At 35.6% G+C, this 115,343-nt stretch carries 120 protein-coding genes, 6 tRNA genes, 1 pseudogene and 2 riboswitches (2 of these 129 cut by a window edge); of the genes and pseudogenes, 27 read left to right on the plus strand and 100 right to left on the minus strand.

All coding sequences use genetic code 11. The features are described 5' to 3' along the window. Positions 1–480, minus strand: the 5' portion of a protein-coding gene (comGA, locus tag ACK4M9_RS10365; RefSeq protein ID WP_409850095.1) for a competence type IV pilus ATPase ComGA. It extends 564 nt beyond the left edge of the window; 480 of the gene's 1,044 nt are visible here — the first part of the coding sequence; it begins with the start codon at positions 478–480; its stop codon lies beyond the left edge, outside the window. A gap of 143 nt (positions 481–623) precedes the next feature. Here comGA and ACK4M9_RS10370 point away from each other — a divergent pair. The 3 genes from ACK4M9_RS10370 to ACK4M9_RS10380 all read left to right on the plus strand — a co-directional run bounded on the left by ACK4M9_RS10370 (position 624) and on the right by ACK4M9_RS10380 (position 2,190). After that, a tRNA-Gln gene (locus ACK4M9_RS10370) sits at positions 624–698 on the plus strand. A gap of 412 nt (positions 699–1,110) precedes the next feature. Next, on the plus strand, positions 1,111–1,818 hold the full coding sequence (locus ACK4M9_RS10375; RefSeq protein ID WP_409850097.1) for a helix-turn-helix transcriptional regulator: 708 nt from the start codon (positions 1,111–1,113) through the stop codon (positions 1,816–1,818). Between the two features lie 126 nt (positions 1,819–1,944). Continuing rightward, positions 1,945–2,190, plus strand: a complete 246-nt coding sequence (locus ACK4M9_RS10380; protein WP_409850099.1) for a DUF2626 domain-containing protein — start codon at positions 1,945–1,947, stop codon at positions 2,188–2,190. Positions 2,191–2,402: 212 nt separating this feature from the next. On the opposite strand, the gene ACK4M9_RS10385 is transcribed toward ACK4M9_RS10380, so the two are convergent. From ACK4M9_RS10385 to ACK4M9_RS10395, 3 genes are all read right to left on the minus strand, one after another. Beyond that, a complete protein-coding gene (locus ACK4M9_RS10385) occupies positions 2,403–3,488 on the minus strand; it encodes an SAM-dependent methyltransferase (RefSeq protein WP_409850101.1) in 1,086 nt (361 codons plus the stop codon). 242 nt (positions 3,489–3,730) lie between these two features. Continuing rightward, positions 3,731–3,952 carry a cbb3-type cytochrome oxidase assembly protein gene (locus tag ACK4M9_RS10390; protein WP_409850103.1) on the minus strand — a complete coding sequence of 74 codons (222 nt, stop codon included), beginning with the start codon at positions 3,950–3,952 and terminating at the stop codon, positions 3,731–3,733. 117 nt (positions 3,953–4,069) lie between these two features. After that, complete coding sequence (locus ACK4M9_RS10395; RefSeq protein ID WP_409850105.1) at positions 4,070–4,708, minus strand: MBL fold metallo-hydrolase; 639 nt, start codon at positions 4,706–4,708, stop codon at positions 4,070–4,072. Between the two features lie 88 nt (positions 4,709–4,796). On the opposite strand from ACK4M9_RS10395, the gene ACK4M9_RS10400 reads away from it, so the two are divergent. Beyond that, positions 4,797–5,273 carry a hypothetical protein gene (locus ACK4M9_RS10400; protein ID WP_409850107.1) on the plus strand — a complete coding sequence of 159 codons (477 nt, stop codon included), beginning with the start codon at positions 4,797–4,799 and terminating at the stop codon, positions 5,271–5,273. A 265-nt stretch (positions 5,274–5,538) separates the two neighbouring features. Beyond that, on the plus strand, positions 5,539–5,712 hold the full coding sequence (locus ACK4M9_RS10405; protein WP_409850109.1) for a DUF2759 domain-containing protein: 174 nt from the start codon (positions 5,539–5,541) through the stop codon (positions 5,710–5,712). 77 nt (positions 5,713–5,789) lie between these two features. On the opposite strand, the gene ACK4M9_RS10410 is transcribed toward ACK4M9_RS10405, so the two are convergent. The 10 genes from ACK4M9_RS10410 to ACK4M9_RS10455 form a co-directional block, all read right to left on the minus strand. Beyond that, complete coding sequence (locus tag ACK4M9_RS10410; protein ID WP_409850111.1) at positions 5,790–6,857, minus strand: MTH1187 family thiamine-binding protein; 1,068 nt, start codon at positions 6,855–6,857, stop codon at positions 5,790–5,792. Positions 6,858–6,874: 17 nt separating this feature from the next. Continuing rightward, positions 6,875–7,459, minus strand: a complete 585-nt coding sequence (locus tag ACK4M9_RS10415) for a hypothetical protein (RefSeq protein ID WP_409850113.1) — start codon at positions 7,457–7,459, stop codon at positions 6,875–6,877. Between the two features lie 164 nt (positions 7,460–7,623). Beyond that, complete coding sequence (gene thiD, locus ACK4M9_RS10420) at positions 7,624–8,427, minus strand: bifunctional hydroxymethylpyrimidine kinase/phosphomethylpyrimidine kinase (RefSeq protein ID WP_409850115.1); 804 nt, start codon at positions 8,425–8,427, stop codon at positions 7,624–7,626. Positions 8,428–8,534: 107 nt separating this feature from the next. Then, on the minus strand, positions 8,535–8,732 hold the full coding sequence (gene thiS / locus ACK4M9_RS10425; protein ID WP_409850117.1) for a sulfur carrier protein ThiS: 198 nt from the start codon (positions 8,730–8,732) through the stop codon (positions 8,535–8,537). Then, on the minus strand, positions 8,729–9,364 hold the full coding sequence (gene thiE / locus ACK4M9_RS10430) for a thiamine phosphate synthase (RefSeq protein ID WP_409850119.1): 636 nt from the start codon (positions 9,362–9,364) through the stop codon (positions 8,729–8,731). Before thiE ends, thiS begins: the two co-directional genes overlap by 4 nt. A gap of 100 nt (positions 9,365–9,464) precedes the next feature. Further along, positions 9,465–9,569: riboswitch (TPP riboswitch) on the minus strand. A gap of 93 nt (positions 9,570–9,662) precedes the next feature. Next, positions 9,663–10,793 (minus strand): YqgU-like beta propeller domain-containing protein, encoded by a 1,131-nt coding sequence (locus tag ACK4M9_RS10435; protein WP_409850121.1) that lies wholly within the window; start codon positions 10,791–10,793, stop codon positions 9,663–9,665. A 106-nt stretch (positions 10,794–10,899) separates the two neighbouring features. Next, positions 10,900–11,868 carry an ROK family glucokinase gene (locus ACK4M9_RS10440; protein WP_409850122.1) on the minus strand — a complete coding sequence of 323 codons (969 nt, stop codon included), beginning with the start codon at positions 11,866–11,868 and terminating at the stop codon, positions 10,900–10,902. A gap of 4 nt (positions 11,869–11,872) precedes the next feature. Continuing rightward, positions 11,873–12,976, minus strand: a complete 1,104-nt coding sequence (locus ACK4M9_RS10445; RefSeq protein WP_409850124.1) for an ATP-binding cassette domain-containing protein — start codon at positions 12,974–12,976, stop codon at positions 11,873–11,875. A 40-nt stretch (positions 12,977–13,016) separates the two neighbouring features. Continuing rightward, on the minus strand, positions 13,017–13,223 hold the full coding sequence (locus tag ACK4M9_RS10450; protein WP_409850126.1) for a YqgQ family protein: 207 nt from the start codon (positions 13,221–13,223) through the stop codon (positions 13,017–13,019). 38 nt (positions 13,224–13,261) lie between these two features. Then, on the minus strand, positions 13,262–13,771 hold the full coding sequence (locus ACK4M9_RS10455; protein ID WP_409850128.1) for a hypothetical protein: 510 nt from the start codon (positions 13,769–13,771) through the stop codon (positions 13,262–13,264). Positions 13,772–13,885: 114 nt separating this feature from the next. Between ACK4M9_RS10455 and ACK4M9_RS10460 the strand changes: the two genes are divergently transcribed. Further along, positions 13,886–14,284 carry a YueI family protein gene (locus tag ACK4M9_RS10460; protein WP_409850130.1) on the plus strand — a complete coding sequence of 133 codons (399 nt, stop codon included), beginning with the start codon at positions 13,886–13,888 and terminating at the stop codon, positions 14,282–14,284. Positions 14,285–14,333: 49 nt separating this feature from the next. On the opposite strand, the gene ACK4M9_RS10465 is transcribed toward ACK4M9_RS10460, so the two are convergent. Further along, positions 14,334–15,797, minus strand: coding sequence for a spore germination protein (locus tag ACK4M9_RS10465; RefSeq protein WP_409850132.1), 1,464 nt, complete (start codon positions 15,795–15,797; stop codon positions 14,334–14,336). Between the two features lie 297 nt (positions 15,798–16,094). Next, complete coding sequence (locus tag ACK4M9_RS10470) at positions 16,095–17,150, minus strand: M42 family metallopeptidase (protein WP_409850134.1); 1,056 nt, start codon at positions 17,148–17,150, stop codon at positions 16,095–16,097. Between the two features lie 79 nt (positions 17,151–17,229). On the opposite strand from ACK4M9_RS10470, the gene ACK4M9_RS10475 reads away from it, so the two are divergent. Next, on the plus strand, positions 17,230–18,111 hold the full coding sequence (locus ACK4M9_RS10475; protein ID WP_409850136.1) for a hypothetical protein: 882 nt from the start codon (positions 17,230–17,232) through the stop codon (positions 18,109–18,111). 33 nt (positions 18,112–18,144) lie between these two features. On the opposite strand, the gene ACK4M9_RS10480 is transcribed toward ACK4M9_RS10475, so the two are convergent. The 11 genes and pseudogenes from ACK4M9_RS10480 to ACK4M9_RS10530 form a co-directional block, all read right to left on the minus strand. After that, positions 18,145–19,701, minus strand: a complete 1,557-nt coding sequence (locus ACK4M9_RS10480) for a rhomboid family intramembrane serine protease (RefSeq protein WP_409850138.1) — start codon at positions 19,699–19,701, stop codon at positions 18,145–18,147. 4 nt (positions 19,702–19,705) lie between these two features. Continuing rightward, a complete protein-coding gene (locus ACK4M9_RS10485) occupies positions 19,706–20,443 on the minus strand; it encodes an HAD family hydrolase (protein WP_409850140.1) in 738 nt (245 codons plus the stop codon). Between the two features lie 92 nt (positions 20,444–20,535). Continuing rightward, a complete protein-coding gene (locus ACK4M9_RS10490; RefSeq protein ID WP_409850142.1) occupies positions 20,536–20,739 on the minus strand; it encodes a sodium:proton antiporter in 204 nt (67 codons plus the stop codon). Between the two features lie 244 nt (positions 20,740–20,983). After that, positions 20,984–21,931 (minus strand): L-lactate dehydrogenase, encoded by a 948-nt coding sequence (locus tag ACK4M9_RS10495; protein WP_409850144.1) that lies wholly within the window; start codon positions 21,929–21,931, stop codon positions 20,984–20,986. Between the two features lie 117 nt (positions 21,932–22,048). After that, positions 22,049–23,065 carry a ThiF family adenylyltransferase gene (locus ACK4M9_RS10500; RefSeq protein ID WP_409850145.1) on the minus strand — a complete coding sequence of 339 codons (1,017 nt, stop codon included), beginning with the start codon at positions 23,063–23,065 and terminating at the stop codon, positions 22,049–22,051. A 25-nt stretch (positions 23,066–23,090) separates the two neighbouring features. Beyond that, entirely contained in the window at positions 23,091–23,636 is a 546-nt protein-coding gene (locus ACK4M9_RS10505) for a 5-formyltetrahydrofolate cyclo-ligase (RefSeq protein ID WP_409850147.1), read from the minus strand. A gap of 119 nt (positions 23,637–23,755) precedes the next feature. Further along, the gene (rpmG, locus tag ACK4M9_RS10510; RefSeq protein ID WP_409850149.1) at positions 23,756–23,905 is read right to left on the minus strand and encodes a 50S ribosomal protein L33; all 150 of its coding nucleotides are present in this window, start codon (positions 23,903–23,905) and stop codon (positions 23,756–23,758) included. 232 nt (positions 23,906–24,137) lie between these two features. Next, positions 24,138–24,782 carry a hypothetical protein gene (locus ACK4M9_RS10515; RefSeq protein WP_409850151.1) on the minus strand — a complete coding sequence of 215 codons (645 nt, stop codon included), beginning with the start codon at positions 24,780–24,782 and terminating at the stop codon, positions 24,138–24,140. A gap of 52 nt (positions 24,783–24,834) precedes the next feature. Then, positions 24,835–25,548 (minus strand): annotated as a pseudogene (locus tag ACK4M9_RS10520) (nucleotidyltransferase family protein); the annotation flags it as partial. A 90-nt stretch (positions 25,549–25,638) separates the two neighbouring features. Next, positions 25,639–28,410, minus strand: coding sequence for a 1,4-alpha-glucan branching protein domain-containing protein (locus tag ACK4M9_RS10525; RefSeq protein WP_409850153.1), 2,772 nt, complete (start codon positions 28,408–28,410; stop codon positions 25,639–25,641). 17 nt (positions 28,411–28,427) lie between these two features. Beyond that, on the minus strand, positions 28,428–29,060 hold the full coding sequence (locus ACK4M9_RS10530; RefSeq protein ID WP_409850155.1) for a DUF4912 domain-containing protein: 633 nt from the start codon (positions 29,058–29,060) through the stop codon (positions 28,428–28,430). A gap of 446 nt (positions 29,061–29,506) precedes the next feature. On the opposite strand from ACK4M9_RS10530, the gene ACK4M9_RS10535 reads away from it, so the two are divergent. The 3 genes from ACK4M9_RS10535 to ACK4M9_RS10545 all read left to right on the plus strand — a co-directional run bounded on the left by ACK4M9_RS10535 (position 29,507) and on the right by ACK4M9_RS10545 (position 30,631). Then, entirely contained in the window at positions 29,507–29,842 is a 336-nt protein-coding gene (locus ACK4M9_RS10535; RefSeq protein ID WP_409850157.1) for a hypothetical protein, read from the plus strand. A gap of 42 nt (positions 29,843–29,884) precedes the next feature. After that, positions 29,885–30,373, plus strand: a complete 489-nt coding sequence (locus tag ACK4M9_RS10540; protein ID WP_409850159.1) for an endolytic transglycosylase MltG — start codon at positions 29,885–29,887, stop codon at positions 30,371–30,373. 75 nt (positions 30,374–30,448) lie between these two features. After that, the gene (locus ACK4M9_RS10545; RefSeq protein ID WP_409850161.1) at positions 30,449–30,631 is read left to right on the plus strand and encodes a hypothetical protein; all 183 of its coding nucleotides are present in this window, start codon (positions 30,449–30,451) and stop codon (positions 30,629–30,631) included. Positions 30,632–30,704: 73 nt separating this feature from the next. Here the strand turns inward: ACK4M9_RS10545 and ACK4M9_RS10550 are convergent, their stop codons facing one another. From ACK4M9_RS10550 to ACK4M9_RS10560, 3 genes are all read right to left on the minus strand, one after another. Continuing rightward, complete coding sequence (locus ACK4M9_RS10550; RefSeq protein ID WP_409850163.1) at positions 30,705–32,771, minus strand: peptidoglycan D,D-transpeptidase FtsI family protein; 2,067 nt, start codon at positions 32,769–32,771, stop codon at positions 30,705–30,707. Between the two features lie 170 nt (positions 32,772–32,941). After that, on the minus strand, positions 32,942–34,237 hold the full coding sequence (locus ACK4M9_RS10555; protein ID WP_409850165.1) for an MFS transporter: 1,296 nt from the start codon (positions 34,235–34,237) through the stop codon (positions 32,942–32,944). Positions 34,238–34,440: 203 nt separating this feature from the next. Next, positions 34,441–35,052 carry a superoxide dismutase gene (locus ACK4M9_RS10560; protein WP_409850167.1) on the minus strand — a complete coding sequence of 204 codons (612 nt, stop codon included), beginning with the start codon at positions 35,050–35,052 and terminating at the stop codon, positions 34,441–34,443. A gap of 281 nt (positions 35,053–35,333) precedes the next feature. Here ACK4M9_RS10560 and ACK4M9_RS10565 point away from each other — a divergent pair, with 281 nt between their 5' ends. Then, the gene (locus ACK4M9_RS10565; protein WP_409850169.1) at positions 35,334–36,161 is read left to right on the plus strand and encodes an undecaprenyl-diphosphate phosphatase; all 828 of its coding nucleotides are present in this window, start codon (positions 35,334–35,336) and stop codon (positions 36,159–36,161) included. Here the strand turns inward: ACK4M9_RS10565 and ACK4M9_RS10570 are convergent. The 7 genes from ACK4M9_RS10570 to ACK4M9_RS10600 all read right to left on the minus strand — a co-directional run bounded on the left by ACK4M9_RS10570 (position 36,139) and on the right by ACK4M9_RS10600 (position 39,011). Beyond that, positions 36,139–36,462, minus strand: coding sequence for an iron-sulfur cluster biosynthesis family protein (locus ACK4M9_RS10570; protein WP_409850171.1), 324 nt, complete (start codon positions 36,460–36,462; stop codon positions 36,139–36,141). The two genes, ACK4M9_RS10565 and ACK4M9_RS10570, sit on opposite strands and share 23 nt — an antisense overlap. A gap of 215 nt (positions 36,463–36,677) precedes the next feature. Then, positions 36,678–36,770: transfer RNA gene (locus ACK4M9_RS10575), tRNA-Ser, on the minus strand. An 8-nt stretch (positions 36,771–36,778) separates the two neighbouring features. Further along, a tRNA-Ile gene (locus ACK4M9_RS10580) sits at positions 36,779–36,855 on the minus strand. A 13-nt stretch (positions 36,856–36,868) separates the two neighbouring features. Continuing rightward, positions 36,869–36,944: transfer RNA gene (locus ACK4M9_RS10585), tRNA-His, on the minus strand. A gap of 24 nt (positions 36,945–36,968) precedes the next feature. Then, positions 36,969–37,045: transfer RNA gene (locus tag ACK4M9_RS10590), tRNA-Met, on the minus strand. A gap of 5 nt (positions 37,046–37,050) precedes the next feature. Next, positions 37,051–37,125: transfer RNA gene (locus ACK4M9_RS10595), tRNA-Asn, on the minus strand. A gap of 257 nt (positions 37,126–37,382) precedes the next feature. Next, positions 37,383–39,011, minus strand: coding sequence for a Na/Pi cotransporter family protein (locus tag ACK4M9_RS10600; RefSeq protein WP_409850173.1), 1,629 nt, complete (start codon positions 39,009–39,011; stop codon positions 37,383–37,385). Positions 39,012–39,283: 272 nt separating this feature from the next. On the opposite strand from ACK4M9_RS10600, the gene ACK4M9_RS10605 reads away from it, so the two are divergent. Next, complete coding sequence (locus ACK4M9_RS10605) at positions 39,284–40,075, plus strand: DUF1189 domain-containing protein (RefSeq protein ID WP_409850175.1); 792 nt, start codon at positions 39,284–39,286, stop codon at positions 40,073–40,075. A 43-nt stretch (positions 40,076–40,118) separates the two neighbouring features. Here the strand turns inward: ACK4M9_RS10605 and ACK4M9_RS10610 are convergent, their stop codons facing one another. From ACK4M9_RS10610 to ACK4M9_RS10620, 3 genes are all read right to left on the minus strand, one after another. Further along, a complete protein-coding gene (locus ACK4M9_RS10610) occupies positions 40,119–40,772 on the minus strand; it encodes an NfeD family protein (RefSeq protein WP_409850177.1) in 654 nt (217 codons plus the stop codon). A gap of 416 nt (positions 40,773–41,188) precedes the next feature. After that, positions 41,189–42,061: a DUF1002 domain-containing protein gene (locus ACK4M9_RS10615; RefSeq protein WP_409850394.1), complete on the minus strand. Its 873-nt coding sequence runs from the start codon at positions 42,059–42,061 to the stop codon at positions 41,189–41,191. A gap of 141 nt (positions 42,062–42,202) precedes the next feature. Next, positions 42,203–43,420: an MFS transporter gene (locus ACK4M9_RS10620; protein ID WP_409850179.1), complete on the minus strand. Its 1,218-nt coding sequence runs from the start codon at positions 43,418–43,420 to the stop codon at positions 42,203–42,205. A gap of 99 nt (positions 43,421–43,519) precedes the next feature. On the opposite strand from ACK4M9_RS10620, the gene ACK4M9_RS10625 reads away from it, so the two are divergent. Both ACK4M9_RS10625 and ispG read left to right on the plus strand, forming a co-directional pair. Beyond that, the gene (locus ACK4M9_RS10625) at positions 43,520–43,846 is read left to right on the plus strand and encodes a hypothetical protein (protein ID WP_409850181.1); all 327 of its coding nucleotides are present in this window, start codon (positions 43,520–43,522) and stop codon (positions 43,844–43,846) included. Between the two features lie 157 nt (positions 43,847–44,003). Beyond that, positions 44,004–45,098 carry a flavodoxin-dependent (E)-4-hydroxy-3-methylbut-2-enyl-diphosphate synthase gene (gene ispG, locus ACK4M9_RS10630; RefSeq protein WP_409850182.1) on the plus strand — a complete coding sequence of 365 codons (1,095 nt, stop codon included), beginning with the start codon at positions 44,004–44,006 and terminating at the stop codon, positions 45,096–45,098. Positions 45,099–45,144: 46 nt separating this feature from the next. Here ispG and ACK4M9_RS10635 read toward each other — a convergent pair whose 3' ends face one another. Beyond that, positions 45,145–45,624 carry a DUF4190 domain-containing protein gene (locus tag ACK4M9_RS10635; RefSeq protein ID WP_409850184.1) on the minus strand — a complete coding sequence of 160 codons (480 nt, stop codon included), beginning with the start codon at positions 45,622–45,624 and terminating at the stop codon, positions 45,145–45,147. 147 nt (positions 45,625–45,771) lie between these two features. Here ACK4M9_RS10635 and ACK4M9_RS10640 point away from each other — a divergent pair, with 147 nt between their 5' ends. Next, positions 45,772–46,338, plus strand: coding sequence for a hypothetical protein (locus ACK4M9_RS10640; RefSeq protein WP_409850185.1), 567 nt, complete (start codon positions 45,772–45,774; stop codon positions 46,336–46,338). Positions 46,339–46,410: 72 nt separating this feature from the next. Here ACK4M9_RS10640 and ACK4M9_RS10645 read toward each other — a convergent pair whose 3' ends face one another. From ACK4M9_RS10645 to ACK4M9_RS10655, 3 genes are read right to left on the minus strand one after another with little or no spacing between them, the layout of a single operon-like run. After that, positions 46,411–46,824, minus strand: a complete 414-nt coding sequence (locus ACK4M9_RS10645; protein WP_409850187.1) for a Fur family transcriptional regulator — start codon at positions 46,822–46,824, stop codon at positions 46,411–46,413. A 30-nt stretch (positions 46,825–46,854) separates the two neighbouring features. After that, positions 46,855–47,688: a metal ABC transporter permease gene (locus ACK4M9_RS10650; RefSeq protein ID WP_409850189.1), complete on the minus strand. Its 834-nt coding sequence runs from the start codon at positions 47,686–47,688 to the stop codon at positions 46,855–46,857. Between the two features lies 1 nt (position 47,689). Further along, positions 47,690–48,469, minus strand: a complete 780-nt coding sequence (locus ACK4M9_RS10655) for a metal ABC transporter ATP-binding protein (protein ID WP_409850191.1) — start codon at positions 48,467–48,469, stop codon at positions 47,690–47,692. 229 nt (positions 48,470–48,698) lie between these two features. Here ACK4M9_RS10655 and ppx point away from each other — a divergent pair, with 229 nt between their 5' ends. Continuing rightward, complete coding sequence (gene ppx, locus ACK4M9_RS10660; RefSeq protein ID WP_409850193.1) at positions 48,699–50,234, plus strand: exopolyphosphatase; 1,536 nt, start codon at positions 48,699–48,701, stop codon at positions 50,232–50,234. A 95-nt stretch (positions 50,235–50,329) separates the two neighbouring features. Then, positions 50,330–52,438 carry an RNA degradosome polyphosphate kinase gene (locus tag ACK4M9_RS10665; protein ID WP_409850195.1) on the plus strand — a complete coding sequence of 703 codons (2,109 nt, stop codon included), beginning with the start codon at positions 50,330–50,332 and terminating at the stop codon, positions 52,436–52,438. A gap of 449 nt (positions 52,439–52,887) precedes the next feature. Here ACK4M9_RS10665 and ACK4M9_RS10670 read toward each other — a convergent pair whose 3' ends face one another. Genes ACK4M9_RS10670 through ACK4M9_RS10680 form a run of 3 tightly spaced genes read right to left on the minus strand, consistent with a single transcriptional unit; the run spans position 52,888 to position 55,445 of the window. Further along, on the minus strand, positions 52,888–53,799 hold the full coding sequence (locus ACK4M9_RS10670) for a metal ABC transporter solute-binding protein, Zn/Mn family (protein ID WP_409850197.1): 912 nt from the start codon (positions 53,797–53,799) through the stop codon (positions 52,888–52,890). A gap of 21 nt (positions 53,800–53,820) precedes the next feature. Continuing rightward, a complete protein-coding gene (locus ACK4M9_RS10675; protein WP_409850199.1) occupies positions 53,821–54,684 on the minus strand; it encodes a metal ABC transporter permease in 864 nt (287 codons plus the stop codon). Continuing rightward, on the minus strand, positions 54,684–55,445 hold the full coding sequence (locus ACK4M9_RS10680) for a metal ABC transporter ATP-binding protein (RefSeq protein ID WP_409850201.1): 762 nt from the start codon (positions 55,443–55,445) through the stop codon (positions 54,684–54,686). Before ACK4M9_RS10680 ends, ACK4M9_RS10675 begins: the two co-directional genes overlap by 1 nt. A gap of 390 nt (positions 55,446–55,835) precedes the next feature. Here ACK4M9_RS10680 and ACK4M9_RS10685 point away from each other — a divergent pair, with 390 nt between their 5' ends. Next, a complete protein-coding gene (locus ACK4M9_RS10685) occupies positions 55,836–56,099 on the plus strand; it encodes a DUF2624 family protein (RefSeq protein WP_409850203.1) in 264 nt (87 codons plus the stop codon). Between the two features lie 281 nt (positions 56,100–56,380). On the opposite strand, the gene ACK4M9_RS10690 is transcribed toward ACK4M9_RS10685, so the two are convergent. Continuing rightward, a complete protein-coding gene (locus ACK4M9_RS10690) occupies positions 56,381–57,268 on the minus strand; it encodes a deoxyribonuclease IV (RefSeq protein WP_409850205.1) in 888 nt (295 codons plus the stop codon). 60 nt (positions 57,269–57,328) lie between these two features. Further along, positions 57,329–58,675, minus strand: a complete 1,347-nt coding sequence (locus tag ACK4M9_RS10695) for a DEAD/DEAH box helicase (RefSeq protein ID WP_409850207.1) — start codon at positions 58,673–58,675, stop codon at positions 57,329–57,331. 218 nt (positions 58,676–58,893) lie between these two features. Here ACK4M9_RS10695 and vrrA point away from each other — a divergent pair, with 218 nt between their 5' ends. The 3 genes from vrrA (at position 58,894) to ACK4M9_RS10710 (ending at position 61,431) form a co-directional block, all read left to right on the plus strand. Further along, positions 58,894–59,442: a VrrA/YqfQ family protein gene (vrrA, locus tag ACK4M9_RS10700; RefSeq protein WP_409850209.1), complete on the plus strand. Its 549-nt coding sequence runs from the start codon at positions 58,894–58,896 to the stop codon at positions 59,440–59,442. 319 nt (positions 59,443–59,761) lie between these two features. After that, positions 59,762–60,259 (plus strand): CarD family transcriptional regulator, encoded by a 498-nt coding sequence (locus ACK4M9_RS10705; RefSeq protein WP_409850211.1) that lies wholly within the window; start codon positions 59,762–59,764, stop codon positions 60,257–60,259. A gap of 233 nt (positions 60,260–60,492) precedes the next feature. After that, positions 60,493–61,431, plus strand: coding sequence for a 4-hydroxy-3-methylbut-2-enyl diphosphate reductase (locus ACK4M9_RS10710; protein WP_409850213.1), 939 nt, complete (start codon positions 60,493–60,495; stop codon positions 61,429–61,431). Positions 61,432–61,507: 76 nt separating this feature from the next. Here ACK4M9_RS10710 and ACK4M9_RS10715 read toward each other — a convergent pair whose 3' ends face one another. From ACK4M9_RS10715 to rpsU, 25 genes are all read right to left on the minus strand, one after another. After that, positions 61,508–62,629, minus strand: coding sequence for a Nif3-like dinuclear metal center hexameric protein (locus ACK4M9_RS10715; protein ID WP_409850215.1), 1,122 nt, complete (start codon positions 62,627–62,629; stop codon positions 61,508–61,510). Then, a complete protein-coding gene (locus tag ACK4M9_RS10720; RefSeq protein WP_409850217.1) occupies positions 62,626–63,333 on the minus strand; it encodes a tRNA (adenine(22)-N(1))-methyltransferase in 708 nt (235 codons plus the stop codon). The genes ACK4M9_RS10715 and ACK4M9_RS10720 overlap by 4 nt, the downstream gene beginning before the upstream one ends. Before the next feature lie 151 nt (positions 63,334–63,484). Next, the gene (locus ACK4M9_RS10725; protein ID WP_409850219.1) at positions 63,485–63,868 is read right to left on the minus strand and encodes a c-type cytochrome; all 384 of its coding nucleotides are present in this window, start codon (positions 63,866–63,868) and stop codon (positions 63,485–63,487) included. Positions 63,869–64,026: 158 nt separating this feature from the next. After that, a complete protein-coding gene (locus ACK4M9_RS10730) occupies positions 64,027–64,563 on the minus strand; it encodes a hypothetical protein (RefSeq protein ID WP_409850221.1) in 537 nt (178 codons plus the stop codon). A gap of 169 nt (positions 64,564–64,732) precedes the next feature. Further along, positions 64,733–65,848: an RNA polymerase sigma factor RpoD gene (rpoD, locus tag ACK4M9_RS10735; RefSeq protein WP_409850223.1), complete on the minus strand. Its 1,116-nt coding sequence runs from the start codon at positions 65,846–65,848 to the stop codon at positions 64,733–64,735. A 101-nt stretch (positions 65,849–65,949) separates the two neighbouring features. Then, positions 65,950–67,758: a DNA primase gene (gene dnaG / locus ACK4M9_RS10740; RefSeq protein ID WP_409850225.1), complete on the minus strand. Its 1,809-nt coding sequence runs from the start codon at positions 67,756–67,758 to the stop codon at positions 65,950–65,952. A gap of 64 nt (positions 67,759–67,822) precedes the next feature. Continuing rightward, positions 67,823–68,284, minus strand: coding sequence for a YaiI/YqxD family protein (locus ACK4M9_RS10745; protein WP_409850227.1), 462 nt, complete (start codon positions 68,282–68,284; stop codon positions 67,823–67,825). 593 nt (positions 68,285–68,877) lie between these two features. Next, positions 68,878–69,690, minus strand: coding sequence for a pyruvate, water dikinase regulatory protein (locus tag ACK4M9_RS10750; protein WP_409850229.1), 813 nt, complete (start codon positions 69,688–69,690; stop codon positions 68,878–68,880). Positions 69,691–69,803: 113 nt separating this feature from the next. Next, positions 69,804–70,454 (minus strand): transcriptional regulator CcpN, encoded by a 651-nt coding sequence (gene ccpN / locus ACK4M9_RS10755; RefSeq protein WP_409850231.1) that lies wholly within the window; start codon positions 70,452–70,454, stop codon positions 69,804–69,806. A 338-nt stretch (positions 70,455–70,792) separates the two neighbouring features. Next, positions 70,793–71,542, minus strand: a complete 750-nt coding sequence (gene recO, locus ACK4M9_RS10760; protein ID WP_409850233.1) for a DNA repair protein RecO — start codon at positions 71,540–71,542, stop codon at positions 70,793–70,795. A gap of 38 nt (positions 71,543–71,580) precedes the next feature. After that, positions 71,581–71,724: a YqzL family protein gene (locus ACK4M9_RS10765; RefSeq protein WP_409850235.1), complete on the minus strand. Its 144-nt coding sequence runs from the start codon at positions 71,722–71,724 to the stop codon at positions 71,581–71,583. Positions 71,725–72,024: 300 nt separating this feature from the next. Then, positions 72,025–72,930: a GTPase Era gene (gene era / locus ACK4M9_RS10770; RefSeq protein WP_409850238.1), complete on the minus strand. Its 906-nt coding sequence runs from the start codon at positions 72,928–72,930 to the stop codon at positions 72,025–72,027. Beyond that, on the minus strand, positions 72,923–73,321 hold the full coding sequence (locus ACK4M9_RS10775) for a cytidine deaminase (RefSeq protein ID WP_409850240.1): 399 nt from the start codon (positions 73,319–73,321) through the stop codon (positions 72,923–72,925). The genes era and ACK4M9_RS10775 overlap by 8 nt, the downstream gene beginning before the upstream one ends. A gap of 2 nt (positions 73,322–73,323) precedes the next feature. Next, a complete protein-coding gene (locus ACK4M9_RS10780) occupies positions 73,324–74,064 on the minus strand; it encodes a DUF502 domain-containing protein (protein ID WP_409850242.1) in 741 nt (246 codons plus the stop codon). Positions 74,065–74,143: 79 nt separating this feature from the next. Then, on the minus strand, positions 74,144–74,542 hold the full coding sequence (locus ACK4M9_RS10785) for a diacylglycerol kinase family protein (RefSeq protein WP_409850244.1): 399 nt from the start codon (positions 74,540–74,542) through the stop codon (positions 74,144–74,146). Then, positions 74,526–74,987 carry an rRNA maturation RNase YbeY gene (ybeY, locus tag ACK4M9_RS10790; RefSeq protein ID WP_409850246.1) on the minus strand — a complete coding sequence of 154 codons (462 nt, stop codon included), beginning with the start codon at positions 74,985–74,987 and terminating at the stop codon, positions 74,526–74,528. The genes ACK4M9_RS10785 and ybeY overlap by 17 nt, the downstream gene beginning before the upstream one ends. Beyond that, a complete protein-coding gene (locus ACK4M9_RS10795; RefSeq protein ID WP_409850248.1) occupies positions 74,977–77,205 on the minus strand; it encodes an HD family phosphohydrolase in 2,229 nt (742 codons plus the stop codon). The genes ybeY and ACK4M9_RS10795 overlap by 11 nt, the downstream gene beginning before the upstream one ends. A gap of 220 nt (positions 77,206–77,425) precedes the next feature. Next, positions 77,426–78,391, minus strand: coding sequence for a PhoH family protein (locus tag ACK4M9_RS10800; RefSeq protein WP_409850250.1), 966 nt, complete (start codon positions 78,389–78,391; stop codon positions 77,426–77,428). Positions 78,392–78,396: 5 nt separating this feature from the next. Beyond that, positions 78,397–79,584, minus strand: coding sequence for a sporulation protein YqfD (gene yqfD, locus ACK4M9_RS10805; protein ID WP_409850251.1), 1,188 nt, complete (start codon positions 79,582–79,584; stop codon positions 78,397–78,399). 17 nt (positions 79,585–79,601) lie between these two features. Next, positions 79,602–79,901 carry a sporulation protein YqfC gene (yqfC, locus tag ACK4M9_RS10810; protein ID WP_409850253.1) on the minus strand — a complete coding sequence of 100 codons (300 nt, stop codon included), beginning with the start codon at positions 79,899–79,901 and terminating at the stop codon, positions 79,602–79,604. 210 nt (positions 79,902–80,111) lie between these two features. Further along, on the minus strand, positions 80,112–80,642 hold the full coding sequence (locus tag ACK4M9_RS10815; RefSeq protein ID WP_409850255.1) for a hypothetical protein: 531 nt from the start codon (positions 80,640–80,642) through the stop codon (positions 80,112–80,114). Positions 80,643–80,853: 211 nt separating this feature from the next. Continuing rightward, on the minus strand, positions 80,854–81,834 hold the full coding sequence (floA, locus tag ACK4M9_RS10820; RefSeq protein WP_409850257.1) for a flotillin-like protein FloA: 981 nt from the start codon (positions 81,832–81,834) through the stop codon (positions 80,854–80,856). 100 nt (positions 81,835–81,934) lie between these two features. Beyond that, positions 81,935–83,278 carry an NfeD family protein gene (locus ACK4M9_RS10825; RefSeq protein ID WP_409850259.1) on the minus strand — a complete coding sequence of 448 codons (1,344 nt, stop codon included), beginning with the start codon at positions 83,276–83,278 and terminating at the stop codon, positions 81,935–81,937. A 234-nt stretch (positions 83,279–83,512) separates the two neighbouring features. Continuing rightward, the gene (locus tag ACK4M9_RS10830) at positions 83,513–83,956 is read right to left on the minus strand and encodes a GatB/YqeY domain-containing protein (protein ID WP_409850261.1); all 444 of its coding nucleotides are present in this window, start codon (positions 83,954–83,956) and stop codon (positions 83,513–83,515) included. An 18-nt stretch (positions 83,957–83,974) separates the two neighbouring features. Next, positions 83,975–84,148: a 30S ribosomal protein S21 gene (rpsU, locus tag ACK4M9_RS10835; protein WP_071317389.1), complete on the minus strand. Its 174-nt coding sequence runs from the start codon at positions 84,146–84,148 to the stop codon at positions 83,975–83,977. A 427-nt stretch (positions 84,149–84,575) separates the two neighbouring features. Between rpsU and ACK4M9_RS10840 the strand changes: the two genes are divergently transcribed. Next, on the plus strand, positions 84,576–85,505 hold the full coding sequence (locus ACK4M9_RS10840; RefSeq protein ID WP_409850263.1) for a Na/Pi symporter: 930 nt from the start codon (positions 84,576–84,578) through the stop codon (positions 85,503–85,505). Between the two features lie 94 nt (positions 85,506–85,599). On the opposite strand, the gene mtaB is transcribed toward ACK4M9_RS10840, so the two are convergent. From mtaB to gpr, 12 genes are all read right to left on the minus strand, one after another. Then, positions 85,600–86,943, minus strand: coding sequence for a tRNA (N(6)-L-threonylcarbamoyladenosine(37)-C(2))-methylthiotransferase MtaB (gene mtaB, locus ACK4M9_RS10845; protein ID WP_409850396.1), 1,344 nt, complete (start codon positions 86,941–86,943; stop codon positions 85,600–85,602). 5 nt (positions 86,944–86,948) lie between these two features. Next, the gene (locus tag ACK4M9_RS10850) at positions 86,949–87,701 is read right to left on the minus strand and encodes a 16S rRNA (uracil(1498)-N(3))-methyltransferase (RefSeq protein WP_409850265.1); all 753 of its coding nucleotides are present in this window, start codon (positions 87,699–87,701) and stop codon (positions 86,949–86,951) included. Positions 87,702–87,841: 140 nt separating this feature from the next. Next, positions 87,842–88,783, minus strand: a complete 942-nt coding sequence (gene prmA / locus ACK4M9_RS10855) for a 50S ribosomal protein L11 methyltransferase (protein ID WP_409850267.1) — start codon at positions 88,781–88,783, stop codon at positions 87,842–87,844. 45 nt (positions 88,784–88,828) lie between these two features. Next, positions 88,829–89,950 carry a molecular chaperone DnaJ gene (dnaJ, locus tag ACK4M9_RS10860; RefSeq protein ID WP_409850269.1) on the minus strand — a complete coding sequence of 374 codons (1,122 nt, stop codon included), beginning with the start codon at positions 89,948–89,950 and terminating at the stop codon, positions 88,829–88,831. A gap of 229 nt (positions 89,951–90,179) precedes the next feature. Beyond that, positions 90,180–92,018 (minus strand): molecular chaperone DnaK, encoded by a 1,839-nt coding sequence (dnaK, locus tag ACK4M9_RS10865; RefSeq protein ID WP_409850271.1) that lies wholly within the window; start codon positions 92,016–92,018, stop codon positions 90,180–90,182. A 36-nt stretch (positions 92,019–92,054) separates the two neighbouring features. After that, positions 92,055–92,624: a nucleotide exchange factor GrpE gene (gene grpE, locus ACK4M9_RS10870; protein WP_409850273.1), complete on the minus strand. Its 570-nt coding sequence runs from the start codon at positions 92,622–92,624 to the stop codon at positions 92,055–92,057. A gap of 134 nt (positions 92,625–92,758) precedes the next feature. Further along, a complete protein-coding gene (gene hrcA, locus ACK4M9_RS10875; protein WP_409850398.1) occupies positions 92,759–93,796 on the minus strand; it encodes a heat-inducible transcriptional repressor HrcA in 1,038 nt (345 codons plus the stop codon). Positions 93,797–93,917: 121 nt separating this feature from the next. Then, entirely contained in the window at positions 93,918–95,048 is a 1,131-nt protein-coding gene (gene hemW / locus ACK4M9_RS10880) for a radical SAM family heme chaperone HemW (protein ID WP_409850275.1), read from the minus strand. 161 nt (positions 95,049–95,209) lie between these two features. Continuing rightward, complete coding sequence (gene lepA / locus ACK4M9_RS10885) at positions 95,210–97,039, minus strand: translation elongation factor 4 (protein WP_409850400.1); 1,830 nt, start codon at positions 97,037–97,039, stop codon at positions 95,210–95,212. 180 nt (positions 97,040–97,219) lie between these two features. Beyond that, the gene (locus ACK4M9_RS10890) at positions 97,220–97,576 is read right to left on the minus strand and encodes a DUF3679 domain-containing protein (RefSeq protein WP_409850277.1); all 357 of its coding nucleotides are present in this window, start codon (positions 97,574–97,576) and stop codon (positions 97,220–97,222) included. Positions 97,577–97,598: 22 nt separating this feature from the next. Further along, positions 97,599–98,774 carry a stage II sporulation protein P gene (gene spoIIP, locus ACK4M9_RS10895; protein WP_409850279.1) on the minus strand — a complete coding sequence of 392 codons (1,176 nt, stop codon included), beginning with the start codon at positions 98,772–98,774 and terminating at the stop codon, positions 97,599–97,601. Between the two features lie 67 nt (positions 98,775–98,841). Then, positions 98,842–99,960, minus strand: a complete 1,119-nt coding sequence (gene gpr / locus ACK4M9_RS10900) for a GPR endopeptidase (RefSeq protein WP_409850281.1) — start codon at positions 99,958–99,960, stop codon at positions 98,842–98,844. A 167-nt stretch (positions 99,961–100,127) separates the two neighbouring features. On the opposite strand from gpr, the gene rpsT reads away from it, so the two are divergent. Next, entirely contained in the window at positions 100,128–100,394 is a 267-nt protein-coding gene (gene rpsT / locus ACK4M9_RS10905) for a 30S ribosomal protein S20 (RefSeq protein WP_409850283.1), read from the plus strand. 193 nt (positions 100,395–100,587) lie between these two features. On the opposite strand, the gene holA is transcribed toward rpsT, so the two are convergent. Beyond that, positions 100,588–101,610 (minus strand): DNA polymerase III subunit delta, encoded by a 1,023-nt coding sequence (gene holA, locus ACK4M9_RS10910; RefSeq protein WP_409850285.1) that lies wholly within the window; start codon positions 101,608–101,610, stop codon positions 100,588–100,590. 435 nt (positions 101,611–102,045) lie between these two features. Here holA and ACK4M9_RS10915 point away from each other — a divergent pair, with 435 nt between their 5' ends. After that, entirely contained in the window at positions 102,046–102,177 is a 132-nt protein-coding gene (locus ACK4M9_RS10915; protein ID WP_409850287.1) for a YqzM family protein, read from the plus strand. Positions 102,178–102,240: 63 nt separating this feature from the next. On the opposite strand, the gene ACK4M9_RS10920 is transcribed toward ACK4M9_RS10915, so the two are convergent. The 4 genes from ACK4M9_RS10920 to ACK4M9_RS10935 all read right to left on the minus strand — a co-directional run bounded on the left by ACK4M9_RS10920 (position 102,241) and on the right by ACK4M9_RS10935 (position 107,463). Beyond that, complete coding sequence (locus ACK4M9_RS10920; protein WP_409850288.1) at positions 102,241–104,553, minus strand: DNA internalization-related competence protein ComEC/Rec2; 2,313 nt, start codon at positions 104,551–104,553, stop codon at positions 102,241–102,243. A gap of 82 nt (positions 104,554–104,635) precedes the next feature. After that, positions 104,636–105,205: a ComE operon protein 2 gene (locus ACK4M9_RS10925; protein WP_409850290.1), complete on the minus strand. Its 570-nt coding sequence runs from the start codon at positions 105,203–105,205 to the stop codon at positions 104,636–104,638. 76 nt (positions 105,206–105,281) lie between these two features. Further along, positions 105,282–106,568, minus strand: a complete 1,287-nt coding sequence (locus ACK4M9_RS10930) for a homocysteine synthase (protein WP_409850292.1) — start codon at positions 106,566–106,568, stop codon at positions 105,282–105,284. A 94-nt stretch (positions 106,569–106,662) separates the two neighbouring features. After that, positions 106,663–106,769: riboswitch (SAM riboswitch) on the minus strand. A gap of 79 nt (positions 106,770–106,848) precedes the next feature. Continuing rightward, entirely contained in the window at positions 106,849–107,463 is a 615-nt protein-coding gene (locus ACK4M9_RS10935) for a helix-hairpin-helix domain-containing protein (protein WP_409850294.1), read from the minus strand. Between the two features lie 41 nt (positions 107,464–107,504). On the opposite strand from ACK4M9_RS10935, the gene ACK4M9_RS10940 reads away from it, so the two are divergent. Next, on the plus strand, positions 107,505–107,759 hold the full coding sequence (locus ACK4M9_RS10940) for a DUF2533 family protein (RefSeq protein WP_409850296.1): 255 nt from the start codon (positions 107,505–107,507) through the stop codon (positions 107,757–107,759). A gap of 329 nt (positions 107,760–108,088) precedes the next feature. Next, the gene (gene comER / locus ACK4M9_RS10945; protein ID WP_409850298.1) at positions 108,089–108,910 is read left to right on the plus strand and encodes a late competence protein ComER; all 822 of its coding nucleotides are present in this window, start codon (positions 108,089–108,091) and stop codon (positions 108,908–108,910) included. Between the two features lie 76 nt (positions 108,911–108,986). Here the strand turns inward: comER and ACK4M9_RS10950 are convergent, their stop codons facing one another. From ACK4M9_RS10950 to yqeH, 8 genes are read right to left on the minus strand one after another with little or no spacing between them, the layout of a single operon-like run. Then, positions 108,987–109,730, minus strand: a complete 744-nt coding sequence (locus tag ACK4M9_RS10950) for a class I SAM-dependent DNA methyltransferase (protein WP_409850300.1) — start codon at positions 109,728–109,730, stop codon at positions 108,987–108,989. Positions 109,731–109,736: 6 nt separating this feature from the next. Beyond that, a complete protein-coding gene (locus tag ACK4M9_RS10955; protein WP_409850302.1) occupies positions 109,737–110,600 on the minus strand; it encodes a CvfB family protein in 864 nt (287 codons plus the stop codon). Next, positions 110,600–110,953 carry a ribosome silencing factor gene (gene rsfS / locus ACK4M9_RS10960; RefSeq protein ID WP_409850304.1) on the minus strand — a complete coding sequence of 118 codons (354 nt, stop codon included), beginning with the start codon at positions 110,951–110,953 and terminating at the stop codon, positions 110,600–110,602. The genes ACK4M9_RS10955 and rsfS overlap by 1 nt, the downstream gene beginning before the upstream one ends. A gap of 3 nt (positions 110,954–110,956) precedes the next feature. Beyond that, positions 110,957–111,523 (minus strand): bis(5'-nucleosyl)-tetraphosphatase (symmetrical) YqeK, encoded by a 567-nt coding sequence (yqeK, locus tag ACK4M9_RS10965; RefSeq protein WP_409850306.1) that lies wholly within the window; start codon positions 111,521–111,523, stop codon positions 110,957–110,959. Then, complete coding sequence (locus ACK4M9_RS10970; protein ID WP_409850308.1) at positions 111,510–112,088, minus strand: nicotinate-nucleotide adenylyltransferase; 579 nt, start codon at positions 112,086–112,088, stop codon at positions 111,510–111,512. The genes yqeK and ACK4M9_RS10970 overlap by 14 nt, the downstream gene beginning before the upstream one ends. A gap of 31 nt (positions 112,089–112,119) precedes the next feature. After that, positions 112,120–112,410, minus strand: a complete 291-nt coding sequence (gene yhbY, locus ACK4M9_RS10975) for a ribosome assembly RNA-binding protein YhbY (RefSeq protein ID WP_409850310.1) — start codon at positions 112,408–112,410, stop codon at positions 112,120–112,122. Then, the gene (aroE, locus tag ACK4M9_RS10980; protein ID WP_409850312.1) at positions 112,404–113,252 is read right to left on the minus strand and encodes a shikimate dehydrogenase; all 849 of its coding nucleotides are present in this window, start codon (positions 113,250–113,252) and stop codon (positions 112,404–112,406) included. Before aroE ends, yhbY begins: the two co-directional genes overlap by 7 nt. 37 nt (positions 113,253–113,289) lie before the next feature. Then, positions 113,290–114,396, minus strand: coding sequence for a ribosome biogenesis GTPase YqeH (yqeH, locus tag ACK4M9_RS10985; RefSeq protein ID WP_409850314.1), 1,107 nt, complete (start codon positions 114,394–114,396; stop codon positions 113,290–113,292). Positions 114,397–114,971: 575 nt separating this feature from the next. Here yqeH and ACK4M9_RS10990 point away from each other — a divergent pair. Then, a complete protein-coding gene (locus ACK4M9_RS10990) occupies positions 114,972–115,112 on the plus strand; it encodes a sporulation histidine kinase inhibitor Sda (protein WP_409850316.1) in 141 nt (46 codons plus the stop codon). A 62-nt stretch (positions 115,113–115,174) separates the two neighbouring features. Here the strand turns inward: ACK4M9_RS10990 and ACK4M9_RS10995 are convergent, their stop codons facing one another. Beyond that, on the minus strand, positions 115,175–115,343 hold the 3' portion of the coding sequence (locus ACK4M9_RS10995) for a hypothetical protein (protein ID WP_409850318.1). The gene runs 32 nt beyond the window's last position; only the last 169 of its 201 coding nucleotides appear in the window; the start codon falls outside the window, past its right edge; it ends in the stop codon at positions 115,175–115,177.

The raw sequence follows: 115,343 nt of genomic DNA on the forward strand, positions 1-115,343 counted from the left end.
ATCATATAATAATGAATAAATTGTTGTCGTTTTTCCTGACCCAGTCGGACCAGAAATGAGTAATAAACCGTGAGCTTTTTTCATTAAGGTACGTAATTGAGCCGTTTGACTTTTGTAAAGGGAGAGTTCGTCTAAAGTGGCAACTTCATTTTGGGGTAAAACTCGAATAGCTAAACTTTCATGGGGAAATGTTGGTAATGTAGAAATCCGTAGATTAATTTGCTTGTCTCTAACTATCAAGGTAAGGGAACCATTCTGCGGTCTTCTTCGTTCACCAATATCCATTTTCGAACGAAATTTGAAGTGCGAAATAAGTTTTTCTGCATCAGAATTTCGTATTTTTTCTAATGGAAGTAAATGCGTCCCAATTCTGAGCTGCACTAGCGATGCTTCATGTGAAGGGACAATGTGGACATCTGAAGCTTTTTCTTGAACAGCACGTGAAATAATCGCATCACTCTTTTGTTCAATTATTGACAATAAAACCACCTTCTTTTTTTATAATTCAGAAACAGAAGCATTGAAACATAGAAGTCAAAAATCATATTCTACACTCTTTTTTATTTTCCTCTTTTTTTACGAATATTTTTTTGGGTTTCTTCCATACTAAGATATGTACTCGTTGGGATGTGGCCAAGCGGTAAGGCAACGGACTTTGACTCCGTCATGCGTAGGTTCGAATCCTGCCATCCCAGCCATAATAATAATCATACAATCGAGTGAATTTCATAATTATCATAATCGAGCTATTTCAAACTAAATGTAGTTGCGAATGTTTTAACGCAACTACATTTAGAACTTACTAGCGAAAATAATGAATTATGAACTTCATGAATCCTATAAAAAGATGACTTGTGAGAATAGTCATCTTTTTTATATGTGAATTTATGACAGGTCCCCTATATTATTGAAACTTAAAACAACTAACTAGTACATCCAAACAATGATTGTTGGCGCTACTTTGTGATGAAAACTGCCTCTAAATAGAAAAAATTCAAAAAAGTTTCATATAATTTCTACCTTTAGTCACATAATAAGCTTGAAAACGCATTTATTTATATTTGATACTGTATTATAATTAAGTCAGAATTTCATAGGGAGTGAAAATAGATGGAGCATCATACTCTAAAAATAACTGGCGTACTATCCGATCCAACACGTTTTTCAATATATCAATATGTAACAAAGCAACATCGAGATGTTACTGTACAAGAAATTGCTGATGCATTTGAAATCCATGCAAATGTGGCAAGGCTTCATTTAACTAAATTAGAAGATGTCAACATGTTAATTTCAGAAACGAAAAAAACTGGAAAAGGCGGACGTCCAAGTAGGTTTTATCGTTTGTCCGATGAAGTAGTTAGCCTCCAGTTCCCATATCGTGATTATCAGAAATTATCCGAAATTGCCATTGATACACTTCTAAGCTTAGGCGAAGTTGGTGAAAAAGCCTTAATGAAAACAGGACGTAAATTCGGCTATGAAACTTCACGAATGTACTTACAAGCGCTTGACTTAAACCTTAACGAGCTTTCTAATGAAGAAAAGTTAACTCACATTAAAACAGTAGCTCTTCAACAAGGCTTAAATCCAGAAATGCATTACGACAAAGAAACGCACGAAGTTAACTTTAGAATTTATAATTGTACATTTAAGGAACTAGTTCCTGATCGTGCTCCAATTTGTAAAATGCATCAAGCGTTAATTAATGGGTTTTTCGATTTCTTCTTCGGTGAAATTAACTTAAATAAAAACAGCTATATGTCCGACAGTATTGAATATAGTTTCTGTTCATACAAAACGTTAGTACTACCTTAACGTTGTTTACAAGTAGTTTTCAAATGGTATATAATAGACCTATTGTAATCTACTCATACACATTTAAATTTATTTTTTAATAAATTTAAATGTGTATATCCTATACATAAAAAAGGGGGGTTAAACGTGGAGCGTATGTATCGTGTTTTAAGCTTCTGGACAGGTATTTTCGCAATTTTATTTATGGTTGGTGACATGCATGCAACAGCAATTCTTTTCTTCGGTATTACTGGCGCATTTTTAGCATTAAGTTACTTAAATCTTTCAGAACGTATGTACTTATACATTTTTGGTGCTTTTCTTACATTATTCTTTGTTGGATTTACGTATTACACAACGTTTATAATGGTACCTGGTATTGGTGGCCATTAAGAAATATAAGAAAAGCGCAGAGCGCCTGCTGTGCTTCGACAAGCAACTTCTTGAGTACACATCTAGAAAGCTTTGCGACTAGTATCCGCAGGAGCAGCTGGCGCTCTGCGCTAGACAACTTTTAAAGTTCAAAAATTAACTTTCTTATCTTTTAAAAAAGGTGACTCATTGAGTCGCCTTTTTTATTGCTTTTGTATTATGCATGGTTGTTCTTAAAGTTGATAAGGATCATCCGTAAATAGCCGATAAGATTTGGAATTGGTCATACCTTTTCCGTGTAGAAAAACATGGAATGCAGCACTGATCCCAGTATCATTAATCAAAGTTTTTATGGCTCGGTTCAGTTTGCTTTTTTCTGAGAAAGGATTTGGATCGTAATTCTCTTGTAAAAATTTTAGCATCCCGATCTGTAATAGAAACCGACTTTGTTTTAACCCGACAATTTTTTCAAGACCAAGTTCATTGGCGATTGTTTCGTAGGCATCTAAGTGGATATGTGTAGTTAAATCCATTTCTGTTGGATGTTGTAGCGGATTATTAATCATTTGATGCTTGAAGTAACCACGTAGACTACCATCTTTCCTTTCTGGCAATGTCCAGTCTTCTTTCGTGTATCCATAATCAATCGTTACAACAAATCCTCTATTAAGAAAGTCGTTTATACTAGACAGCCAGGAATTCATATAAATCGGAACTTCTATTCTCTGACCTTCTTTTAAATCAGGTCCGTAAGTTTTTAGCCAATCTACAAGTTGCTTTTTTGAGCATAGCTGTTTCAATTCAATTAAATTGTCTTCTTCATCTAAAGATACAAAAATTTCTACTAGCTCAGAATGATGTTTTTCAACTACATGAACTGGAAAGGCATCAAGTAATTCATTTGAAAAAATAATCCCTTCAAATCTAGTTGAGTCCTTATCTCTTAAATCTTCTAAGCTAGCAAATTGCCTAAACCCACTTTTTTCACCTAAAAGCTTTTTTTGTTCGCTACGATGATAGGGACTCGTTTCTATGATTGTGTAGAGTAATGACTTATTACTGGTAATAAGCTCCCATTCATCAATAACAGCTTTTGCAAAGCGGCCATCGCCACCACCAAACTCACAAATACTAGCTGGCAGATGCTCTTTTTCAACAAGATCTAAAAAGAAGTGAGCAAATGCGCGGCCAAAAACAGCATGGACGCCACTACTAGTATAAAAATCACCATCTCTTCCTAACTTTTTTTTATCTTTCATATAATACCCAATATCAGGATCATAAAGGACAAAATTCATATACTCAGCATAAGTAATCATACGATTATCTGTTTTTTTTATTTTTGAAACGATCGTATTTTTCAGAAAAATTCCCCCTATTAAACTTTACTTCAAAAAAAATAATTAACACTATTGACACGTTGTTTATATCATTATATAATAAATTTGTAAGTTAGCAATGATCTTCGGGAGTTCCCCCTCCCCTCAAAAGTTCATTTATGATAACTAAGATTAACTCCCCATTTGAGGCTGGCTCCCGTAGAGTCAGCCTCCTTTTTTATTTAATCGTGATACTCCCATTCCTCTTCTTCCTCAAACAGCATTCTATATTTAATTCCTTCAACATCATCGAATTGGCCATTTCTTTTGGCACCATAATAAATAAAGAAAGCAGCTCCTGATAAACTTACCATAATGATTACTAAAATCCAGCCATTCATTGAAAGCCCCAAAAATCCCTGAAAAATGTGAAAACTGTTAAAAAAAATAGAAACACTACTCAAACTAAAACCCTCCTTGTTTTTCATAGTGTTCCACTATTTTCCTTTTTTATGTTTACCATTATTCAAAATTCAAACAAAGGGTTTTATGCAGAGCATTTAACAGCGTTTCTAAATAATTTATGCAAACCCCGAAAGAAAAGGGTTAGAATCCATTTCAATACCAATTCTCGTTAGCGGGCCGTGTCCGCTAGCAACAATTGTGTTCTCAGGTAACTCCATTAATTTTTTATTTATACTTTCCATTAATACATCATGGTTTCCACCTGGAAGGTCAGTTCTTCCGATCCCCCCAGCAAATAAAGCATCACCAGAAAAAACAATCCCTAGCTTCTTAAAATAGTAAGAAACGCTACCAGGCGAATGACCAGGCGTCTCTAATACTTCAAAAGTAAAAGGGCCAATTTCAAGTGTACCTTCTTCTTTAATTAAAAAATCTGCATTTTTCGCTTTGACAGCCTTTGATCCCATAAACAATGATGAGCCATTTTTTTGGGGATCTGCTAGCCAATCTTTCTCTTTCTTATGTATATATGCCGGGATTTCCCATTGATCGCGGACATCATCAACCGCACCAATATGATCAAAATGACCATGCGTTAGCAAAATAGCCTTTGGTATAAGACCTTCTGATTTAAGCCAATTGTTTAATTTTTCGCCTTCCCCGCCTGGATCAAAAATGACCGCTTCTTTATTCTCATCATATAAAACGTAGGCATTCGTTTGTAAAGGGCCTAAAGGTATTTGTTTCCATTCCACATAAATCGTCTCCTTTGCATATTAGCTGTCTTTTATTTTACACTTAAATAGCAAAGCTTTCAAAATTTCATTTAAAATTGGAGGATCTATGAAAAAAATTACAGGTCTAGAACTCGTTACTGATACTGCAGATATTCTTACTGAAAACGACCGAGTCCAACAGTATGTTAGTAAACATCGGTTAGATTATTATCAATTTGGCATCATAGTCCAAGACGAAAACGATAGACTGCAGTTAGAAAGCTTATTAAGTGAGTATAACGTTTTTGAAAGTGAATTTACTCTTTATAAACTAGAAAAACCAGAGACAAAAAGAACCTTTATTGATTTTGGATTTCTCTCCAACGAAAAAAACTATTACTTATATGCTGAATTAGTAATTCCTTTTACGATTTCCGGACATAATGAAAAAAACGTCCATACCGCTTTAGAGCAAATGGATGAACATTTAATTGCAATTGATGAAACTTTAGAGCGAACACAGTTTTACGTAGAGCGTTATCATCAACAATTAATCGAAGGTATTGCAGATGCCTATAGGGTAATTGTAACATTTTATCCATAAATACTATTTACACTTTAGCTCTATTGTAAAGTAGCCCCTCGACAAACGTTTTGAAAACAATTAAAATAATAGTAGTAATCGAGTGAATTTCATAATTACCTTAATCGAGCTACATCAATCTAAATGTAGTTGCGAATGCTTTCTACGCAACTACATTTAAAACATAGTAGCGAAAATAATGAATTATGAAATTCAATAAAATCATAGTAGGTAATCGTATTTTTACAAAAATATGCTACATAGTTAATGAAGGAGGTTGTACAAGATGGTTTTAGGTATTATTACATTATTAGTTGCAATTCTAAGTGGTTTTGGTATGTACCGTGAATTTCGCCGTAAAAACCTTTTTGGAGCAGCATTTGCATTTTTATCTTTAGCTGTATTCGGATGGTTTTCTGTTATGACAATTTTATCTCCTTTTATAGGAAGTGGATCGTAAGAACTGGAAAGAGGGCTGACTCGTACTTGAGTCAGCCCTCTTTGCTACTTTTTAGACAGATCAAATTAAGAAAAGTATTATTCTTCTCTTTTTAACTTTTCTTCTACACTGCTTAGCTTACTAGACATCGTCTGCTCTTTGTCACGACGGTCATCAATACGGATATTAGTAGCAACTCTCTGAACACCTTTGGCAAAAGGAACTTCATGAAGTGCTTGTATTACTTCAAACAACACGGGTAGTTCCCCTTCAATGATTGTACTCATCGGTGTAAGTTTATAGCTTACTTTTTCCTGATAAGTTTCTAATACTCGGTGGATGTCAGCCACATAATCACTTACGCTAGGCTCATTCGTTCCAATAGGAATAATGGTAATATCAACGATCGCCAACTTTTTCTCCTCCTTTTTTGGTTTTAATTGTTCCCTAATTTCACTTGGAAACTCTTTTAAGGCCAATCTTCGATAAGACCTTATCGCTGTTCTAAGATGAACATCGTCAGGTTCAGTAGTAGTCACTCGTACTTGGAGAAAATAAGAAATTCTCAACACATAATCTCGGACTAAACTCATAAACGGGTGGTTCAACTGTGAGTTAACTAGTGGCGCTAACAACAAAGAGCCATAACTAGCCCATGCAATTGCTACTGCAAAGGAATAAAAGAATAATGTACAAACGGTTAAAACAATAACACTACTAAAATAAACAACAACAAGATTAGTAGAACAATATCGGTTTGTTATGGCTGCTTGCTTAATTTTATCAGCATTGTACATTGCCTTTACACCACGATAACTAAACACTTTATGTTCTGCTCCATGATATTTACGTAAATTAGTTGGAAAAACAAAATGAGTTCCAAACATATGGTAAAGCGCAAAATAATAAGGAAGTCCTTCCCACCCTAATTCTCCCCCATATAAAACTAAAAGTTTTGGCAAGAATATTAATAAAAAGTAGAAAATAGTGATTAACTTAAACCATAGTGGCATTGCAAAAATAACTTGCTTACCTGCTAGCAACAGCGACTTACTATTTAACGGCTTAACCCACTCACCAATTTTGCCTTTGTCATTGTAAGCACAAGATATATGACGTTTGCCAATAAAGAAAATCCCATTTTCATATGACATACCTTTAATCAATGAAGCTCCACACTCCTTTAAAACTGTTTTGACCTAATCACTGACCAATACTTATTTGTTAATATATCTGAAAGGCCAGCTTCTAAAGAGTGAAGCCTATTAAAGCCCACTAATTGATGATCTATCCATGTATGAACATATGTAAATGTTGCATTGTATGAATGATCGTCATCCAACTGAAGGACAACCTCCACTTCACCGCGATTACCATAGCTTTCATGCTCAATAATTTGATTAGGAAATGTAAAAATAACCACATTATCAACTAATTCACCAGAAATAGACTGCAATTGTTCATTTCCTTTTAGTAGAGACAACTCCGCAGAAAGATAATTTTCGGTAGTGATCACCTTTCCATCTTCACGTACTAGAGATATCATTATATAATCATCCCCAATTAAACCATCAACAGGCATCTGCGTCCAATCCCATGCTCCTGTTAGCCTTACTTCTTTCCCATTCCTATTTACATCTAAAGAGATGGTAATATCGTTTTGTAACGATTCATTCGTAGCTGTCTCACTATTATTAATATAATGAAAACCAAAATAAAATAATAAAAACATCACACTTACAGGTAGTAAAAAAACAAACTTATTCACATTTCCCCTCCGAATCTACATATTTCATTATATAAGTAACGATATAACGTTACTGTGACTAGCATAGCACTTATTGATACGCATGTAAAAATACTTAAAAGATGTATAAAAAAGACTGTTCAGAAGTATCCTATACTTTTTAAACAGTCTCTGGTTTATTCTAACTATCTATTCAGCCGATATGCACTATGCTTAGTCGGTCCAATTCCCTTACCAATACATAAAGAATGTTCAATTGCTGCTTGAATAAAGTTCTTTGCAGTTGTAACAGCTGTTTTAATATCTTCACCTTTAGCTAATTCAGCTGTAATAGCGGCTGCAAACGTACACCCCGTTCCATGTGTATGAATCGTTTTTATTCGTTTTGCTTCAAAATAGTGAAAGTTTTCACCATCAAAAAGAACATCAATCGCTTCATTTTCACCTTCTAAATGGCCGCCTTTTAATACAATAAACTTCGGTCCAAGTTTATGTAAAGCTTCAGCCGCTAGCCTCATTTCACTGATTGTATCAATAGCACTTAAGCCAAGTATTTCACATGCTTCTGGAATATTAGGCGTAATAACTGTTGCTAATGGAAGCAACTTTGTTACTAATGCATCCATTGCTTGTTTTTGTAAAAGAGGTGCTCCACCTTTGGCAATCATTACTGGATCAACGACAATATTTTTCACATTATAGTATTGCAACTTAGCAGCGACTAAATTAATAATTTCCTCTGAAAAGAGCATTCCGGTCTTAACAGCATCAGTTCCCATATCTTGAAAAATCGCGTCAATTTGACCTTCAATGGCATCAAGCGTTTGTGGAAATACTCCGTGTACCCCTAACGTATTTTGCGCTGTTAACACCGTAATAACGCTCATACCAAAAACATCACGTTCTTGAAATGTTTTTAAATCTGCTTGTATGCCTGCGCCACCACCACAATCAGAACCAGCTATCGTTAATGCTTTTCCTATCATCATTCTATACCCTCTTTTCTTTTTTAAAGGTACCCTATAGAGCCTTCCCCGTAAGAGTCAGTCACATTGCGTGAGTAGCTATAGACTGAGTTGCTGTCTCACCCATATGATCAACCACCGCCAACAAATTGGACAATTTCAATTTTCATTCCTTCAGATAGCTTTGTTTGGGTTCGTTGTTCAATCTCTATAATTGAACCATCTACTTCTGTAACAACAAGGTTTTCATCTAATTTAAAATGGTTTACGACATCTGCTAAAGTTTCAAGTTCTAGTTCAGTCTCTTCACCGTTAATCACTATAATCACTTAACACTCATCCTTTCTTCTATTTTTTTTATGAATAATTGACAAGCTTTTGTTACATTCTCATTACCAACAATTTCACTGATCGCACAAATTCTAGTTGCCCCCGCATTTAGTACTTGATCAACATTGTGAAGTTTAATTCCCCCAATTGCTACGAATGGTATTTTAATTTCTTTTACTACTTCCTCGATATATTTAGTTGTTACAGGATCAACAACATCGACTTTACTTTTAGTTGGAAAAATTGGCCCGACTCCAATATAGTCAGCACCGTTCACCTCTGCCTCACGTGCTTCTTCAATTTTGTGAGTTGAAATACCGATAATTTTATTTCCCCCTAGAATTTTACGTGCCTCAAGCAGTGGCAAATCATCTTGTCCGATATGAATTCCATCTGCATCTACTGCAAGTGCCACATCAATATGGTCATTTATGATTAAAGGAATATTGTATTTTTCAGTTAAACCTTTTAGTAGCTTTGCCTTTTCAAGAACTTCTTTTTTACTACTATTTTTATCTCGAAGTTGAATAATATCAACACCACCGATGATGGCTTCTTCCATGACTTGAACTAACTCTCTACCTTTGTGAAATTCTTCTCCTGTAATTGCATATAACTTAAAATCTCGCATTTGGTTACCTCCATAAAATGTTATTGAACCAGGTGAAACAAATTCTAACCGAAAAAAAACCGTACCCGCTGTTAGAAAGACGGATTACGGCTAGTAAGTAGCATAAGATCGGCGACTTTCCTACGCTGGTGTAACCCAGATCAGGTTCAAGGGTAAAAGGATAACCTTTTTCTCAGCCAAGAAGTTGGCACCCCTAGTCTTTACTAAAGTTTAAAGATGTCGAGTGGAAAAATTAAGAGCTAGACCTAACTCGATAATTTAATTATGACAGAAAATAAGTTAATTTCAATCCTTTTGCTTACCAATATAGTAGTGAATGAATTTCTCTGTTATTTATATCAATAATATTTTCTAGTTGATAACCAAACAAAAGCCAACGGCCGTCAGGAGAAAGTTTGATTGGATAATTAGTATCTATAGAGATAATCTCCTTCGTTATACCAGTCTCAATTTGAAAAGAAACTATTTTGTAGCCATCTGGGTAATCAAAAACATCACCACTTGTATTTGGCTTAATTAGATAAAATGTTCTGCTAGGTGTATGAAAATCGTGATTCGGTATCCACCATTGCCCAGAGTATGTATTTAAAATCGGAACTTGAAGATTTTCAAGCTCCTTTTTTGACTCTGAGTGATAAAAAAGATAGTTCGACTTTTGAAGTGTAGAATCAGCAGTTGAAATCGTTAAGAAAAAATCACGATAGCCAAAAAAGGCAATGACATCATCTGCTATTTTCATTTCACGATCTGTCCTTTTATTATACGAAAACAAAGGGGCATAGTAGCTAAGTGAAAACGAGTCCCATTTCAAATATGCCATTTCTTCCTCTGCAATCCATTGTAAATAATAGTAATCAAAATCAAAATTTGTTAAGCTTTTTGAACGAAGATTAAAGTTTAACATCTTCATTGAATAATCTTCCTGTAAAACAGCAATGACCAATTCATTTTCCTTATAAGGATTCCAATATAGGTGAAATTCATCGCCAATCCCCTCTAGTTTATGAAGGACCTCACCAGTTTTGTTAATAAAATATAGCTCTTTTTGACCGTTAATAGTGGCTACTTCAATAGTAAAGATTGAGTTATCAGGATTAGCCTCCAAATGTAAGATTGGTTCATTTATTTGAAAAAATACTTCTTCCTCGCCTGTCAAAATATCAAACTTATAAATATAAGAAATTCCACTTTCATCACTCAAATATAAAATCGTATCTTGATCAAACCATTCATTTACCGTTACAAAACTATACATATTGACTCCGATCGTTTGTAACTGTTCTGGTTTTGTTAATAGTAGTGGGACACCCGATTTATAAGTTAGATTTGAGGAGTGCATGCTTACATCGTTAACATGTAAAATCTCATCAAACTTGTTGCAACTAGTAAGTAAAATAAGTCCTATGATGATAAAAATAGTTTTCAACATTTCGCACCCTCCTCGTTTCCCTTTTATCATTATCGCATTAATCGACAACTGTAACAAATTAAAAAAGCCAAGCTCTATTAATTACGAGCCTGACCGCAAACTAGTTTCATTTATTTATCTTTTGTTTAATTAACCAAACTGCACCAATAACTCCAGCATCATTACCTAGGGTAGCAATGGTAATCTCTGCTCCCTCGGCTACTCTTGGTAAGGCGTACAGATTGAAATGTTTATTAAGATGTCTTAGTAATATGTCTCCAGCCTTTGAAACTCCACCACCAATGACAATTTTTTCTGGATTAATCGCATTAGCCAGATTGGCGATTGCTAATCCTAAATGAAAACATACCTCGTCTATAACTTGCAACGCTATATTGTCCTCATTATTAGCACAATCAAACACATCTTTTGCTGTAAGTTTCCCTTTACGAATTAGGATTGCTGAAAGCTCACTATCAGTATTTTCATTTACCATTTCTGTTGCAATACGGGCAATACCTGTTGCTGATGCAATCGTTTCTAAACAACCTGTTTTCCCGCAATTACATGGTGCCCCCCCAGTTGCAAGGGATGTAATATGTCCAATTTCACCAGCCATTCCATTAACCCCATGAAGAATGTTTCCATTGGCAATTAGACCGCCTCCAACACCAGTGCCTAAAGTAACAGCAAGTAAATTTTTCGCACCATCGCCTGCTCCACGCCACATTTCTCCAAGAGCAGCTAAATTAGCATCATTATCTACGACTACAGGAAGGCCTGTTTCAACTTCAAGACGATCCTTTAAAGGGAAATCAGTCCAACCAATATTTACGGCTTTATAAATAAAGCCTGTTTCCATATTAATAAATCCTGGTGCCCCAACGCCAATTCCTGCTAACTTACTTTTAGGTTCATTTAATTCATCCATTTTCATAAAAATAGCTTTACAAATATCAGTAGTTATATGTTTTCCCTTATCCTCAACATTTGTAGGAATTTCCCATTTTGTGATCATTTCACCATATGTATTGATTATTGCCATTTTAATAGTTGTTCCACCAATATCAACACCAACGTACCAATGATTATCCATTTTATCAACCTCTTTGCATTAATCTTTTTTCTGTGTTCCCATCAAAAAACAGTAAATCTTTATAATGAAAAAACAGTCGAACTCGCTCCCCTTTTTCAATTTTACCACTTTTTTTAATTTGGGCAACTAAAGGTTGAGAGCCTAAATTTGAATAGATCTTATAGTACTCTTCTTCCTCCTGCAAAATGTGAATTGGAGCTTCAAATGACACACCATCACTACTACAAACGGGCTTGTCTACTACATGAAAGCTTGTTGATTTTACGCCAAGCAAAAGTTTTTGTCCTTCATAGAGCTCCTTTTTTCGAGTAAGTTCTTCAGGAAGATAAAAGGAAATTCCACTTGTCATAAACAAATGATCTTTTAAATAACCACTTAAAAAGGTTATGCCATCCCCCCTTAAGTATTTAGCAACAAAAACATGTTCTTGTTCTTCTAAAAGAACACTTGGAACGCCGATTTGAAGAAGCTTCTTTTGATGAATAACCGCTATACGATCACAAAAATGAAGCCACTCCAATACATAACTACTAAAAATAATAACGGGACAATCTTTCCAAAAACGGAGTTTTTCCTGCATCGTTGCTATAATCACTTTCCTTTTACTATTCGGTAATTGATAAAACGGTTCATCAATAACAATAAGACTCGGTTTCAATAAAGTTGCTCTGACAAAAGCAATAATTACCTTTTCTTGCAGCGATAAAGTATTCATCTCTCTTTCAATTTCCAATAAGAAGGAAAATTTTCGTAATGCGGAGTTAATCTCCTGACTAATTTCTTTTTCAGATACGCCTCTAAGCTTTAGTGGAAAGGCTAAATAGTCATAAATTGAATCTCTCCCATTTTCTAATTGTAAATGATTATGGATAAAGGCAATTTTTTCGTTATAATTAACAATATCTTTAATGGATTCATTATTTAATAAAATGGAACCTTTCCAATTTAGCTCAAATCCTAAGATTATCTTTTGTAATGTCTCTTTCCCTTGAGCGAATGGCCCAGAAATTAGGAGCCATTCATCTTTATTAATAGTGAAGGAAACATTCTTGAGTTCAAAATTTGTTTCTGTCTGTTTCCATACATGTTCGAACGATAACTTATTCATTTCACTCACCCACTGTTATTGTGTCTAACAACGGTCAGTATCAATCGTTTTTTATTTTTTGGAGCTCATTTAATTCTTTCCTTAGGATTAATAAACCTTGTTGCAACGTTTTTATGTCAATCATATCCCAATCGTATAGTTGTCTTAACTCCATTTCAAATAGTTCGAGGTCACCTGCACGGTCACCTGTATAAATAAAAGCACCATGCTTTTGTAAAAATTGTCTTAATTCATACATTGTCGTCATTTACTATCCACCCTATCTTATTCCATTTATACCTTATATTATATCAGTTTAAAAAGGCCAATGAATAGAAGGGGAATCAGTGGAATTAATGCCATGATTTGTGGAGTGCGATAGCGATGGACGATTTGGTAGATAAACATAAACCCAAGATATAAACCACCACTAAAAATAACGGTACCAAAAAGTGTAAACCACAACGACATTTCTGCTATTGCTAATTCCATGCCTAATAGTAAGAAAAATGCGATAAATACAGTAAGAGAAACTGGTTCTTGCTTTACATAGCCGAAAGCAGGATCATACTTCCAAACTAAAAAACCGATTAGACCTAAACAAAATATTCCTAAGACAATACTTATTACTCCATGACTAACAAATCCTAAGAATCTACTGCCAATAAACATGCCAATATAGAAAAATAGGAAAAATGCCAGCCCTACCACAACAAATATTGTTTGATGAGGTCCTATACGTCTTGAAACAAGTAATCCTCCTGTTGACAAACCTACTAGTAAAATAGTTAAAATAGAAGATATAATGATTGCCACGAGTAACTCACCCCAATTTAAGTACTTGTATCAGTTTATGTTGAAATGCTTATATTAAGGACAAGAATTTAAAAAATGTTTTATTAGAGGCTATATAGAAAAGAGGGATTAATTTTGCAGCAGAATAAATTACATGAATTGTTGCTTCAAGGAATACGAGGTGTCGCAGAAACACTTCCAGAAGAAAGAGCATTGTTCCTAACAACAATTAGTGAACGAATATATTTAGCGTTAACAAACAAACAAGTAATTCATAAAGGAATGTATCCTGAAGCTCTAGACATCATCCGCTCCAAAAAAGATTTACATTTATACATAAACGGTGAATTATCTTATAGTTTATTTTCAAACTACCTTAAAGAAGCTAGCAAATACAAGGTTCCTTTTACAGTTGTCAATGATGGTCACGAAACTCCGATTGGCCTTGTACTTGCGAGTAGCACCGCAATAAACGACGGAACTGAATATGATTTTTTTATTGAGGATGATATTTTCAAACGCGACATGGAATAAAAAAGGGTGGCCAAATGCCACCCTTTTTACTATATATAAGCGTTAACTGTTAACGATCCTCATCCAATGGGTGGATTGCCTTCGGTCTTTGTCTCTTTAAGGGGATTGGTGATCTAAAGATCACATCACGAAAACTTGTTGCCGAAAAAGGCATAAATGGCCACAAATATGGTGTATCAAACACTCTCATTGTTGTAAGTAATATTAATAGTAATGTTATTGAAATAACATAGCCAAAAACATGAAAGAAGCCTGTTGCTATTAAGAGTACAACTCGAATTAAACGATTCGCTAAACTCATTTCATAGCTTGGGGTAGCAAAGGAACCTACAGCAGCCACAGCTAAATACAAAACAACTTCCGGTGAGAATAAACCAACATCTATTGCCACTTGGCCAATTAAAATGGCTGCCACAAGACCTAAGGCAGTTGCCAATGCCGATGGAGTATGGATTGCAGCCATCCTTAACATCTCAATTCCAACTTCTGCAATAAGAAACTGTCCTAATAAAGGGACACTCCCAGTTTCATTTGGCCCTATGTATTTTAAACCTTCAGGAAGTAGTGCTTGATTAGTAGCTAATAAAAGCCAAAATGGCAGTAAAAAAATGGACGCCCAAACCGCTGTAAATCTCACTAGCCTTAGAGCAATACCAATAATCGGCTTTTGCCGGTATTCCTCAGCATGTTGCAAATGGTGCCAAAACGTTGTTGGTGTAATAATTACACTTGGTGAACCATCAACCATTATCAGAACATGTCCTTCAAAGAGATGAGCTGCCGCCACATCAGGACGCTCGGTATAACGGACAAGTGGGTATGGATTATAATGCTGTCCAAATAAATACTCCTCGATTGTTTTATCACCCATAGGTAAGCCATCAGTATCTATTTTTTTTAGAGCTGCTTTAACTTCTTTAACAACTAAAGGATCGGCTATATCTTCAATATAAGAAACACATATATCTGTTTTAGAGCGCCTTCCTACCATCATATACTCATTACGAAGTGTCCTATCCCTTACTCTCCTTCTAGCTAAAGCAACATTCATTACTAGTGTTTCGACAAATCCATCCTTTGCTCCTCGAATTACTTGTTCAGTATCAGGTTCTTCAGGGCCTCGAACTGGATATGTTCTCGTATCAATCAAAATTACTTCATCTATTCCTTCGACTACAAGGGCCGCCGGTCCAGCCAGGACTTGGTCAACAACTTTATCTAAATCCTTTTCGGTATCAATTTCAACATAAGGAATTTTGGATTTAATAAGCGTTTGTAAGGCATCTATTGATAATTCTTCTTCCTTCATTGCCATAAACTCTCTTTGAATTTGTGTCAAGGATTCATCTTTGGCAAAACCATCAACGAGAAAAAACGCCATATTCTTACCGCCATATTTAAGGTCAATCCTAATTAAGTCAAAACTCTTGTCAACGCCTAGTTCTTTGCTTAAATATGCGATATTCTCATCATAATTAATAGACGCCCGCTGCTTCATTTGTTCGTTTGACATTTTTTACGCCTCCACTTCAATTACATTTTTCTCTAAAGTAGATAATTCCATGCAAAAAAGGGTAATGAAATCAATGATAAAAATAAGAACGGCGCAAGCAAATGCTTCGACAAACAACATCTTAGCGTAACCTTCTTGGAAGCTCTAGCGACGAGTAAGGGCAGGAGTAGGACTTCTAGCTAAACATTTTTTAACGCTTGTATTTTCTTAAATTATAAAAAAAATCAGACTAGCAAAGAAAACATCCAACTTTGCTAATCTGATATTTAAATTTTTTAAAAGAAGGATAGCTTCTCTTTAAACCATTTCTGATAGTAGATAGTGATAAATCAATTTACTTGTATTTTCTAATGATGATTTATGTGTTCGTTCGTGAGAATGAGATTCGGCAATTCCTGGTCCTATTAACCCATGAACGATGTCGTGCCCCGAACGAATTGCAGCAGAAGCGTCGGAACCGTAATAAGGATATATATCAATTTCATAATTAAGGTTGTGGGCTTGCGATAATTGAACAAGTTTATTTTTTAAGCGTAAATTATATGGACCACTAGAATCTTTTGCACAAATAGAAACGCAATATTCAGTCGTTGTTTGCCCAAGACCGATAGCTCCCATATCTACAGCCAGATACTCGACAGTTTCCGGGGTGATATTCGAGTTACCTCCGTAACCAATTTCCTCATTATTTGAAATAAGAAAGTGAGTGGTATATGGTAAGTTAAGTTCACTTTCTTTTATAACCTTTATTAAGTTTAATAAGATTGCTACACTAGCTTTGTCATCAAGGTGACGGGATTTTATGAAGCCACTTGCTGTTTTTTCGAACCTTGGTGCGAATGAAACAAAATCACCTATTGAAATACCAAGGGCTTTTACATCCTCATCACTATTAACATTCTCGTCAATTCTAACCTCTATGTTTTTCTCATCGCGATCAGCAGTGCCGGCATCTTTATAAACGTGAACAGAAGCTTGTTGCATTAAAATTGTTCCAGTGTATATACGATTGTCATTTGTACTTGTTTCGATCTGACAATATTCTCCTTCCACTGCATTCCACCGAAAGCCACCAATCATCGTTAATTTAAGACGACCATTTTTCTTTATCTCTTTAACCATCGCTCCTAATGTGTCGACATGAGCTGTTAACATCCGATGTTTCGAAGTATCTTCCCCATCAATCGTAATAACTAAGCCACCTTTGCGATTACGGGTCGACTGAATTTGAATCTCATCACAATATCTTTCAATGAATTTAATTACCTTTTCTGTATTCCCTGAAGGGCTTGGAATGTTTACTAATTGCTCTATTAAACTAACAATCTCGTTTGTATTCACGTTAAATGACATTTCATTCACTCCTTAAGTTTGTAATATTTCACTCGTTCCTAACATAAAGTTAGATAGGCTGTCCGAGGAGGGATTATCTTTGAAGAAGGTACTAATTGCAATTATTGTAATTGTAGCATTAATGACTGGTAGTCTTCTATACTATTTGCCATCTTTGAATGAAACGTTTTTGGAGACGATTACCCATTTACCTATTGATGAGAAGAATAAATTTCTTAACGCTAATACATCAATTAATCTTATCAATCAAAATGATGAAGATGAATATACGCTAGAATGGAAAACAAACTCAGAAATAGACGAAAAATTGTCCATAAGTCATGATATATCTTTACTTTTTGAGGATGGACGTCTAAAGGAAACACTGGCCAAAACTAAACAGAATAGTAACGAACTAGACCAAACCGCAAAAATTGCTGGTGAAGATAGTGGTCACTATGAGGCAATAACGTTTCACTATGGGCAACTTGATTATCCGAATGATATAAAAAAAAGCGTGCAAACAATGAGCTATGACCAAATTTACATTTTAGATTCGCCATTAAGCACTATAGAATTTTTTAAAAGTCCAAAATCGCCTTCAGAAGAAGAGGGAAAAAGAGTGTTAGATACGATTATTAAACAAAATTTAGAATATACGTGGGAGGAACTTATTGATTTTTTTGAAATTAACATTAAAAATTATCATTCAGTTCCATTAACAAGTTTATATGAATATAATTATTTGAGCCTACCAAATATAACAATGGAAGAGACGCAAGAAATGGTCGCCTACACATGGACATCACTTTATCAACATTACTTTTTAGGAATTCAAAAATACGATGGAAAGACCGTAAGCCCAATTGGTAGTAGTGTTCCATTAATTTTATACCATAATACTTATTCTCACATTATTATCGTCTTTACTAGTAAAGACGGAGAAAAATATCATTTGATTAGAAATACAGAAAGATTCTGAACTGAATATGAATTAAGAACTGCTTCACAAAATCTAATCAGTCATTTCTAAAATCTGTTCAATTGTATTTTTTAACTCTAGATAATCATTATTTTGATTTAACTCTAACGCTTTCTCAACAGATCGATAGGCATCAAGATACTGTCTTAATTCAAAATAAACAAGCGATAAATTAAAATGAGCTTCATGCATATCAGGACGCTGTTCAATTGTAAGTAATAAATTTCTTTCAGCGTCCTCTAGTAATCCCATCCTCGCTTCACTATATGCTAACAAAAAATAAGCTTCAGTAATTGCTAGATCTTGTTCAACCGCATTTAGAAGTAACGGATATGCTTTTTCGACTTCTCCTCTTTGCAATAGCTCCTGTGCTATTTGTATATTAATCAAATGGATTTTTTCAGAATTTTCTTGATCGGTATATCCGTAAAGCAATAATCCTGATAAAGCTGCGGCAGTTATAAGAAACGTAATAAATTGGTGTTTTTTCTGCTTATGATTTGGTAAGTGTAAAATTGAGGATGCTAAAAAGCCTCCAATTAAGCCTCCAATATGTGCACTATTATCAATCACTGGGATTAGAAAACCAAGTACGAGATTTATGAGAAGTATAACAATAACATTACTACCTATTGTTCTAAAAAATAATTTACGGTGGATTACACCAAAATAAAGTAATGCGCCAAAGCAGCCGAATATCGCTCCTGAAGCACCAGCTGATACTTGACTATTAAAAGCAAAGCTACTAATAGAACCAAACAAGCCTGCGATTAGGAAAATAAGGACGAACCTCGCTGTGCCATATATTCTTTCGACAGCCCCACCCAGATAAAAGAGGGCAAGTGAATTCATAAAGAGATGTAAAACTCCAATATGTAAAAAAATTGCCGTAAAAAAACGCCACCACTCACCAGCTAGAATAAGAGGATCATATTTAGCTCCAAATTCGACTAATGTCAATAAACTTGTGCTACTACCAAAGTACTCTATAAAACCAAAAATGACGAGAATATTTATCAGGATTAAAGTAGTAAAAACAGGCTTTCCATATGAGAACAAAGCCTTTTCATTTTTTAGTTTCTTATCTGAAATAGCTACAACTTCATGGCGATAACGGTCAATGGCTTCTGAAGTAGCAAGATCCACGTTCGTTTGATCAGGGATTTGGCACCCTAATAGTTCTGATAACTTAGCATTTCTCAAAGGATTGTCTATTTCACTATCGATGATATACGTTTGGATGCTTACCCGGTTATTTGTTGTTACATACTTCTTTTCAACGAATCTCTCGTACGAGTCAACCGGTAAAAAGGTTGAAATATATAGATTAATAACTTGTAATCTTTTACTTCTTAACTCTTTTCGGACCTTCTCAGCATCTATAGCTAAGTTATCTAAGTCTCTAGCAATATAGCTACTCCAGTCCATATCACTTCGAAAAACCCGTACGATCGTAGCTTCATCTGCGTCCTCTTTTTCCAGCCAAATTTCTTTTTCGGCCGATTTTACTAAAAACGCACTCATTCCAACGTTTGCAACGAGATGATGAATAAAACGCCAATAGTAAAAGTCTTGGCTATATCCGCTCATAATTTCATCCTTTCAAATTGTTTTGATTGTAAATGAATATCGCTACCTCATGCAGACTACTGCAAATTTTAACTGGTTTATGATCAGTTTTAGGAACTTCGTTTCTCGTATTCAAAAAAATAGATTCCCAACCCGCTTCAATAGCACCTACAACGTCGTGTTCCCAAGAATCACCTACAAAAAGACAGCTCCCCTCTGCATTTAACCTTTTCTTAGCAAGTTCAAAAATCTCTTTATCAGGTTTGGATAATTTCAACTCTTCAGAAACAAATAGACAGTCAGTTGTCAGCCACTCATTAAGCTTTAACTTCTTAATCTTACTGTATTGAGTATCGGCAGTTCCATTTGTAATAATACCTATTTTAACATTTGCCGCTATCAAATTTCTAATTAAAGAATGTAAATGAGGATAAGGCTCACTAAAATCATCAACGATACTGTAATAATGATCATGAAACTCATCCGCAGCTTCGACTGTAAATCGTAACTTAAAAAAATCTGCTGTAGCTAGAAAACGCCTTCTTCTGTAATCCCTAGCTGACAAAATGCCTGCTTCATAATCTGTCCAAAAAAGATCACAATTTTTTTTGAACACCGCAAATAAATCATCAATATTAACTTTATTTAGGATGTTCTTCTTTCTTAAAATATCTTTAAAACAATAACGAATGGCCTTTTCAAATGCCTTTTCATGACTAAAAAGTGTATTATCTAAATCAAAACAAATTGTTTTCCATCTCATGAAGATCGCTCCCTCATCCTGTTAAAACCAAGTAATTGAAAAAGAAGCAGACAAAATTTGTCTACTTCAATTTTCTCTGTTACCATTTAAATTTAAAAAGGCATAAAACGAGCATAAAATCGATTACGAATAAATGGAATTTGTAGGGCACCGGTTACAGCCAAACGACGAATCCATCTTGTCCCTAACACAAGATTAAGAATTCGATAACGATATTGAAAAACAAAGTATAGCGATATCATTGAAATTAACATTGTCATTACCGCGTTGCTATTTTCATTCCTATTATTAAACACTTTCACTTCACCTCATTAATAAGTTTGCATTAACGAGACTAATTTATGCTAATTTCATAAAAAAAATCTTTGGTTTTTATTACAAATTGCAAACATCTAAGGCTATCAAAAAAAGGTTGTCCTAAAAAGTAACAGCAAACCTCATTAGGGCACGATATGCATTGTTTTAGTGCAAATAAAACAATGCATATCGTGCCCTGAGGTGGCTGTTACTTAGCTTTTTGGACAACCCCATTTTTCTGTATTACTTTATTGGTCCCATCGCTTTGCGTAACACTTCTGCTGAATGATGTAGTTTTTGACTTTCCTCATCGCTCAAGCTCAACTCTAAGACTTCTCTAATGCCATTACTATTAACAATAGCAGGAACACCGATATAGATATCGTTCAGTCCATACTCACCCTTAAGTAGCGTTGAAACCGTTAAAACTGAATTTTCATTTCTTAAGATAGCTCTTGTTAAACGTAGTAATCCCATAGCGATAGCATAGTGCGTAGCGCCTTTTCGTTCAATAATATCATAAGCAGCATCACGAACATTAATAAAGATTTTATCAAGATCCTCTAAAGAACGACCTTCTTTATGATCTTCAAAATAACTTGAAATTGGTTTTCCACCAACATTAGCATGACTCCATACTGGAAGTTCTGTATCCCCATGTTCTCCCATAATATAAGCATGAATATTTCTTGAATCGACGTTGAAATATTGACCTAATAAAAAGCGGAATCTTGCAGTATCTAAGATCGTTCCTGAGCCAATTACTCGCTCCATTGGTAGTCCAGAGTATTTCCAAGTTGCATATGACAAGATATCTACTGGATTTGTCGCAATTATGAAAATTCCGTCAAAGCCACTCTTCATTACCTCACCAACAATTGATTTAAAAATTTTAGCGTTTTTTTCGATTAAATCTAAACGCGTTTCTCCAGGTCCTTGGTTAGCCCCAGCAGTAATAACAACAATATCTGCCTCTTTACAATCTTCATACTCTCCTGCCCAAATTTTCATTGGCGAACCAAATGGCATCCCATGATTTAAGTCCATGGCGTCACCTTCAGCTTTGCGCTTATTTACATCTAATAGGACTAGTTCATCTGTAATTCCTTGATTAAGAAGAGCAAATGAATAACTAGATCCTACAAAGCCAGTACCAATTACGACTACCCTTGTTGTTTTATTATGTTCCATTAAAATTCCACCTTCTTAGTAACAAATATATTTGTGATATCTAATTTTACATGAAAAAGAAAATTTTAGAAATTTTCGTGCTCAATATCAAGTTATATCTAAGATTATGGCTTTATTTTACAAGCCAATATAGCGAGCATATAAGCTTTTAGCTCTCGATATATCTTCCGTTCCTTGTATAAGTGTTCTGCCATCAGGGAATAAAACTAACCTTTCACCTTCAGATAATTGAACTCGAATTAAGAATGGAGTTTTTGTTACCTCTCCAATTTTTGATAATCTATCAGCCCAATCATCTAAATTTAACTTTTGTCCCATATTAATTTGAACAGTTTCTCTCCCACAAAGGGACGTCACCGATTGCTCTACGTCTCCTTGGAGTGCCGGATATTCATGTAAGCTACAAGTTGGACAATTCTCTTTGCTTTTGGTGAATTTCATTTCATATATATGATGCTTCCACAAATCAAAAGTTATTAAACTTTTTCTTTGAACATCATGATTATTTGTTAAATACTTTAACGCTTCAATCGTTTGAAATGATGCAACAATATCGATTACCGGGGAAATAACGCCAATCGTATCGCATGTTTGCCCTGTCGTATTGCCACCGCCTATAAAGCAACGTAAACAAGGCGTTACTCCAGGAATAAATATCGCGGACATTCCCCTTGAACTAACAGCTCCACCATATACAAAAGGAATACCATTTTTATAACAAGCATCATTAATTAAAAAACGAGTTTGAAAATTATCTGTACCATCTAATACGAGGTCTACACCCTCCATTAACTCGGCGATGTTTTGCAATGTTACGTCAGTAACAATTCCCTCAACTGTTACATCAGAGTTTATCTTCTGTAAACGCTTTTGAGCAGCAATCGCCTTCGGTAAAGCTTCACTAACATCATCCTCATCAAAAAGCATTTGTCTTTGAAGATTACTTTTTTCCACATAATCGCGATCAGCGAAGCGAACATGGCCAACACCAGCTCGAACAAGATGATTAGCTAAAACAGTTCCCAAAGCTCCCATCCCAACAATTAATACTCTCTTTGATGCTAATAATTGTTGTCCTTCTTCCCCTATCGGTTGAAATAGAATTTGCCTTGAATAACGATCTATTTTACCCATTTTTATTAAACATCCCCCATACCTGTTATGTATTACTAATTAATTTCTGCACAGCAATATCGTGTTCTTCTTTTGGAACATCATCTACAATTTGAAAGTCAAACGCAAGCGACACTGTATTATTTTTATAATCAACTAAATAGCGATCATAGTAGCCGCCACCATAACCAATCCGAAATCCTCTTTTGTCAAAGACAATTCCAGGAACAACGAGCAAATGTATATCCTCGTGTGAAACGAATGGTGTTTTGGAAATGATCGGTTCTTTTAAAGAATAAAAGCTGTCCTCTACATCTTTAAAAGAAGAAATTTGATAAAAATTCAGTTCTCTTTTTTCCCGATTACATTTCGGTACAACAATACGTTTGTTTTGTCGCCACCCCTCTTCAATAATCGCTATCGTATCGACTTCACGGCCAGTTGAAATAGTTATACCGATTGTTAATGCTTGTGCCCATTCTTCACTGCGTGTGAGTTGTTCCTTAATGTTGCTAGAATATTGCCAGTATTCTCCTTCACTCATCACTTGAAGATGCTGTTTCATCTCATTTCGAAAATAGCTCTTATTCACTTTTATCACCACAACTATATAATTTCATCTATAAATGTCTTAATTTCTATTATACTTTATACATTTAACAAAGTTAAACTTTGTGAAGGGTAAAAAAAAAGTAAGCAGAAAAAGTCTGCTTACTTTGTTTCGCGATGCACAGTATATTTCTTTAATCTTGGGCTATATTTCTTGAACTCAAGACGGTCTGGGTTATTACGTTTATTTTTAGTAGTGATATAGTTACGATCACCAGTTTCTGTACAAGCCAATGTAATATTTACACGCATTCGTTATCCCTCCAAACATGCTTTACTTCAATCATACTTTTAAATAATAGCAAAATACCTCAGAACAATCAAGTATTTCTTTTGGACATATTATCAAAAAGCTCTACACGACCTGGTATGCTAAGTTTCTTCTTGGAAATACATTTCGATTTGCAAAAGTACGACTAGAAAGCCACGTTCTGTAAGATCTTAGTCACCTAAAACTAGAGGGCTTAGCATATAGGCTTAACGATCACTTCCCTAAGCGAGAGAGACATTCAGTTTCATTATTAACTAAGCAAGAGAGATTCAATTGGGTAACAGCATTATTTCTTAGTACATCCTCTTCATCATTTCCTATACATAACCAAAAATAAGCATTTACTTTTTCATTGGCTTTTATTTCGCCTTCAATACTAAATATGCTTACTTGGCTGCTTATTGAAAAGGGCTGCAACATAACATAACCTTCTCTTAATGAGCATTGATCTTCAAAATCTGTAGAATATTGAACAATCCCACGGTTTTTCAGCTTACCATTCAATAAGAGTAATTTTTTCTGATATGAGCGAACAATTGCCTGAGCGGAGGGAGCATAGAACGAAATACTCTCCTCTTTAGTTTCCATGAGTTCCTGACAAAAAAATAACTTAATATCTCGCTCTTTATGAAGACCATTTTGAATTGTCATGACTTGTAGCAGTGTTTCTTCATAGAAATTGGACTTTATTGTTACCGAAAGGTTTAAAGCAACATTAGTAAAGACTTTTATCTGTTCATTGACTTTAGTCTTATCATACACCCAGCCATCTTCATCTAACCACGTGAATAAGCCATCTATCCATACACCTAATTTTAAATCACTAAGTTCAGTACTACTAACCTGCACTTTCTTCACCTACCATCCCTAAGATTATAATTTCGAATTTTTAGATATTTAAAGACGGAGAAACATTTACTTTCTTTTTTAACATATCAAATTGTGTTTCCTGGTAAGAACGATAGCTGCCAACGTCAGACCAATAGCCTTCTGCTCTATATCCAAAAAATGGTCTTTTCTCCTTAATTAACAAAGGGAATACATCTTTGCTAAAATCCATTAGAACTCCCTTTTCTATATGTTGCAAGATGTCGCGCTCTAACACATAAATGCCTGTATTAACTGTATTACCAAAAACCTCATTTACCTTTGGTTTTTCTAAAAAACGAACTATCTCATCTTGTTCATTCGTCATAATTAAACCATACTCAAGAGGAGATTCAACTTCTTTCATAAAAACTGTTGCTAATGCTCCTTTTTTGAGATGGAAGTCTAATCCCATAGAGAGATCGAAATCAGTTAATACATCACCACTAATGACAATAAAGCGCTCATCTAAAAATTGTTCTGCATTTTTTATACTTCCCGCGGTTCCCAAAGGTAACTTTTCCTCAAAGTAACGCAAGTTAACCCCATATTTACTGCCATTACCAAAGTAATTCTTAATACAATCAGGTAAGTATTGGAGCGTCACAGCTATATCTGTAATTCCATGTTTTTTTAATAATTCAATAGAATACTCCATTACCGGTTTCTGAATGAGTGGTACCATCGGCTTTGGAATGTGACAAGTTAAAGGACGAAGGCGTGTTCCTTTACCACCGGCCATAATAACAGCTTTCATCTATAACTCCCTCCCAATACTCTAATCACTCTTCTTGTACCTTTTTTCTGTCCAATAAATCGATTTATAATCATAGAAAAACGATCGTTATCATCCACTGGCATAAACTTCTCGGTAAATTGCATTTGTTTCCTTGGCTATGTAGTCCCAATTATATTTCGTTTTAGCAAGTTCCTGTCCATTTTGAGCAATTTCGTTAGCAACGTTTTTATTCTCAATACAATAAATCACCTGATCTACTAAGCTTTGCACATCGTTAGGATAAATTGTTAACCCCGTTTTATTATGGGTAACAATTTCTGTTAATCCTCCTGTGTCAGAGACAATCGTTGGCTTTCTAGCAATCATTGCTTCTAAAGCGACAATCCCAAAAGGCTCATAATAACTAGGAAACAAACAAATATCACATCCGTTTAAAATTTCGTTTCTTAATTGATCATCGACAAAGCCGATAAAATACACGTATTCTTGCAGTCCCTTCTCAATAACTTGGGACCGGTATTGATCTAAAAGTGGACCTTTTCCAGCGATTATAAATTTCACAGGATGTTTTGCAATTATTGCCGGAGCGGCGTCAATAATCGTTTGAAAGCCTTTTTCTTTAACCATTCTCCCTACTGAAAAAATAAAAAGATCAGTTTCAGCACCGTAAGCTCGTTTCCAATCCGTTTTCTCCCCTACAACCATCTCAAAGTCGACACCATTTGGAATAACTGCAATTTTCTCTGGCGGTAACTGGAATACTTTCCTAATTTCAGCTTTCATAAATTCACTACAGACAATAACTTTAGTAGCTTCATAGGTTAGCTGCCATTCTTTATGAGAGATTTTTTGCTGCAATTCTGTATAAATCCCATTATTCCTTCCATGCTCTGTTGCATGAATTGTGGCAACAATCGGAAGTTCTAAATGTTCTTTTATAGATATTGCTGCTGCACAAACTAGCCAATCATGAGCATGAATAAGATCAAAAGCAATTTTCGTAGCTAGTTCAACAACATAGTCAGAGAAGGCAATATTTAAGCTCCCAACCCAAAGATAAAAATCGTTTGCCAGTGGCTGTAAGCTAGTTACACGGTGAACGTGGACGCCATTCATTATTTCATACATCCTTGAACCGGTGACTGCGGTAGTAATTACATGAACTTCACAATCCTCTTTCACTAGTGCTTTTGTTAAATCATAGACATGTCTTGCTAATCCTCCTACGACTCTAGGTGGATATTCCCAAGCCAACACCAAAATTGATTTTTTTTGTTTTTTTATCTTATCTTCCTTAATGACACTTATAATAGGACCATCTTCTCTTGAAGTTAAAACATCTAAAATAATTTCAGCCATAAACGGATATTCAACTTCAAATTCTGTCAAGATGTCATCTTTTAATTGGTCATTTACAAGTAGATCCCTTAATTGCCCGAAACGTTTCATATGTTCATTAAGTCGATTATTTGCATACTCTGTAACGGTTTCATCATCAAGAATAAATGGCCAATCACTACTTGTAGCTAACAGCCATTCTCGAACCATTTGCTTCAAACAACGATCAATTACAAGGCTTTTCCCTTTATAAAGCGTCACCAGCTCGATTAAATCCTGTTCAATATGATGCAACTTAGCGTATATCCAACTATTTTTTTCATTTAACCAAACTTCACCATAGCCATGTCTTCCCCAGGTGTTAAAAGACACATGAACCGTTTCAAATTCATGGTAGTGACGTTCTATATATTGTTCTGGTGTAATAAAAAACAATTCATCACTACTATCCGTAATGACATGATTGAGCCAATCAGGTCCCTCAAACCACCAATGCCCGAAAAGCTCTGCATCAAAAGGGGTGGTGATTAGATGTGGTGGTGACAATTGCGTTTCATTTACTTGTAGTTCAGCTTTAATCGTCTTAATAAAATGAGTGCTATGCTCTTTGGCCATCTTTAAAGCTGTTTTTCTGCAATATAATTGCTTTTCTTCAGTGCTTCCAGTTATGCGATGATATTTTAGTCCAGTATCGTAACGAATCCCCTCTGAATGCATATAAGGCTTTATATACTCCCAGTCACGATCATAGGCAATGTCACGATAAAACTCACGATAATTAAAGTCGCCTGGATACCCGTCGATAGAACTCCAAACTTGGTTCGACAATTTAGAATTACGCGGAAATAAGATGACACCATATGGTGAATAAATTGGTGCTCCTATTCCTTGAGACGGCTTTGGATCAGCAAATTTTAATGCATGTTCATCAACAAACGAATAACGAATCCCTTCTTCGAACAAAATACGATCTATGCCAGGTGTATACGCACATTCAGGTAGCCAAAAACCCTTAGGTTTCAGACCGAAATGTTTTGTAAATGTATTGATCCCATAGCTAATTTGAGCTCTTACTCCTTCTTTTGTTTTCAGATATGGAAGAAATGCATGGGTAGCAGAACTACAAATGCAAACTAGCTTTCCTTCCTCCATAAATTTTCGAAAGCCCTTTAGGGGATTTTGTTCACACTTTAGAAATGTATCCTTTATACGGTTAATCCGTTTTTTATAAAAAGCTACTAATTTCATCTCTTCGACACTTTGGGCTCGAGTTGCTTCTTGACTTAATAAAGACTGTGTCTTTTCAAGATTATGTAAAAATCTTCTTTGCAAAAGAGAGTCAGCTAACATTTCCATTAGCGGTGGTGAAAAGGAAATAGTCATAACTTTTTCAGTTTTTTGTTCTTCTAAATTCCACAATAGAGGTATATAAGTTTCTGAGATCGCTTCAAATAACCAACGTTCTTCAAGCCTCTCGTTTTCTCGATGTCTGACAAAAGGTATATGCGCATGGAGGACGATTGAAAAATATCCTTTTTGCATAATTCAACCTCCCATTTTTATTTTTCATAATAAGAATAACAACTAAACCCATTTAACCAATGAGGTTCAATTTCGCTCTCTGCTTCCCAGTTCGACCGATGATTAGTAAATACTTCATCTCGTAATCTAGGAGTATTGTTAGCATTCGATCGAATTAAAGAAAAAAAACTTCCTTCACTTGTAACGATGCCAATATCGACGCAATAGGTTCGATTAGAAGCAAGGTGATTAAAGAACCACTGCTTACAGTTTTCAGGGAGTGAATACTCTAAGAGCCGATGGGCATTGTGGCCATTAAAAATGATTGATGTTATGTCATATAATCTTATTCTTTTATCCATAGAGCCCCAATCTTTATTCAAATAATTCTGAGCAATCTTTTTTTTTCTACTTGAGAACGCCCAATAGCAAAAAAGACTCGTTGGAGATTGAACCATTAATTCACATTGGTCTGTTTCATCTCTACCAACAATAGAAAGGGATTTTTCAGTAGTAGTTTTTTTATAACCCTCTTTACCCAAATTAGAACATGCATCGTTAGGTCCTATTTCATCTTTTTCAGATTGATTTTGAACATTATTTAGCAAACTCAATTGAGATGAACTTTGTTTAATTGAAACGCCATCGTTTTTTACTATTTCATGATTCAAACTATTACACCCCAATTTTTAAATCAAACGTTTACTTAGGAAGATAAGCCAAACAGCAATTCGTATGAGAATACCCCTAAAAAAAACGTCTAACTATATCTTACATTTAATAGAAACTTGCAACAAGAAGTCTATTTTGTAGAAAAATGTCTGTCCTATATAGTTTACTATATTAAACATCTAATAATTTTTTTATAAATCTTAATTTGTCTCTGTTTATCTGAATCCAATCCGAATTTTGGAGGTTTTTCGACAAAAGGCGCGTGTCCCTAACAATACTTTTATGTTTGAACTAACACTTTTATATTTTTTATTATCGGATATTCGTAAAGAAGCTCTTTTAAAAGAGTCACTGTTTCTGTAAAATAAAACCATTCTTTTTAGAAGTCTTGTTATTTTTATCAATTATGTTATAACTGAATAGTATCGGACAAGGAGGTAGACAGATGGAATTAACGTTAATAGCTTTATTTTCTTTATCAATCATTTTGTTTCTTATTTCTTTTGTAAAAAAAGACCGTAATAAGGAAGTGGAAGCACAAATTGAAAATTTTTCAATTTCATTAATGCAAGAAATTTATCAATTAAAAAAGAAAATAAAAGTACTAGAAGAGGAAATATTAATTGGCCAGGATAATCATTATTTTACTAACACTCAAACGAACTCGATCATCTACGATCGAGATAAAATATTAGCTTTATATGAGGATGGCCACTCTTCTGAGGAAATAGAAACGATTACTGGTTTAAGTAGCGATCAAATCAATGACCTACTAAGTTAATTTCTAGTTGTTTCTAATTAGATAGGGTGAAAGGAGAACAAGATGACAAAAAAGATGCTACAAGGAATTGCCGCTGGACTTCTTCTTGCAACGTCACTACTTGCCTATAACTATTATTTTACAGACAATTTGCTTGTCATTAAAGAGGTACAGAGTGAGGATAAGATGAATTTTACTGAAGAAGATTTACAAGCTTATCTAAAAAATGAAAATTTAGTTATTGTTGAAAAATCCGAATACGACCAACTACTTGAAAATAGTATTACTTTAGAGATCGTCCAGAAAGAAGCTTCTTCAAAACCTGAGAAAACAACAGAGCAAGTAATTATTAAGGAAATTACCTTTCAAATTGAGCCAGGGATGAGCTCTGGAAGTATCGCATTATTACTTGAAGAAAAAGGACTAATTAGCGATAAAAAGCTCTTTGAGGAAACTTTAATCAAAAAAGGTGTAGAAACAAAAATGAAGGCTGGAGAATATTCACTGACTTCTGAAATGTCTATAGAAGAAATTATCGAAAAACTAACTTAAATTATCCTTTTGTTTTAAAACTACAAAAGACGTAAACACTAACAACAATCCAAAACCGCTTAAAAGGAGTTTACGATGAAAGTAGTTGCAATTGTTATTGTTGCGATCGTTGCGTTTCTAATCATCCCTCTACATTATGTAGTTATTATGAAGTTTACTCATGCTGTAGATTATCCAAAAACCCCATTAATTTTATTGGTTGTCGTAGCTTTTTTAGCTGCTATTTTTACTGCGGGATATAATGAAAAAAGGCAATAACGAAAAACATTGCCTTTCGTACAAAAAACATTTACACGGTCGAAAAGAAGGAGTGACATTGTCACTCCTTCTTTTACTCTTCATCTTCTTGATCTTCTTGATCTTCTTGATCTTCTTGATTTAGTTCAATAGGCTGAACATTTGTACTTCTACTTGTTTTTAAATCAAAATACGCATCAAGAACTTTTTCAGAAATTGCGTTTGCTGGTCGACCAATACTATCTCGAATATAAAGCCCAGGAACGATGACAGCAAAGGCCACCTCTGGATTATCATATGGTGCATAACCAACAAAAGTATGATTATTGCCCTTTATACCGTTTACACTCACTTGGGCAGTTCCTGTTTTTCCAGCTAAGCGGTATGGCTTATTGGCCAAAGCTCTAGCCGTTCCTTGCCTTCCGTGAACAACGAGGCGAAAACCTTCCTGCACTCGTTTTATTTGCTCATCAGTCATATCAACACGGTTTAAAACTGTAGGAGAAAATTGTTTAATAACATTTCCATACTCTCCATTTGTAGCTTGTTCACGAATTTCTCTGACAAGCCTTGGCTGGATCCGATAACCTCCATTAGCAATTGTCGATACATATTGAGCCATTTGCAAGGGCGTGTACGTAGAGAACTGCCCAATAGTAAAGTCAAGAAGATGTCCAAGCTCCCCGACGCCTCCATTATAGCCCGTTCCCTCTTCAGGTAAATCAATCCCAGTCTTTACGCCAAGACCGAACTGATTAAAGTAATAACGGATTTGATTAAACCCTTTTGTTCGGTCATTTATGCCACCACCACGCTTTGATGGATAGTGATAATTACCAAAGGCCATTCCTATTTCAAACATATAGACGTTTGAAGACCTTTCAAGCGCAGTTAAATCATTTAATCGTCCAAGTGCTTTCCCACCAAACGAGCTTTTTTTGAGTCCACCAATTGTGATAGGTCTATCATGGAAATATGTGTTTGGTTTTGCGTATCCTGCTTCAAATCCAGCTAAAACAGTAGCTCCTTTAACAGCAGAGCCCATCTCAAAGCCATTCAAAATGACGCCTAAATCATTTTTATTACCCGTTGCATGGGTATCATAGCCTGACAGTGCTAATATCTCTCCAGTATGTGGGTCCATTAGCACAACATATGCTGAACCTCGATCTATAAAACCACGAATACCTTTAACCCGTTCAACCTCTTGGGCGATAATTTGATCGACTGCTTGTTGCAAATCCATATCAACTGTTAAAACTAAGTCTTTTCCACGCTGCCCCTGCTCTTTCCGTTCACTAATAATATTTCTTGAACCATCAAAGGTGCGCTCTGACACTGGCTTTTTCCCTCTTAAAACATCCTCATATTGTTGCTCTAAGAAGCTAGTTCCAACTTCATCGCTACGATCATACCCCATTGCTAAGAAATGATCAATTTCCTCCTTTGGGATTGCCCCTGTCCTCCCTACTAGAGCAGAGAACGTATTCCCATAAGGATATTTCCTTTTTGATTCTACTTCAACGTCTACACCTGGAAGTTCATTTAAGTGTTCTAAAACACGGGCGGCTTCAACAGACGTAACACCGACTTTCACTCGCTGTGGAGAATAGGCATACCCATCAAATTCTCGCTTAATCGCCAAGATTTCAAGTTCTTCATCAATAATTTCAGCTAATTTCTCATCAGTAATTCGATCTAGTTGAAGCTGATAAATCGCCCTGTTATCGTTATTAAGTTTAGTCATTTCTTCTCTTGTTACAAGGGCTCGTGCTTCATCAGGTCTTGTAAGCAGCCAATAATCTTTTTTATCTCTTGCCGTAATTCGCGAAGGATCTACATCAATAAAATCGTTGAGCCGTTTTGCAACGCGTATTTTTTCGGCATTCGTTGTAATGGCACTGCTCGTATAAGTTACAGTAAACACTGGCTCATTAGCAACAACAACATTTCCAAAGCGATCATACATTAGACCGCGTGGCGCATCAAGCTGTTTAGAAGTCATATTGACGGTACGATCAAGCTTCTTTTGATATTCTTCACCTTGGACTATTTGAACGACACCTAGACGTAAAATAAGTGCAGAAAACAATAAAAACACAACAAAGAATAAGATATTCAACCGAACCGGCATATGTGCTTTTTTCTTTTTATTACTCATTAACCAGTTCACCTCTCTACATATAATTGAAGTTTTTAAGATCAGTTAATTATACTAAAAAAGCACCAGAAAAACTAGGGATATGTAGAGCGAGAATACCTTCCTCATATCCATCTTTAATAAGAAAAACACCTCCTAAAAGGTGTTTTCAGATTTTCTTTCGTTTTAAATTAAATTGGCGAACCATCATTTTGACCGTCACCTTGTTTTTTATTTCTAACTAAAGTATACTCCTCGCCACCCTTGTTTGATTTATCAATCTTAATTTTTCTGACGAAGAAGTAAATGATTAGATGTCCCGCACCAAGTACTAACAATAATATCGGGATTCCTTTTGCTTCGTCGAACAAGGTTACCGTTAAGATGAACATTAGTATCGAGGTTATTCGTCCTCCATTTAAGAAAATTTCCCTAACGACAATATATTCGACACGCATTTCAGCAGCCTTCCAACCTCTACCAATAATATCATACGTAAGTGAAACATAAGGAACGAGCAAGATCGGGTAAGCCATTGAAATGACGATCCCGTACATGATTAATCTTGCGAAAGTTAGTTCAAAGACAATTAAGAAAATAGCTAAGTATAAGCCAATCCCACCAATTAGAATCGCCTTTTTGCGAAAGGTTGGTTTAATAAAGCGACCAACTAAGTAATAAGTAACAAATGAAACTGCAGAAGCAACTAATCCATAAGTACCGATGGCTAATTCACTATTTGTCGCAATGTAAACCCAAACAACAATTACGAAAACGAACGTCCCTTCTCTTAAACCTTGGAAAAAATGTGCATACAATATATTTTTCCAATTTGAACTATGTTTTCTTTCCTGAAGGATTCGTTTAAAGTCAAATGTCCCTGTAGCTGGTCGCCGCTTTAAAAAGAAACTGAGGATGACTGCGGCTACAAAGAGCGATAACGAAATAGCGAAGATCACTTTATATCCAGTGAACTTTTCCATACTGGTAATCAAAAAACCTGCTACTATTGGGCCAATCATCCCTGCAAAGGATGTAAGTAGTCCTAGAAATCCATTAAAAAAATCACGCGTTTCAGGTTCTGTAATCTCAAATGTTAAGACATTAAATGCAAGCCAATAAAAACCAAAGCCAATTCCTATAAGAGCCCCTAAAAGCAACAAATAACTGTTAGCTTTTTCACCTAAAAACAAGACAGTGAAAAAGAAAACGGATAGGAAGGAAACCCCTAGCCGTAAAACGATAACTCTGTCAATTTTTTTTGCCCACCTACCAGCTAGAATAAATGTGAGTGGCTGCATCACTACTGATGCCAAATTGTATAGAGCAATATGTGTAAATTCTCCTGACTGCTTCCATAAATAAACATTTACAAACGTGTTAGACAAAGCGATACTCAGTGCATATAACCCACCAATAATTAAAAGGAGGACTAAATCACGATTAACATCTACTTCGCCTAGAAACTTCTTAAAAAACGTTTTCATTTCCGACTCCCCTTTAACATCTCATAGCTAGTTTGTCTAAAATGAAATTCGTTATACCAATTAATTGGTTAAGAGCTTATTTATCGCAATAGTAAGTATAGGAAAAGCCCAGATCGCCTCCTTAAATATATTTTAAATGCTTTACGTTATTGAACCTATAAAAAAGACTACTCAAATTGAGTAGCCTTGTCGAAAAATCGAAATTATTTTGCTGCGTTAAAACGTTTTGATACTTCATCCCAATTGACAACATTCCAAAATGCTGCAACATAATCAGGACGCTTGTTTTGATAATTTAAGTAGTAGGCATGCTCCCAGACATCAAGACCTAAAATAGGTGTTTTACCTTCCATTACAGGCGTATCTTGGTTTGGTGTACTTGTAACGACTAATTGACCGTTATCAACGATTAACCAAGCCCAACCAGAGCCAAAGCGAGTCATTGCTGCTTTTGCAAACTCTTCTTTAAAAGCGTCTAAACTACCAAATGCAGAATTAATCGCATCAGCTAATTCACCAGTTGGCGAGCCGCCTCCATTTGGTGATAGTAACTCCCAAAAAAGTGAATGATTTGCGTGTCCACCACCATTATTTCGAACAGCAGTACGAATGCTTTCAGGCAATGCATCTAAGTTCGTTAAAAGATCTTCTAAACTTTTTTCTGCTAAATCTGCATGACCTTCTAGGGCATTATTTAAATTTGTTACGTAAGTATTATGATGTCTTCCATGATGAATTTTCATTGTTTCTTCATCGATATGTGGTACTAGTGCATCAAATGCGTAAGGTAACTCTGGTAACGTGAAGTTTGCCATTAAAATATCCTCCTTAAAAATACATGAAATTCGTAATAGTTTTATTTTTCCAACAGTACTAACTGTCATTTCCTACATTAGCAGATTTACCCTCCCCTTTCAAATATTTAGGCTTAGGATCAAGAATTAAAAATAAAAATAAAGAATAATTTTATTGCTCTCTATACAATACCCATAAATATACAATTTGATGAAGATGTTTTTAGCATTTTTTTTCTTTTTCCCTTTATACATGTATAGACAGGCTTTTCAACAATTGTTCATAAAGGAGGAGAATTATTATGAATTGGTTTGAGGCACTAATATTAGGAATTGTCCAGGGACTCTCTGAATTTTTACCAATTTCAAGTTCGGCACACCTTGTTATTATTCAGAAATTGCTAGGAATTAAAGTGGAGGGTAATCAACTAGAATTTGAGGTTTTATTACATTTTGCTTCGTTATTGGCAGTATCCATTTATTTTCGCAAGGAGATTTTTGAGATCATTAACGGATTTTGTTTATATGCTTTTTATAAAAGAGAAGAAAAAAAAGTCCAATACCGCTTTTGCTTATTATTGTTATTTTCAACAGGGATAACAGCAATATTAGGAAAACTATTCGAAGGATTTCTTGGAGCAAACATGACGAATACTGTAACAATTGGTGCTTCCTTAATAGTGACCGGGCTTTTTCTCATTTTAATAGAGCATGGTGTAAAGCCCGGAACCCGTACAGCTAGTCATATGACATGGAAAGATGGTCTTATTATAGGTATTGGTCAAGCGTTAGCTGTTTTACCAGGAATTTCAAGAGCGGGAAGTACGTTGGTAACAGCTCTTTGGTGCGGATTAGACAAACACACCGCAGTCCGATATTCTTTTTTACTTTCAATTCCATTGATTTTAGGAATTTCAATTGTTGAAGTTCCAGAAATGTCGCCACAATTTTTTACCCTTTACTTAGTAGAAACTACCATTGCCTTCATTGCAAGTTTTCTATTTGCTATCGTCGGTATTAAGTGGCTCATAGCTATGGTAAATCGAACAAAGCTTTCTTACTTTGCAATTTACTGTATCGTCTTAGGGACGGTCGTTTGGGTTTTTATTAAAGATGTTCCATTGGTTTAATTACTAATTTAGCGGTGAAGATTTGATTGTTACTTGATAGTCGTAAGCTATTATTATCTAAATGTAACTTCATATCATCATCAAAGAAAATGAGATGCTTTTCGTACATATAAACGGAAAAGTCATTCGTATTAATTCTTATGAGGTTTACTTTCACTTCTTCCGTTTCAACTTTGAGTATCGGAACACCATTTACAGCACACCCACAACCGTCCGTATCATAAAATAATACTAAAATTTGATCAGCCCGGACTAGAGTTTCTATATAGTTTTTTGCTTCGATTGAAAATGTAATTCTCATTTTGCACCTCAATTCTATGGAATAAAGAGGCCGTACTATATGTGTCAGAGTACCTCGTGTAATTAACCTAGAGATAGAAGTCTATCCTTGTACTAAATCTATTTACAGTAAGCGAGGTGATTGATACTTTGCTTTTGGACGGCCCCTTTTTTGATAAATAAAAAACGATCTATATGCTCATTTAGGATGAACATACAAATCGTTGGTTATGTAGATGGAGGAGGAAGAGGGATTCGAACCCCCGCGCGGTTTAACCCGCCTGTCGGTTTTCAAGACCGATCCCTTCAGCCAGACTTGGGTATTCCTCCGTACTATTTGGTGGACCCTGTAGGACTCGAACCTACGACCAACCGGTTATGAGCCGGTAGCTCTAACCAACTGAGCTAAGGGTCCAAGCTATTGAAGATGGGGCGATTGATGGGAATTGAACCCACGAGTGCCGGAGCCACAATCCGGTGCGTTAACCACTTCGCCACAACCGCCAAATGTGAAAGTGTAATAATAATTGGTAGCGGCGGAGGGAGTCGAACCCCCGACCTCACGGGTATGAACCGTACGCTCTAGCCAGCTGAGCCACGCCGCCATATATGGCTCCACAGGTAGGACTCGAACCTACGACCGATCGGTTAACAGCCGATAGCTCTACCACTGAGCTACTGTGGAATAAAATTAAGGACAAGATTTATATTACCATGAATTTTAATTTATTGTCAACAATCTAAAAAAATTTTTGAATTAAAATTTAAACTGGAACAACAAGAAAAAATATATCACAATACTTTTTTTAAAGCAACAATTTTTTGTGATTATTATTTGGCGTAAAAATCCGTTAACATTCACATTCTGAAATCGTGATAAAGAAAGTAAGAGCAAAGTGCCTAGTAACCATGTTTTGGTGAAGACACTTCGCTCTTATTTATTTATAGATTTTCTTCTCCAATAACAGCTTCGGCAATGTTAACGGCATGGTCGCCAATACGCTCCAAATTGCTCACGATGTCAACGAAAACGATCCCTGCCGCTCCTGTACAATTCCCTTCGTTAATACGAAGGATATGATTTTTACGAAGCTTTCTTTCCATTTTATCAATTTTTTCTTCTTTTAACATAACAGATCGAGCTTCAATTACGTCATTATCTTCTAAAGCTTTAATTGCTTGTCTTAAAGTAGAAATAGTTAAGTCAAACATTTCATCAAGATCTTGCATTGCTAGCTCTGAAACACTAACTTTATTTGTAATTTTATAGTCAATTAATTCAACGATGTTTTCCATATGATCACCGACACGTTCAATATCACGAACTGTGTCCATAAGAACTGAGTGAAGTTCTGAATCTTTAGCAGAAAGCGATTTAGCTGAAATTAAAATTAAATAATCCGTAATTTTACGGTCTAAATTATTAATCGCATCTTCGAATTGCACCGTTAATTCAGAGTGCTTTTTCTGGTGTGTTTTTGCATAATTGCTTGCTTCAATTAAACCTTGTTCCGCAAATTCTGCCATTCTTAATACTTCTAGCTTTGCTTGACCAAGCGCAATAACAGGTGACTGTTGAATAAACAGCGGATCTAAATGCTGTGCTTTATACTCAATAGCTGAATCTTTACCTGGAATAATCTTTGTAACAATTAGTGCCAACAACGCAACAAATGGTAATTGAATTAATACATTGGCAAAGTTAAAAATTCCATGTGCAAAGGCAATTTGCATCGCCGGATTTAGTTCAAGGACTTGGGCGATATACGCAATAAAATTTGTATACGGCTTTAATATTAATAAAATGATAAATGTTCCTACTAAGTTAAAGATAACATGGGTTAAAGCAGCTCTTCTCGCAGCTATTGACGCTCCGATTGAAGCTAGAACGGCCGTAATTGTAGTACCGATGTTATCCCCAAAAAGAACAGGTAGGGCGGCCCCTAAAGTCATTGTCCCTTGCTCATACAATGTTTGTAATAAGCCAATTGATGCTGAAGAACTTTGAACGATAACTGTAAATACTGTACCAATTACGACACCCAATATTGGATTTTCACTCATGCTAATAGTTAAGTCCGTAAAGGCTTGCAGTGTGCGAAGTGGTTTCATCGCATCGCCCATCAAACTTAAACCGTAGAATAGCGCACCAAATCCAAAAATAACTTGCCCATAATTTTGGGCTTTCTTATGTTTAATAAAGAAAATAAAGAAAGTACCAATTGCAATGATCGGGAGGGCATACGCCTGGATTTTAAATCCGATAATAAAAGCTGTTACGGTTGTACCGATATTGGCACCCATGATTACACCAATTGCTTGTTTTAGTGTCATAAATCCGGCATTAACTAGCCCAATCGTTAGCACGGTAGTACCGGTACTTGTTTGCAAGGCTATTGTTACAACTAAACCCGCAATTACTCCCATCACAGGGTTTGAAGTAAACTTGTCTAATATATCTCTTAGTCTGTTTCCAGCTACTTTTTGCAGACCGTCTCCCATAAACTTAATTCCAAAAAGGAAAATTCCGAGACCACCAAAAAATAAAAATAGTATCTGTTGAATATCCAAAAAACTCGCTCCTTCAAATGTGTTATCTTTCTTTCGACAATTCTCTACAATCATACTTTTTTTTTATTGATTATTTATTAACGTTTTGTAAAGATTTTGTAAAGATTTTTACTTTCTCTTTATTTTTACTTCTATTTAGTTAACGTAGTGTAAATATACTTGAACACCATAAGTAAATCTCTACTTGTTAGGCTTAGAAAGTTTCTGTAAAATATACGATAGTTATCCATATTATTTAAAAATAAAAATTCATACATTGAAGGAGTAAAAGAATGAATATTTTTCAGCAATTTATAAAAAGCTTGTACAGTCCTCAAACAATCGCTAAATTTCGCTTTCAAGGGATCGGTAAAACAATACTGTATGTATTTGTATTAATGCTTATTACATTATCTATATCCGCCTATCAATTAGGTTCAATGATTTCTACCGTTGTTCAACAATTTCAATACGAGCTAAAAAATGAACTCCCAGACTTCGAGCTTAAGAATAGTATTTTGACTTCTGATCTTGAAGAACCACTTATTCTTAATGGAGATGGCGATGTGATCATTTTTGACACAACAGGGACATTCTCAGTTGCTGATATTGAAGAGCAGTACAGTAATGCGATTGCTCTATTAGAAAAAGAAGCTGTGTTCGTTTCTGATGGTGTAACAGAATCATTTCGCTACGGCGAATTAGGAAATTTAAATATGACAAAGCGAAGTGTTGAAGAGTTTACAGATACTATTGTCGACTTGTTACCGCTAATTATCTCTATTGCCGTAATGATATTATACCTTTTCTTTACAAGTTTAAAGTATCTAGGTATTTTTGTTTTAACAATCTTTGGTTTAATCATTCGAAAAAATACTGGCACTGTTCTTTCTTACAAGCAAGTATGGATTTTAAGTGCTTATGCCGTTACTTTACCAACTGTATTTTTTGCTATTATTGACGCTTTGTCAATCTATATTCCATTTGCATTTACTCTTTACTGGATCGTCGCAGTAATTATGTTATATCTAATCTTTAAAGAAATTCCAACACCTAAACAAGAAGAAGAAACCGTGGAACTTTAGTCTTTAGCGTAATAAATAAAATGAGTAGTGGCCTTTTATGGCTCTACTCATTTTTGTTTTGATCTATTTTCTTCTTTACTACTATTCTTGTTCCATCTACAGCAATTACCTCAACTGTTGTACCTGCATTTAACCAATGACTATCACACGTTGCACTATAGTATTTCCCATCGAGTTCTATTGTTCCAGTTGGACGAAATGGTGTTGCAGTTACGGCTTCCATACCAACGAACTCTTTATAGGATGCATTTAAAGAATTGTATCCTAAATCGCTAGTTAAACGATCTTTCAGGGTCATTTTTGACCATAAGTTTCTTGATGGGAACACCTTCATAAACAGTGTTGATGCAGCAGCTCCTAGTAATAATGCCATTGCCACTAAAAAACCGTAAACAATTGAAGGACTAGGAATAGCAATACCCACGATCATTAATATAACTCCAAATAAAGCAATCGTTCCATCTGTAATAAATTTACCATCAATCACAATCAGCGACACACCAACTATATAGAGTAACGCAACCCATAATCCCATTCCAGAACCAACACTTATATGAAAGGAAAAGTATGTGGCCATAATTCCAATTCCAATGATAGCAAACAATCCCTTTACTTTGACTAGGAGTTCCCCAAACAAAAATAATGTACCTAAAAAAACAACGAAAAAACCAACGCTAGCTATGTTTAAAATCTCCATACTTTTCACTCCTTATAAAATAATCATTATTTCTTATTTACGTAAGAAAACAAATAACGTTTCAAAAAAATGTAATTGTTCATTAGAAAAGCTGACATACTAAGAAAAGAGGTGGTATTCATGAAAAAAAATGATATTAAAAAGTCAGGAAACCATAGTAAACAGAAGAAAACAACCTTTGCTTTTAAACAGTTACAAACGAAAAAATTTTCAGTTTAGATTTACGCTTACATATTCTACCCGTTGAATACGCAAACGCACTGATAAGCAAATAACTGGAGAAAAAAATGGAGGGTGTCCCAAATGCAAGTAATAGTCACTTCGGGTACGATTTATGTTTTGCAAAAAACAAAACTAGATACCGCACCAAGACGAAGTGAGCTGTCACTTATCGGACACCCTCCATTCATTATTAACTACCCCTTAGTAAACCAACCTTTAATCACATTTATTAGTTCATTTATGACATCAAGGAATTTGCCAATAAATGTCTGAGTATCCTCTCTTGCTAAAAAGTCACCTAAATTATCACGAATTTTACCGATTTGATTCTGAACTTGGTTCCAGTCGATATTTAGATCCTTCATTCGTTTAAATAACGAAACTAAACCATTTAGTTCCTCGTCAGTAAGATTAATTCCAAGTTCCTTTGCGACTCGTGTTATTAATTCTCTTAACTCCGTATCAGTTGTAACAGGATTTTTGGCAATTTCTTCTTTAATACGAGTCATTAACTCTGTCGCTTGGTCAAGTCCAAAACGATCGCCTAGTTCGGCAGTTTTAACCATTTCTTCATTTGCCACTTGCTTTTGTTCTTCTGGTATTTCAATTTCTGTTGTAATTTCATACGCTTTAATAATTCCAGTCAACGCCCCAGTTCCTGAAACTTTAAAAGGGGCAGTTACATAAATATCAGCATCAGTGATTCCTGCTGTTACTAACGCATTAGCGTACATCCCTTCAGAAACCCAATCAATATTATTGGTCTTAACTGTAATTCCAGCACCACTTTCTAGAAGTGTTATTCTACTTGAGGAGATAGCGCGAGTACCAATTTTTGCGCTGCTAATATAATTTCCTAAGTATTGGTGTTCTTCTTGATTTGAAACTGTGATAATTTGAACATCTTCAGAAACATTCATTTCTCCTAGAAGTTGTGTTTTCTGTTCTTCTGTTAAATTCTCTCCTAGCGTAACAATAACCTCACCTACAACCGCATCTCCTAAAGCAGAATTGGGTGCAAAAAAGCAAAAAAGACCTATTAAAAAAAACATTATTAATTTTTTCATCATATGTTTACTCCTTCCATCTAGCTAATATTTTTATGTACGACCTTAAAGTAATAGAACACTTTTTCACCCTAAATAAAAAGGGACTGTAGACCTATTTTATTATCTTATAATATATTTTCTCCAATAACCACAATTTTCTTATTTGGTACCTAAATACTTCTTAGTAAATAGCTTTAAATCTATTTTTAATACTATCATTACCCATAAGCTAACAATTAGCATTAAAAGAGAGGCTTTTATATACATATCTAAAACATCAACCATCCACAATGTAAAAAAGATTGGACCAAAGGCAACCCCTAAAAAGCGAACCATCCCATATAAAGAGACGATGATCCCTCTTTCATTTCCCCCGACAGACGATGTTATTAACGTATTGATACAAGGCAGAATAAATCCGACACCTGCAGCGATTAATGTTAAGCCAAAAATCAAACCTGAAAAATAAGAGAAAAACATTAAAAAGAACAAAGCACAAAAAATAACCACGGCTCCTAAAAATATTATCTTTTTCATATAGACATGATTTTCTCCAATCTGTTTACCTGTCCAATAAGAGACAACTGTTAGAACACCTAATGGGATTATAAAAACGATCCCTTTAAAAATACCATTAATTGCAAAAATCCTCTCAATTTCAAATGATAAAAATACAAGCAGACCAAATAAAATAAACAAGCAGACTGCCCCTAAAAAAGATAAAGGAAATAACCAACTTCCTTCTTTCTTTAAAATTCCTACTAACCTTTTTCCATAAACTAAGACAGAGTCGTTATATTTCTCTTGAGTAACAGGTTTTACGAAAAAATACATACCCATAAAAGCTACAAACGAAACGAAAAAGTAGACATAAAAGGCGCTATACCAAAAGAGCAACGCTGCTAATGCACCAATAAAGGGACTAAGAACCTTACCAAATCCATTAAAAACCTCTAATAAACCTAAATTCTTACTTCTCTCGTTTCCCGTGAAAAGATCGCCAACTAAAGCCATTGCTAATGGAGCTGTTCCACCAGCACCTATTCCTTGAATAACCCTTCCGATTACTATCCATTGAAACGGTTGTGAAAGTCCTCGACCAGCTAAAATGGTAATGACGCTACCAAGCATGACAAAACCTAATGAAATTAGAACAATCTTTTTTCTCCCATGTCGATCAGATAAAAAACCAACAACTGGGATAACAACTGCAGCAACAATTGAAAAAACTGATAGTAAAAATCCAACTTCTATAGATGTTATATGTAATTCCTCCTCTATTGCTGGCAATAGAGGAATTAACATAGAATTGCCTAGTACCATTACAAACGGTAAAAACCCAATACTTATTAATAAAAAGGGTGAATGGTTTTTCATAATAGCTCCAAATTATCTGTCATATAAAGAGTTGGACAAGCATAATTTAAATTAACAGCTTGTCCAATCCTAAAAAATCACACTAGTAGGAGGATTTCCATGAAAAAGCTAATCATACCAATTTTATTATTAATTTCAGTATACAGTGTTTATTATGACCTAAGTATGGGGACTTTACCGACAAAGACAATAGCAGCAGCCCAAATCAACGACAGTAATCCTGAACCTACTGTTACGATCTCCTATGAATTAATTACAGTTGAAGCTGGTTATACTGTACTTTCCATTGTAGAAGAACTTCATAATGAGCCCGTGAATGCTTCAATTCAACAAATTATTGTTGATTTTGAAACATTAAACCCTGGAACGAAAGCAAATAACATCCAAATCGGAAAGGCCTATTTAATTCCAACTTACTACAAGTAAATAACAATTGCTTCCTTCTTGCCAAACAATCACCTTCATTGATAAAATGAAACTGATTTTGAATTGGATTTTTGAGTAACATACTAATAAAGGCTTCTCATTCATAATTCTTAATTTTTATGTAATATTTAATATTAGAAGGGGCGAATTTTAACCAATGACCCAAATCATCCATAGAACAAAAACAAGACCTGTTAAGGTAGGTCCAATTACGATTGGCGGTAATAATGAAGTAATTATTCAAAGTATGACGACAACAAAAACTCACGACATTGAGGCCACTGTTGCCGAAATATTAAGATTGGAAGAGGCTGGCTGTCAAATTGTTCGAGTTGCTTGCCCTGACATGCGCGCTGCCGAAGCTATTAGTGAAATTAAGAAAAGAATAAACATTCCGCTTGTCGTTGATATTCATTTTGATTATCGCCTCGCCCTAGTTGCCATTGAAGGTGGTGCCGACAAAATCAGGATAAACCCAGGGAATATTGGCAAACGAGAAAAGGTAGAGCAAGTTGTAAAATTAGCAAAAGAAAAGGGAATTCCAATTCGTATTGGGGTTAATGCTGGCTCTTTAGAAAAACGTATTATTGAAAAATACGGTTACCCTACGGCCGATGGAATGGTGGAAAGTGCCCTTCATCATATTAAAATACTTGAAGATTTAGATTTTTACGACATCATTGTTTCAATGAAAGCTTCTGATGTCGATTTAGCGATCGAAGCTTATGAAAAAGCCGCACAAGCTTTTGACTATCCACTGCACTTAGGAATTACAGAGTCGGGCACTTTATTCGCAGGAACAATTAAGAGTGCTGCCGGGTTAGGCGTTCTCCTTCACAAAGGGATTGGTAACACGGTTCGAATTTCTTTAAGTGCTGATCCTGTTGAAGAAGTGAAAGTAGCTCGTGAATTATTGAAATCTTTTGGTTTGGCTGCAAATGCTGCTACCTTAATTTCTTGCCCTACATGTGGAAGGATCGAAATTGATTTAATTAGTATTGCAAATGAAATCGAGGACTATATTTCTAAAATCAAAGCTAATATAAAAGTGGCTGTATTAGGATGTGCTGTGAATGGTCCTGGTGAAGCAAAGGAAGCTGATATCGGTATTGCCGGTGCACGAGGAGAAGGTTTATTATTTAGGCATGGTGAGATCGTACGAAAAGTTCCTGAGGCAATCATGGTAGAAGAATTAAAAAAAGAAATTGATTTAATCGCCGCTGAAAAAATAAAAATGCAAAAAAATAGTTAAAAAGGAGCCCAGTGGGGCTCCTTTTTTATTTCCTGTTAAAATTGTTTTAGAAAAATGGTGAGAAAAACAACGTTAGAATAATTGAAAGCGCACCGATCCCGATAGCAGAGTTTCCAAGTCCAGTAGCTCCATTTCGACGAGCGATAAAGCCAACAATTATACCTGCCGCTCCTAAAATAACAGGTAAGAAGAACAATGAAATTATCGAAAGTACGATGGCAAATGCTCCTACGCCTCTGCCTTCAGTAACTTCACCGTCCATGTCGGTATCTCTGTCAACATCGTCAGCAAAAGGACGTTCACCAACGAATCCACGTTGGGGAGCAAACTCAGCTGCTGTTTCTTCTCGATGATCACCAATAGGATAATCGGCGGATGTTACACCATTTGGATTTTCGTCTCGTTCTTTATCCTCTAAAACAAGAGAACGGGAATCCGTGTTAGTGTTTTTAACATAATTATTATTATTGTTATTAACACCGTTAAACCTATTGTTGTTCATATTGTTGTTATTTATATCTGTCATTGTCATCCCTCACTTTCTTTTTCAGGAGCATTTTTAGTATTACACTAGTTGTGTCAGATATAGATGTTAATGATTTCAAATTAAGGAATGTTCATTTTGTGGTATGATATTAGAAGAAAAAATTTACTATTGAATTGGTGGGGGCTTATGAAAAAACAAATACGCTTTGGCTTAGATATTGATGGAACTGTTACTTCTCCAGAAACATTTATTCCTTATCTAAACCAACATTTCAAAAAAAATATTACACTGGCAGACATCACTCAATATGAATTAACGCCGTTGTTAGATATTACAAAAGAAGAATTTGGGGAGTGGATGAATGAATATGAACCAATTATATATGCTAACGCAATGCTTGCCACTTCTTTTACTGATGTTTTAAAAAACTGGCAAGATCAACATCATTTCACTTACATTAGTGCACGTGGGAAACACCTCCTCGAGATTACACAACAATGGTTTCAAAAACATAACATTCCATACCACCATATTGAACTACTCGGCCAGCATGATAAATTAAATGCAGTTAAAAAGCATAACATTGATATATTTTTTGAAGATAAACATGATAATGCCGTTGATATTGCAGAACAGTGTAACATTCCTGTGATTTTAATTGATACACCATACAACCAAGACCCTATTCCTAAACAAGTTGTAAGAGTGAAAAATTGGAAAGAAGCTGCTAACTGGGTAGAGAATTGGTTATAAGAAAAGCGCAGAGCGCCTGCCTGGCGGCGCCAAAAAAGTTCCTCCCTAGCAAGGCTTAGGAGGAACTTTTTATTAATCATTACTACACTCTCTGCAGTACCCATAAACTTCAAATTTGTGACCGATAATTTTAAAATCCTTAGTATCATTAAATTGATCCATTGGACATAAATGAACATGTTTCGTTTTTCCACATGTTAAACAAATAATGTGGTGATGGTGTTGATCAATGGAACAACTGAAACGAAACTTTTTTTCACCATCAAGTTCCGTCATCTCCAAAATTCCAAGATCAACAAACGTAGATAAGTTTCGGTAAATTGTATCAAAGCTTAACCCTGGATAATCAGGTTGCATAGCTTCCAATACATCTTTTGCTGCAATATACCTACCTTGATCTGAAAATAATTGGAGCATCTGTTCCCTTTTCCCTGTATGCTTGTACCCTTTTTCTTTTAAAAGGAGTAATGCTTGTGTAACATCCATCTAAAATGCCCCCCTTTACAAAAACTACTTTTAATTTTTCTTTTTCAATAAAATTGTTATAACTAAGATCAAAACAGCTGTCACAACAATTGTACCACCTGGTGCTAAATCCAAATGATAAGCACTTATTAGACCTACTATAACTGATAATTCACCAAATAGTATAGAAAAAATAAACATTTGCTTAAACCCTTTAGCAATTCGCATACTAGCAGCAACTGGTAATGTCATTAGCGAAGATACTAAAAGTATGCCAACAATACGCATCGAAGAAGCAATGACTAGAGCTACCATAATAATGAATATTAAATGGACTAGCTTTTTATTAATTCCAGAAACAATCGCTTGTTCTTCATCGAAGGATAAAAAGAATAATTCTTTGTAAAAGAAAAGTAATAGCACCGTCACAATAAGAGTTATTGCAGAAATTGTCCATAAATCAGATCTAGTAACAGCAATTACACTACCAAATAAATAATTAAAAAGATCAGTATTAAATCCATCAGCTAAGGAAATAAAGACTACCCCTAATCCAATTCCTCCCGAAAGGATAATTGGAATTGATAGCTCTTGGTATGTCTTGTATACGGTTCTTAATTTTTCAATTAAAAGCGCTCCCCCTACGGAAAATATGATCCCTAAATAGAGTGGGTTAAGACCAGCAAAAAATAAAACATGCTTTCCTAATAAGAGACTTCCAGCAATCCCAGCTAAAGTGATGTGGGACAATGCGTCTGCGATTAGCGATAACCGCCTTACAACGAGAAAAACACCTAGAATAGGCGCTAAAAAGCCAACCATAATCCCTGTAAGAAAAGCATTTCTTAAAAATTCATACTGGAGAAAAACAGATATCAACTCCATACTACTGCCCTCCATGGCCGTGATTGTGAGTAAGTAAATGCACTTCTTGACCGTGAAACGCTGAAAGGCCATGGTTTTCTTGAAAATCATTAGTATTTCCGTGGAAATGTAACTGTTTATTTAAACAAGCTACAGCGCTAACCTTTTCTGTCATAGCGGCAACGTCGTGGGTAACTAGAAGTAGGGTTATCCCTTTTTGATTTAATTCACTGAGCATTTCATAAAAATTATTTGCAGATTGGATGTCGACACCAACCGTTGGCTCATCTAGTATCAATAATTCGGGATCGCTCACTAATGCTCTTGCAATAAATACACGTTGTTGCTGTCCCCCTGAAAGCTCACCGATATTTTGCTTAAGGTAATCGGTCATCCCTACTAATGCGATTGCTTCTCTAACCTTTTCCTTATGCTGTTTAGTAAGAAAGCGAAATAAACCAACTTTCCTAAATAACCCCATTGAAACAACTTCAAATACTGATGCTGGAAAACCTGTATTAAAACTATTTGCTTTTTGAGAAACAAAGCCAATCTTTTCCCAATGATTAAATTTGTTTATTGGCTGCCCAAATAGTTTTATATCACCTTTATTTGGCTGTAATAAGCCTAAAATACACTTGATTAAGGTTGATTTCCCTGAACCATTCGGTCCAACTAACCCTAAAAAGCTTCCTTTTTGAACTTGTAAATTGATATTTTCCAAAACGGTTTTTGTACCATATTGAAAAGATAAAGAACGAATGTCGATGACATACTCACTTTTTTCAACTTCATGATCCATAATAAATTATCCCCCACTGAAAGATGCTAATAGCACTAATGCCCAATTCTTACACACCCTCGTCAAGAAGCATCTGTTTCCATATATAAATTTAAGAACGATTACGTTTTATCCATTGGTAGTATACATGACTGTTAATGTTTTGTAAACGAAACTCCCTTTCAAGTATAGTGTTGTATAATGAAATAAATACCCTTTTTCTCCCCAATATTCTAGGAGGTTTTGTCCGATGCAAAAACAAAATATTGCTCTTATTGATATAGGCTCTAACTCAATTCGCCTAGTTATTTTCCAATTGGATACTAGCGGTTACTATAAAGAGATTTTAAATCAAAAAGTGGTGGCTAGACTCAGTAGCCATATTAACGAGTCTGGAAATTTAACGGATAAAGGAATATCAGTGTTGCTAAATTCTTTACAAAAATTTCAGGAAATTACACGTACATATGAACTCAAAAAAGTTAAGTGTTTAGCAACAGCGGCGATCCGCCAAGCAAAAAATCAATGTGAAATTTTAGCAACAGTAACTGAAGCAACAAATTTTGAAATTCAGGTCTTGTCAGGATACGAAGAAGCCTTTTTTGGTTATTTAGCTGTAACAAATTCAACGAGCATTGAAGACGGAGTGACTATTGATATAGGTGGTGGCAGTACAGAAATAACTTTGTTTAAAGACAGAGTGTTACTTAATTATCACAGCTTTCCTTTTGGTGCTATCTCGTTAAAGCAAAGGTTCATTAAAAATGAAACGCCTACGATTGATGAGTTAACGAAATTAAGAATATTTTTGCAAAATCAATTTCAATCATTACCATGGCTAAATGAGGTTGGTATGCCTATTGTTGGAATTGGTGGCAGCTCTAGAAACCTCTCTCTTATTCATCAAAGAAAAACAGCATATCCCCTCTCAGGCTTACATCAATATGAGATGAGCTACGAAGCTATAAAAGAGATTACGAACAACCTAAGTACATTATCTGTTAAAGAGAGACAGTTTATCGATGGCCTATCGAAAGACCGCACAGATATAATTATTCCAGCTGCTGAAGCAATTACAAAATTAATGGAAGTAGCTAGTGGGAAAACATTTATTATGAGTAATAAAGGGCTTCGAGATGGTCTATTTTACGAGGAGTTATTTAAAGAGCTTAATATCGACTTTTTTCCTAATGTAGTAGAGGAAAGCTTTTATCAACTAACTCGTGACTATGAGATAAACATTGATAATGTAAAGTATTTATCTAAACTTGCAACAGAGCTTTTTTATGAGCTTAAACTCTTCACTCAACTCACGTTAACACAAGAAGACTTACGCCTCTTGCATTTAGGTAGCCGCGTCCTTTATTTGGGTGAGTTTATTAGTCACGAAGCGAGTAGCCAGCATACTTATTACTTGTTAACGAATTTGTCCATTGATGGTCTCTCACATATGGAACGATTAAAACTAGCGCTAATCGCTTCTTTTAAATCTAAAAATGCACTGCAAACGTATATCGCTCCGTTTAAAGGGTGGTTTACCAAAAATGAGGTAGAAAAAATAGAACTATTAGGAGCTATCCTTAAATTTTCTTATGGTTTAAACCGTACAAAACGCGAAGTCTTTTCTACAATACAAACATTAGAAAATAATGAAGAGACAATTAGACTAAAACTTAGTTATATAAAAGAACCATACTTTGAAGAAAATCAGGCGCAAAAATATAAGAAACACCTTGAAAAGGCATTAAAAAAACGGATTGAATTGCTCTTTTGTAGCAAAAATTAACATATAATTTACAAAACAACTATGAAAATACTGGTAAAATTAAATGGTGACGTTTTAAAATCAGAATTAATTACTGTTAGGAAGGGTGGATCTTCATGATTGAAAATTCAAATCTCATTAGTGATAATATCGATTTGAATAACCCAAACTTTTACAATAATCGAGAGTTAAGTTGGCTCTCTTTTAATGAGAGAGTGTTAGAAGAGGCCATTGATGAACGAAATCCACTATTAGAGCGACTGAAGTTTCTCGCTATTTTCAGCTCAAATTCGGATGAATTTTTTATGGTAAGAGTGGCAGGCTTAAAAGATCAAGTAAAAGCAGGGTTTAATAGACCTGAAAATAAAGCTGGATTAACTCCGCGTGAACAACTTGAAAAAATCTCAAACTTAAATCATCGGATTGTTACACTACAAGACCGGGTCTTTACAGAAACCCTTTTACCGATGTTATATCATGAAGGTTTTCAATTTTTAGCGATCGAACAATTATCTAGTGAGCAAATGGAATTTCTTAAGGAAAGATTTGAAACATATATTTTACCAGTACTTACGCCAATGGCCATCGATGCATATCGCCCCTTTCCAATGCTCTTAAATAAGAGTTTAAACTTAGCGGTTCTGTTAAAGAAACCTAATAGCAAAAAAGAAATGTTAGCAATTGTTCAAGTTCCCGGCGTATTGACTCGTTTTATTGCGGTTCCATCGCAGAATGAGAAAAGTCAATTTATCCTTCTAGAAGATGTGATTAGCCATTTCCTTTATAAGCTCTTTAAAGGGTATTCTGTTTTATCCGTTTCCCCATTTCGGATAACGAGAAATGCCGATCTAACCATACATGAAGAAGGATCTAGTGATTTACTTCGGGAAATTGAGAAGGAATTAAAAAAGCGGAAATCCGGATCTGCGGTTCGACTAGAAATGCAAAAGGGTAAAATGTCTGAGAAAGTACTTGCTTTTTTATTAGATGTTTTAGAATTAAAACAAAGGGATGTTTATGCTTTTAATGGCCCCCTCGATCTCACTTTTTTATTTAAATTTTATTCAGTAATTGGTGCAGAACATGACTATTTAATTAATGAAACGTTAGTTCCTCAACCACCAGAAGATTTAGTTAATGATGAAGATATTTTTGAAGCTATTTTAAAAAAGGATATCTTTTTGCACCATCCATACGAGTCGTTTCAACCAATCATTGATTTTATATCGGCTGCGGCTGACGATCCTCATGTTCTAGCTATAAAACAAACGTTATATCGTGTAAGTGGAGACTCACCAATCATACATGCATTAGCAAGGGCTGCAGAGAATGGCAAGCAAGTGACTGTTCTTGTTGAACTAAAAGCCAGATTCGATGAAGAAAATAATATTCAATGGGCAAAGAAGTTAGAAAAGGCGGGAGTTCACGTTATCTATGGAATTACTGCACTTAAAACTCACAGTAAAATTACTTTAGTCGTACGCCATGACGAAAATAATATCCAACGTTTTGTTCACCTAGGAACTGGAAATTATAACGACACCACCGCTAAACTTTATACAGATATGGGCTTACTCACTTGCGATGAGAATTTCGGGATTGATGCGACCAACTTTTTTAATTATTTAAGTGGCTATAGTGAAAAACCAAAATGGAATTACTTATCAACAGCTCCTTTTGAAATTAGAGAAACTTTTTTACAATTAATTGATGAAGAAATATCTTATCATAGAGAAACTGGGAACGGAAAAATCATTGCAAAGATGAACTCGTTAACTGATAAACCGATCATTATGAAACTATATGAAGCAAGCCAAGCAGGTGTTAGCATAGAATTAATTATTAGAGGTATTTGTTGTTTAAGGCCTGGTATCGAGGGGGTTAGCGACAACATTATTGTTCGTAGTATCGTCGATCGCTTTTTAGAACATAGTCGATTATTTTACTTTCGTCATGGCGGCAAAGACTCAATCTATCTATCTTCTGCTGACTGGATGACACGTAACATGGAAAAACGAATTGAGATCCTTTTCCCCATCATAGATGAAAGAATTAAAACCAGAATTAAAAATATTTTAGAGATAACATTAAGGGATAACGTAAAAGCGAGACAGCAAGATAAAGATGGAAATTACTCATATGTAAAAAAGCGCGATCATGAAATTGATGTCCAAAGCCAGTTAATCTTTTATCACATGGCCGCCAAGTATTTCGAAGATAACTAGAAAAGCAAGCCGCCCCTTTAAGCCACGACTAGCAAATAACATGGCAGAAAAAAAGTGTGCCTTTTCACTTTTTTATCTGACAGGTTATTTGACCTCGAGGGGCTGGGCGGCGTTGCTAGACAATAGAAAAGCAAGTCGCCCTGCTTAGCCCCGACTAGCAAATGTTCTTTCAGAAAAAAAGTGTGCCTTTTCCACTTTTTTATCTGACAGGTTATTTGACCTCGAGGGCTGGGCGACGTTGCTAGACAAGAGAAAAGCAAGTCGCCCTGCTTAGCCCCGACTAGCAAATGTTCTTTCAGAAAAAAAGTGCGCCTTTTCACTTTTTATCTGAAAGGTTATTTGACCTCGAGGGGCTGGGCGACGTTGCTAGACAAGAGAAAAGCAAGCCGCCCCGTTAAGCCCCGACAGGCAAAAAAGCGAAAGGTATCCTCCTTTCGCTTTTTTTATAGCTATTTTAAACCATTAACAAATGTTTCAACGTTTGTCCTCATCATTTTTATATATGAGTTAGTATCTTCAGTTTTCCCAATTGCATCTGTAAAAACAGTACCTGCAACTTCCACACCTGTTTCAGAAGCAATTTGATTAATATACCTTGGATCTACGGTCGTCTCTACAAATAATGCAGGTACATTATTATCTCTAACAATATCAATAATTCGCGAAATTTGCCCTGTTGTTCCTTCTTCATGAGAATTAATATCCCAAATTCCCTCAGTTACAAAACCGTATTGTGCACCAAAATATTTAAAGGCATTTTCACTAACAACGATAACACGGTTTTCTTCTTGTATTTGCGCTACCTCGTTTGCAATCCATTCATGTAATTGTTGAAGTTCTTCTAGGTAACGTTCTCCATTCGACTCATAAATGGGAGCACCTTCTGGATCTAACTCTGAGAGTTTCGCAACGATATTTTCAACGTATTGGATAACATTTGGTACACTAAGCCAAGCATGGGGATCATACTCATCAGTTGAGCCTACTAAAGTGATTGGTTCTACACCTGTGGATGCCTCAAAAACAGGTGTATCCGTAACCTGGCCAACTATTTTCGTTAACCATTCTTCTAAATCTAGTCCATTGACAATAAATAGATCTGCGTCACTAACTTTTTGAAAATCACTATTTAAAGGTTCATATTCATGAGGCTCTTCACCAATCGGAACGATATAACTTGTCGTTCCACGCTCACCAACAATTTCGCCAATGATGTCATCTAAAATTGAAAAGCTAGAAACAATTGATAAGCCTTCTGTTGGTTCGCCACCGTTGCTATTTTCCTTAGTTCCACAGCCAAATGCTAATAGCATAACCGCTACCATTACTAGAAATAAACGAATCATTTTCCCTGTAATCATCTTTCCAACTATCCCCTTTCGTTACCCTTGTTGTAATTTGGAGCGTAAAGCTCGCCAAATAATCCCTTGTTTCGGTGAAAAGAAAAAAGCAAGACCAAATAATAATGAAGCAATTAAAACAATTGTTGAGCCAGAACTGACATCAAAAATGACCGAGAAGTATATGCCTAAAACACCTGAAATGACACCGAAAACTGCCGATAAAACAAGCATGATTGACAAACGGTCAGTTAATAAGTACGCAGTTGCTCCTGGTGTAATTAACATTGCAACTACGAGGATAATTCCTACTGCCTGCAAGGAAGCTACTGTAACAAGCGATAAGAGTAACATTAGCATGTAGTGAATAAATTTCACGGGTAATCCAGTCGCTTTCGCCATTGTTGGATCAAAAGTACTTAGTAAAAGGGGACGATAAAACAAAATGATCATCCCGATTACAAATATACTCATCGCAAAAGTAACCCAAAGGTCAGTTGTTGAAACGGCTAATACATTTCCAAAAAGAATGTGCCATAGATCAACACTTGTTCCCTTTAGGCTAGAATTAAGGACAACCCCAAAAGCAAACATCGCAGTAAACATAATCCCGATTGCTGAATCATCTTTAATTCTACTATTCTGCGATATATAACCGATTCCTAACGCGGTTAATACCCCGGTAATTACGGCACCAACAAAAAAGCTAGCTCCAAGCATATAGGCAATGACGACTCCCGGCAAAACGGCGTGTGAAATTGCATCTCCCATAAGGGCCATCCCTCTTAAAATAATAAAACAACCGATCACACCACAAATAATCCCAACTAAAATGGCTGCAATTAAAGCATTTTGTAAATATTGATATCTAGATACTTGATCAATAAAGTTCATTACTTGTTGCATTAACTGTTCACCACCATCATGTTGTCATTATTACCAAATAAAGTGATACTACCTTTATATGCTTTTGTAAGTAGTTCAGGTTTGTAAACATCAGCTACTTTTCCGGCTCCAACTAACTCTTGGTTCAACAATAATAATTGATCAAAATATTTTTCTACCTTACTTAAATCATGGTGGACTACAAAAATTGTTTTTCCCTCAGCTTGGAGTTGACGCAGTAACGCTACAATGATCTCCTCTGACGTAGCATCAATTCCGACAAAAGGTTCATCTAAGAAAAATATATCCGCTTGTTGAGCTAAAGCTCTCGCGATAAACACCCTTTGCTGCTGTCCACCAGATAGTTGGCCAATTTGTCGTTTAGCGAAGGCTGTCATGCCAACTTTCTCCAGTGCTGCACTAGCTATCTCTTTATCTTTTATTCCAGCTTTTTTATACCAAGGAATAAAAGCATATCTCCCCATCAAAACGACATCCTCTACTAAAACAGGAAAATCAAAATCGATTGAACTTCTTTGAGGAACATAGGAGATTTTTTTTCGCATCTCTTTTATTGACTTTCCGCAAATTTCAATCTTCCCAATAAAATTTTCCAAGCCTAAAATCGCTTTTATCAATGTGGATTTTCCAGCACCATTTGGTCCGATAATTCCAACAAGCTGACCACGCTCAAAACTAAAGTTGATATTTTTTAATGCGTGATGACCATCATAATTAACAGAAAGACTCTCAACTTTCAATTCAGGTTGATTAGCCGTCATAATAGTTCCTCCTTTAGTATTTGAAAGGTTCGTTTCTAGTACATTATTTTGCTCTAAGGCAACTTTTACTCTAAAAATAAAAATCTTACTAAGTTACTGAACGTAAGACTTAACCAATCATTAGCTGTACTTCTTTAAACTAATCAATTTCAATATATGTTTTTCACCTGTATATGTGCATTGTATAATTGCCTATACATTAAATTGTTTCCTGAGGGAAACTTTTTTTAGCTTAACTAAATTATAAGAGTTACTTATAAATTTTGCAATACTTTTACTTTTAAGCTTAGCTCTTTTTTAGAAAATTTAAAATCTGGTAAATAACTGTTCACGAACTAAGCATGAAATCATAAACTAAACAGACTGATATATACAATAGGAGGTCTGTAAATGAATCCATTTATACTTCAAATGGTAAACCATAAGTTAAATACAATAAAAAAAGATGAATTGATCCAATTAGCAAAACAGTATCAATTTAAGATTACTGAAAACCAGGCTCAGAAAATTATTGCGATCCTACGTTCGGAAACAATTGATGTTACAAATCTAGCTCAAAGAGAACGAATTTTAACTAAAATTAAGCAACAAGTTGATGCTAATACGGAAAAAAAGATGAATGAAATGTTAAAGCAGTATGATCAATACTTATAAGGAAAAACTAAGGTATGAGACATTGCTTAAATCAAAAAAACTCCCTTTGCTAGTTTAACTAGCAAAGGGAGTTTTTTTGTATGAAAACTTTTTTGAGTATTAACTATATGTCGGTGGATTTTCTTGAACGAGCCTCTAAAATTCGTTAGAATCCAGCGGTTTTAATTGGAGATGGTACCGCGTATTTTTGTCCGACATATGGATTTACCAGAAGAAATTTTCGGTCAAGGTAAGAAGTCGGCCGACATTTTCATTCAGTGTTGAGCGCGGAAGTCAGTTGATTATGCCATAATCTTTTGTAAAAGTTCTGGGTCAAACGTTTTAGTTCTTAACATATTAATTTCATGTTTATATGGTGGCTTCGTATCTTTTTTATCTACGCCTACAAATGGTGTTTCAAGAATTTTAGGAATATCGATCAGCTGTGGATGATGGACGATGTAGCAAAGAGCCTCAAAACCAATATGACCAAAACCGATATTTTCATGGCGATCTTTTTTAGCACCACGAATATTTTTACTGTCATTTATATGAAGTACCTTTAAGCGATCCAATCCTACTAGTTTATCAAATTCATTTAGGACACCGTCAAAATCCTCGACGATATTATAGCCTGCATCATGAACATGGCAAGTATCTAAGCAAACTGATAGCTTCTCGTTATGCTGAACTCCATTAATAATTTCAGCTAATTCTTCGAAATTCCTTCCACATTCTGAACCTTTCCCTGCCATGGTTTCAAGTGCAATCTGAACTTCCTGATCTTTTTGTAATACTTCATTTAACCCTTCAATAATCTTTTTAATGCCTATGTCTGCCCCTGCATTAACATGGGCACCAGGATGTAAGACTATTTGTTTTGCACCAAGTTCGTGAGTACGAGCGATTTCAGAACGTAAGAAATTTACACCCAACTCAAACGTTTCCGGCTTCTGTGAATTCCCAATATTTATAATATAAGGGGCGTGAACGATGATTTCATCGATTCCATGTTCACGCATATGAGCAATACCAGCAGCAATATTTAATTCTTCTACTGGCTTTCTGCGAGTATTTTGCGGTGCCCCAGTATAAATCATAAAAGTGTTTGCCCCATATGAAATAGCTTCCTCACTTGACGCTAAGAGCATTTTTTTTCCGCTCATTGATACGTGCGATCCAAGTTTCATCCTCTCATCTCCTTTAAAACGTTTCCTAGAAGTCGAAGCAACATTAATTAGGAAACAACTTTATTTCTTTTTCTTTTTTCTATTTTGCTGATCTATCTTCTCTTGTGCCCATCTTGCTCTTTTCTTATATGAAGGCTTTACTTTTTTCGGCTTTGCCTTTGCTTTACCACCAGTGTTAGCAACCACCGTACCTTTTTTTGTTCCCGTTGGTGTTACCAATGTTGTTTTTCTTACATGGCGTCTTACCTTATTTTCCAACTCTACAAATTCACCGTTTTTTAAATCAACATAGGTAAAACGAATTTTACGTTCCGTTAATTTCTGAATTGCAGCTTCGTCCTTTTCTTCATAAATAGATAAGGCAATTCCAGATTCTCCAGCGCGTGCCGAACGACCTACACGGTGAATATACCAATCTAAATCATTTTTTGGTAATTCATAATTAATGATATGTGTTACACCTTTTATATCGATCCCTCGAGCCGCTAGGTCTGAAGCAACTAAGTATTGCACTTTAGCTGAATTTACCTCTTTCATCACTTGCTTACGCTGTCTTGGCTGCAAACCACCGTGGATTCTCTCAACATTCATTCCAGCCTGAAGCATTGCATCAGCCACTTCATCAACTTGCTCTTTGGTATTCGCAAAAATGATTGCAAAGTAAGGATTATACTTTTTAGCTATTTCAACAACAAGTTTTAGTTTGTCTCTATGTCTGGCTGGGAGTAAATAATGGTCAATTTTTTCAGCTGTTGTTTGTTGTGGATCAACTTGAACATGACGTGGATTATTCATGTATTTCTTTAAAAATGGTTGAAGTTTTTCCGGAATGGTTGCAGAAAAAACTAACATTTGAAGTTCTTCTCCCATACGAGAAGCAATTTTATCAACTTCTTCAATGAAACCCATATCAAGCATTTGATCTGCTTCATCAACAACAAATATTTGAGAAGTATAAACTTTTAAGGCTTGCTCTTCTACCATATCAAAAATGCGTCCTGGTGTCCCAACAACGATTTGTGGTTGTGTTTTTAATTTTCCAATCGTCTTTAAGCGGTCAGTACCACCAACAATTAGCTTAGCAGAAATTTCATCTTCTTCATTTTTTGAGAACTGGAGAATTTTTTCTAGTTCACTAAAGATCTGTGTAGCTAACTCTCTAGTTGGTGCCGTTATAACTGCTTGTACTTCCTCTTTTGTAACATCTATCCGCTCAATAATTGGAATTAAAAACGCTAATGTTTTACCAGAACCTGTCTGTGATTGTCCAATTACATCTTTTCCTGAAATGATCGCTGGGATTAACCGTTCTTGAATTTCAGTTGGTAAAGCAAAGCGTTGGTCAGTTAAAGCCTTAATAATAAATGGTTTTAATTGGAAACGCTCAAAATTTGATTTCGTACTCATAAACATTCTCCTACCTTTTGTATCTTTAATTTAGTCGAGCTTTTTCGATGTGGTCTGACATTATTATCCTAGACATTATACTATACCATTCTTTTCATAAAATCAAAATGGTGGGGAAATTATTCGTCACTGATTATTGTACCCATTTACAGCACACCCATTTATATAAGTGCATATACCTAATTGTAGAGAATGATGTTTTAGAAAGGATGGAGCTTATGTATCCAATGCCAACACCGCAAATGCCACCTATCGCTCCTGGGACCTCAATGTTAACTCGTGGTATGTTCCAAGGAGGTGCAGCCAACCAGCTAAGTAGTCTACCACTTCAACAAGGTGTAATGGGACAGTCCGGTGGAATATTATCGAAACTCTTAGGAGGTGCGCAAGCTGGGGGCGGAGGCTTCACTAACATTTTAGGTATGCTACAAAACGCCCAAAAAGCAATTGGCGTTTTCCAACAAGTTAGTCCTATGGTGCAACAATATGCACCATTCGTAAAATCATTACCAGCCCTCATTAGTATGATGAGAAATAGTGGCAGTTCAGAAAGTGGTGACGATGAAACAGCCTCTGTTGAAGAAACTAGTGTTAAACAGCAAGTGAAAAAATCAAAATCAAAGAAAAAATCTCAAAAAAATCCCACTACGAAAACGAAAGACAAAAAAAGTCCTTCTACAAGAAAAAAAATAACTACGTTGCCTTCAAAAAAGAGCTCTTCTATGGAAATTGCTCGAGGTCTCCCAGCCCCAAAACTATATATTTAACTTAACTATACCTAAAATTAGAGGTGGTCTCGAAAATTTTTTTTGAGCTTCCTCTTCTTTTCATACATATTATCAGCTTGTTAGGACATACTATAATAGTAAACAAAAAGACAGGTAATTGTTGTAAAATTTTTCTTTTTCAAACAAATGTGTTATACTTGTAATTATCCTCATTAATCTTCACAAATAATTACCACTGTTTTTTACATATTATGCTCCGCTTAATTTGTACTGTTCTCCCAAAAATTGTTACTAATTGGTTTAAATGTATAGGAGAATAGATGTTTATTTGTTATAGAAAACGTTTGGAGGTATGCTTATGTTCAATGTAGGTGATCACGTTGTATATCCATATCACGGTGCTGGAACAATTCGCGATATAGAGGTAAAGGAAGTCTTAGGGGAAAAATTATCATACTTTGTTTTGTATTTTCCTTTAAATGATGTAACATTAATGCTTCCTGAAGATCGTATTAACAGTTCCGGATTAAGAAAGGTAATTGAAGAAAATCAACTAGATGAACTTATCTATGCACTTCAAAACGGTATTCAAACTAAAAACGAAAATCCTAAGCAATATTCAAGAGAAAATGAAAATTTATTAAAAAGTGGTAATATTATTGATGCTGCTCATGTCATTGCAAATTTGAGCCTAAAGGATTATGAACGTACAAATGGACTACACATTCAAGATCGTAAAAATCTAGATAAAGCTAAACAATTTATTGTAAGTGAACTAATGCTTGCTAACGATATGTCTGAAGAAGAAGCTTACGCTTTTATAGATAAATATGTACAAATCTCACAAGGTGCTTAAAAATAGTTGCGGTACCTATTAGCATAAAATGTAAAACTAAGGCTAACGTCCATAATGGCGAAGGTCTTAGTTTTTTTAAATGTTCTCATTAACCGTACACTCTTAATGACCTGACAACCGCTAATTCATTGCATAACTTACAACACTTCACTTATAATGAATGAAGGAAAGTTAGGTCATTAGCACTTTTAGCGCTTACTTTCTTCCATAAAGAATAGAGGAGGCTCCCAATAGTGGAAGTAATAAAAATTTCGCCACGTGGCTATTGCTATGGTGTTGTTGATGCAATGGTATTAGCGAGACAAACGGCTAAAAATTTAGATTTACCACGGCCTATTTATATATTAGGAATGATCGTTCATAATAAACATGTTACTGATGCTTTTTCAGAAGATGGTATCATTACACTTGATGGACCTAATCGACTTGATATCCTTAGTAAGATCGAAAAAGGAACAGTAATCTTTACAGCACACGGCATTTCCCCAGAAGTAAGAAGAATTGCTAGAGAAAAAGGACTTACAACAGTTGATGCAACTTGTCCTGATGTGACCAAAACCCATGACTTAATTTCAGAAAAAACGAAAAAGGGCTATGAAATCATCTATATAGGCAAAAAACATCATCCTGAACCAGAAGGAGCTATTGGTGTTGCACCAGATCATGTTCACCTTGTCGAGAATGTCTCAGATGTAGCACAACTTCAAATCGTTAGCGATAACATTATCATTACAAATCAAACGACAATGAGCCAATGGGATGTCTCTCACATTATGAAAGCAGCTTTAGACAAATTTCCTAAAGCAGAAATCCATAATGAAATTTGCCTTGCGACACAAGTTCGCCAAGAAGCTGTTGCCGAGCAAGCAAAGGAAGCTGATCTTCTGATCGTCGTTGGTGATCCGAAAAGCAATAACTCAAATCGTCTAGCTCAGGTATCTGAAGAGATCGCTGGCACGACTTCGTACCGAATTGCTGATATATCCGAGTTGAATTTAGAATGGCTAAAGGGCATTAATAAAGTGGCTGTTACAAGTGGTGCTTCCACACCTACTCCGATAACAAAAGAAGTGATAAATTTCTTAGAGCAGTACAATCAAGAAGACCCATCAACGTGGACGATTGAGAAGAAAGTCCCACTAAATAAGATATTACCAAAAGTAAAAGATTAAACGGGCCAAATTTGGCCCGTTTTTTACATTAGTATTCTCCCAAAAGCAATCATCAGCAAAAGGGAACCCTCGCTCCTTACAGGAAAGTAAAAGGGTCAGTATTTAAATTCGAGGAGATAACTTTCGTATCGTACTTATTTTCAATAAGGAACTTTTCTAAAAAGTTTTTCACTGCTTCTTTCATTATTTTTTCGACATTATGCCCTGGGTCAATCAAATTAAGTCCTTCCATCATCGCGTCATGGGCAACGTGGTAATATACGTCCCCAGTAACAAAGACATCAGCACCTTTAAAAAGGGCACTAGAAACGTATTTGTTGCCATCACCGCCTAAGACAGCCACTTTACTTACCTTATCTTCTAATTTACCCACTACTCGTAACCCTTCTACTTCAAAAGCTTCTTTTACGAAAAGCGCAAATTCTTTTAGTGTTAATTCTTCTTTAAGTACTCCTACTCTCCCTAACCCTAACTGCTCACCTTTATTGTCTAACGAATAAATATCATAAGCGACTTCTTCGTATGGGTGAGCCTTTAATAATCTGGAAATCACCTTATTTTGAAGGTGGGCGGGAAAAATTGTTTCTATTTTAGTTTCTTGAATGAATTCGAGCTTACCTGTCTTCCCAATAAACGGGTCTGCTCCTAATTCAGGTTTAAACGTTCCTGTCCCCTCTGAATTGAACGTGCAATGACTATAGTTACCAATATGTCCAGCCCCTACACTTGCCAATGCCTCGCGGACAGTATCCGAATGCTCAACTGGAACAAATACTACTAGCTTCTTTAACTTAATTTCAGTTGTAGCTGACAATACCTCAACGTTTTCTAACCCTAGCTTTTGTGCCATTAGGTCATTTACCCCACCTTTTGCCACGTCTAAATTGGTGTGGGCAGCATAAACAGCGATATCATGCTTTATCAATTTTTCAACAATTTTTCCGTAAGGACGATCTGTTTGAATAGCCTTTAATGGACGAAAAATAATTGGATGATGGGCAATAATTAAATCAACTGCTTCCTCGATTGCTTCATCTACAACCGTATCGAGCAAATCGAGAACTACCATGATCTTTTTTATTGGTTTATTTAATGTTCCAATTTGTAGACCAATCTTATCGCCTTCAACTGCTAGTGATTTTGGTGACCAACTTTCGAAGGCTTGAATAATCGCCTGGCCATTTGCCAATTTTTTCATTGCAAGACCTCCTCAACACGCTTTATTTTCATTAATAATTCCTGCTTTTTCATTAGAACTTCCTCGGTCTGCTTTGCTTTATCAAATTGACTAACAATTTTTCTCCATTCATTAAGTTCAGTCGTCCACTTTTTGACGAAAATATCACTTCGTTGTTCCATTAAAAGAGGACCTAATAATAGCTCTAGTTGATAATTATCTTCACTGTAAGGACTTTCTCCGCATTTCTCGGCTGTTAGGATTTCGTAGATAATGCCATCTTCTTCAAGAATTACTTCGTTAATTAGATACCAGCTATTTGTTTCTAGCCAAACTCTAATTTGGTTCGCAGCTACATTCGGCTGTAATATTAACCGTTTTATATCGCCTAATTTCTCTTTCCCAGCTTCTAAAATTGAGGCAATTAACGGGCCACCCATTCCAGCAATTGTAATTACATCAACCTCACCCTTATTAACTACTTCCAAACCGTTACCTTTTCGAACTGTTATTTGCTCTTGATAATTTAATTTCTTTACCTGTTCAATTGCTGATTGAAATGGACCATGATTTACTTCTCCAGCAATTGCTGACGTAATCATTCCATTTTTAAGAGCGTAACATGGCAAATAAGCATGATCTGAACCAATATCAGCCAATCTACTTCCCATAGGGATTTGCTCTGCTACTTGTAATAATCGTTTTGACAAGTTACTTTCATTCATCGGCTTCACCTAAACTTTTATGTATTCTTCTTTTATCTTAAACTTTTAGTGAAAGGGATGCAAATACACCCTTTTTCACTTTAGTTCTCTAACAATTAATGGCTCTTGGAAAATAAAAAAAAGGACTGTATATAACAATCCTTCTTTCACTTTACTTTGCTGTTTCTAGTAAATATTCAGCGATTGCACTTAATTCAGCCTCATCATAATTAGGAAAGGCTGGCATCCCTGTTCCTTGGCCCTCTTTAATAATTGACATGACCTCTTCTTTTGAGAGTTTGTCAGCCAATCCTTGTAAGCTGTACACTGGCCCATCAAAGTTACCGCCATGACAGCCAATACATGTAGATTTATAAGCTTGTTCTCCTAAAGCCATAGGATCTGACGTATCAACCGTTTCTTGTGGTTGCTCACCGTCCCCTTCTAAAGCTAACCTAGCATCCTTTTGGTTTACACCAATAAAGGATAAAACAATCATAAGGCTTAAACCTACTACTGCGATTGCAGCATAGCCGTATAAAGGTTTTCCTCTCATACTGCCACTCCTTCACATAATTATCTTTAATAAGAACATTTACAGACTACTGCTATTTTACTTGAAAAATGTGTACTAGAAAAGGGAAAAGCATAATTTTTGCGAAATTCATCTAAATTGTTCACATTTACAACATAGAAATAGGAGTATTGCTATCGTTATTTAAATAAAAAGTATACGACAATCGCAATACCAATTGCACCAGATATCATAAAATAGATCAATTTATATTTTTTCCCAATAACTAGCCACATAACACACGTAAAAAATACAGCACCTAATAATATTTGAGGTTGATTAGGAAAAATGAAGTTAACTGTCTCTATAGTGGCTAAAAAAAACATTAACGCTCCTAACAAAATATAAAAATGAACAAACCTGTGATCAACCCTTTTTACTTGAGTTGCAACGAGAAACATTAAGCCGCTAAAAATAATTACAAGACCGATTTGCAAAACCGGAGAAAAGTCAGTAAAATAAATTACAAGAAATGTTAATCCGAATATCGCTAAACCGAAAGTAGTGATTAAAAGCGGTAAAAAACTTACAGCAGAGTTTCCTTTTTCTTCTTTTTGGGTGCCTGTTTCTTCACCTTCTGTATACAGACTCAATAAAAAATTACAATATTGTTCAGGTAAGAGTCGATTCTCTTTCCAATATTTGATTTCATCTATGATTATTTTTTTTCGTTCCATGCCTTTACTCCTTTTGACGATGTCACCTTATTCTAGCATGTTTTATCTTTGTTGGAAGGTTTTATCTAATATTGTAAACAAAACAGGATGAAAGTCATAAACGATTACTTGTCAAAATGTATTAAAAAATGGTTTACCTCATCTCTGAAGTAAACCATTATCGAAAATTTTATTCAAGAAAGTCTTTAAGTCGTTTGCTTCTGCTTGGGTGGCGAAGTTTCCTTAGTGCTTTCGCTTCAATTTGACGAATTCGCTCACGAGTCACTCCGAAGACTTTACCCACCTCTTCAAGTGTACGTGTACGACCATCATCAAGCCCAAAACGAAGTCGTAGAACGTTTTCTTCCCTATCAGTTAACGTATCGAGAACGTCTTCTAATTGCTCTTTTAAAAGCTCGTACGCTGCTGCATCTGAAGGTGCTAATGCCTCTTGGTCCTCAATAAAGTCACCAAGGTGCGAATCATCTTCTTCACCAATTGGCGTTTCCAAGGAAACTGGCTCTTGAGCAATTTTTAAAATCTCACGAACCTTTTCAGGAGTGAGATCCATTTCTTCAGAAACCTCTTCTGGAGTTGGTTCACGACCCAAGTCTTGAAGTAGCTGACGTTGAACACGGATTAGTTTATTAATTGTTTCAACCATGTGAACCGGTATCCTAATTGTTCTAGCTTGGTCAGCAATAGCTCTGGTAATTGCTTGACGTATCCACCATGTTGCATAAGTACTGAACTTATAACCTTTTTCATAGTCAAACTTTTCTACAGCCTTAATTAAACCCATGTTACCCTCTTGAATTAGATCAAGAAATAACATTCCTCTACCAACATAACGCTTTGCGATACTAACAACTAGCCGCAAGTTGGCTTCTGCCAATCTACGCTTTGCTTCTTCGTCGCCAGTTTCAATCTTCTTAGCTAGTTCAATTTCATTTTCTGCAGAGAGAAGTGGTACGCGACCAATTTCTTTTAAGTACATTCGAACAGGATCATTGATTTTTATTCCTGGTGGAACACTTAAATCATTTAAGTCAAATTCTTCTTCTTTTGCAACCTCTTGAATGTTTGGAATGTCGTCAGACTCGTTTAATACCTCGATACCTTGGTCTCCTAAGTATTCAAAGAACTCGTCCATTTGGTCTGAATCTTGCTCAAAACCAGATAGTTTTTCTGTAATTTCGGCATATGATAGCACACCCCGTTTTTTTCCGAGCTCTACTAATTGTTCCTTAACTTGATCGATTGACAATTCTCCTTCTGCCACTGGGCGAACAGGTTTTTCTGCCATACGACCCCCTCCTTCCGATAGTTCAACTACAAGCTTATACATATCTAAACAACGATTGTTGCAAGTGTTAGAACGGTATTTTTTATTTATCTTAAAAGCAATTAGTGCTTTAATTCCTTTTTCATTCGAATAATCTCCATAGCGATTCGAGCAGCTAGAGCGTAATCCTCCCTGCTCTCAGCATCTTTGCGTTCCTGTTCCTTCTCTTCAATCTTTACGACCTTTGGATAGTTTGTGATTTGTTTAAAATAATCATGCAGCTCCTGCTCCGACAATTCTTCACTAACTGTCATCATCGCAATTTCAGTTGCAATTCTTGCTAATTTTTGATCGTGTAATCTTTGAATAAATTGACTAGAGTTAGGTTCATTCCCTTCCGCATAATAAGCATATAGATAGGCTACTATTGACTGATATTCATCAATATTAAAATTACCTCCTATTTTTTCCTGAACTGTACTTGCAATGTTAATATCTTTCATCATATGAGCCAAAAGAATTCTTTCAGCATTGTGAAATGCAGGCAAGAGACGTTTTTGTGCTGCAAATCTATTTTTAATGATTGGTTTATCTTGCTTTGTTTCACTAATGTTTTTACCTTTCTTTAAGTTATAAAGCCGATGAAGCTCTTGCTTTACTACATCTAAAGAAAGGGAAAACTCCTCAGCAAGTTGCCTTACGTAATGATCTCGTTCAATCGACTTTGAAAGGGATGTGATTTCTGATAAAACATCCTCTATGTATTGCATTCTTTCGCCTTCATTTTGGAGATTTCTTCCTTTGCGAAGGTAATTCATCTTGAACGCCATCTGTGTTTGATTAGCATTAATAACTTCCGTTCGAAATTTCTCTGCACCGAATTTCTGAATAAAGTCGTCAGGATCGAACCCTTCTGGGAGTCTCGCCACCTTCACGAAACAATTATTTGCCTCTAAAATTTGTATTGCTCGATAAGTTGCTTTTAATCCGGCATTATCCCGGTCATAACAGACAATAACGGTTTCAGCATTTCTTCTAATAAGCTTTGCCTGCTCATCTGTAATTGCTGTTCCCAACGTTGCAACACCATTTTTCACTCCTGCTTTCCAGGCAGCAATGACATCTACATATCCTTCAAATAAAACGACTTCGTTTTTCTTTCTCATCTCTGGTCTTGCCATGTGTAATCCATAAAGAATATTACTTTTGTTAAATAATTTTGAGTCTGAGCTATTTAGGTATTTAGGTTGTTCATTCCCTAAAACTCTTCCCCCAAAACCAATGACCTTACCATCCTTGTTCCAAATTGGAAACATGACCCTGTTTCGATAACGATCAAATAATTTCCCGTCAAAATCTCGTTTAGATAGCAGTCCAATTTCTTCCATATAATGAAGTGGGACATTTCTCTTCTGAAGAAATTGAGTTAGTGTTTCCCAGGAATCAGGAGCGAACCCAAGAGAAAAGTGATTAATCATTTCCTCTGTAAAGCCTCTTTTTAATAGATAGTTCAAGGCTTCTTTTCCCTGCTCAGTATTAATTAGTAAATGGTGATAAAACTTAGATGCCAACTCATTTCCTGCAATCATTGCTGTTAATTCGCTATTGGCATTTGTAGTTTCTGATTTTTCTAATTCAGGCAAGTCAATATTCGTACGGGTTGCTAAATGTTTTACCGAGTCTAAAAACTCATACCCCTCAATTGCCATTATGAATGAAAAAGCATTACCACCTGCACCACAACCAAAACAGTGGTATAACTGTTTTTCAGGTGATACAGAAAAACTAGGTGTGTTTTCGCCATGAAACGGACATAAACCGATTAAGTTTCGTCCCTGTTTCTTTAATTGAACATATTCACCAATGACATCAACAATGTCTACAGAATTTCTTATCTTTTCGATTTTTTCTTCAGAAATTCTACTACCCATGATATTCACACCATTCTCACTCCCTCATTTTAGAGGTCGGAGTATATTAATTCGAGTTATTTTGCTAAAATCCTTCTTTGTTAGACAAAATATTTTCAAATTGCTTAATAAATTTTATAATATCTTCATTTGTAAACTTATTAGGCCCTTTTGTTTTCAATCCAGCTTTTCTTTGCATCTTTCCTAAATATCTTGCGAGTAATAGCTCTTCGATCGTCTCATTTAAAAATTGCTTTCCTCTTGGTGAGATAACTATTATTCCCTTTGGTAATAACAAAGAGGCCAAACCATGGTCCTGAGTTACAACTATATCACCACGCTTACAATGATTAACGATATAAAGATCTACTTCTTCCATACGAGAATCGACCATCACTATGATCGAATCTTCCTGCCGTTGCAGTGAGTGTGCATAAGATGCAACAAAGACTACTTTTTTCTTATATTTTCGACAAAGCTCTTCGATCTCGTCTTTTACTGGACATGCGTCAGCATCAACATAAACTGTTTGTTCATAATTACTCATAATTGACTATTCTACATCTCCTAAAGAAATCCTTCTTTTTTGTAATTTAAGAAAGTTGCGGATTTGTTGAAGCGTTAAAGTATCAGAAAGACTAAGACTTTCCTCCCGCAAAATATCATTACGTCGATGCACTCTTTTAATAAGATTAATGATTGTAGTTAGAACCAAGTAAAGAGGTCCTTCTTTAACTTCCTTACTATCATTACCAAAAAAATTAAATTATATCTTGACTTTTTTAATTTATTTGTTCCAATACAAAATTATGCATAAATTTTGATCACAATATTTCATTATAAGCCAAATTTACCATTCTAGCCATATTTTTAAAAAAAAATTATTTTTATTCAAAAATAACAACCGACTTCTCCCCGTATGGTGGCAAACCCTGCCTTTAAAAATTCCCCACATTCCCTTTCTCTTTGCTGTAAAACTCTAACGAATTTTAGAGCAAAGAGAAAGGGAATCTATCGAACTTTAATAAAAAATTTTAACTCTCATTTTAAAGGTAATAGTTAATGATCTAATACTTTTTTCATACAAAAAAAAAAAAAAAAAAAGCACAAAGCTTTGTCCACTTTATGCTGTAACTCATTTTATTTTCCGTTAAACATATTCCATATTAAATTAGCTGTTTCTTCTACAGCTTTATTCGACACATTAATGACTGGGCAGCCAATTCTATTCATAATCTTCTCTGCGTATTCAAGTTCTAGCTTTATTCTCTCCATATTGGCATAGTTAGCTTCCGCTTTTAAACCAAGTGCTATTAATCGTTCAGCACGAATATCATTCAATTTTTCCGGACTAATTGTTAGACCTACGCATTTTTTTGGTGAGATCGAAAAAAGTTCTGGCGGTGGTCCTACCTCAGGAACGAGTGGAACATTTGCTACTTTTAACCGCTTATGTGCCAGATATTGAGATAGTGGAGTTTTTGAAGTTCTAGAAACACCCACTAGCACAACATCAGCCCTCATAATCCCTCGTGGATCACGACCATCATCGTACTTAACCGCAAATTCAATCGCTTCAACTTTTCTAAAATAATCTTCATCTAATTTATGCACTAACCCTGGTTCATACCTTGGTTCTTTATTTGTTAAAACTTGCAGTGTATTCATCATCGGACCGATAATATCAACTGTTGTAACTCCAGCCTTCTCAGCTTGATCAAGCAAATATTGTTTTGTATCCGGCACTACTAGCGTAAATGCAATAATTGCATTTACTTCTTGGGCTAATATCACTACTTCCTCAATTGTTTCCTTATCTTCCACATAAGGAATTCTTCTGATATCTATATTTGAATGATTAAACTGACTAGCTGCTGCTTTAACGACTAATTCTGCTGTTTCACCAACGGAATCAGAAACTACATAGACAATTGGATGATTGATAATTTGCATTCTTACCTCCATCTTCAAATTTTAATTTACTCTTCCATGAAAAAATAAATTAAAACCTGACATAATATCTCCTCTTAAAAACTAGACCCATTTTAAATAAAAAACTTATTTTTCTAAACAAGCTCATCATTTGCTAGATCTACAATCGCTTTCGTAATATTTGTTTTCGTAATTCTCCCAACAACCTCATATCTCCCACTATTATCACTTTTCACTACTGGCAGGGCATCAATTTGCTTTTCGATGAGCTTTTTCGCGACATCAATGATTAAGTCATCTTTAAAACAAATCGTTATATTTGGCATTCTCGTCATAATAATACTTACAGGTATTGTTTCAAGCATTTGTTTACCAATACTCGCTCTTAATAGATCCTTCCTTGATAATACTCCAACCAAAGAAGAATTCTGATCAACTACAAATAAAGTCCCGATATCTTCCAAAAACATTGTACAAATGGCATCATAAACAGATGAAGAATCAGTGACTACAACAGGAATAGATTGGTATTGCTGCACTGTTATTTTCGTTAATCTTTCCGTTAACTGCCTACTACCACTCTTCCCAGTATAAAAATATCCTACTCTTGGACGAGCATCCAAAAAACCCGACATCGTTAAGATCGCTAAATCAGGGCGTAATGTTGCCCTAGTTAGTGATAACCGTTCTGCAATTTGTTCTCCCGTTATTGGCCCATTATCTTTTACGATTTGTAAAATAAGCTCTTGCCTTGTATTTAGTTCGATTTTTCTCACCGCCTCCATAACACAATTAAACGTAAAGCTTTTAAAATATACTTACTTATTTCTTAGTAACCGATAGGTTTATGTAATGGTGTTTACTCTAATCAAATGTGTTATGCTTTTTGGATAATTATATACTATAATAAATGAATTTCAAAGATTACTTCTTGTAATTAACTGACGAATTTTAAAAAACATACCTTTTAAATGAGTGAATTTCATAATTACCTTAATCGAGCTATATCATACTAAATTTAGTAGCGAAATTAATGAATTATGATATTCATTGAAATTGGAAAAATATTCTTTTTAGATAATTTAAAAAAGATACCTTCTAAATTGAAGTATCTTGATTAAGGTTATTCAAAGCCCATTTTATCTAATTGACTCAGAAATCGTTTACTTTTCAGGTATAATCCCGAATGTTCATTGTAATAAGCTTCTACAACTTGTTTCAACTGTTCTTTTGTTTCTTGTTTAACTGAAATTGATCCTAATCGATTTAAATCAAAATAATAAAATAAACGAATTAGCTTTGCTGTACCGGAATTTATTTTTATTGTTCTTTCATCGACATGTAAACAACGGTGACAAAGAAATCCGCCTTCCTTAACTGAAAAAGAAAATTCTCCCTCAGTGGTGCCACAATGACAACAGCCATCAACTTGTAAACCAATACCTGCAATCTTTAACATCTTAATTTCGAATATTCTTGTTAATATTTCATAATCATAACCTTCATCCATATAGTTTAATGTTTGAAAAAGAAGTTCATATAGATATGGATTTATGTCATTTTGATCAGTTAATTTATCCAAAAGTTCAACAATGTAAGCCCCATAAGCTGTTAAAAAAATATCACTTCGCAGGTCACGAAACGATTTTATCATCTCTCCCTGATTTAAAACACCCAATCCCGAAGTCTTTTGAAAAACAAATTGCCCATGGGTAAAAAGCTGGGAAATTGAAGATAGACGGCTCTTTGGTCGCTTTGCACCACGAGCCATCATTCCAATTTTCCCTAATTCTCTAGTATACAATGTTAATATTTTATTCGCCTCACCATAATCAGTTGTGCGAATAACAATTCCCTCTACTCTTTGTAACATTTGTTGATCACCGCGCTATATAAGGATAGCAAACAAGATCAATTTGTAGGAGTGTCTATTTCATCTAGCTTCTCTGTAAACTCCTCTATCGGTTGCGTAGTGTCTCTTTCAATTTCCTTTAAAATTAAGTAAGTGTCGACGTTACCTGTCATCGAAAATACCTTCCAGGAAAAATCTAACATAAGACAATCCACCCTTTCTTTTTTTCGAGAAACTGAATTCCATTACTGTCTGTTAACTTTTCTATCAACATTTTAGTTTTTATAAAAGCTATCCTAGACCTCGCTATAACAATTAGAGTGACCTTATTTGCGAAAAACATGTTAAGGAAAAATTACTAATTTTATTTGTGTATATTATAAATGGAGGGTACTGCTATATTTATTAATTATTTATCAAAACTAACTAATTACATTTTATCTTATTTTTAAAACAAAAGACAATGGCCGAAAAAAGCCATTGTCTTTTATTTTTTCGCTTTTTTAATACTCATCTTCTCTAAAGCCAAAATCCCTTAGAAATCCAGGTTTATTTCGCCAATCTTTTTGGACTTTCACCCAAAGTTCGAGGAATATTTTCGATCCAAGCAATACTTCAATATCTCCTCTAGCTCGTTTGCCAATTTCTCTAAGCATTGCCCCTTGTTTACCTATAATAATCCCTTTTTGCGAACTCCTTTCAACAATGATCGTAGCACCTACATAAACCGTTCCACCTTCACGTTGTTTCATTTGCTCAATCCCTACGGCAATTGAATGTGGAATTTCTTCTCTTGTTAAATGAAGAACCTTCTCACGAATGAGTTCTGATACAATAAAACGTTCAGGATGGTCTGTCACCTGGTCTGCTGGATAGTACTGAGGTCCTTCATTTAAGTTCTGAATAATTTGTTCTTTTAACGTATTTACGTTATTACCTTGTAATGCTGAAACAGGAATAATTTCTGCAAAATTATATTTCACTCGATATTCATCAATAAATTTAAAAAGTTGATCTGGGTGAATTAAATCAATTTTATTAATGACTAAAAACACTGGTGTTTTTACTGTTTGTAGCTGCTCAATAATCATTTGGTCACCAGCGCCAAAACCTTCTTTAGCATCGACAACAAATAAAATGAGATCAACTTCTCTTAATGTTTGGTAGGCAACCTTCATCATAAAGTCACCTAACTTATGCTTTGGTTTATGTATTCCCGGGGTGTCAATAAAAATGATTTGGGCATCATTTTCAGTATAAACACCTTGTACTTTGTTTCTAGTCGTTTGTGGCTTATCGCTCATAATTGCAATTTTTTGGCCAATAACATTATTCAATAATGTTGATTTCCCAACATTTGGTCTTCCTATAATAGAAACGAAACCTGACTTAAATTTTGATTTATTCATGTAGATCCTCCGGTGAAAAAGCTCCTGGTAATAATCTTTCAACTGTTGTTTCTTCAACATCACCTTGTAGGTTCGTTAAGATCACTTTCATATCAGCAGGGCAAAGTTCTGCAATTACTTGTCTACACGCTCCACAAGGAGGCACAGGACGTTTTGTGTCTGCAACAACACATAATGTATCAAACTGTTTATCTCCCTCAGAATAAGCCTTAAAAAGCGCTGTTCGTTCAGCACAGTTACACATACTGTACGCAGCATTTTCAATATTGCAGCCATGATATATTTTCCCGCTCGTCGTAAGCAATGCTGCCCCGACACTAAATTTAGAATACGGAACATAAGCTTTTTCTCTTGCAATTTTTGCTTCTTCTATTAGATGTGTCCTATCCATTGTTACTCTTCCTTTCTGCTGTTAACCTTCACTACCAGTTCGTTCCCAAAAAGTTGTTCTTCAAGCTGCTTGTCATCAAGTAACAGCGAAGCACGATCTGGTGGCACAACAACACCACCGGATATAATAAATTTCAGTCCCTGTTCAACTGACATATCTAATATAGTTACGTCTTCCTCTGGAACTAAAGCCAACCAACCTGAGGTAGGATTAGGAGTTGTTGGTAGAAATATATTAATACACTTTTTATTCGTTCGCCTATGAACCTCCCCTTTTGATTCTCCAGTTAAAAACCCAAGTGTATAAACACCTTTACGCGGATATTCAATCATTACTACTTTCTTAAATGATGAACGTTCTTGTGTAAAAGCATTGATCATTTGTTCTACCGAAGAATAAATATAGTTGGCCAACGGTATTTTACGAAAGAAGTGATCAACACGGTCAAACATATACTGCTTTTTCTCTTTTCTTCGCAGCGAACCAATGACGGCGATAATCAAGATTGTTAGAACAAAACCAATCCCAACAATACGTTCGGAAAACGGGGTGTATACTCCTAAAAAATAAATTGTATCTTTATCAATGGTTATGATCCTAACTGCTTTTAAGATGTCTGATAAAAATTGCCCTAAAAAGCGATCAATAATAGAAAATAGTAATTGAATGACATAGATAGTTACTATAGCCGGTAATAGTGTAATAAAACCAACGATAATATTTTTTTGAAACGTTCTCCACATGAGAAGTCACCCCTCTCATTCGTTAGTATAACGAATTCCTATTAGAAAAGCCAAAATAGATATAGTTTTTACCTAAAAATTACAGTATTGTTTTCACAATCTCTAAGATTGGTTGATAAAAGATTAAAATCCCAATTAAAACTGCAAAAATACTAAATATGAAAACTGCACCAGCAGAGACGTCTTTAGCTACTTTAGCCATTGGGTGATATTCTTTGGTGACAAGGTCTACTACCCGCTCAATTGCAGTATTTAACACCTCTAAGGAAATGACAATTCCAATTACTAATAATAAAATTATTTTTTCTACTCGATGTATTTCAAGTACATAAGCTAAACTAATCATCATTATAGCAATAAAGAGATGTATTTTCATATTTTGTTCGTTACGTATCGCATGTTTTAGTCCAGACCACGCATAAATAAAACTACAAGTAAATCTCTTCCAATAGCGATCATAACTATTTTTGAAGTCCATAAGCCTCAAATAATTCCTCTTGACGTTTAAACATCACTTTTTCTTCTTGATCATTCATATGATCATAACCCAATAGGTGTAAAAAGCCATGGACTACTAAAAAGCCAAGTTCGCGATTTATTGTGTGCCCATACTCTTTTGCTTGGAAAACGGCTCGTGGGTAAGATACGATGATGTCCCCTAGCAGATTAGGAATGTTTTTGTCAAACAAATCACTTTCATCGTCATTTAAAGCAAATGAGATAACATCTGTTACAGAATCTTTATTACGGTACTCCTTATTAATCTGTCGAATTGCCTCATCGTCTACAAAGGTAATTGAAACCTCTGTACCTTTTGGAACATTTTCCTCGGCTGCAGCAAAGGTAATAATCGTTTCTACTAGCTTTACTTGCTCCTCTGAAAGTTCATTTGTCTCATCATGAAGCTCAATATTAATGCTCACTAGCTTTTTCTCCCTTCTCTTTCACATCTTCTGGGTACTCAATCCTTGAATGAAACGTACCTTTTAATGTTTCACAAATAGACGTAGCAACCGTATTTAATTGCTTTAATGTTAAATCACACTCATCAAACTGACCATCTTCAAGACGATCTGTAATTATTTTTTTCACTAACATTTCAATTTTTTCCGGAGTAGGCTTAGCCATTGATCGGACTGCAGCCTCAACACAATCAGAAATCCCAACAACTGCAGACTCTATTGATTGTGCTTTAGGACCTGGATAACGGAATTCTTTTTCAGAGATTTGTTTTTCAGCATCTTGATTTGCTTTATGATAAAAATACTTTAAAAGACTTGTCCCATGATGCTGCTCGGCAATATCAATAATTTCCTTTGGCATTTTATAATTCCTAAGCATTTCAGCACCGTCATATGGATGTGAGATTATAATTGTTTTGCTAAGTTGTGGTGATAGCTTATCATGCGGATTTTCCATCCTCATTTGGTTTTCTATAAAAAAGTGCGGGCGCTTTGTTTTCCCTAAATCATGATAATAAGATCCCACTCTAGCTAGTAACCCATTTGCACCTATTGCTTCACATGCCGATTCTGCTAAATTTGCTACAACGACACTATGATGATATGTCCCGGGTGTTTCAACTAATATTTTACGTAATAACGGGTGATTCGGATTAGATAATTCGATTAGCTTCATTGATGATAAAATACCAAATCCAGCTTCAAAAAACGGCAATAAACCTATTGTTAATACTGCTGCCAAGAAGCCCGAAAGAAGTGCAAAGCCAATATTAGTTCCGATCTCGATCCAACCAAATTGGGCATTCTTTAACATTAGTAATGCCACAATTGTACTAATATTAATTGCGGATACGAAAATACCAGCTTGTAATATCCTTGAGACACGATTTGATTTACTTAAGAAGAAAACTCCCGAAACTGAACTGAAAAACACATAAATTCCTAAAGTGAAATTTAAAACACCAGCCGATTCTGCGTTAAAGATAATACTAGCAATAATCGAAAAAATCATACTTGTAAATAGTGCTACCCGTTGGTGGATAAGCATTGTCATTAACATTGATCCAACTGCTACAGGAGCAATAAGCGTTATACCTTGTAAGTTCAAATTGTGAGTATAACTCGTAATCTTCATAATAAGTACTGTTACAAGGAAAATAAGCACATACATTAACAGATGACTATTATTGTTTTGAAGCGATGTTTTAGCATCACTGAAATAATATGCTAGCATCGAAACTAGTATAATTACTAGAATAGCTAAGCCAATAAAAGGTAAAATGTTCACATGGTCTTCATGAAGCCCCAAAAGATAAATTTGACCGTAAACTGCTGAGGTAATTAGTTCTCCTTCCTCAACGATCAGCTGCCCTTCACGTATCATTATCGGTTCGACCGCGTCTCTAGCCGCTTGTTTTGCGAGTTCAGTCGCCTCATTATCATTAATATAATTCGCTGTAATAGCAAAACGAGCAATTTCAATCATTGCTTGATATAATCTGTGATCACTAACCGAAGATTTTGAAATACTTTTCTCAACGAGATCTTTTGCCTCACCTACATCATTAAGGCGTATTTCGCCTCTCATGACTGTTCGAATTGCATCCAACGTTATTTCTTTGGCAATTTTTAATTCAGACTTATCAACTTCTAAAAATGTATTTAAAGTCTCATCTGACAAGTCATCACTCGTTTGATTTGAGATAATTGATCGTAATTGCTCTAGCTTATCTTGGAGTGGGACAGCTTGTACCTCACTTAATTTCAGCTGGAGTTCTTCCTCTGTCTCAAAAGACTGTTCTTTAATTTCGTTGATAGCTGCATTATATTTTTGGTCTGCTTCATCATTGATCATATTAATTAAATTAAAAATATCGTCTATCTTTTTAGCTTGTTTTTCCTCGAAATCCTTTTTATTCGTATACTGTGGACCGACAGCTTCTGCCGCCTGTCTTTTCTTTTCCTCAGTAGCAGGTTTATTTTCGATTGTAATCGGCGCACGAATATCTTGTTCAGCAACAGATCCTAATGAAACGTTAAGTGTGTTAGGAATAACGTTACTTAACATCGATAAGTACATCATGATACCTAAAATAACATATAATATTATTCTTATGTAACGATGGTCTTTTAAGCTTTTCCACCATTTTTGTTGATCAATTGGTGCCCTTTTCCCCATATCCTCACCTCTTCTAAAGTATCGTCGGCGCCCTATTTAAATGCTAACATAATAAACCAGAACTAGATAATGTTTTAATTAGGTCCATAATTACAAAATCGAGAATTAACAACAATATGTTAATTCTCAATTTTATTATACAATATTAAATTTGTGAGAAGGTTACAAGATCATTACTGTTTTTTGTAACATTTTGTAAGGAAAACAATTAATTTGAATTTTATGAGCCTTCATGTTCTGTCTTTTCATAAGCATTAATGACCTTTTGTACTAACGTATGACGAACGACATCTGCAGCCTGAAGGTGGATAAAATCGATTCCATGAACGCTTTCTAACACTTCAAGTGCTGTTCTTAGTCCGGATTTTTTTCCTTTTGGCAAGTCGATTTGGGTAAGATCCCCAGTTATTACCATTTTGGAACCGAACCCTAGTCGAGTCAAGAACATTTTAATTTGTTCTGATGTCGTATTTTGTGCTTCATCTAAGATAACGAATGAGTCATCTAACGTTCTTCCCCTCATGTACGCTAAAGGTGCGACCTCAATTGTTCCACGCTCCATCAGCCTAAGCGTTTGTTCAACACCTAGTACATCGTGCATTGCATCATATAACGGTCTTAAGTACGGGTCTACCTTTTCTTTTAAGTCTCCTGGTAAAAAACCTAAGCTTTCACCTGCCTCAACTGCAGGTCTCGTTAGGACGATCCGTTTTACATGACCATCTTTTAAAGCTGTTACAGCCATGACGACTGCTAAATATGTTTTACCAGTACCGGCGGGACCAATCCCAAAAACAATATCTCGTTTTCTAATCGAGGAAACATAATGACGCTGCCCCAACGTTTTTACTAAAATCGGTTTCCCTTTTACATTCATGGCGATTTTCTCTTGATAAAGCTCAAGCAGTTCTTCAAGCATCCCTCGCTCGGCTAACTGAACAGCATAAATTATGTCTCGTTCAGATATCTGAGTTCCTTTGCGTATTAAGACAAGCAAAGCGTCAATTACATCAACAACGATTAATATTTGCGGTTCTTCACCAGTAACTAAGATTTTTTCACCTCTAGTTACAATTGAGACATTAAGCTTTTCTTCCATTCTTTTTAAATGGACATCATTTGGTCCAAACAAATTTTGAGCTTCATTTGCATTCTCTAGTTTTAGATCAATAAGCTTTTCTGACAATATTCTCAATCCCCTTGAATGATTGGTTGTGATATCGCTATATCTTCTATTACTTGGTAGTGTATCATTAGTTTAACTTTATCATTCTCAATTGCTTCATGCAAAACTTTTTCCCCTTTTATCACTGAACCCTCATCTAATTTCTTCAATAATTCTTCTCTGGCCATTAGCGTTGCTACAGCAATAGCCTCTTCTTTAGTATATTCTTGTATTAGTGTTTCCTTTTCGAAGAAAAATTTGCGGTTATATTTAATTGGGATTTCCCATTTTAAAAATTTCAAGCTACTACTGTATTCATTTACTTCATATTCTGTAAAGTCAGGTTTTCCAAAACCCCAAATTGGGATCGCTACATTAATGACAGATATTGAATAATTTGCTTTTTTCTCACCTGTCAGTGTCGCTAATTCACTGACTAACGGAACTGATACGTTAGACTTGTACCAAACTTCGCCAAATATTTTCCCTTTTGCGGGTGATATCTCCATCCTGCCTTCCTTCCCAATGAAACCACTAATTAACATTGCACCTTTCTCAACAAAATCGTTTGGTGCAACTTTCCCTTGCCCCTGTTCCACGAATATATCATAGATAATTGCTTTTTTCTTAGCAACTAAATGCCTCGGTGGAACCGGCTCTTGCTTTTTTGGAAATGTTTGTTCAACGACATTAAAATGGTAGGTCGTCCCATTTAGAGTTACACCAATCCATGTCGCTTCTTCAATTTCAGATGTTACTTTCATTTGAATCTCTTCAACACTAGGCAGCAAAAAATGAAACTTCCCTTTCTTAATTCCTAATTCCTTAACTGCTTGAGATAATTGATGCTCTACTTTTGGTGATGCTCCTTCTATAGAAATGTTCCAAACCATGTTTGATAAAATAAATAAAATAAAAATAAAGCTTACTAATCCACCAACAAAACCAACTCGGGAAATCATCTTCTGAATAAAAAAAGGTAGTCCTTTTCTTTCAATAAAATAAATTTTAACCTTCGTCTCTCTTACAACCGGACGTATTCGCTTTACATCTGTTAAGGAAATATAACAAATAATCGTCTCCTCTCCAACTCTGCGGATATGCCAAATCGAGATATTTTCGCGTATGCACCTGTTTAAAAATAATTCTGTATATTTTCCAACAATTTTTATTCTGGTAAAGCCTGAAAATCTGTTTGTCCATGTATTCTTCATTCGCTCTCCACTCCTAATTACCTTTTTTTCTGCGGACTTTCATTTATGTAAACGACTTGATCAATAACACCTTCTAAGAGAAGTTCTTCTGGTAGTATCGTTTTAATAATAAAGTGATTACCCCTAATCAATAGCTGCCCTTGTTCCAAAAGCAAACGCAATTCTTGATTAGAAAACTTTAGGACACCACGATGATTTTCTATGTAAATGTGAAGTTGACCGATCATTGTAATTCTTGGAAGATCCATCAAAACATCTGCAGGAAGTTCCATTTTATCTGTCATCCATTTTCTGACCATCTTGTTTATCTTCCTCATAATGAAACGAACCCCCTTTCATATCATTTTTATGTTTCAAAGTGTATCGGTATCACTCTTTTTTCAATTCTCAAACTAATACTTTCCTCCACAAGTTTCCAACATTCTTTTTGCAGCATGAGAAATTATGAACAAATATTTCCAGAAAATAAATTAGCCAACGTAGTTTTTATGATCCACAAATGCAAAAAAACAAGGTTAAGCATCAGCTTAACCTTGTTTTCTTCTTGTATTTAATGATGGGCGATAAGATCCTTTTGATCTTGGCTTCCCTAATACCTCTGACCAGATGACCCCTTTTACAGCCTCTTCGCTTGTAACATTGGCGAAGTTTAAGTTGATTTTATTAGTTACTGTTAGATCATCTTTATAAATAGGAGAGTTTTTTGTAACAAGCTCATTTCTTTTCTTAACTTCTTTCTTACGTTTCGCTTTTTCATAATGCTCTAATAGCTCGTTACTTCGATTAGCTTCTATCGAGATTGTTTGCTGCTTCGTAGCTGTAGTACTATACCGCTCCCTATCCCTTACTGGCGTGGGGGTAGTTTCGTCTTCTTGGCGAAAGATTTCTCGCCAATCTACTTCATTGCGTTGCTGCTCTTCTTTAAGCGGAGGTCGAGATGTCTTTCGCGTTTCCTGTGTTTCCTGCTCTTTTCCTCTCTTTAAGTAGCTCGCAATAGCCCCAATGATTATTATAAGAAAAAAAGGATTGCTAAATAAAAATTCAAGGAGTTGTTCCATTTTCCTCCTCCTTTCTAATGTTGATAAGCATGAGCGCCCTGCTTAAACGAACTAATAAATGTTTGACAAATAACTTTGGTTCGAAGGACTGGGCGCGATGCTAGCCAACTTTAAAAGTCAAAAAGTATATACTTTCTTCCTTTATTTGAAAAACTTGCAAGGTCCTAATAATTGACGGTCGCTAAGAATTTTCAAGGCTTACTGTTACACATTATTTCTTCTTATCATCATCAGTAGCTTTACTAATAGAATCTCTCATATCAGTATCAGCCATAATATTTTGGATGTTCATGTAATCCATTACACCAAGTTTCCCTGAACGTAGAGCTTCAGCCATCGCAAGTGGTACTTCCGCTTCACTTTCAACAACCTTCGCTCTCATTTCTTCTACTCTTGCCTTCATCTCTTGTTCTGTTGCTACAGCCATCGCACGGCGCTCTTCCGCTTTCGCTTGAGCAATCTTCTTATCAGCTTCTGCTTGGTCAGTTTGAAGCTCGGCACCAATATTTTTACCGATATCAATATCGGCAATATCAATCGATAGGATTTCAAATGCAGTACCAGCATCTAAGCCTTTCGCTAGAACTGTTTGCGAAATTAAATCTGGATTTTCTAATACTTTTTTATGGCTATTCGCTGAACCGATTGTCGAAACAATCCCCTCACCTACACGGGCAATTACTGTATCTTCACCAGCACCCCCAACTAAGCGGTCAATGTTAGCACGGACAGTAATACGAGCCTTTGCTTTTACTTCAATACCATCCATCGCTACACCAGCAATAAACGGTGTTTCGATGACTTTTGGGTTAACACTCATCTGCACAGCTTCTAATACGTCACGACCAGCAAGGTCAATCGCAGCCGCACGCTCAAAGCTTAAATCAATGTTTGCGCGTTGCGCTGCAATTAATGCATTAACGACACGGTCAACATTACCCCCAGCTAAGTAATGGCCTTCAAGCTGGTTAATGTTAAGTTCTAGACCTGCCTTAACAGCTTTAATTAATGGATTTACAACACGAGCAGGAATTACACGACGAAGTCTCATCCCTACTAATGTGAAAATTCCAACACGAACTCCTGCAGCTAATGCAGAAATCCAAAGCATCACTGGTACAAACGTAAATAGCACCGCAAAACCAATAATAAATAAACCTACAATAATGAGTAAAAAGATTTCTTGTGGCATTTTTTATTTCCTCCTTAATATATTAAAAATTTATCTACACTACTAAAGATACCCATAAACATTGGAACATTGCAAATGTTATCCATAAGTTAAATAAAAACTATGACTGATCTTCAACTTCACGAACTACAATTCTAGACCCTTGAGTTGCAACAATTTTAACTTTTTTCCCTTGTGAGATAAATCCACCTTCTGAGATAACTTCTAGTCGTTCATCATCAAAGATGACTGTCCCTGAAGGTCTTAACACTGTTGAAGCGTAGCCTACCTTACCTACAAGTTCTTGCCTTGTCGGATTAGATACATATCCTTGCTCTGACGTTGTTGCATACGTAAGTATCATTTTCTTTAATGGGCCTCTATAGCCAAAATACTTAAAGAAGAATACAGAAACGACAACTGTAACGACAACAGCTATTAAAATCGACAGCAAAATATTGACAGTTGAATACGAAGCTAGAACCATGCTACCAATAATTGCGACAATTCCTAGGATACCAAATATACCAAAGCCCGGGAAAAAGATTTCGACAATGATCAAAACAATACCCGCAACAAATAAAATCAACACTTCGAATCCTGCAAATCCGGCCACTAAATGACCGAAAAAGAATAAAAACAATGCTGAAAGCCCCATAATTCCTGGTATACCAAACCCCGGCGAATACAATTCTAAAACTAAACCTAAGCTCCCGATCGAAAGTAAGATCGGAATGATTACAGGATGTGTTACAAACCGAGCAATTTTTTCAGCAAAGCTCACTTCTAAATCTTTTATTACGGCATTTTCAGCTCCCAAAAATGTTAACAATTGATCACGGTCCGCTGCAATAGCTTCAGCATACCCTACTTTAATCGCATCACTTGAAGTTAAAGTTAATAGTTTGCCCTCTCCAGCTCCTAATCCTGGGAGATTAACACTAGTATCTGCCATTGCTCTCGCATAAATTGGATCTCGATCATTAAGCTTTGCAGCCTCTTCGAGTGTCGCAAGCCATGCTGACTGCATCTTGTCCTCGGCAGCATTGCCAGCACCATCAATAACTGCAGCGGAACCCATAGTCGTTCCAGGCGCCATGACAATTTGATCAGCATTTAGAGCTATGTAAGCTCCAGCTGACCAAGCTTTACCAGTGACAAATGCGGTAATCGGAACTTCGGTGTTTCGAATTAAGTAGGCAATTTCTGTAGCTGCGTCTACTAATCCCCCAGGTGTATCTATTTCAAGGACAATATGAGTTGCCCCTTCTTCTACTGCAGTATTAAGCGCACGCCTTAAAAAGGCTTCTAGGCCACGCTCGACCGCTTGTTCAACTGGAATAAAGTAAACGACTTCATTGGTCGATTGGCTGTGCACTGGTGGTTGTGACATCCAAACTACGACCCCACAAAAAATAAGTGAAAGAAAAATAAATTTTCTTATAATTGATTTAGACACTTCCATCCTCCTTTCTAAGGAAACTTTTAAATGAAAATACACTACAGTTCATATACGTTAATAGTATAGGAAAGTTCCCACATTTTTAAAAATAAATAAAAAAATTTAAAAGTTGCTTACTTTATATGAAAAGTAAAGTCAATCAAAGTAAAGATATCCAAAGCGATACTCAAGATTATCTTTTTAGCATTCGCAAAAAAACATAAAAAACGCCTTGCATAAGACAAGACGTTGTTTTATTTATGTTAAAAATTGTTGTACTAGTCGATTAACAATTGAACCATCAGCTTTACCTTTAACTTTTGGTTGAATTGCGCCCATTACCTTACCCAAATCAGCCTTAGAGGAAGCTCCAACTTCTTGAATTGTCTGTTTCACAATTTCTGCAAGCTCTTCTTCAGTTAATTGTTCTGGCATGTAAGCTTTTAAAATAACGACTTCATCTCGTACTTTTTCAGCTAAATCTTCACGATCAGCCTTTTCAAACTCATGGAGGGAATCTTTGCGTTGTTTAAGCTCGCGATTAAGAACAGTGAGTGCTTCGTCTTCTGTAAGTTCTTTCTTAAGTTTAATCGCTTCGTTTTGTAAAGCTGATTTAACCATACGAATAACAGAGAGCCTTTGCTTTTCCTTATTCTTCATCGCTTCCTTCATATCAACAGTTAAACGATCAAGAAGATTCAAATCCAACACCCTCTCTTATTAGAACTTACGCTTCCTTGCTGCCTCTGACTTTTTCTTGCGTTTTACACTAGGCTTTTCATAGTGCTTACGCTTTTTCACTTCAGCCAAAGTACCTTCTCTAGATATTGACTTTTTGAAGCGACGAAGAGCAGCGTCAATCGATTCATTTTTGCGAACACGAGTCTCTGCCATCTTTAATTTCCCTCCCTCCGAAACAACCAATGAAAACATGTTTTGCTTAGCAACTCTGTATTTAGAGCTATATACTAGTAAAAATAATCGCTATTTAACGATAGTAAAAAAACATGTCTTTAAAGATTATAATATAACGACTTTTTAAGGTCAACTTTTTTTATTGTATTTCCATAATTCGTGAAAAAACGAGTGATTATTCCCTAAATTAAAATGGTTTTACTTGAGTGAATTTCATAATCACCTTAAGTAGCTATATCAATCTAAATACGAATGGTTTCTACGCAATTACATTTAGAACTTAATAGCGAAAATAATGAATTTTGAAATTCATTTACTTTCAGAAAAAAATATTTAAGAATGTTTGTTAATTTAGTCATGCTTGTACTCTCTCGTCCATACAAATGATAGTGAGGTGAATTTCAACATGGGAGAGTTATTTTCGTTATTTGCTGTTTATATTACAATTTTTCTCTTTGGTATGACTGTAATGAGAACCGGTTTAGTAAATTTATCGGAAGATCGTTTAAAAATGACTCTTATGAAGATGACCAGTTCCCCTTTTAAGGGGATGTTAGTCGGAACACTAGTAACAGCCATATTACAAAGTAGTTCTGCCGTCATGGTTATGACAGTAGGTTTAGTTGCTGCTGGTTATTTAACCTTTAAACAATCGATTGGTGTTATTCTCGGAACAAATATTGGTACTTGTTTCACAACTGAGATTATCGCCTTTAATATTACTTCTGCCGTGTTTCCGTTATTAATACTCGGCGTCATATTATTAAACTCTAGAAAACATATTGCCTATTGTCTAGGGTGCGCTTCCTTTGGTCTTGGTTGTATTTTTGTTGCTATGCAAGGTTTAGAAAAGCTAGCTTATCCAATTGCTTCAATACCAAGTGCATATAACTTTTTACAGCTAACAAATGAACATAATTTAATTGCCATAGGAGTAGGTGCTGCACTCTCTGCTCTAATCCAATCTAGTACTGCGACAACAGCAATTGCAATGGGGTTTATGAATGATCAAGTTTTAGCTTTACCAGCTGGAATTGGGATTATCTTAGGTGCAAACATTGGAACTTGTTTAACTGCATTCTTAGCAAGTGTTGGCGCTAGTAGACCAGCTAAACTTGTTGCTTTTGCTCACATTTGGCTTAACATAATTGGAGTATTAGTATTTTTCCCATTTATCGGTTGGTTAGGATCCGTTTCCGCTAGCCTAACAACCCTTCCAAATTTACAATTAGCGCATGCTGGGACCATATTTAACATAATCTCTTCACTTGCAGTCCTACCATTTGTAGCAATATTTTCAAAGTTTATAACTAGTTTACATGGAAGACCGGCTTAATTTATGACGAGTTATCCAAGGATCACCAAACACCATAGCGATAAGATGATTATCAAAAAAAACTCCTAGCAAGAATTCCTGCTAGGAGTTAGAATTAATTATTTACTACTTTTTCATGTATTTCATCTTCAATAACACGAACGAATTCGCCTACATTGACAGGATAGCCAGCTTGAGCAATTTTCACTTTTACTAACTTACCAATCATATCCTCAGTAGCGAAAAATTTAACCTTTAGATAGTTATCTGTGTAACCAATAAAAAAGCCATTTCCCTGGTCATCACGATCCTCAGGAATTACATCTAGAACTTCTCCTTCAAATTGCGAGGCATATTCTTTTGCAAGTTGATTTGAAAGTTCAATCAGCTTATGAACTCTTAACGTTTTTACCTCTTCATCGACTTGATCTTCCATTCTAGCAGCAGGTGTACCAGTACGCTTCGAATATGGGAACACATGTAATTCTGAAAATTTATGTTTAGCAATGAAGTCGAACGTTTCTTGGTATTCTTCGTCTGTCTCCCCTGGGAAGCCAACAATAACATCACTTGTTACAGCTAGTCCTGGTAATGCTTCTTTTAAGCGTTCTAGTCGCTCAGCAAAGTAGACCATCGTATATTTACGACGCATTCTCTTTAAAACCGTATCAGACCCTGATTGCAGCGGAATATGCAAGTGACGAACAATTTTTTCGGAGTCGTTTATTACTTCAATAACTTCATCTGATATTTGACTAGCTTCAATCGAGGAAATCCGAATTCGTTTCAGCCCTGGTACGTTTTCTAATTCTCTTAACAGACTTGCAAAGCTATAATTTTTCATGTCCTCACCATACCCACCAGTATGAATTCCTGTAAGGACGATTTCTTTATAGCCAGCTGCTACAAGTTGATTTGCTTGTTTAATAACTTCTACAGGGTCGCGAGAGCGCATGAGGCCCCTTGCCCAAGGAATAATACAGAAAGTACAGAAGTTGTTGCAGCCTTCTTGAATTTTTAGCGAAGCACGAGTCCGATCTGTAAAAGTGGGTACATCTAGTTCTTCATAAATTCGAGTCTTCATGATATTTCCGACAGCATTAATAGGTTTTCGCTCAACATTATATTGTTCGATGTATTCAAGCATTTTGGTACGATCTTGAGTACCTACAACGATATCAACACCTGGAATATCCAATATTTCAGCAGGAGACGTTTGTGCATAACAGCCCGTAACACAAATTACTGCATCAGGGTTACGTCTAATCGCCCTGCGGATTATTTGTCTACTTTTCTTGTCACCTGTATTTGTTACAGTACATGTATTAATTACATAAACATCGGCTATCGTTTCAAATTCTTTCTTTTCATAGCCGTTTTGTTGGAATAATTGCCAAATTGCTTCTGTTTCATAGTGGTTAACTTTACATCCTAATGTATGAAATGCAACCGACGGCATACTCATCACCTCAACATCTCAAAATGATATGATACTGCCCCTAAAAAATATAAAGGCGCAGTCTCAGTTCGTAAAATTCTTGGTCCAAAGGCACAGGAAATAAAGCCTTCCTGCTCTAAGGCGAATACTTCTTCTTGCGTTAAGCCACCTTCAGGGCCAACTACTACTAAGATAGACTCCCCAATCTTCGCCTCTCCCAGAGTCTTAGCTAGCAGTTTCATCTCACCAAGCTTTGCTTGTTCTTCAAAGGCAACAATTTTAATATCATAGTTCTCACTTTCTTTCACTAAATGCTTGAAAGATAAGCTATTTGATACTTTAGGGATCATATTGCGGTACGATTGTTCCGCAGCCTCTTTCGCAATTTTAGCGAGGCGCTCAATTTTCTTTTCCGCTTTTTTATCGTCCCATTTTACGATCGAACGAGTTGCCTGAAAAGGAATAAATGCATATGCTCCAAGCTCTGTTCCTTTTTGGACAATTAACTCTAGTTTATCACCTTTTGGAAGGCCTTGCGCAACTGTAACTTTTACCGGTAGTTCCGTATACTCTGACAATAATGTAATAACCTTCCCGCTAACTTCATCATTTGCTATATGAACAATTTCGCATTTGGCAATCATTCCGTCCTCATTGATACAAATAAGTTGGTCGCCTTGCGACATTCTCATTACTTTACTAATATGTTTTACGTCTTCGCCAGTAATCGAAAAATTGAGTTCAGTTAGCTGATTGTTAGCTACGAAGTACCTTTGCACAAATGCCACCACCAAAAGTAAAATTTTTTATTATATCAATAATTTTTGCCGTCATGAGCTAGTTTGAGCATTCACACATTGGGTTAGACAAATGCTACGTTGCCGCAGATGCTCTTTATACCTCTAGCATTCTATAATAGCTATTTATTATTACGGGCAATAAAGGCTACCCAATCTTCCATTTCAAGTGTTTCTTCAATGATAAATCCATGATCCAGTAAAGAGCTCCGAACTTCTTCCTTCTTAGCTCTAATAATTCCAGAAGTTATAAATGTCCCACCATTTTTTAATGCGTTTCTTGCCTGATCAACAAACCTTACAATTACTTCTGCTAGTATATTAGCAACAACAAGATCTACTTCTCCAGTAATTTGCTCTAACAAATTATTTTGCTTTACTGTAACAACTTCCTGAACTTTATTCAGCTTCACATTTATAGTCGCACTTTGAACTGCGACCGCATCTAAATCAAGTGCTAATACTTTCTCTGCACCTAGCTTTGCTGCTGCAATACTTAATACACCAGTTCCAGTGCCTACATCAATTACGTGATCTTTGGCTTTTATCCTCTTTTCGATCGCTTGAATACAGAGTACTGTTGTTGGATGGGTCCCCGTCCCAAATGCCATCCCAGGATCAAGTTCAATAATACATTCATCATCACTCTTAGGAAGATATTCTTCCCAAGTTGGGGTAATTGTAATATATTGAGATACTTTAACTGGCTTATAGTACTTTTTCCAAGCCGTTGCCCATTCTTCTTCATTAACTTCACTAATTTTAACGGTGTTATGACCAATATCAATTCCATAAATGAGCAAACCGTTGATGGCATCTTTGATGCCTTCAACAGTTTCCCCTAAAAAGCTATTCACTTGAAGGTATGCTTTAATAATTACACCTTCTTCGGGATAATCATTAGGAGAGAGGTGGTAAATTTCTCCGAAATGATCTTCCCGATCCTTCACAAGGTCTTGGGGATCTTCAATAACTACCCCACTTGCCCCTGCTTCATGCAAGATGTTACAAACAGGTTCAACCGCCTCTTGCGTTGTATGAATACTAAATTCTGACCATTTCATCGATTACCACTCCACCTTTTAAAATATCCATTACAAAAAAATTATTTAGTCATTAAAGCTCTTAAATGCTCGCTTCACCTTCGAGAAGAAGTTTTCACTTTGTTCATCTTGCGCTTGATTTCCTGCTAAATCTCCGAATTCCTTTAATAATTCTTTTTGTCTGTCAGTAAGGTTTTTAGGCGTAATCACACGAACCTTTATATGTTGATCCCCTTGACCATACCCTCTTACATTTGGAGCACCTTTACCTCTTAGTCTAAAATTTGTTCCAGTTTGTGTTCCAGCAGGTACCTTTAATTTAATTTTCCCTTGAAGGGTTGGAACTTCTATTTCATCACCTAACGTTGCCTGAACAAAGGTAATCGGCATTTCGCAATAGATATCATCACCATCACGTTCAAAAAATTCATGTGGTTTCACATTAAAGACAACATACAGATCGCCTGGTGGTCCACCATTTACGCCTGCTTCACCTTGTCCAGATAAGCGAATTTGCTGTCCACTATCAATTCCAGCTGGGATTTTAACGTGAATTTTTTTACGTTTACGGACTTTCCCTTTGCCACCACACGTTTTACATTTGTCTTTAATAAATTTCCCTGTGCCATCACAATGATTACAAACTCGTCTATTTACTACACGACCAAAAGGTGTGTTTTGCTCAACATTTAATTGCCCTGAGCCGTTACAGTGCGAACAAGTTTCTGGCTTCGTTCCAGGTTTTGCACCACTACCATAACACGTTTCACACGTTTCTTCCCGAGGGATTTCGATGTCTGTTTCTTTTCCAAAGACAGCTTCTTTAAACTCTAGTGTCATCGTATACTGTAAGTCTGCCCCTTGTCTTGGTGCATTAGGATTTCTCCTTGAACCACCACCGCCACCAAAGAACATATCGAAAATATCACCAAATCCACCAAAGTCACCACCGCCACCGAAACCTTGATTAGGATCGGTATGACCAAACTGATCGTAATGAGCTTTCTTTTGCGGATCACCTAACGTGTCATAGGCTTCTTTTACTTCTTTAAATTTTGTTTCAGCATCCGCTTCTTTATTTACATCTGGATGGTATTTGCGAGCTAATTTTCGATAGGCTTTTTTTACTTCATCTACAGATGCGTTTTTGTCTACACCTAACACATCATAAAAATCTCGTTTACTCATTGAACCCACTCCCGAATTTATTACATAACGAATATCTTAACACTATCCCTAAAAAATGTGAAGTGAATTGGGATTGGTGTCCTTATTTTTTAGTAAAAAAACAGTTACATCGTATTCTAACGATACCAAGGTAATGATTGTCAAATCATTTAACATGTTATTCTCTTAATGTGGAAAAAAGTCAAAGCCTATATAGCGTGACTTTGACTTTTCCTAATAGGCAATTGCCTTATTTCTTTTCTTCTTTCACTTCTTCATATTCAGCATCAACTACATTGTCGTCACCGTTAGCTTGCTCGCCTTGGGTACCTTCTGCACCTTGAGCTGCCTGTGCTGCTTGAGCTGCTTGTTCATAAAGCTTTACAGATAACGCTTGAACTAATTCTTGTAGCTCATCTTTTGCTGTTTTAATTGCTTCAATATCTGTACCCGTTAAAGCAGTTTTCACCTTTTCTTTTGCCTCATTAGCCTTGGCTACTTCAGCTTCGTCAACTTTTCCTTCAAGATCTTTTAACGTTTTTTCAGTTGTAAATACTAAATGATCAGCTTCGTTACGAAGATCTACCTCTTCACGACGCGCCTTATCTGCTTCAGCGTTTGCTTCAGCATCTTTTACCATTTTTTCAATTTCATCGTCAGTTAAACCTGAAGAAGACGTAATTGTAATTGATTGTTCTTTATTTGTACCAAGATCTTTTGCTTTTACATTTACAATTCCGTTTGCATCAATGTCAAATGTAACTTCAATTTGTGGAATTCCACGCGGTGCCGGTGGAATATCTGATAATTGGAATCTTCCTAACGTTTTGTTATCAGCTGCCATTTGGCGCTCACCTTGAAGTACATGAATATCTACAGACGGTTGGTTGTCACTAGCTGTTGAGAATACTTGTGACTTACTTGTTGGTATTGTAGTATTACGGTCGATTAACTTCGTAAACACGCCACCCATTGTTTCAATTCCAAGTGATAGTGGAGTAACATCTAGTAGTACAACGTCCTTAACTTCACCAGTTAATACTCCAGCTTGAACTGCTGCACCTAGGGCAACTACCTCATCCGGGTTAACTCCTTTATGAGGATCTTTTCCAGTTAACTTCTTAATCGCTTCTTGAACAGCTGGAATACGAGTTGATCCACCTACAAGGACTACTTTATCAATGTCACTTGGTGTCATGCCGGCATCTTGTAGCGCTTGGCGAGTAGGTCCCATTGTACGCTCCACAAGAGGGCTAGAAATCTCTTCAAATTTCGCACGCGACATAGTTACTTCTAAATGTTTTGGACCGCTAGCATCAGCAGTAATAAACGGTAAAGAAATCTGTGTAGAAGTTACTCCAGATAAATCTTTCTTCGCTTTTTCTGCAGCATCTTTTAAACGCTGTAGTGCCATTTTATCTTTTGAAAGGTCAATTGAATTTTCCTTTTTAAATTCTGCTACTAAATAATCAATAATGACTTGGTCAAAATCATCTCCACCAAGTTTATTGTCACCAGATGTTGCCTTTACTTCGAAGAACCCTTCTCCTAATTCAAGGATTGATACGTCAAATGTACCACCACCTAAATCATAAACAAGGATCGTTTGATCTTCTTGCTTTTCAAGACCATATGCTAAGGCTGCAGCAGTTGGCTCGTTAACGATACGCTCAACTTCTAATCCAGCAATCTTACCAGCATCTTTCGTAGCTTGACGTTGTGAATCGTTAAAGTAAGCTGGCACTGTAATTACTGCCTTTGTTACTTTCTCTCCTAAATAAGCTTCTGCATCTTCTTTTAACTTTTGTAGGATAATTGCTGAAATTTCTTGTGGTGTATATTGCTTACCTTCTACTTCCACTTTATAATCAGTTCCAATATGTCGTTTAATAGATTGAATAGTATTTGGGTTTGTGATTGCTTGACGCTTGGCAACCTCACCAACTAGACGCTCACCATTTTTAAAAGCAACAACAGATGGAGTTGTTCTATTTCCTTCTGGATTAGGAATTACTGTTGCTTCTCCACCTTCCATAACAGCAACACAAGAGTTTGTTGTACCTAAATCTATACCAATAACTTTACTCATTTTCTATTCCTCCTAAAAAATATGTAATTACAATAATTATTGACTAACTTTAACCATTGAAGGTCGAATGACACGGTCCTTCAGCTGGTATCCTTTTTGAAGTTCTTCTACAACTTGGTTTGCTTCATATTCATCACTTTCGACTTGCATTACTGCTTGATGATAGTGAGGGTCAAAGCTTTGACCTACTGCATTGATAACTTCTAAACCTTCGTTTTTTAATGCCTCAGTTAATTGGCGATATACCATTTCCATTCCTTGTAATAAACTGCGTGCATCATCATTCTCAACCTTAATTCCTAAAGCACGATCAAAGTTATCAATTGCAGGTATTAAACCCTCAATAAGACTTTGCGCTCTATATTTAGCTGCCGCTTCCATTTCTTGCCTAGTTCTGCGACGAAAATTATCATAATCAGCCTGTGTACGAAGTAACCTGCTATTTAACTCGGCAACTTCATTCTGAAGAGCTTGAATTTGTTTTTCTTCTTCTGTTAAGAGTACCTCTACTTCTTCCTCATCTAGTTGCTCTTTGCTTTCAACATGTTCTACTTCTTCTTGAACTACTGTTTCTTCTTCTTTTGTTTGTTGTTTTGCATGATCCAACTAATTCACCTCCCTAACAAATTAACTACTATATGAAAATCTTCCTCGATCATCAAAAGTCCATTGATAATCGAGGGGAAATTAGCAAACAATTGTTTGTTGTTAAAAAATTTCACTCTTTGTCAATATTGCCATTACTTATTTCTTTGATACAAATTCGTTAATGTATGTGTCATCCCTTTAGAAAGATAATCTAACACACTAATGACACGGCGATATTCCATACGAGTTGGTCCAAGAATTCCAATCGTACCTAAATGCTTCCCATCTACCGTGTACGTAGCAGTAATGACACTACAATGATCAATAGCCTCAAGATTATTTTCTTGACCAATTTTCACAGTAATCCCAGTATTTTCGGAGCGGAAAATTTGATGAATTAATTTTTTCTCCTCGAACATCTCTAACAGTTGTCTAACTTTTTCTACATCACGAAACTCTGGTTGAGAAAAAATATTTGTTTTTCCGCCGAAAAAAACTTTATCATTTTTTTCTTGCTTAAATGATTGATCGAACATTTTCATCATATCTTTATAGTTAGCAATATGCATTTTCAGCACATCTCCAACTTCAGAGAAAATCTTACTCCTTAGTTCAAGCATTGAAACACCTCTAAGGCGATCATTTAAAATATTGACCATCATTTCAATATCAGCTAACTTCATTCCTTCTGGAATTGTTATTGCTTGTTTTTCGACATGACCAGTATCTGTGACGATAATGGCAACTGCTGAATCTTGAGTAAGTGGAATAATCTGCAAATGTTGTAAAGCTGTTTCAAATACTTCTGGTCCTAAAACAATCGATGTATAGCTCGTTAAATTTGATAAAATTTGAGCCGATTGTTCAATTACTTGCTCTACTTGATGAATTTTTTGAACAAATAATGATTTAATATCGATGATGTCGGACTTTTCTTCAATTTCTTCTGGTGATAACAAATTATCTACATAATAACGGTACCCTTTTTGTGAAGGAATCCTCCCTGCAGAGCTATGTGGCTTCTCAAGGTATCCAAGTTCCTCTAAGTCTGCCATTTCATTTCGAATCGTAGCAGGACTATACGAAATATCTTCTCTCTTAGACACACTTCTAGAACCAACTGGTTCTGCAGAACGAATGTAATCATCAACAATGGCTTTTAATATTAGTAATTGTCGTTCTGTTAACATCATTTATCACCTCTGTTAGCACTCTTGAGTGTCGAGTGCTAATTGCTCAATAATAAATTACCAAAAATCTATATTCGTTGTCAACGGTAATGAAAAGAAGTTTATAAAAAGCTTCGTTAATTTAACTAAATAGAAATTTTTCAAACACTTCGTTTGCCACAAATAAACCCTTTCTTGTTAACGAAATGTGACCAGCTACCTCTTGTAATAAACCTTGTTCTTTAAGGAGTTGAATTTCTTCACCGAAAATATCGTTAGGCGTTTTCTTGAAGCGTTCCTTAAATTTGGTAATAGAAACACCGTCAATTTTCCGCAACCCTAAAAACATTTCCTCCTCTATCTTTTCATTATTAGTTACCACATGGCGTTCAATAATCGAACTCCCATTCGAATTTACTAGAGAGATATATTTTTTTATCGGTCCAGCATTTGCGTGACGTATTCCGTTAACATAGCCGTGAGCACCTGCGCCGATGCCATAGTATTCTTCGTTATTCCAGTAGGTTAAATTATGTTGACTCTCAAAACCAATCTTTCCAAAATTACTAATTTCATAATGATTATAGCCCTGACTAATCAGCTTATTCATCAACATATCATACATTGTAACCTCCTCATCTTCAGAAGGTAATTGTAGTTTTCCCTTTCGGAATAATTGATGAAAAATTGTTCTCTCTTCTACTTTTAGTGAATATGCAGAGAAATGTGGCACTTCCAATTCAACAGCTTTTGTTAAAGTTTCAGCAAACATTTCGATTGTTTGCGCAGGTAAACCAAACATTAAATCAATTGAAATATTATCAAGACCAAATTTCCTTGCTTTAGCAATTGTTTCGTAAATGTCTTTCTCTTTATGGTTTCTCCCAATCTTCTGTAGAAGTTCTTCTTGAAACACTTGAACACCAATACTTAGTCTGTTAATCCCTGCAGCTTTCATCACATCTAATTTTTCATCTTCAATATTTCCAGGGTTTACTTCAATTGTAAATTCACCCTTTGGTTTAAAGATGTGATTAATCGTCCCTAAAAGTTTCTCTAATTGTCTAGCTGACAATGCTGACGGAGTTCCGCCACCTATATAGACAGTATCTATTTCTTCAAAAGGAAACTCGGCAACTGCTGCTTTCATTTCCTGTTCGCATGCCGCAACATACTCATCTACAGGCTGACCTTTTAAAAACACCTTATTAAAATCACAATAATGACAAATCTGCTCACAAAAAGGAATATGAACGTAAACTGCTTTCGGCATAAACACACCTCTTCTTTTCATATAGAATGAAAAATTTATTTTAAGTTTGCTCGGAAGCATTCTCACTCAAAAATTCAATATAACATCCTAAATTCTTCATTGCACTTAGTATGCGTAGAAAAACCGTAGAATTTTTTATCTACGGTTCTTGGTTTTGTGTATTATTTACTATCATCCATTTTAAGTACTGCCATAAATGCCTCTTGTGGTACTTCAACACTTCCTACACTCTTCATACGTTTTTTTCCTTCTTTTTGCTTATCAAGAAGTTTTCGTTTACGGGAAATATCTCCACCATAACATTTTGCAAGTACATTTTTACGAATAGCTTTAATTGTTGAACGGGCGATGATTTTTTGGCCAATACTTGCTTGAACTGGCACTTCGAACTGTTGACGCGGAATTAATTCCTTAAGCTTTTCAACAATTACTTTTCCACGTTCATAAGCTGCATCACGGTGAACAATAACAGACAATGCATCTACTTTTTCAGCATTTAATAGAATATCCATTTTCACTAAGTTAGACTGCTTGTAGCCGATAAGTTCATAATCAAAAGACGCGTATCCTTTTGTACTTGATTTTAATTGGTCAAAGAAATCATAAACAATTTCTGATAATGGAATATCGTACGCTAAAGTAACTCGATTAGCATCTAAGTATTTCATATCAAGATAATTACCACGCTTACGTTGACAAATTTCCATAACTGAACCAACATAATCATTTGGAACCATAATAGACGCTTTCACATAAGGCTCTTCGACAAAATCAATCGTTTGTGGGTCAGGCATTTTTGAAGGATTGTCAATTCGTAACTCTTCACCACTCGTTAAGGTTACTTGATAAATAACACTTGGCGCAGTCGTAATTAAATCGATGTTAAACTCTCGCTCAATTCGTTCTTGAATAATTTCCATGTGCAAAAGTCCTAGAAATCCACAACGGAAACCAAAACCTAACGCTTGAGACGTTTCAGGCTCATACTGCAAGGAAGCATCATTTAATTCAAGTTTCTCAAGAGCATCTCTTAAGTCATTATAATCATTTGTATCTAACGGATAAAGTCCACAGAATACCATTGGATTCATTTTACGATAACCAGCTAATTGTTCTTTAGCAGGATTATTCACACTTGTTATTGTATCCCCGACACGAGTATCCCCAACATTTTTAATGGATGCTGTTAAGAAACCTACATCACCGACTGTCAGCTCGTCCCTCTTTACCGGTTTAGGTGTAAATACACCTGCTTCAATTACTTCAAATTCGGCACCTGTTGCCATCATCCGAATTTTTTGGCCAGGCTTTACAGTACCTTCGACAATTCGAATATATACTACTACACCACGGTAAGGGTCATATAAAGAATCAAAAATTAGTGCCTTTAAAGGCGCTTCCGGATCGCCAGATGGTGCCGGTACCTTTTTTACGACTTGTTCTAAGATTTCTTCGATCCCAATACCGTTTTTTGCTGAAGCTAAGACTGCATCAGAAGTGTCTAAGCCGATAATATCTTCTACCTCTTGCTTTACTCGCTCAGGTTCGGCACTAGGTAAATCGATTTTATTAATAACAGGTAGAATTTCTAAATCATTATCAAGAGCTAAATACACGTTAGCAAGAGTTTGAGCTTCGATCCCTTGCGCAGCATCGACAATAAGTAAAGCTCCTTCACAGGCAGCTAAACTACGTGACACTTCATACGTAAAGTCAACGTGACCAGGAGTATCAATTAGATGAAAAATATACTCTTCGCCATCTTTCGCTTTATAAGTTAACTGAACGGCATTTAATTTAATCGTAATGCCCCGTTCTCTTTCTAAATCCATTGCATCTAGCATTTGGTCTTTCATTTCACGTTGTGTTAATGCGCTTGTTTTTTCTAAAATGCGGTCCGCCAACGTTGATTTCCCATGATCTATATGAGCAATAATCGAAAAATTACGGATTTTCTCTCTTCGTTTTAATCGTTCTTCTTTATTCATGATTTCATCACTCCTACAAAAATCGCCAATGCACTAGGATAAATTATACCAATTGCAAGATATTGTTTCAATCTATTTTAGTTTACAATGCATTTGTGAATGTTCGGCTTTAGGGTTTAAAAGCTTTTCTACGTTGGTTCACGCTCATGCTTACGTACTAAAAAGACTGCCATAAGCAGTCTTTTACGTTAAAGCATTCCCTATTGTCGTTGTAATCTTTGTCAACATTTTTGAAAACACGATATTTAATCCCTCTGAAAGTTTCGCACCCATTTGCGAAAACAGGTTAAATGTTTCGATTTGTTCTAATTTTGCTTGTTTACCTTCTAAATCATGGCTCGTTAATTCCTTTTCTTCTTCACCCTTGGTGTAAACGGCTTGACCTTGAACAGTTTCTTCTGTTTTTACTATATTTGCTGTTGAATATTTGCTTTCTCCGGTCATTTTAACCATACTATTACTAGCAACTTGGATCCCAATAAGAACACCTAAAAACAGTACTGTCGTTGTAAAAAAACACTTTAAAAGAAATTTTGTCATCCGTTTACACCTCCACTGCTAATTAATCTTTATTTACTTTCTGCGCACCCCAGTAGAACTCACTAAACACTTCGGCGAATGCTTCAGCTGAACGGTATGCTTCTTCAAGAGTATTCTCAATTCCGCCGAATTCAACTAAGATTGAGTTTGGTGATAAATCTTGGTTATAGCGGCCATTTGAGCCTGAGCCACCTTTTGCAATTACCCCTCTACTTAAGCCAGGATATTTCTTTTCTAACATCGCATGCAGATCAGCTGCCAATTTAGCATTTTTCTCGAAATTCTTATTATTTTCACCAACCACAAAGAAAGTTCGAGCATACTCTACGCCATTTATTTTTACTGTAGTTGCATTTCTTCCAACACCATCACGGTGTAAGTCAAAGAAAAACTGTAAGTCATCATTGTTACTAATTGCTTCTTTAACAATTTCACGAGATGCGTCGTAAGATTGATGGTATACCCAGTTACGCTCACTGAGCATCGCCCCAATATCACTTTTATCTACTTCAACCCCAATTCCACGTTTTTCTAGTTCACGGCCTAAGCGTTCTCCTACAAGTGTAATATTTACATTTGGATGGAATGCTTGATTTGGTGTGTTCGTATCTTTTAACTCCGGTAAAAATGATTCGCGACTGTGGGAGTGGATAATGTGAACTACTTTCCTACCATCAGTTGAAACTTCTGGTGCTGAAAACTCTTCTTGCTGCTTCGCTAATTTTTCTAAGCTTTCTTGAGAAGCTTCTCGCTCTGCCATCATCACTTCCATAGGTGGAGCCGATTCATTTGGCATAGTAGTGTAGTCTGTTCCTTCACCAGCAACTATTATTTTTCCATCAAATAAAGCAAAGCCGGGTAATTCTCTCCCTAATAAGCTTCTGGGGTCCTCTGGATTTAAACTAGTTGCCAATTCAAAAGCGAGTGATGATATTTTCGGCGGCTCGCTTCCTTCTGGTAAAACTTGAGTAAAGTATGGGTTTTCAGTACCCATCATATACAATAATGCATCACTTGATACATACGAACTCCATGCATGTACAGTTGATGATGATATTCCATATCCAGGTTCAAAAGCAGTAAGCATTCCGGTAATAATAAATAAGGCCATTACCCCAACAATTACGAGGATTGCTATCCGCTTAAAACTTGTCCTATTTAACGAGATTGTAAAGCTCTTAAAATTTCTAGAAGACATGATCTCACCCTTTCAAGCTTGTCTACATCATGTATATGACGAAGCATGAAAGGATAGAACATCTTTTTTAGTGAGTATACATTCCGACATTATCTTGGTCAACATCACCATGAAGAGCAGCATTTAAACCCGCAGCTATAACGTTGGCCATGTCCTCAATAAATACATCGACCTCTTTTGGCGTCACCATTAAATTATGGCCTAGTGGAGCAAGTACTTCACGAATTAGTTGCCGTTTCTCTTCTTCCTCTAATCCACCAACCATCCCCATAATGTTTTGCCTTACATCATCTTCAGGTAAATCTTCATCAGTTAAAACTCTTTTTTCTCCAAATGTCATTCCCGCTGGAGTTAATGAACGTGATGGTTTTTTCCCTTCACGCATTTCTCTACCAAAATGCTTTAAGACAAAATCGATCGTATCACTTGTAATCGAAACTGCGTCAACAACAGTAGGAATACCTACAGCAATGACTGGAATCCCTAACGTTTCTTTACTCAACTCTTTACGTTTGTTCCCAACACCAGATCCCGGATGAATTCCAGAGTCAGATACTTGAATGGTTGTATTCACTCTTTCAATAGATCGTGCAGCAAGAGCATCGATGGCGATCACAAAATCTGGTTTTGTTTTTTCAATGACACCATGGATGATATCACTCGTCTCAATTCCTGTTATCCCCATTACTCCAGGCGTAATCGCACTTACCGGACGAAATCCATCAGATATTTGCTCAGGCTGTAATTCAAAAATATGCTTTGTGATTAATAAATTCTCTACGGCAATTGGGCCTAAGGCATCGGGAGTAACGTTCCAGTTTCCTAATCCGACTACTAAACAGCTTGCATCTGTACTAATTCCTAGTTGCTTTAAAAATTGATTAAACTCTTTCGCAAACACTCGTTCAACCTTTTCTTGAAGCTCAGTATCCTTGTTTCTAATTCCTTGAATTTCAAAAGTTAAATAGCTACCGGCTTTTTTCCCTAATTTTTCAGCACCTTCTTCGGTAATCTCAACAGTTGTAATATGTACTCCTTCTTCCTCACGCTCTTTAACAATGACGCCACTTATCGTTTGTTTTTGTTTTTGATCTCTTTTTTCTTCTCGTTCACGAACTAATTCATGTGCTTCAAGAGCAAGATCGGTACGAATATTATATTGTTCAAGATTAATTTCTTTTGCCATATTGAACACCCCTCATAATCTTTTTACTATACAAATTGTTCCCAGTACTGTTTCTTGCTATTCTCCTTTGCATTCCCCTATTGCAATTACCCCAGAGTTTTGTTACAATGCAATGTGTTGTACTTATATATTCGCAATTACCCGGTTGCATCAAGGAGGTGAAAGGAATGCCAAATATTAAATCAGCTATCAAACGCGTAAAGACAAGTGAAAAGCGTCGTGCACAAAATGCTTCAGTTAAATCTGCACTTCGTACAGCTATCAAAACTTTCGAAGCTAAAGTAGAAAGCAAGGAAGTTGAAGGAGCTCAAGAAGCGTTCTTGGTTGCAACCAAAAAGCTTGACAAAGCTGCAACAAAAGGTTTAATTCATAAAAATGCGGCATCTCGTCAAAAATCTCGCCTAGCGAAGAAATTAAACGAGCTTTCAGCATAATAATCATATGAAAATGAAAAAAGGGCTAATGGTTTCAAGCTCCTCAAAAGAGGTGCCTGACACCATTAAGCCCTTTTATTCGTTATAAGAAAAGATAAGAGTACTCGCAGCTACATTTAATGTGATAGACGCAAATGACTATTGTATCTATTTAACACAAGCATCCTATCGACTCAGCGACTATCACTTTGGATTAAACCCCGGCTAACACCTTAATAATAAACAACTCTAACCCAAGCTGTTTTTCAATTTTACCAGTCTTAATCTTATAATCAGTTTCTGCAAGTTCATCAATAAACATTAATAATTTTTTTTCAGAAAATAAATTCCCCTGTTGATTTGCTAATTTAACAACGTATGGATGAAGCTTTAATGCCATGGCTATGTTTTGTTGAGAATACCCACGATTAGAAAGCTCCTTAACCTGATATAAAATCCGAAATTGCCTTGCGAGCAACGCTAGGATTTTAATTGGCTCTTCTTTTTGTTTTATTAATTCATAAAAAACAAGTAATGCTTGTTTTTTTCTGCGATGAACAACATGGTCAACTAACGCAAAAACATCTTGTTCAATTGTTTTTGCAACTAATTTTTGAACAACCGTTTCATCGATTACGCCACCTTCACCTGCATAAAGAGCTAACTTTTCTATTTCGCCAGCAATCATTACCAAGCTATTCCCTAATAGTTGAATAAGGTTATCTTTGCCTAGTTTTGTTATCTCGACATCATATTTCTTTACACGTTCATCAAGCCACTTCTCCATCTCTTGATCATTAAAAGGAACTGCATGTAATATTTCCGCTTGTTTTTTTAGAAGTTTCACTATTTTTTTTCGCTCATCCAACTTTTCATATGGAGCTACAATAATAAAAATCGTTTCTCGAACAGGGTTATTCACATACTCTTCAAATGCCTTTATGTCATGGTCAATTTTAGACTGATCCTTTCCAGTTAAAAATTGAGGGTCCTTTACTATGACGATTCGATGCGTACCCATAAAAGGAATAGTTAACGCTTCTTCAATAGCAACGGAGATTGGTGTCTCTTTTAACTCATATGTAGACAAGTTGAAATCATATTGCTCTTCTGTTAAAACCTTATTAAGAAGTCTTTGGATTATCTCCTCAATTAAAAAAGCTTCCGTACCATATAACAAATATAAAGGCGATAGCTGACCTTTTTTTATATTTTTTTGTATTTGTAAAAAACTCATCTTTTTAGATACCCTTTCTTTACATATCGATTTATGATTATGATACAATTTTATACATAGTAATTCTATTATAACAAGGAAAAAGAGGAATTAACCGAATGTTAATCCCTCCATTTATGATAAACGTCAGTAAGAGGACCTAGGAAACCTCCTATTGACGATTACTCACGCTTTCTTTCTGCTCTTGTATTAGTTATCATATCCTATGCGTTGTCGTTCTATAGGTGACAACATTTCACAGCATTGCTAACTAATTTTTTTAAAAAAATCTTAAAATGAAATATTCCATACCTTTTTTTATGCTGCGCAAACCTGAACTGACTAAGCTTGACCGATAATTTATATGGTTTAACACATAAACAAATAGAATATGTTACAAATATAGATTTTTTATAATTTTTCGCTTATACTAAAATTGTTTAGGAGGGATGTCCAATGAATCATTTCGAAAAGGAAGTCCAAAGCAATCGTAATGACGCAGTAGATTCTGCAGTAGGTTTCGTTGTATCATTCGGCTTTTTTGCGACAGTATTTGCTGTAGCGGTTATTATTGACTTATTTGTGTAATTGTAAGAAAGTCCTTTGAACAACCTTAAAAAAGAAGAGGTCCCACTTTTGGGGCTTCTTCTTTTAATGTTGCTTGATCAGCGTGTCAAAAGAACCTTTCTCTCCTTTGAACATGTACCTGATCGCACCGTGATGATCTGTTCGGAATATAGTGATCTCTCGTTGCTCTAAGCGATTAATAACGTCTTGATGAGGATGACCATATAAATTGTTCTTGCCGAGTGATATGAGTGCATATTTAGGCTTTATCGCCTCTAACAATTCATTAGTCGTTGAAGTATGACTGCCGTGATGCCCAACTTTTAACACATCTACATTAAGGTTTTGATAAGTAGAAACTAAAGTTTTCTCCCCGTCGATTTCCAAATCTCCTGTGAATAGCCAATTTAGGCCACCAATGTTTGTAAAAATGACAACTGATCGATCATTTATTTTCTCTTCGTCCCCATGGGGAGATAAAACATGAAAGCTGTTTTGGCCCATTCTCCAATAATCACCTTGTTTTACAAAGAAGATTTTTGTACCTATATCGTAGAACTTTTGAAGTAACTGCTTATCATACTCCCCTTCAACTGGAACCGCGCCATACAAAAGTGCCTGAACGGGAATTTGGCCAATTAAAGCCTCAGCACCGCCAGTGTGATCATAATGTCCATGGGTCAAAATTAACTTGTCTATCTTTCTAACACCTTTTGCTTTTAAATATGGCAAGAGGATATCTTTACCAACATCAAATGTCTTTTCTCGTTTTACTAGGTCTTGTTTAAAGCCTACATCTACAATACCTCCTGTATCAATTAAATAAACCGCTTTCCTTCTAGGTAGTTCGATATAAATGCTATCACCCTGGCCTACATCAATCATTGTTACTTCTCCGCTACTAGTTAAATATGGCAAGTGCCAATGTAGCAAAGCGATAATCAAAAATACAGTACCACTTTTAAGGAGAGCTAAGATTGAATCAGATCTTTCCCATACATAAAACAAAATCCCAATCGCTATATAATATAGGATGACTACCCAAAGTGGTGGTTGGCCAAAAATTAACGAGGATAGCGGTAATTCATTCACTTTTTCTAAACATTGATGAGCAAAGCCTATAATAAACTCATAAAAATATAACATCAGGTTACTTATTGGTGGAAAGATCAAATGACTTATAAAGATAATGAATGCGAGTGGCAATGTGAACATTGTAATAAACGGGATATAGATGAGGTTTAGAGGGATCGTCCATAATGAAATAACATGAAAATGATAAATGATTAATGGAAATGAAACTAACTGAGCTAAAATGGTCACTGCAAGTAATTGGGTGAGCCAATTTTCATATTTTATTAAAATGCTATTCAAAGATATGATTAATGAATAAGAAACGAGAAAAGATAATTGAAATCCTAGATGTAAAATGTAGAAGGGGGTAACTAGCATAAGCACTAAAAAAACATAACTAATTCCGTCTAGTGGATTTATTTTTTTACGAAACCTAATCGAAATGAGGACAACGAGAGACATAGCTGTAGCTCTTAGTACGGATGGTGCTGCACCAGCAAGTATTGCGTATATCGGTAGCAATAAAATGATTAAGTCAATTGTTCTTTCTTTGGTCATACCAATTCGGATTAATAGTAAATAAACAAACGCACTTACAAGTCCAACATGAAGTCCAGAAACTGCTAATAAATGGATAATACCTAAAGACTGATACGATTGGAGAATATCGCGTTCCATCTCTGACCTATCTCCAAAAATTAATGAAATAATAATACCTTTACTCTCTTTTGGAAAATGATCGCTAATGTATTCAATTCCTAATTGGCGGTATCTTTGCAGCAAGCCATAAGGAGATAGACTCTCACCTCTACAATTTGTATTTGCGAAGGTCTTTGGGGTGAATTGAAAATATATCTTCCTCATTGCTAAATATTCTTTGTAGTTAAAACTATAGAAATTCCTGCTCTCAGGTGGATTTTTATACACCCCTTCAAAATTACATGTTAGCCCGTATTTTAACGTCTTACCATAGTTTTGTTCCTCTTTTGTCTTAAAAAAATAATTAATTTGGACAAGTTGCTTTTCTGATGTTTTTAATTCAAACGTCAACTTATTTCCATCAATTTTTGGGATTGAACTTATCTTTCCTGAGATTTCGTTCTCAGAAGGGAGCGATGGCGGAGTTGGAAAGTAAATGGGGTTAAAGTAGAAAAAAACAAAAATGATAGCTGAGGAAACCACTATTTTGGGGTTGTGTTTATTTTTATATAAGAGATAAATTAGGGCTAACGATAGACAAAGAGAGATGCTATGAAAGCCCTGTATTCGTAAAATAACGCTGCAAATAACTGCAACAACTAAAATGTAAATCCTTCCAAACACTTATTAGACCTCCTATTCGCGAACGAAAGGCTTAGATACTATAAGTATAAGAATTTAGTTTTCTTATTTATCTTTCGCTCAACTATGTTGTAGACGTGAATAGTTGATTTGCTTCTTCTGTTAATTTTTTCAAATCTGCTTCACTAAGCCCCGCTTCTTCGAGTTTTGTTAATAACGAAGCTGTGAAAGCTAACTTTTCCGCTGATTTCAAATCCAAAATCATTTCCTCTAACTCAACATGCTCTAAATAAACACCGGCACTCTCAAACAACTCAATAGCATACGGGTGATTTTTATAGTCTTTTGCATAATAAACTTTCTTAATGCCACTTTGAATAATTGCCTTCGTACAATTCAAACAAGGAAAATGAGTGACATAAATTTCCGCTTCCGCTGTTGGTACACCGAATTTTGCACATTGTAGTAATGCATTTATCTCGGCGTGAATTGTTCGGATACAATGATTGTTTTCTACATAGCAATTGTCATCGGTACAATGCTCACCACCAGAAATAGATCCGTTATAACCTCCGGCAATTATTCGTTTATCCCTAACGATAGTAGCTCCTACCATTAAACGTGTACAAGTGCTCCTTAACGCTAGCAAGTGACTTTGCGCCATAAAATATTGATCCCAAGATATACGTGACAATAGATGTGCCTCCCTAAGTAATTTCTATTTACTTCAGTTTAGACAAAAAATGACACGTGCGCAAATATATTTAGTTTTAGTCTTGGCTTTTTTCAAGAGCTTGTTGTAAATCCGAAAGAATATCATTTATATTTTCAATTCCAATAGAAAGGCGGATTAATTCAGGTGTTACACCAGCAGATAGCTGTTCTTCTGCTGTTAACTGCTGATGTGTAGTACTTGCTGGATGGATGACTAAGGACTTAGCATCTCCAACATTGGCAACATGAGAAAATAGATTTAAAGCATTTATAAATTTTTTCCCTTCTTCAATTCCACCTTTAATACCGAAGGTCAAGATTGCTCCTTTACCATTTGGTAAATACTTTTCTGCTAATTGATAGCTTGGGTGACTTTCTAAACCAGGATAACTTACCCATTCTACCAAAGAATTTTCATTTAAATAATTGGCTACCTTTAAAGCATTTTCACAATGGCGCTCTAAACGTAAATGTAACGTCTCAAGACCTTGAAGTAATAGAAATGAGTTGAGTGGTGCAATTGCAGGTCCGATATCCCTAAGGAGTTGAACACGTGCTTTAATGATATAAGCAAGATTTCCTAATGCTTCTGAATAGACAATACCGTGATAACTTGGATCTGGCTCTGAAAGTCCAGGGAACTTCCCATTACCCCAATCAAACTTTCCACCATCTACGATTACGCCACCGATAGATGTTCCATGCCCACCAATAAACTTTGTCGCTGAATGAATGACAATATCTGCACCATGTTCAATTGGACGACATAAAGCCGGAGTGGAAAAAGTAGCGTCGACTAAAAGTGGAATGCCATTATCGTGCGCAATTGTAGAAACAGCTTGGATATCTAAGACATCACCTTTAGGATTGCCGATAATTTCTCCATAAAGAAGTTTCGTTTTGTCATTTATAGCGGCACGATAATTTTCAGGATCTGTGCCATCAACAAAGTGAACTTTAATTCCTAACTTTCGTAACGTATGGGCAAATAGATTATATGTACCCCCATATAAGGAACTCGAAGCTACGACTTCGTCTCCATTTTCACAAATATTTAATATAGCTAAGGTAATTGCCGACTGACCACTTGCAGTAGCTAGAGCAGCAACTCCACCTTCAAGTTCAGCTACCCTTTTTTCAAAAACATCTTGAGTCGGATTCATTATGCGCGTATATATGTTTCCTGGTTCTGCTAACGCAAAGAGATTCGCTGCGTGATCTGTGTCTTTGAAAACATAGGATGTAGTTTGATAAATCGGTACAGCCCTCGATAAAGTATTACTATCAGCCTCTTGACCACCATGTACGGCAATTGTTTCTAGACTCCAATTTCTCTCAGTCATTTTTTACTTCCTCCTTTTAATTTCACTTCAGTTAGCACATATAAACTAAAAAAACTCTCCTCATAATGAGAGAAGAGTTTAACATCTGCTTCTTCTCTCATTTTTCAGAACCCAATAAGTTCTGTTGGATTTAGCACCTTGTGTTTACACACTGGTTGCCGGGTTTCATAGGGCCAATCCCTCCACCTCTCTCAATAAGAGTGTTCGTTTAAATTGTCGTTGAGGTGATTATACTTTTAACCAATAAGAATTGTCAATAATTTTCTGAAAAAAGATTTTATCACTTTACCACGATGAATTCAGACATTTTATCAACTGTTTTCTTCCCAATTCCTGTGACGTTAACTAAGTCATCGATACTTTTAAATTTTCCAGTTTCTTCACGATATGAAATGATTGCGGATGCTTTAGCTGGACCTATTCCAGGTATTTGTTGAAGTTCTTCAGCTGTTGCAACGTTAACATTAATTTTTCCATTATCCTTTACAGTAGAGATATTTGTTCCATCCATTTCTACTTCTTCATCTCCAATTTTCGGAACAAAAATGACCATCTCATCCTCTAGTAAAAGCGCTAAATTGATTACGTCTTGATTAGCGTCTTTGAGAAAGCCACTAGCCTTTTCAATTGCATGTACTACCCTCTCGCCACGGTTCATTTCATAGACACCTGGCTTAATTACTGCTCCTTTGACATCAACGACTACTATTTTCTCGTTTTGAATTTCTAATTGGCTAGTTTGTTCAATTGTTGTTGCTTTTGTTGCTGTAAAAAATTCAAAGTGATCATCTGGTACGCTACTGTTGTCAAAATTACGAATAAAGCTTACACTAAAAATTAAAGCAATTGTACATACTGTAATGACAAATAGAATGTTGCGCTTTAGTTTCATCATTGTTATTACCCCCTAAACGAATGATAAAAAGGAGAATTTATATGAGTGTACACTTACAGATTAAAGAACAGATGACTACATTTATTGCTGCAGAAAAAAAATATAGAGAACTTGATATAAAGAGAGAAGAGAGCATTGAAAAAGTAGTAAACGATGCGAAGGCTAATAAACACTTTTCTTTAGTTGAAGTTAATGCAATTACCGAGGAATTAAACAACTTAAGTAGGTCTTTTCGTTTTCCGATGAGAAAACAAGTTACAGAAGAAATGGTGTTAAAATTTATTAGTCGAAATTAATCTCACAGCTCAGTTTTTACTGAGCTTTTTTGTATGAAAATTGTTTTTTGTTGAGTATTACCAGTATGTCGCTGGCTTTCCTTGAACGAGCCTCTAAAATTCGTTAGAGTTTTACAGCGAAGAGAGCAGGAAGCTAGCTACTTTTATGTTGGAGATGGTGGAGGCATGGTTTTTACCGGCAAATGTTTTTGTGAAAAGAATATTTGAGCAGTTAATTGTCGCTGGCTTTCCTTGAATGCATCCAGTTGTTGGAATATTTTTGTCATATTCATTTTTTCAGCCACATAAACTTAAGGGTAAGAAAGTTCGAGAAGGAGGGGGTTGAACAAATGAAAATTGGTATTATCGGAACTGGTAGTATGGGGAGCATCTTAATTGAATCGTTCGTCGAATCAACTGCAGTAACCCCATCTCAACTTATCATCACAAATCGAACAATAGAAAAAGCATATGCTTTTAAAGAAAAATTCCCTGATCTAAAGGTTGTTAACTCCTCTGAAGAAGTAGCGTGCGAAGCTGATATAATCTTTGTTTGTGTAAAACCTTTACAATTTCAGCCATTACTAATGGATCTAAGTTCAGTATTATCAGAAGAACAAATACTTATTTCAATTACTAGTCCGATTTCTATTGCGCAATTGGAATCTGTCGTCTGCTGTAAAACAGCTCGAATTATTCCTAGTATTACAAACCGTGCTTTTGCAGGGACATCACTAGTCACATTAGGAACAACTTGCACGCCTGACGACTATGAAACCTTACACAGCCTGTTAACACATATTTCTACACCAGTCATTATTGAAGAGGGCATTACGCGAGTAGCTTCAGATATTGTCAGTTGCGGTCCCGCGTTTTTTAGTTATTTAATTCAGCGTTTCATCGAAGCAGCCGTTAGACAAACTGAAATTACTCATGAAGAAGGAACGCAAATGGCTAGTGAAATGATGATAGGATTTGGGAAACTACTTGAGAAGGGGATTTTTACATTACCAACATTACAAGAGAGGGTTTCCGTTCCGGGCGGAGTCACAGGCGAAGGACTAAAAGTATTAGGTAGTGAAGTTGGCGATATGTTTGATCTTTTATTCAAGCAAACTCATGCAAAATACAATGAAGATTTAGAAAAAGTAAAAGAACAATTCCCTACTTAATATTATTATAAAAAAAATAGTCCAGAGTGAAAAGAGGCTTTTCCAAAAAAAATGGAGAAAAGCCTCTTTTTCAACTCTATTTTCTTTGAGCGACAAAAAACCAACGCTCGGCGTCTTTATTTAACAATTTTAAAGAAAAGTCACCTGTGATCGAAACTAACTTAAATCCAGCCTTCTGCAAAGCTTGCTCATAGACCTCAATTGGATATGTCCGTTGTTTATGAAATTCGTCGTACCTCTCATATAAACCCTTCATATTACGAACAAAAAAGGATAGATCATGTTCAACACTGTGCGGCTCAACACCTGCAAAACATTCCCAAATATAGGAGATATCTTCGCCGTTATGGGCAAACGTGTTGCCATTAAAAACCTTTTCAATTTTATGGATTGAATGGACATCAAAAATAAATAAACCATGATCATTCAAATGTTCTCTAACCCTACTGAATGTGGCATTCAGTTCAGCTTCATTATTTAGGTAGTTGATAGAATCGCATAAGGAGACAATCGTATCGTATTGGCCGAGTCCTTCTAACTCTCGCATATCTTGTTGAAAAAACTGAACTTTCGCTCCCGCTGCTACACTCTTTTCTTGAGCAACAAAAAGCATTTCCTCTGATAAATCTACTGCTGTTACTTCTAGCCCTTTTTTACTTAAAGGAATTGCAATATTTCCAGTTCCACAGCCTACATCAAGAATTTGACCAGTTTCTAATCCGTTAGCGTTCATTACTTTTAAAACGAAAGACACCCACTGATCATAAGGGGCGTCTATCATTAATTCATCATACAAATAGGCAAATTTTCCGTAATTCATGCAAAATTACTCCTTTTTATACGTCCAACCATCTTTTTGATAAATTTTACCTTCTTTTAGAAGTTTTCCAATTGCCCGTTTAAAAGAGCCTTTGCTCATATTGAACTTTTGTTTAATGATCATTGGATCAGAATTATCCGTATAAGGCATGCCACCGTCACGCTTCAATAAGAAGTCATAAATCTTATCGGCATCATCATGTCTACGCTCATGAGCTTTTGGTTGCATTGATATATTAATCTTTCCATCATCGCGAACAAAGGTCACTCTACCTGTAATAACTTTTCCAAGGTGAAGCTCATCGTTCGTTTCATTAAAGTGGAGAAAAGCAATGTAGCCTTCTGCCGTCATTACAAAGACACCTTTTTCAGCAAAAGAATAAATAGTACCTGTAATTTCTTCGTTTAAAATCGTTTTTGGCGCATGTGCGGCAGTTTCCTCTATCGGAGTGCCACGAAGCAATCTCCCCATCAAACGACCTTTTTTATCGTAAATGAGGGAAACCGGAACTTTATCGCCTACTTTTGGCCATAGGGCACGGTCAGTTCCAAGGTCATCCATCGATAAGAACAAATCGCGATCTATTCCATTATAAAGAAAAACACCATCTCGCTCGTTTACTGAAACTACTTCAAGCCAGTCAAAGTTACCTAATGAGATAATTGGCTTTTCCATTGTAGCTGCTAGGCGACCTTGGTGATCATGAAATAAAAATACTTCAAGAGTTTGTCCAATTTCAATCGGTTCTGTTACTTGTCGTTTATGAAGTAAAACATCTTCACTATTTTCTTTCTCCGATGTTAAAAAATAACCAAAATCAGCTTTACGGGCTACCTTTAACTTAACAATTATTCCTGGCTTGAATTCCATTATTCAAGAACTCCTTCTATATCAACAGTAGGGGCATCTCCCCAGAGTTTTTCTAGATTGTAATAAAGTCTCTCATCTTTATGGAAAACATGTACAACTACATCATCAAGGTCAATTAATACCCAACGTGCTTGATCAAAACCCTCTAACCTTTTTAACTCGATCTCATTTTCTTGGGCCGTTTTTTTAATTTCTGTTGCAATTGCTTGCACTTGTTTTTCAGAATTACCATGACAAATTAAAAAGTAATCTGAAATTAAAGAAATCCCCCTCATATCTAAAGCCAAAATGTTTTCTGCACGCTTATCGTCTGCTGCTTTTACAGCTAATTCTAAAATTTTATTTTCATGCATGTACTAAAACTCCTCCTTTAAAATTAAATGATTGTATGCTGCTAATGTATCCGGAAACACTGGTTGTCGTTTTTTCACTAAAAATTGAATTGTGTTTGAAATGGCAGTAATTAATGCTTGATCTAAATCCTTTTCTGCTAACTTTCGAACTTCCTCAACACCCTTAAATGATCGATTTGGTTCAATGTAATCAGAGATATAGATTATTTTTTCGAGTAATGTCATGTTGGCTCTTCCTGTCGTGTGATAACGAATTCCATCTAAAACATCCTCATCATCAATACCAACTTCTTTTTGTACCAAGTATGCACCAACAGGAGCATGTAAAAGCTCTGATCCATACGATAAAAGTTTATCGCTCATCTTTTGTTCACTTACGATTAACTTCATCTCAGCTATCGGACGATATTTTGCATAGTCATGGAAAATAGCTGCTAATTCGATTTTTTCACGTTCAACCTTATACTTTTCAGCTAGTAAAACAGCAGTTTCTAAAACACCTACTGTATGGATATAACGTTTTTCTGGAAGTTGGCTTTGGATGATCTGTAAAGCACTATCCCTTTCCATAAATACCCTCCTCCTCAATATAATCAATGACAGCCTCAGGGAGTAGGTAACGAACAGATTTATTGTTTCGTAAACGTTCTCTAATTTCACTTGAAGAAATCTCTAACTGTGGTGTTGCTACCATCACGATTTTTTCACTTATCAGCTGCTCAAATCGATGACCTGGTCGCTGCATCCCAATAAAGGTAATTAAATTTAGTAACTCATCAATTTTTTTCCATTTTGGCAAAAAGTTAACCATATCCCCACCGATAATAAAATAAAAATGATCATCAGAATGCTTTTCCAGTAGTAATTTAACCGTTTCAATCGTATATGACGGGCCATTTCGCTCAAACTCAATTAATGACAATTTGAAAAAAGGATTACTATTAATCGCCCTCTTGACCATTTCAATTCTGTTATCATCGCTACAAAGGTTACTACCGACCTTATGAGGCGGAATTCTTGTCGGCAGAAACCAAACTTCATCTAAACAACAAGCTTCTCTAGCTTGTTCTGCAATTATCAAATGTCCGAAATGAGGAGGGTCAAATGTACCACCTAAAAGCCCTATTTTCTTCATGATCCTCCCCCCCTTTTCCCTTTAATTGCTCCTATGGCAACTGTAGTGTTTTGTTTTCCTTTGACTCTTTATAGAGTACAATTGTACTTCCAATCACTTGAACTAGTTCAGCTCTTGTACTTTTTGACAACTCATTAGCTACCTCATCTTTGTCCATTTCGCAATTTTGTAAAATACTTACTTTTATTAATTCACGTGCTTCCAAAGCTTCTGAAATTTGCTTTATCATATTTTCATTAACGCACCCTTTACCAACTTGAAATATTGGATTTAAGTGGTGTGCTTGTGATCTTAAAAAACGTTTTTGCTTTCCGGTTAACATGAAAATCCTCCTAATTGTTGCATTACTATTTTTGTCATCCTATCAGTGTCAGGGTTTTGTTGGGTCCACATCGAAAAGGCTAAAGCCCCCTGCTCAACAAACATCCCTAGACCATTATGTGTAAGCAATCCTTTTTCTTCACCTAATCGCAGGAATTTTGTTTGGATGGGATTATAGATTAAATCACTTAAGACAGCTGTCTTCTTTATATTTCCAATCGATATTGGAACCTCTTCAACATTGGGACTCATTCCTATTGATGTCGTATTAATAACAACATCATACAGCGCTAGATTCCTCTCTGCCTCTTCTAGGGAAAGCACATTAAGCTTCGCTTCCCTATATTTTAAATAATTTTTTTTAATTTCAACTGCCTTCTCAATTGTTCGATTGGCGATTGAAAGTAGCGCGACGCCTTCATTTGCTATTGCGGTAACAACTCCCCTGGCAGCCCCACCCGCTCCAACTACTAGCACATTACAGTTTCCTAACGGTTTATTTAACTTGGTTAATAACGACGTTAAATAACCTCTTCCATCAGTATTATAACCAATCAAACGACCTTCAATATTAACTACTGTATTTACGGCGCCAATCATTACAGCTTCTTCGTCAATATCATCCAGATATTTCATTATTGTAACCTTATGGGGAATTGTAACGTTAAACCCCGATATATTCAAAATTTTTAGCGCTGCTATAGACTCTTTAAGTTTGTCCTCAGGCACATCAAAGGCGTGGTAATATCCGTCAAGTCCCAGCTGTTTAAAAGCGTCATTGTGCATAAGAGGTGACATTGAATGTCTTACAGGATGTCCTAATAAACCATAAAGTTTATTCATCCATCAATCCCCCTTCCTTGATAGCGTTCGTTCATTGTTAAATAAGTGCTTTTCTTATTGTAACAGCTACGCCTTTCGGTACATAGGCTGCCACTCTTCCCTTTTCCTCAACTGTAACCCAACCGAGTCCTGAAAATACTATATCACTTTTCTCTTCACCAATTGTAAATTCGTGTCTGACTAAAGGAGGAAAGTTTTCTACATCTTCAATACCTGGAGGCTGCAATAGTTCGCCAAGGTGATTTTTATATAAATCATCTGCTTTTTCTAATTTTGTTCGATGTATATTTATATCATTTGAAAGATAACAAATAAGAGAATTACGTCCACCCGATATATAATCGAGACGAGCTAGTCCACCAAAAAAAAGTGTCTGTCCTTCATTTAACTGAAATACTTTCGGTTTAATTTCTTTTTTCGGTGTAATTGTTTTCAATTCATTTTTTGTTACGAAATGAGCCATCTGATGGTGATTAATAATTCCAGGCGTATCAAACAAAGAACTCCCATTATCTAAAGGAATATCAATCATATCTAGTGTCGTTCCAGGGAAATGAGATGTTGTAATTAATTGCTCCTCATCACCACCAAATTCTTTAATCAACCTATTAATAAATGTTGATTTTCCAACATTTGTTGCACCAACAACAAAGACATCCTTTTTATCTCGATAGTCTTCAATTGCATCAGCTAGTTCCAAAATCCCCAAACCTTTTTCTGCACTGATTAAAAAAACGTCTTCCGGCTTTAAGCCAAATTGCTTTGCAGCCAACTTCATCCAATTAATCAATTTATTATGATTTAAGACTTTCGGTAATAAATCAACTTTATTGCCTACTAGTAAAACCTTATTATTACCGACAAACCGATGTATGCCAGGTAACCAGCTCCCATTGAAATCAAAAATATCGACAATCTTCACAATTAATGCATCCCGTGTCCCAAGACCATTTAAAATTTTCAAGAAATCATCATCTGTTAGCGAAACATCTTGAACTTCATTATAATGTTTTAATTTAAAGCATCTTTGACATATTAAAACATCTCTTTCTAGGGCTGATGTTGGAACAAAACCTAGTCCAGCCTTATCTTCTGTTTGAACCTTAACTCCACAACCTGAACAAATCATTTCCCGTTCAATCAACAGTTTTTCCTCCTACTTTCTTCTATAAAATTTGATGTATATAGTATTCTCAATTATTGAAGTCAATATAAAATTGCTTTTTTTCAATCCAATAATCTTCGTAATTTCTAAAATTCACCCAATATGGCAAATAACTACTACAAATTATATATTATAGTTCATTTCCTATTAATGTTTCAATCTATTTCATGAAATAAATGTATGTTTTATTTCGTAACATCTTCAAAAAACTTTTCGACAAATTTTTCCACCAAACTACAGATGTGGATAAGTTTATACACAAACCCACACTTGATTCTAATGCTTTTCACCTATTTGTAAACAGCTTATCAACAACTTATTAACAGGGTTTTGTGGATAAAACGAACGGTTGTTCCATTTTCTAGGACATGTTAGAATTTATTTAATCACAAATTACTACTATATGAAATTAATATCTTATATATGACTAAATAAATTTACGAACTAGATATTTATACCTACTGCTTAAAATGCAACCTCAACAAGAGTTTGTTAACTAAATGTCCTTACCATTACTTTAAATCTGGAGGTGAGCTGCGGTAACGCAGACTACAATGAAAAGCTTATCTGATGATCTATTAGTAGAAACATATTATAAAGCTATTGAATTAAAGCTTAGTTCAGAATTTATCTTTCTGATTAAGGAAGAGATTGAAAGAAGATCATTACTCGATAAAATTAAAAAATCATCCTAATTCTGGCTATAGTTCGTTATAATTTATTAAAAGTTAACAGTAGAAAAGGTGAGCATATTTGCTCACCTTTTTATCTTTATATATTCCCTCGGTCTAAAACGTTCATTAATTTTTTCCTCATCAAACATTAAACCTTGGATCTGTTCGTTTTGATCATCTATATAATATCTTTTTTCGTTGATTTCGTTTGCCCACCAAGCGACTATAAATAAAACTGTAAATATACTTAAT

Source organism: Anaerobacillus sp. (assembly GCF_046314235.1).
In the GTDB taxonomy this organism is placed as follows: Bacteria; Bacillota; Bacilli; order Bacillales; family Anaerobacillaceae; genus Anaerobacillus.

Excerpts from the sequence above, each read along its gene's own strand:
- ACK4M9_RS10375 (WP_409850097.1), top strand. The coding sequence starts at position 1,111 with ATGGAGCATCATACTCTAAAAATAACTGGCGTACTATCCGATCCAACA.
- ACK4M9_RS10385 (WP_409850101.1), bottom strand. The coding sequence starts at position 3,488 with ATGATTACTTATGCTGAGTATATGAATTTTGTCCTTTATGATCCTGAT.
- ACK4M9_RS10400 (WP_409850107.1), top strand. The coding sequence starts at position 4,797 with ATGAAAAAAATTACAGGTCTAGAACTCGTTACTGATACTGCAGATATT.
- ACK4M9_RS10405 (WP_409850109.1), top strand. The coding sequence starts at position 5,539 with ATGGTTTTAGGTATTATTACATTATTAGTTGCAATTCTAAGTGGTTTT.
- thiD (WP_409850115.1), bottom strand. The coding sequence starts at position 8,427 with ATGATGATAGGAAAAGCATTAACGATAGCTGGTTCTGATTGTGGTGGT.
- thiE (WP_409850119.1), bottom strand. The coding sequence starts at position 9,364 with ATGCGAGATTTTAAGTTATATGCAATTACAGGAGAAGAATTTCACAAA.
- ACK4M9_RS10435 (WP_409850121.1), bottom strand. The coding sequence starts at position 10,793 with ATGTTGAAAACTATTTTTATCATCATAGGACTTATTTTACTTACTAGT.
- ACK4M9_RS10440 (WP_409850122.1), bottom strand. The coding sequence starts at position 11,868 with ATGGATAATCATTGGTACGTTGGTGTTGATATTGGTGGAACAACTATT.
- ACK4M9_RS10445 (WP_409850124.1), bottom strand. The coding sequence starts at position 12,976 with ATGAATAAGTTATCGTTCGAACATGTATGGAAACAGACAGAAACAAAT.
- ACK4M9_RS10450 (WP_409850126.1), bottom strand. The coding sequence starts at position 13,223 with ATGACGACAATGTATGAATTAAGACAATTTTTACAAAAGCATGGTGCT.
- ACK4M9_RS10465 (WP_409850132.1), bottom strand. The coding sequence starts at position 15,797 with ATGTCAAACGAACAAATGAAGCAGCGGGCGTCTATTAATTATGATGAG.
- ACK4M9_RS10470 (WP_409850134.1), bottom strand. The coding sequence starts at position 17,150 with ATGTCATTTAACGTGAATACAAACGAGATTGTTAGTTTAATAGAGCAA.
- ACK4M9_RS10480 (WP_409850138.1), bottom strand. The coding sequence starts at position 19,701 with ATGAGCGGATATAGCCAAGACTTTTACTATTGGCGTTTTATTCATCAT.
- ACK4M9_RS10485 (WP_409850140.1), bottom strand. The coding sequence starts at position 20,443 with ATGAGATGGAAAACAATTTGTTTTGATTTAGATAATACACTTTTTAGT.
- ACK4M9_RS10495 (WP_409850144.1), bottom strand. The coding sequence starts at position 21,931 with ATGGAACATAATAAAACAACAAGGGTAGTCGTAATTGGTACTGGCTTT.
- ACK4M9_RS10500 (WP_409850145.1), bottom strand. The coding sequence starts at position 23,065 with ATGGGTAAAATAGATCGTTATTCAAGGCAAATTCTATTTCAACCGATA.
- rpmG (WP_409850149.1), bottom strand. The coding sequence starts at position 23,905 with ATGCGTGTAAATATTACATTGGCTTGTACAGAAACTGGTGATCGTAAC.
- ACK4M9_RS10525 (WP_409850153.1), bottom strand. The coding sequence starts at position 28,410 with ATGCAAAAAGGATATTTTTCAATCGTCCTCCATGCGCATATACCTTTT.
- ACK4M9_RS10535 (WP_409850157.1), top strand. The coding sequence starts at position 29,507 with ATGGAATTAACGTTAATAGCTTTATTTTCTTTATCAATCATTTTGTTT.
- ACK4M9_RS10540 (WP_409850159.1), top strand. The coding sequence starts at position 29,885 with ATGACAAAAAAGATGCTACAAGGAATTGCCGCTGGACTTCTTCTTGCA.
- ACK4M9_RS10545 (WP_409850161.1), top strand. The coding sequence starts at position 30,449 with ATGAAAGTAGTTGCAATTGTTATTGTTGCGATCGTTGCGTTTCTAATC.
- ACK4M9_RS10550 (WP_409850163.1), bottom strand. The coding sequence starts at position 32,771 with ATGAGTAATAAAAAGAAAAAAGCACATATGCCGGTTCGGTTGAATATC.
- ACK4M9_RS10555 (WP_409850165.1), bottom strand. The coding sequence starts at position 34,237 with ATGAAAACGTTTTTTAAGAAGTTTCTAGGCGAAGTAGATGTTAATCGT.
- ACK4M9_RS10560 (WP_409850167.1), bottom strand. The coding sequence starts at position 35,052 with ATGGCAAACTTCACGTTACCAGAGTTACCTTACGCATTTGATGCACTA.
- ACK4M9_RS10565 (WP_409850169.1), top strand. The coding sequence starts at position 35,334 with ATGAATTGGTTTGAGGCACTAATATTAGGAATTGTCCAGGGACTCTCT.
- ACK4M9_RS10570 (WP_409850171.1), bottom strand. The coding sequence starts at position 36,462 with ATGAGAATTACATTTTCAATCGAAGCAAAAAACTATATAGAAACTCTA.
- ACK4M9_RS10605 (WP_409850175.1), top strand. The coding sequence starts at position 39,284 with ATGAATATTTTTCAGCAATTTATAAAAAGCTTGTACAGTCCTCAAACA.
- ACK4M9_RS10610 (WP_409850177.1), bottom strand. The coding sequence starts at position 40,772 with ATGGAGATTTTAAACATAGCTAGCGTTGGTTTTTTCGTTGTTTTTTTA.
- ACK4M9_RS10615 (WP_409850394.1), bottom strand. The coding sequence starts at position 42,061 with ATGAAAAAATTAATAATGTTTTTTTTAATAGGTCTTTTTTGCTTTTTT.
- ACK4M9_RS10620 (WP_409850179.1), bottom strand. The coding sequence starts at position 43,420 with ATGAAAAACCATTCACCCTTTTTATTAATAAGTATTGGGTTTTTACCG.
- ACK4M9_RS10625 (WP_409850181.1), top strand. The coding sequence starts at position 43,520 with ATGAAAAAGCTAATCATACCAATTTTATTATTAATTTCAGTATACAGT.
- ispG (WP_409850182.1), top strand. The coding sequence starts at position 44,004 with ATGACCCAAATCATCCATAGAACAAAAACAAGACCTGTTAAGGTAGGT.
- ACK4M9_RS10635 (WP_409850184.1), bottom strand. The coding sequence starts at position 45,624 with ATGACAGATATAAATAACAACAATATGAACAACAATAGGTTTAACGGT.
- ACK4M9_RS10640 (WP_409850185.1), top strand. The coding sequence starts at position 45,772 with ATGAAAAAACAAATACGCTTTGGCTTAGATATTGATGGAACTGTTACT.
- ACK4M9_RS10645 (WP_409850187.1), bottom strand. The coding sequence starts at position 46,824 with ATGGATGTTACACAAGCATTACTCCTTTTAAAAGAAAAAGGGTACAAG.
- ACK4M9_RS10650 (WP_409850189.1), bottom strand. The coding sequence starts at position 47,688 with ATGGAGTTGATATCTGTTTTTCTCCAGTATGAATTTTTAAGAAATGCT.
- ACK4M9_RS10655 (WP_409850191.1), bottom strand. The coding sequence starts at position 48,469 with ATGGATCATGAAGTTGAAAAAAGTGAGTATGTCATCGACATTCGTTCT.
- ppx (WP_409850193.1), top strand. The coding sequence starts at position 48,699 with ATGCAAAAACAAAATATTGCTCTTATTGATATAGGCTCTAACTCAATT.
- ACK4M9_RS10665 (WP_409850195.1), top strand. The coding sequence starts at position 50,330 with ATGATTGAAAATTCAAATCTCATTAGTGATAATATCGATTTGAATAAC.
- ACK4M9_RS10670 (WP_409850197.1), bottom strand. The coding sequence starts at position 53,799 with ATGATTACAGGGAAAATGATTCGTTTATTTCTAGTAATGGTAGCGGTT.
- ACK4M9_RS10675 (WP_409850199.1), bottom strand. The coding sequence starts at position 54,684 with ATGCAACAAGTAATGAACTTTATTGATCAAGTATCTAGATATCAATAT.
- ACK4M9_RS10680 (WP_409850201.1), bottom strand. The coding sequence starts at position 55,445 with ATGACGGCTAATCAACCTGAATTGAAAGTTGAGAGTCTTTCTGTTAAT.
- ACK4M9_RS10685 (WP_409850203.1), top strand. The coding sequence starts at position 55,836 with ATGAATCCATTTATACTTCAAATGGTAAACCATAAGTTAAATACAATA.
- ACK4M9_RS10690 (WP_409850205.1), bottom strand. The coding sequence starts at position 57,268 with ATGAAACTTGGATCGCACGTATCAATGAGCGGAAAAAAAATGCTCTTA.
- ACK4M9_RS10695 (WP_409850207.1), bottom strand. The coding sequence starts at position 58,675 with ATGAGTACGAAATCAAATTTTGAGCGTTTCCAATTAAAACCATTTATT.
- vrrA (WP_409850209.1), top strand. The coding sequence starts at position 58,894 with ATGTATCCAATGCCAACACCGCAAATGCCACCTATCGCTCCTGGGACC.
- ACK4M9_RS10705 (WP_409850211.1), top strand. The coding sequence starts at position 59,762 with ATGTTCAATGTAGGTGATCACGTTGTATATCCATATCACGGTGCTGGA.
- ACK4M9_RS10715 (WP_409850215.1), bottom strand. The coding sequence starts at position 62,629 with ATGAAAAAATTGGCAAATGGCCAGGCGATTATTCAAGCCTTCGAAAGT.
- ACK4M9_RS10720 (WP_409850217.1), bottom strand. The coding sequence starts at position 63,333 with ATGAATGAAAGTAACTTGTCAAAACGATTATTACAAGTAGCAGAGCAA.
- ACK4M9_RS10725 (WP_409850219.1), bottom strand. The coding sequence starts at position 63,868 with ATGAGAGGAAAACCTTTATACGGCTATGCTGCAATCGCAGTAGTAGGT.
- ACK4M9_RS10730 (WP_409850221.1), bottom strand. The coding sequence starts at position 64,563 with ATGGAACGAAAAAAAATAATCATAGATGAAATCAAATATTGGAAAGAG.
- rpoD (WP_409850223.1), bottom strand. The coding sequence starts at position 65,848 with ATGGCAGAAAAACCTGTTCGCCCAGTGGCAGAAGGAGAATTGTCAATC.
- dnaG (WP_409850225.1), bottom strand. The coding sequence starts at position 67,758 with ATGGGTAGTAGAATTTCTGAAGAAAAAATCGAAAAGATAAGAAATTCT.
- ACK4M9_RS10745 (WP_409850227.1), bottom strand. The coding sequence starts at position 68,284 with ATGAGTAATTATGAACAAACAGTTTATGTTGATGCTGACGCATGTCCA.
- ACK4M9_RS10750 (WP_409850229.1), bottom strand. The coding sequence starts at position 69,690 with ATGCAAATTATCAATCATCCAATTGTCTATGTAGTTTCTGATTCCGTT.
- ccpN (WP_409850231.1), bottom strand. The coding sequence starts at position 70,454 with ATGGAGGCGGTGAGAAAAATCGAACTAAATACAAGGCAAGAGCTTATT.
- recO (WP_409850233.1), bottom strand. The coding sequence starts at position 71,542 with ATGTTACAAAGAGTAGAGGGAATTGTTATTCGCACAACTGATTATGGT.
- ACK4M9_RS10765 (WP_409850235.1), bottom strand. The coding sequence starts at position 71,724 with ATGTTAGATTTTTCCTGGAAGGTATTTTCGATGACAGGTAACGTCGAC.
- era (WP_409850238.1), bottom strand. The coding sequence starts at position 72,930 with ATGAATAAATCAAAATTTAAGTCAGGTTTCGTTTCTATTATAGGAAGA.
- ACK4M9_RS10775 (WP_409850240.1), bottom strand. The coding sequence starts at position 73,321 with ATGGATAGGACACATCTAATAGAAGAAGCAAAAATTGCAAGAGAAAAA.
- ACK4M9_RS10780 (WP_409850242.1), bottom strand. The coding sequence starts at position 74,064 with ATGTGGAGAACGTTTCAAAAAAATATTATCGTTGGTTTTATTACACTA.
- ACK4M9_RS10785 (WP_409850244.1), bottom strand. The coding sequence starts at position 74,542 with ATGGACTTCAAAAATAGTTATGATCGCTATTGGAAGAGATTTACTTGT.
- ACK4M9_RS10795 (WP_409850248.1), bottom strand. The coding sequence starts at position 77,205 with ATGGGGAAAAGGGCACCAATTGATCAACAAAAATGGTGGAAAAGCTTA.
- yqfD (WP_409850251.1), bottom strand. The coding sequence starts at position 79,584 with ATGAAGAATACATGGACAAACAGATTTTCAGGCTTTACCAGAATAAAA.
- yqfC (WP_409850253.1), bottom strand. The coding sequence starts at position 79,901 with ATGAGGAAGATAAACAAGATGGTCAGAAAATGGATGACAGATAAAATG.
- ACK4M9_RS10815 (WP_409850255.1), bottom strand. The coding sequence starts at position 80,642 with ATGGAACAACTCCTTGAATTTTTATTTAGCAATCCTTTTTTTCTTATA.
- floA (WP_409850257.1), bottom strand. The coding sequence starts at position 81,834 with ATGCCACAAGAAATCTTTTTACTCATTATTGTAGGTTTATTTATTATT.
- ACK4M9_RS10825 (WP_409850259.1), bottom strand. The coding sequence starts at position 83,278 with ATGGAAGTGTCTAAATCAATTATAAGAAAATTTATTTTTCTTTCACTT.
- rpsU (WP_071317389.1), bottom strand. The coding sequence starts at position 84,148 with ATGGCAGAGACTCGTGTTCGCAAAAATGAATCGATTGACGCTGCTCTT.
- ACK4M9_RS10840 (WP_409850263.1), top strand. The coding sequence starts at position 84,576 with ATGGGAGAGTTATTTTCGTTATTTGCTGTTTATATTACAATTTTTCTC.
- mtaB (WP_409850396.1), bottom strand. The coding sequence starts at position 86,943 with ATGCCGTCGGTTGCATTTCATACATTAGGATGTAAAGTTAACCACTAT.
- prmA (WP_409850267.1), bottom strand. The coding sequence starts at position 88,783 with ATGAAATGGTCAGAATTTAGTATTCATACAACGCAAGAGGCGGTTGAA.
- dnaJ (WP_409850269.1), bottom strand. The coding sequence starts at position 89,950 with ATGAGTAAACGAGATTTTTATGATGTGTTAGGTGTAGACAAAAACGCA.
- dnaK (WP_409850271.1), bottom strand. The coding sequence starts at position 92,018 with ATGAGTAAAGTTATTGGTATAGATTTAGGTACAACAAACTCTTGTGTT.
- hrcA (WP_409850398.1), bottom strand. The coding sequence starts at position 93,796 with ATGTTAACAGAACGACAATTACTAATATTAAAAGCCATTGTTGATGAT.
- hemW (WP_409850275.1), bottom strand. The coding sequence starts at position 95,048 with ATGCCGAAAGCAGTTTACGTTCATATTCCTTTTTGTGAGCAGATTTGT.
- ACK4M9_RS10890 (WP_409850277.1), bottom strand. The coding sequence starts at position 97,576 with ATGACAAAATTTCTTTTAAAGTGTTTTTTTACAACGACAGTACTGTTT.
- spoIIP (WP_409850279.1), bottom strand. The coding sequence starts at position 98,774 with ATGTCTTCTAGAAATTTTAAGAGCTTTACAATCTCGTTAAATAGGACA.
- gpr (WP_409850281.1), bottom strand. The coding sequence starts at position 99,960 with ATGGCAAAAGAAATTAATCTTGAACAATATAATATTCGTACCGATCTT.
- rpsT (WP_409850283.1), top strand. The coding sequence starts at position 100,128 with ATGCCAAATATTAAATCAGCTATCAAACGCGTAAAGACAAGTGAAAAG.
- holA (WP_409850285.1), bottom strand. The coding sequence starts at position 101,610 with ATGAGTTTTTTACAAATACAAAAAAATATAAAAAAAGGTCAGCTATCG.
- ACK4M9_RS10915 (WP_409850287.1), top strand. The coding sequence starts at position 102,046 with ATGAATCATTTCGAAAAGGAAGTCCAAAGCAATCGTAATGACGCAGTA.
- ACK4M9_RS10930 (WP_409850292.1), bottom strand. The coding sequence starts at position 106,568 with ATGACTGAGAGAAATTGGAGTCTAGAAACAATTGCCGTACATGGTGGT.
- ACK4M9_RS10935 (WP_409850294.1), bottom strand. The coding sequence starts at position 107,463 with ATGATGAAACTAAAGCGCAACATTCTATTTGTCATTACAGTATGTACA.
- ACK4M9_RS10940 (WP_409850296.1), top strand. The coding sequence starts at position 107,505 with ATGAGTGTACACTTACAGATTAAAGAACAGATGACTACATTTATTGCT.
- comER (WP_409850298.1), top strand. The coding sequence starts at position 108,089 with ATGAAAATTGGTATTATCGGAACTGGTAGTATGGGGAGCATCTTAATT.
- ACK4M9_RS10950 (WP_409850300.1), bottom strand. The coding sequence starts at position 109,730 with ATGAATTACGGAAAATTTGCCTATTTGTATGATGAATTAATGATAGAC.
- ACK4M9_RS10955 (WP_409850302.1), bottom strand. The coding sequence starts at position 110,600 with ATGGAATTCAAGCCAGGAATAATTGTTAAGTTAAAGGTAGCCCGTAAA.
- rsfS (WP_409850304.1), bottom strand. The coding sequence starts at position 110,953 with ATGCATGAAAATAAAATTTTAGAATTAGCTGTAAAAGCAGCAGACGAT.
- yqeK (WP_409850306.1), bottom strand. The coding sequence starts at position 111,523 with ATGGAAAGGGATAGTGCTTTACAGATCATCCAAAGCCAACTTCCAGAA.
- ACK4M9_RS10970 (WP_409850308.1), bottom strand. The coding sequence starts at position 112,088 with ATGAAGAAAATAGGGCTTTTAGGTGGTACATTTGACCCTCCTCATTTC.
- yhbY (WP_409850310.1), bottom strand. The coding sequence starts at position 112,410 with ATGTTAACCGGAAAGCAAAAACGTTTTTTAAGATCACAAGCACACCAC.
- aroE (WP_409850312.1), bottom strand. The coding sequence starts at position 113,252 with ATGAATAAACTTTATGGTTTATTAGGACATCCTGTAAGACATTCAATG.
- ACK4M9_RS10990 (WP_409850316.1), top strand. The coding sequence starts at position 114,972 with ATGAAAAGCTTATCTGATGATCTATTAGTAGAAACATATTATAAAGCT.